Consider the following 115,343-nt stretch of genomic DNA (forward strand, 5'->3'; position numbering starts at 1 on the left):
GGTGTGACCCAGGTGTGGGTAGCGGCTGGTACGTATAAGCCCGGTGGCGATGCCAATTCGGACCAGTCTGTGAGCTTCTCGATGAAGAATGGAGTGGCTATTTACGGCGGATTTGCGAATACGGGCAGTCCCGCCCTGGCGGAACGCAACCCCACTACGTTTACTACGTTACTGAGCGGAGACATTGGTACGCCTGACGACAACAGTGACAATAGCTTTCACGTCATCAGCAATGACGGAAATGGACTCAATGCGACGGCTGTTCTGGATGGTTTTACCATTACGGGTGGTAATGGCGGTGATTATGGCGGAGGGATGTACAACTCGGGGAGTAGTCCGAGCATAACCAACTGCGTATTTCAGGGCAATACCGCCAGCGAAGGGGGTGGTATGTACAACACCAGCAGCAGTCCCGTGCTCAATAATTGCATTTTTCAGACCAATACGGCTTCGGTCGGCGGTGGAATGAATAACGATAACAGCAGCCCAACGCTGACCAGATGCTCGTTCCTGAATAATCAGAGCGATTCGTTTGGCGGAGGGATGAATAATTTCAATACCAGCAATCCGACTTTGATCAACTGCCTGTTTCAGGACAATTCGGGTGGCTTTTACGGTGGAGGAATCAACAATGACAATAGCAATCCATCGCTGACAAACTGCTCGTTTCAAACCAACTCAGGCGGGCTTATTGGTGGGGGAGCCATCTACAATAGCAGCAGCAATCCGGTTCTGACGAACTGCTCGTTTCAGGCTAACACGGGGAATGATGGTGGAGCCATGAACAACCAGAACAGCAGCCCGGTTTTGGTGAACTGCGTGCTGTTCGGAAATGGGGGAGCCAATACAATTTCGGGTTCTGTTTCGGCCAGTTATAGTTTGTTCGAGGCTTCCGAGACGGATTATACCGGTTCAAATAACCTGACTACTACGATTTCTCCGTTCATTTCCGCTACGTCTACCCAACTCAACGGCTGTGCCCCAGCTATCAATACGGGTAGCCCCACAGCTTACAACGGCCCCGGCAACGATCTGGCCGGCAATACACGCGTGTTTGGCGGTACGATCGACATGGGGGCTTATGAGTACCAGGCGGCTCCAAACCCTGGACTGACCGTCACCAATCCGACTACTACTACCGCCACGCAGGGCAGCTTGTTCAGCGGCATGTTTGGCGCATCGGGTGGTACGGCTCCCTACAGTTTCAGTTTGGCCAGCGGTACGTTGCCAACGGGTCTGACGCTGGCTGCGACGGGTGCGTTGAGCGGAACACCGACCCAGACCGGTATTTTCTCCCTCACCGTCAGCGCCCTTGATGCACAGGGCTGTTCAGGGACCAGTGCTCCCTATACCCTCACGGTCAATGCGGCAACGCCAACTATTGCCGGGTTGGCGGCTACGGTTACTCCCGTCTGTGTGGGTAGCCCTATCACCTTTACGGCAACGGTGGGCAACGTAACGGGCTCCTACAACTACACGCTCACCAACGGCAGTAGTACGTCGATAGCCAGTACTACGTCCAGTATGGCTTTCAGTCAGAGTCTGACGGCGGCTGGTTCGGGCAGCCAGAGCTTTACGCTGATTGTGAGCGTGAACGGACAAAGGGCTCAGGCGACAACAACTGTGACGGTCACCAACAGCCCTGACTATCAGCCGTTGGTGGATTTGTATAATGCTACAAACGGAGCTAACTGGACTAACAAGACCGGCTGGCTCAGCGGTTGTGACCCCTGCACAGGTAACGGGGGGCAACCCTGGTTTGGCCTGGCCTGCCGAAACGGGCGGGTAAGCCAGATTGTGTTATACAACAACAACCTGGTGGGCAACCTGCCCGCAAGTCTGAGTGCGCTCACGGGCCTACAGGTGCTTCAGATCAACGGTAACCCTGGGTTGAGCGGGATCATTCCGGCGGGACTAAGTAACCTGACCGCTTTGGTGAGGCTTGAGCTAGATGCTAACGCCTTGACGGGCGGCATCCCAGTTGAACTGGGGAGTCTGACCAATTTGCAGCGACTTGTTCTAAGTAGCAATCAACTGACGGGCAACATCCCGGTTGAACTAGGTAGTCTGACCAATTTGCAGCGACTTTTTCTGAGTAACAATCAGTTGACGGGGGGCATCCCGGCTAGTCTGGGGAGTCTGACCAATTTGCAGGTACTTTATTTAAATGACAATCAGCTGGGGGGCAGCATCCCAGTTGAACTAGGTAGTCTAGCTAATTTGCAAGTACTTTATTTAAATGGCAATCAGCTGACGGGAAACATCCCGGTTGAACTGGGCGGTCTGACCAATTTGCAGACACTGATTCTAAGCAACAATCAGCTGGGAGGCAACATCCCGACTAGTCTGGGTAATCTGACCAATTTGCAGAAACTTTATTTAAATAGCAATCGGCTGGGGGGCAGCATCCCGGCTAGTCTGGGTAGCCTGACCAATTTGCAGGAACTTAACTTAAGCAGCAATCGGCTAGAGGGAAACATCCCGGTTGAACTGGGTAATCTGACCAATTTGCAGAAACTCGATCTACGTAGTAATCAACTCGGGGGCAGCATCCCGGCTAGTCTGGGTAATCTGATCAATTTGCAGGTACTTTATTTACGTAACAACCAGTTGACGGGCTGCTTTCCAGCCTCGCTGACGTCGCTCTGTGGGGGCGGACGTACAATTGATTTTTCAATTAATTCAGGGTTACCAAGAGGAGGAGACTTTGGGACCTTCTGCAGCACGGGCTTTGGTAGTGACGACTTCGTAGCTCAGGTGTCGGCCAGCCAGCCTGCGGTCTGTATCGGTGGTGTGGTGAGTCTGAGCGCCAATGGAGGCAGTGGCTACACCTACAACTGGCTCGTTCCGCCAGGCGCTACGCTGAGCAGCACTACTACGCAGAACGTATCGACCACGTTGACTACTTCAGGGGTGCAGACCTTCACGGTGGTCATCAGTAGTGGCAGCAGTTGCAGCAGCACGGCTACCGTCAGCGTCACGGGTACGGCCGCTCCTACGGTGGCGCTGACCAACAACGGCCCCCTGAGCTGCACGCTGAGTGCGGTCACTCTAACGGCGACGGGCGCTGACTCTTACACCTTCACGAGTGCTGGTGGGACGCTGCTGACAGGCTCGGGCAACACCCGAACGGTCACCACACCGGGTACGTATTCGGTGAGAGGGGCCAGTGCCAGCGGCTGCGTGAGCACCACCAGTACGACCGTTACCACCACGACCGCTACGGTCACGGTGAGCAATCCGACGACCACGACCGCCACCCAGGGCAGCTTGTTCACCGGCATGTTTGGCGCATCGGGTGGTGCGGCTCCCTACAGCTTCAGCTTGGCTAATGGGGCTACGTTGCCCGCAGGTCTGACGCTGGCCGCCACAGGTGTGTTGAGCGGGACGCCAACCCAGACGGGTATTTTCTCCCTCACCGTCAGCGCCCTCGATGCACAGGGTTGTTTGGGAACCAGTGCTACGTATACCCTCACTATCAATGCGGCAACGCCGACAATTACTGGGTTTGCCGCAACGTCTACTTCTGTCTGCGTAGGCAGTCCAGTTACTTTTACCGCGACGGTGGGCAACGTAACCGGCAATTATACGTATACCTTGACGAATGGAACCAGCTCCACAACGGGCTTGAGTGCCAATACCACCTTTAGTCAGAGTCTGACCGCATCGGGTTCAGGGCTTCAAACCGTTACGTTGCGGGTAACCAACAGCAGTCAGACGACCACAGCCACCACCAACGTAACAATAAACAGCCTACCACTAGCTGGCATTCTTACCCCGGCGACCGGTGCTACGTTGACCTGTAGCAATCCGACCCTATCGCTGACGGCCACGGGTGGCGCTATGTATCGCTGGGATGACAATTCGGCCAGTGCGGTGCGTCCGGTGAGCAGCAGCGGTACGTATTCGGTCACGGTCACCTCGGCGGTTGGCTGTACGGCTATCGCCAGCACGACTATCACTCAGGATAACAGTGTGCCTTCGGTGAGCATCACACCATCCATCGGAACACCGACCGGCGCTACGTTGACCTGCGCCACGCCGACCATAAGTCTGAGTGCAATAGGTACAGGAACGTACTTGTGGAGTACCAGCGCGGTTACGTCCTCGATTAGTGTGACGGCTGGTGGCACGTATTCGGTTACCTTAACAGGGGCAAACGGTTGTTCCAGCACGGCATCCATCGGCATAAGCGCCGACCAGACTCCGCCTTCAATCAGTATCAGTCCGGTGAGCGCTACGTTAACCTGTGCTACGCCAACGGTGAGTTTGAGTGTGGTAGGCAGCGGTTCGCTACGTTGGAATACGGGGGCCACCACGCCAGGTATTTCGGTTTCTGCTATTGGTACGTATTCGGTTACGTTGACCGCGGCTAATGGTTGCACGGCAACGGCTCAGGCTCAGGTGGTTCAGGATAACAGCGTGCCTTTGGCCAGAATCCTTTCGCCAGCCAGCACTACATTGAGTTGTACGACAACGAGCATCAGTCTAACGGCTACCGGTGGGGGAACGTATCGCTGGGATGATAACTCGACCAGCGCGGTACGTAGCGTAACAGCTTCGGGTACGTATTCGGTCACGGTTACGTCGGCCAACGGATGTACGGTTACTACGTCGGTTCAGATCTTCCAGGACAACAGTGTGCCTTCGGTGAGCATCAATCCGAGCATCGGAACGCCGACTGGCGCTACGTTGACCTGTGCCACACCGACCTTGAGTCTGAGTGCTGTGGGTAATGGTTCGCTACGTTGGAGTACGGGGACCACTACGTCGGTCATCAGCGTTACGTCGGCGGGCACGTATTCGGTTACCTTAACGGCTACCAACGGCTGTACAGCCAGTACGGGTATTGCTGTAGTGGCGGATCAATTGGCACCTGCTGTTGGTATTAATCCAACTTCAGCGACGTTAACCTGTGCTACGCCAACAGCCAGTTTGACCGCAGTTGGAACGGGAACGTATCGCTGGAATACCGGAGCAACAACATCCGTCATCAGTGCTACGTCGGCGGCTGCTTACTCCGTCACGGTGACGGCGGCCAATGGTTGTTCAGCTACGGCTTTAGCTCAGGTTGTTCTGGATAATTCGCTGCCTGTAGTGACTATTAATCCGATCAGCGCTACGTTGAGTTGCGCAACACCTACCGTTAGCCTATCCGCTCAAGGGGCAGGCACGTATCGCTGGAGCAATGGAGCCACTACGCCGGTCATTTCGGTAAGTACGGCCAACACCTACTCGGTAACGCTGACAGGTGCCAACGGGTGTACGGCCATCGCTTCGGCGCAGGTATTCCAGGACAATAGCCAGCCTACGGTTACGATTAGACCATCGATCGGAACGCCGACCAGTGCTACATTAACTTGTGCCAATCCAGTCGTGAGCCTAAGTGCGGTAAGCAGTGGTACGTATCGCTGGAATACGGGAGCTGTTACCCCTTCAATCAGCGCTACGTCCACCGGTATTTATTCGGTTACGTTGACGGGTAGCAATGGCTGTACGGCCAGCGCGTCAATAGAGGTCTTCCAGGATAGCAATCTGCCTACGGTGAGTATCAATCCATCCAGTGCTACGTTGACTTGCGCCAGTTCGTCGGTGAGTCTGAGTGCGGTTGGAGTTGGTACGTATCGGTGGAGCACCGGAGCTACTACGTCAGTGATTAGTGCTACGTCCGCCGGTACCTACTCGGTTACGTTGACGGGTAGCAATGGCTGCACGGCTACAGCTACGGCTCAGGTTACTCAGGATAGTAATCTGCCGATGGTGAGTATCAATCCATCCAGCGCTACGTTAACCTGTGCTAATCCAACCATGAGTTTGAGTGTCGTTGGGGCAGGGACGTATCGGTGGAGCACCGGAGCGACTACCGCTAGCATTAGTGTGAGTACGGCTGGTACGTATTCAGTGACCTTAACGGGGACCAACGGGTGTACAGTCATTGCTTCGGCGCAGGTATTTCAGGATAATACATCACCTGTAGTAGCGATCTCGGCTAATCCGTCGCTTACTATTGCAACTGGACAAAATACGACACTTACGGCGAGCGGTGCGACTACGTATCAATGGTCGACTGGGGCGAATGGTAACGCCATCGTTGTCAATAGCGCAGGGCCTTATTCGGTTACTGGTTTCGTTGGCAACTGCTCTGCTCAGGCTTCGGTCACGGTTTTCCAGATCAACCAGCCAACCGGTCCGTTTGCCATTACGGGCGTTACGACCAACAACTGTCAGCAGATTGCCGCCAACCGCTACGTGGTCAGCTTCACACCCCAGTACAGCGGACTCAACGGGCAGCCCGTCAGCTTCTCGGTGCTCAACGAAATGGTGCCCACCACGGCACCGGGCCCCTACACCCTCCAGTTCTACACTGATAATTCGCCCGTTATCCTGAAAGCGCAACAGACTGGTACGGCGGGAGAGGTATCCTACACCTATAACTGGCTGGCGAGTTGCAGTAACCCGCAACCCAACACCCCGCCACGCGTCAATCAGCCGCTAACCGATCAGGTGGCGCGCGTAGGCGAGGGCTTTGGGTATACGATTCCTCAATTTACATTCACTGACAACGAGTCACCCCAAAGTCTGGTGCTGAGCGTGAGTGGACTGCCGGCGGGGTTGAGTTTCAGTCCACCGACTCAGATTGGGGGCGTACCCAGCATGACAGGCGTGAATACAGTGACCGTGACGGCCACCGATCCACAGGGACTGAGCGTGAGCGCCAGTTTCCGACTGACGGTTGTGGATCAAAATGCCGCCAATACCCCGCCTGCGTTGGTTAATCCGGTAGCGAATCAGGTGGCTCTTGTTCAGCAATCCTACAGCCTCAATCTGGCGTCTACCTTCACCGATGCTCAGACGCCCAATGGTCTTACGCTGACAGCCAGCGGGTTGCCAATGGGCCTGATGCTGACGGGCACTACGTTGTCGGGTACGCCTTCTCAGACGGGTACATCAACCGTCACGTTGACGGCTACTGATCCGGGTGGACTTACCGCTTCGACGAGTTTTGGTTTCACGGTGCAACCCGCTTCGGCTACCGCCACGGGTAGCTTCGCCATCACCGGGGTGAGTCCGATCACCTGTACGCAGGTCGCCAACAACCGCTACACCATCAGCTTTACTCCGCAGTACGTGGGGCTTAATGGACAAACCATCACTTTCCAGGTGGTCAACGAACTGGCTCCTACCACAGCCCCCGGTCCGTATTCATTGCAGCTTTACAATGACAATCCGACGATTGTGCTCAAAGCCAGCCAGGCCGGTAGTGCGGGTGAGGCTTCGTTCCGCTACGACTGGCTGGCGAGTTGCAGTAACCCGCAGCCCAACACTCCTCCGCGAGTGAATCAGCCGCTTACCGATCAGGTGGCGCGCGTGGGCGAAGGCTTTGGTTACAGCATTCCGCAGTTGACCTTCACTGATAACGAGTCACCCCAAAGTCTAGTGCTGACGGTGAGCGGATTGCCGGCGGGGTTGAGTTTCTCGCCACCGACTCAGATTGGCGGAGTGCCGAGTATGTCGGGCGTGAGCACGGTGACGGTAACGGCCACCGATCCGCAGGGGCTGAGTGTGAGCACATCGTTTCTGATCACCGTGCAACCGGCCAGTACGACGGTGGTGGTGCCCCCAACACCGGCTGGCTTCGCCATCACGGGTGCCCAGGTGGTGAGTTGTGAGTCGATCGGTGCCAACCGCCGGGCGATTCGGTTGATGCCCCAATACAGTGGGGTAACGGGTGAGCCGATTAGTTTTTCGATCGTGAACGAGTTGCTACCCACTACGGCGAGCGGTCCTTACCGGCTGGAGTTGTACACCGACAATACAGTGCTTCGGCTGCGGGCACAGCAGGGCAGCGCCAGTGCCAGTTATGACTACAACTGGCTGGCGGCATGTATAACTGCCGCCCGTCAGGGGGTTGACGAATCGAAGAAAGTGATGCAGGTGCGCGTGCTGGGTAATCCAGTCGAAGGTGATTGGGTGCGGGTACAGGTGAGCGACGTGGCAGGGCAGAAAGTCGATCTGAGTCTGATAAATCAGCAAGGGCAACTAGTTGGAAAACAGCAAATTGTCGAAGCGGGTCAGTCAGATATCGTCAGTTTGCCGATCCGCGGTCAATCGGGCGTACTCATTCTGAAGGTGCAAGCGAATCAGCAAAGCCAGCAATTGAAAGTGATCATTCGTTAAGAAATCGTTAAAAAATAGATTCCTGTCTCCTCCGAAACAAAGTCATTTAGGCGAAAGCCTGGATTTTGAGCAGAAGGAGGCAGGAATTTCCAATTAATAACCGAACCTGCTGACGTATTGACGAGTGACCAGCGAGCTGGTTAGCATGTCCCAACACTGTATCCTATATGGATTGTAGAACGACTTAGCTGGTTGCTTTTCACCCATACCGATACAGATGGAGAAAGCCTAATCCTTTTTGTATCCAGATGCTTAAAAAGAGCAAAAGAATGCCTAAAACGGATTAATGCAGAAGCCTTCGTAATACTAGTTTTGTCATGTCTTAAGGCCTATGCCTGAGCGCATTACCATCTAACCCATAAAATGATAATAAAATCTACGTACCCTCCAAAGGTGTATGCCATTGGCTACAGCCTTTTGGTTGGCCTTCTCCTTTGGCTGGGAAGCTCAACTACCGTCCTTGGTTTGCCGAGTCCAACCGGCGCCAATCAACCGCCCGTTGCCGTTGCTACGTCTACGACGCTAGCAGGCTCCTCACCGCTCAGCGTTACGTTTACCGGAAGCAAATCCTACGACCCCGATGGCGATCCCATTACCTATCTATGGGATTTTGGAGATGGCACTACGTCCACCCAGGCCAATCCTGTTCATGTGTTTACGCAAACGCGTGGAAGACAGGGTATTATTGTGCAGAGCTATACCGCCAAACTCACGGTGTCCGACAATAAAGGTGGTATCAGTGTGAGCACCAACTTCTTTGTGAGTATTCCTAATACGGCCCCAACAGCCAGGATTAGTAACCCGGCTAATAATGATAAATATGTCCTCGACAAAGCGACCATCTACACCGCAGCCGCGACCGTTACCGATGAGCTTCCCAACGATCTGACCTACGCCTGGACCGCCAAACTGCGACGTAACAACCGGAATATGCTGGTGAAAACTGCGGGTGGGGCTAAGCCGAACTTCGACATCTTGCCGATTGGCTGTGACGGAGAAGATTCGTACTACGTTATCTCATTGAAAGTAACGGATTTGGGCGGACTTTCCTCAACAGTAGATTCCGTTAAAATCTACCCCGATTGTAGCAAGCCTACACTCAATGTCGCAGCTCTGACCGCTACTCCGATCAGTAGTACCAGTGTGCGGCTCAACTGGACCAACCCCAGCGTGACGTTCGACGATGTGCTGGTCGTAGGCAAAGCGGGGGCGGGGTTCACCGAGATTCCGAACAGTGCTACGTATGCCACCAGCAATAGTTTCACTGCTACGAACACGGCGCTTTTTGGTGGAAAGGCGTTATACCAGGGAACGTCTACCTCGTTGGTAGTAACCGATCTGACGCCGGGGCAAACCTATTATTTTCGGGTATATACACGCAAGGGAACGGCTCCATCGACTGGTGCCGTGTGGAATGCCGGTATAGAGGTAAACACGAAATCGTCAGCCGTCAACCGACCGCCAGTGGTCGTAGCTACGTCGACTTCGTTATCCGGTACATCTCCGCTGAGCGTTACGTTCACCGGCGACAAATCCAGTGATCCTGACGGTGATCAGCTTTTCTATGAATGGGCGTTTAGTGATGGCACATATTTGAACGTAGCGAATCCGGTGAAGGTATTCACCACCCAAACAGGACCGCACGGATCAGGAACCATTAACAATTTTACAGGTCAACTCACGGTGACGGATAGTAAAGGGCAACGTAGTACGAGTCAGGTATTTTATATCTCGCTCCAGAAGGCTAATCAAGCCCCGGTTGCTGTGGCTACGTCGACTTCATTGTCCGGTACGTCTCCGCTGAGCGTTACGTTCACCGGCGACAAATCGTCCGATCCCGACGGCGACCCTATTACGTATGAATGGGATTTCGGGGATGAAAGTATTTATGGGACCGAAGCCAATCCCGTCCATGTTTTCTCTGCCAAACCCGCCAAAAATGGTATCGGACAGATTCTTAACTACACAGTGCGGCTTACCGTCATCGATAACAAAGGGTTACGTAGCTCAGTGCAGTCCTTCTACGTATCCCTGACCCCCACAGGCTCTGTTTTGAGTGTTGAGCCCGACAAATGTTACCGGATCGTTTCCCGAGTGAGTGGTAAGGTGCTGGGCGTAGAAGGTAGTTCTCTGGAAGATGGTGCCCTGGTTCGCCAGCGTACCGATGCCAGTCAGCAATCGCAGCGCTGGCGGTTCGAAGCCACCAACAATGGCTATTACAAAATCGGCGCGGTGCATAGCAACAAAGTCATCGACGTATTGTGGGGATCGCAGCAAAATGGGGCCGCCTTGCAACAATGGACGTTCAACGGAAACTGGAGTTACAACCAGCATTTCGCCCTGCAACGTAACGCCAGCGGTTATTTTCAGATCGCTGCCCGGCATTCAGGTAAGGCGCTCGAAGTGCAGAATGGCAATTCTGACGAAGGAGGTTTAGTGGTTCAGAATGCACCGAACGGAGGTAATAACCAGCAGTGGCTCATTGAAGAGCGTGCTTGTTCGACCACTACGTCTCCGCCTTCTTCAACCACTACCGCTCCACCATCAACGCCGGTCGCAAGCATTGATCCGGCCAAGTGTTACAAAATCCAGTCACGTAGCAGCGGGCTGGTGCTGAACGTACCGAATGGCTCTTACGATGATGGGGTTAACCTGCGCCAAAACGCCAATACCGATCAGGCCTGGCAGAAATGGCGGCTAATCCCGACCGACGGAGGGTTTTACAAAATGGTCGTACTGCACAATCAGAAAGGAATTCAGGTGCCCGGTTCCTCGACGGCGGATGACGTTCTGCTGGAACAATGGACGTACTGGGGAGGTAATCATCAGCAATGGGCGGTGCAACGTAACGCCGATGGTTTCTATACGTTCAGCAATCGGAATTCTAACAAAGCAGTTACGGTTCGGAACGCCAGTACGATCGATGGTGCTGCGATCACTCAGCAGACCTTGGGAACCGGACAGAATCAGCAGTGGAGCGTTTCGGAGACCACGTGTCCGGCGGGGGCTAGATCAGGTATTGATGAAGTGAGTGCTACGTTCAGTCTGTGGCCAAATCCGGCTAGTGATCATGTATTGATTGATCTGCGTTCGGCTCTTGGTCAACCGGTTGGGCTGCAACTGAATGATATTTCGGGACGACCAGTCCAGCAGAAGCAGGTGGACGTAGCAACCGAAGAACCCTACCGCTTGAATCTTGGTCAGTTACCGAATGGCTTGTATCTGATGCAGATTAAGCCCGCCGGGCAATCTCCTGCTACGTTGCGGTTACTGATTCAGCGATAACGTAGCGTCTTTAACATAAATAGTCCAGTGGTCAGCTTGAGGTTTCACCTCAGCGTTTGATCACTGGACTATTTGTATAAGGGTGCGATTAACCTGCCGGCAACACGTAAAGCAAGATACTATTTACGCTACGCTGTCAAACGTTTCTTGCTGGCAGAAAACAACCTGTGGCTTAACGTAGCGTTTGCGCTTTTACGCCTTCAACCGTGATCTTGACAGGTTTGATGCCGCCTTTTTCATCGAAATACATCCGGTCGATGCAGGTTTCTCGGTGGTTGCCGTCGGTTTCGGTAAGAGGGCGTCGATGGTAAATAATGTACCAGTCGTCGGTATTGGGGATCTGAATCACCGAGTGATGCCCGGCACCTTTGGCCACCGTTGGGTCTTGCTGAAGAATTTTACCAACGCGCTCAAACGGGCCAAATGGCGATGAGGACGTAGCGTAGGCAACCGAATAATTTGGCCCCGTCCAGCCCCCTTCCGACCACATAAAGTAGTACGTACCGTTACGTATAAACATAATTGGTCCTTCTACATAGTTTTTAGGGGTTATTTCCCGATACATAGTGCCGTCGGGGAAGGGCAGAAAACCGGTAAAATCATCCTTCAGCCGAGCCATGTTACAGTGGCCCCAGCCGCCGTAAATGAGGTAGTACTGCCCATCTTTGTCTTTAAAAACAAACTGGTCGATGGGTTGCGCGCCGTTGTGAATCTGACCAACTAGGGGTTTTCCTAAATAATCCTTGAAAGGCCCTGCCGGATTGTCGGCCACCGCTACACCAATGCCCCCTACTTCTTTTTTGTCATCGTGAATGTCATTCGCTCCGAAAAATAAAAAGTATTTCCCCTCTTTTTCCACGATAGCGGGTGCCCACATGGCCCGCTTCGCCCATTTAACCGCCGTTGAATCCAGGATACGGCTGTGTTTGGTCCAGTTTACCAAATCCGACGACGAAAACGCATCAAAAAATATCTGCTCATTATAAGGTGCCGAATATGTTGGGTAGACCCAATATTCTTTTCCGAAAATAACCCCTTCCGGATCGGCGTACCAGCCCGGAAAAATAGGATTTCCGGATGACGTTTTCTGGGCAAAACCCACCAACGTAGTGAGCGAAATGAGCGTGAGCAGGAATGTAGTACGTAGACAATTCATAGTGGAAAAATAAAAGCGCCAATAAATGCGCACCCGTAGATGGTCATGTATTGGCGTAAAGATAAAGCGACAGGACTTCTGTTCCAGCCAGATCAGGGCGTTACGTCAGGAAAAACCTATGAATGGTCAAAAATCATCCGCCAGCCATCTTTCGTTTTTGCCCAGACCGTCGTAAACCAGCCAGTCCGATCAGGCTTTTCGCCCCCGCTAAGCACGTACTGACCCGTTACCAGTGCATTCTCTTTGCCTAGCAAGCGTACGTTAACATGCTGGTAACGTAGCATTTGCAGCGGACGGCCTGTTTTCCAGAACCCATTTTTCATGGTATTCTCAATTACTTCGACCCCACCTCGCGGACCATTGGGCCCCATTTCCTGCGCGTCGGGCGTGTAAGCGCCGAGGTATTGTTGCAAATTCCCCCGATTCCAGCCTGCCGACGTAGAATCGAGCGCCTGACGAATCTGGGCTTCATCGGTGGGCTTCGGTTTCGCGAAACCTGCTAAGCCTGCCAGTAAAAGGAAGACGGTGAGCATGAAGACTTTCTTCATGGTCAAAAAGCGTTGGTTATTCATAAGCAAGTGAGGTTAAGATGGGCATTTAAAGTACAGAAAATTCCATTTGAATACCAATTGCCCCGGTTCAGACAAAAGGGCCTGTTTAGGTCAGCCTTCGCCTGTTGTTTTGCTTCATAATTCAGTAAAACAACAAGATACATGAACCAGACTCTTTTAAACTCAGCAATTTATCCCCTTTATGGTAGAAGATTGTATCTGATATTGAGGCAATTGCTTGCTTCACTCATTCAGTTTTACAAATGGCTCTGTCTAAAAATTACTATTTCGATGCCAATCTACGGTATCACGATAGTAATTATTCTGATCACCAGTGCCTGTAAGAAAGGAAACGATCCCCTCCCGGCCAGCGCATCGGTTGTTGGCAAGACGTATCAAATTATTTCATTCACGCTCAATCCGGCGCTTGACCTCGATAATGATGGTATAGCTGATACCGATCTTACGCTGCTTTTTAGTGATTGCCGGAAAGATGATACCGTTACGTTCGAAACGGGCGGTAAAATCCTGACAGGCTTTGGTACGTCGAAATGTACGAGCGATGATAACGCCGACCGAAATGGCGGAACCTGGACATACGATCAAAGCAGAAACGTAGTGAAAACGACCGATAAAAACGATCCGACAGTAATTACGGAATGGGCGGTAGAGGCATCGGGCAACACGCTACGTTCTGTTGAGCAGTTTGACGCGAGTGGGGTTACGTACACAAGTACGCTGGTGATGAAAGCGATCTAAACCTATAAAATTACCGGAAGCGAGTGCTACGTAGTTTCGTATAATAGACAGCTAAGAGGGTGGATACTAACTTACTACGTAGTACTCGCTTCCGGTATGTACGTTCCATGAAAACGTTTTTACTATGGCTGGGCATACTTCTCGTTATTATGCTCAGCGGTTGCCGTGCGGAGCTTACACCCAACGAACCAGCGCCTTTATTTCAGACCGTAACGATTGCGGAAGAGCAACAAGTGAACGTGCTGGACGGCTTAACGATACGTATCGACGAAATCACCGACAGCCGGTGTCCTGCCGGGAAACAATGCATTTGGGCCGGTAGTGCCGACGTCGTGATTACGGCTGCTCTAGGTTATGATTCTCAGGCGTTGAGTTTGTGTCTGGGCGCTTGCCGGGAGGGTCGTAACACCCGTGATTCGGTTGATGTGTATTTGAAAAAAGCTCACTACCGCATCGTGCTGGCGGATTTAAAAATATACCCCGACGTAACGCCCAATCTACCGCGTGAAGCGGTCTTAGAAACCAGACGACTTTAGCAGCAGCGCTCCGGGAATGATAAATTTTCACGACATGAAACCGTATTTTTTCTTACTTATTTTCTGGGCTTTTTCAGTAGCAGGCTGTAAGAAGACGGGCGGAGCCGATACGATTCAACCCCAAAAAGGCTACGTCAGCGGAACCGTCACCGACACGAGGGGTGAGCCTATTGTGAACGCTATTGTCTTTATCAGCAGTACAGGGCCTTACTCAAACGGTGCATCGGCCCATACGGATGCCAAAGGAAGTTACCGGCTCAAAATGGACTACGGTTCGTATCGAATCTATGCTACGTTCGAAAAGGCATATGCAGGAACTATCTATAATATACAGCTAAATCCCAGTAATTCAGATAGTTTTTCGGAAAACGACAGTCCAGTTATTAATTTCCAGTGGGTGCTGTCTGGCAAGAAACCAATACCACTTCAGGGCTATTTTGGCGGATACATCGGGCTATATCAGGGCGATTCCAATATCCCGAAAAATGAAGTTGAGTTTACATTTACGCCGTTAGAACTTATTGATGGTACTACGTCGGCGAAACCTATTGTGAAAAAAGCAACGGATGTTAGCACACAGTATCTGGAAGATTTGCCATTGGGAAAATACAAAGTGAGTGCCGTGCACAAACCTACGCGGGGTACGGCGAAGGCAATTGCGTTGAAAAATAAAGATACCGGCGAGGTAAGTTCGGTGGGTGGTAGCATCAACGTAGTGTTCAGGCCAGAATCGAGCGGATTTTATCGGGCTAATATTGAGTATTTCGAACCCTGAAAAGTTATAAACCGAGCCGTGTTTCGCTTGTCGGGTTATAATCTCATTTGACCGAAGAACGTACCGTTTCATTACCCTTTTTATACGCTTCATCACGAATCCAGTGTTCAACTGGGTGGATTTTGCAGATGTTTACCGATTGTTTATGGCCTTCCCGTATGACGCGATTCGTTGAAAAACTCATTCTGCAAGCCGGATTTACGGTCACGGTTCGGCAATTCTGGCGATATGCCCTTGTCTTCTGGAGCGCGCTGGCCCTTGTTTCGTACGCGCAGCATACAATCCTCTGGTTGCTGGGCCTTAGCCGGCAAATGCATTTCTCAGAATCGTTGCACTGGCTGATCGTGTACGTGAGCTGGCTGGGATTTACACCCGTCATTCTGTATGCCGGACAGCGTTTTCCCGTTCGATTCAGTTGCAGCGATCGTTCGTGGCTAAAGGGTGTTGCTGCTCATGTGCTTTTATCGTCGGGCTTTGGCTTTTTCGTGTCGCTGATCGCTTTTGGCTTGTTGCGCCCCATTCACGCGTACGAAACCGGCGAGTGGCTTGGGACGAAAAGCATACTAATCTGGTTTTTTTACGAATACAGTTTGACAATTACTACGTATCTGCTGGTGGTAGTTGGTTACAGCATTGTAGTTTATTCACGGCAGAATCAGGCACTTCATCAACAAAATCTAACTTATGAACTCAACAATGAACAACTCAAGACCCAACTGGCCAATGCGCAGCTGCAATCGCTGAAAATGCAGTTGAATCCGCATTTTCTGTTCAACACACACCACGCCATTGTGAGTCTGATGATGCAGAATGAAACGCATAAGGCTATCGATATGGTCACGGCGCTGAGCGATTTACTACGTGGGGTACTGGTCCAGCAGGATACCAATTTCATTACCCTCCACGATGAATTAATGCTCACTCAAAAGTACCTGGCTATTCAGGAGATACGCTTTCAGGACCGGCTTCGGATTGACTATGCTATCGACCCTGCTACCGAACAGTGCCGGGTGCCGCAATTACTGCTTCAGCCGTTGGTGGAGAACGCCATTACACACGGCATTGCCGATTTAACCCACAACGCGCTGATCCGTATCAGTACGCAAAAGCAGCCGGGTAAATTACTCATTACCATTTACGACAATGGTGTGGGCAAACGGTCGAAGCGATCAGATGGTACCGGTTTAGGGCTGACTAACACGCGCTTACGGCTGCAGCAGGCCTATGGCGTAAATGCCCACCTCGAGATATCGCAGCCGCCCGTTGGGGGCACGGCCGTCACCCTTTCTTTTCCCTGTAAAGCCAAACTTGAAACTGTTGCTGCTTATGACAACGTATCGCTCGCTTATCATTGATGATGAGTTGCTGGCCCGAAAGGTCATCCGCACGTTTCTACAAAACGATACGTCAGTTGAGGCTGTCGATGAAGCGGCCAATGGCACCGACGCGGTCATAAAAATCATTCAGCAACGCCCCGATTTGATTTTTCTGGATATTCAGATGCCCGAACTGGACGGTTTCGACGTACTGAAGCAAATCTGGCCGCATCACCAGCCCGCCATTGTGTTTACGACGGCTTATGACCAGTACGCGCTACGTGCCTTCGAGGTGAATGCAATTGATTATCTGCTCAAACCATTCAATGAACTGCGATTTACGCAAGCATTGAGTCGCGCTAAAGAGCGACTTGGCCAATTACCGCAACAACGCATCGATACGTTATTAAATCAGTTGGCAACCGAACCGTCGAGAGTTAACGATGTTTACCAACGGCGGATATTGGTAAAAGAAACGGGACGTATGTATCTGGTGAAAACGGAAGATATCAGTTACCTGGATGCTGACGGGAATTACATTACGTTACATGCTAACAACCAACGGTATACTATATACGAAAGCCTGACCAGTCTGGAAGCCCGACTCGATCCGGCGGATTTTGTACGTATCAATCGGTCGTATATCATCAATTTAAATTACGTCGAAACGGTCGAAACGTATTTCAATGGCGAATACCTGGTGAAGCTTCAGACGGGTCAGCAGCTCAAATGGACCCGTAATTACCGGGAAAATTTAAAAGCGTTTTACGCGAAAGCGATATGAGGAGTTATAAAGTTGTAAGGTTATAGGGTTATAAAGTTTTTAAGGCGCCAGCCGACTTTACAACTCTATAACCTTATAACCCTACAACTTTTTTAGACTTAATTATTCCCCTCGCCCGCTTTTTTATCGTCGTTGCTGATGCGTTTCTTCTGACGCTGCGAGCCGCTCATTTTGCCGAATTCGTATTTCAGATTCAACCGCCAGCCGCGACGATACATCGCTACGTCCTGTATCTGCGAAAAGTTCGGTCCGACAAATTCATTGCGCCAGTTGATGGTTTCGCTGAATGGATTGTCGTATCCAAAGCCGATAGTGCCTTTCTTCTTCAGGATTTCCTTCTGTAATACTACGTTGTAGAAACCGAAACCGCCGTAGGTGCCCTGCAAATTGACCCGCGCCGAATTGTAAAAGCCGAAGAACTGCGCCTTGATACCTTTACCGAAATCGACGGTCGAATTGAGGTTGATTCGGTACATCCAGTCTGCGTTACGTGTTTTCAGTTCAGCGCTTTCCAGTACGTTGTAGAACATGTTCAGTGAGCCGTTTACCGACCATTGTTTCGTCAGTTTTGTATTGGCGCTCAGGTTGACGCCGTAGGCCGAATTCTGGGCTACGTTCTGAAAAATCTGTTTCAGTACGCCCTGATCATCAACCGTATTTATGCTTTCGATGGCGTTGTTGGTCTGCCGGAGAAAGAACGAGGCATTGAAGCTCGTTTGCTTGATCGAAATGCTGTAATTGGCTTCTAACGAGTGCGTTAGTTCGGGTTTCAGGTACGGGTTGCCGCCGTATAAATTCTTCGAATCGGACTGGTTGACATAGGGATTCAGATAATAAAACTGAGGTCGTTGAATGCGTTGTGAATAGCTCAATCGTATCTGCTGTTCTTTTTTCAAACTTCGTGACAGGCTCAGGTTGGGGATAAGGTTGCCGTATGTATTGGTAAACGGCGACGTTCCGTTCAGGAAATTGGCCTGAATAAACGTGTGTTCGTAGCGGGCGCCGACGTTGATGCCCCATCTCTTCTTTGGCGTCCGGCTGTATACTACGTAGGCGGAGGCAACCTGCTGCGCATAATCGAATACATTCGCCTGCGCCGGTACGTCCACAAAATTAGTGGTGCCATCAACGGCATTGGCAATACGGTAGTCGCTCAAAATTTGCCGAAAGATGGTTTTGGTGCCCATTTCCAACGTACTGATGCTGTCTAGTGGATTGGTGAAATCGAGTTGAATCGTGCCTTCTTTGTTGTTACTAATGTTGTAACTCTTCTCACGATAATAAATGGAATTACCCCGGTTCATCAGGTTAGACCAGTAATCGCTGTCTTCGCCCTCAAACGAGTAAAGCATCAGGAAATTGATTTCCTTTTTGGGTTTCTTGAACAGTCGGGTGTAATCCAGATTGACGGTGGCGCCAGCCCAATCGTACGTGCGGCTCATATCCCGGCGAAAGAACTGATTTACAGTGCCCTGGCTACGTTCTTCATAATTAATGTCGAAGCCATTTGTGTTGTCGCCGTTGTAGTAATTCAATCCGGCACCCAGTCGGTTGAGCGAGTCGATGTCCCAGTCGACATTCAACGTACCGTAGACGTTTTTGCCGCTCCCAATTACCCACTGCGTCTGATCCTGATCGGTTACTACGTTCTCTTTGGTGAACGAACGTAGTAACCGCATGTAGCGTTTGTTTTCCCAATTGTTAAAACCGCCATTGGCCGAAATGCCAAGGCTTTTCATCCGGTGGTTGATGCTGGCGTTTTGCCAGTTGTTCCACTGGCCAAAATTTGGACTAATGGAGCCGCTGGTGCCCTGTAGCGAGTTCTTCTTGGTGATGATGTTGATGATTCCGGCAGTTCCTTCGGCATCGTATTTCGCCGAGGGCGACGTAATAACTTCTACCTGTTTGATGATATCGGCCGGAATCTGTTTGAGGGCATCCGAAAGGCTGCGCGCTACAATGCTCGACGGTTTGTTATTGATCAATACCTTGATGTTGGAGCTGCCCCGGAGTTGTACATTACCCTCAATATCAACGGCTATCGACGGGATTTTTTTCAATACATCGGTAGCGTCACCGCCTTTTATACTGATGTCCTTTTCGGCATTGTACACCATCCGGTCCGATTTTTCCTCGAACAACGATTTCTGTTCTGTTACGGTTACTTCTGCCAGTTTTTGGGCGGTTTGAGCGAGTTTGATAACGCCAATTTCTTTCTCTTCTCCCTTCAAAACTGTGACATTTTCAATGGTTTTGGTGGAGTAGCCTACGAATGATGCCTGAACTGCGTAAGTGCCAGCGTCGGCTTTGGAAAAAACAAATTTTCCTTGGGCATCGGCCGTTACGCCTTCTACAATTTTGCCGTTTTTTAGTAGTGCAACCGTAGCAAATTCAACGGGTTTATTGGCTGTGGAGTCGAGTAGTAAACCCGAAATTTTGGTTTGTTGGGCCAATACGGAACCGATACTCGTCGCGAATGCGAGTAGAAAAAACAAGAAAGGTTTCATGAGTGATTGTTGGAGGGAAGTACTTGTTGTTGTATAGTCAGTAGCGAGTGGTAATTCAGGCTAATGACGCAAACAATCAGCAAACGTTGCAGCAGCGTCGTAAAATCCTGCGCTACGTTACTCGTAAAATCACGCAGGCGTTTGAAAAACGTATGTAATCGAATGCCATTTTGGTGCGTTTACGCAACTGATTAAACCGTTTACGTATCTGTCGAGTAATTTGTAGTTACATAACTGATTACTAACAAAATATTGTGTAAAATAAATTGCTTTGAACGGGCATCAACTAACGCCAGTCTACTTGTTGGGAAGGTATTTTGTACGTCAGGAGATAAATCTGTAAAAAGTGGCTGTCTATTGATCACTTAGTAAAGCCATGTTGTGACAGCCGGGAAAGGAGAGAGTTAGCGCCAGCCCGAAGCGCCTAATCAGAAAGCAAACGGAATCGACGATCCAATTGGGCGGCAAAAGAACCGGCGGGTTGAAATTAGAATCCGGAAAGTTGCGTAGCGGGTAACCAATTTTGTCCTGCTGCGGAACGCTTCGTTCCGCAGCAGGACAAAAAAATCAGACATAAGCAATACAATCCATCTCGACCAGCGAATCGCCGGGAACACCCCCATAAACGGCAACCGTAGTACGTACCGGCGGCTTACTGCCAAACCTGCCTTTATAGACCTCGTTCATGGCTTTATAATCGTTCAGATCATGCAGAAATACGCTCACTTTCAGCACTTTTTCCATCGAAGAACCGGCTTTGATTAACTGCTTTTCCAGTTCTTTAAGGACCTCGTCGGTGTGTACTTTAATGTCGCCTTCTTTATGATAGCCTATGCCCGCTATGAAGACCAGATTGCCCATTTTGGTTGAGAGCGAAAACAACGGTACGTCCTGATAATTCACTACGTCAAAGACTTCCTTTTCGGCAGAGGCAACGGACGTAGTAGCAGATTCAGACGTAGCAGTAGCTTTGGCAGTGACTCCCAGACCAATAACTCCAGCGGCAGAAGCAAAAAGACGTTTTAAAAGGGAACGGCGTTCGGTTTTCATATGGTACGTTAATGATTAAAAATTAGTACTTGGTTTGTTGTGTCAGCACTGTCACGCGTCTGAGCGGCAGGTTTTGTATTAATACTACGTTTCTTGTTTAGTTAAGTCCCAATGGGCTGACGATGCCATTGAGATCGTAGACGATTTTGCCGCCTTTTATGGTCATCTCACACTCAAACTTCTGTTTTCCAGGTAGTTTGTAGCCGGTTTTGTCATAAAAGCCAAAATTTCCCTGACGCATACTCAGAATGGCTACGTCGGCGATGGCACCAACGGATAAGTGGCCTAAGTTTTCTCGCTTGATTACCTGCGCGGGTGCCCACGTACTGGCCCGAATGACGCTGGGAATATCTTCACCCATCGCCACGAACTTCGACATGATGCTGAGCATGTCTTTCATGGAGCCATTCATGCTGCCCGTGTGCAAATCGGTGCTGATCGTATTTGGGTAAAATTTGCTTTTGAGGGCAGGAATCGCCTGCGAAAAATTGAAGCTGGCCCCACCGTATCCTACGTCAAAAATGATTCCCCGTTTGCGGGCTTCCAAAACGAATGGTTTTACCGTTTTCGTGTTTTCATCGACAATGGTTTCGCGGACGTCGTTTGGCAGCAACGTGTACGTGTGTGTGAAAATGTCGCCCGGACGGAGGTGTTTGAGAAATAAATCGGCCAGAGGCAGTGGGGGATGGCTACCACCAAAATCGACCATGATCGGCATATCAGCCAACTTGCCAGCGGCTACAGCATGATCGACGGGCGCCCAGCTAGAACCTTGGTAGTGAGCCACTTTGAATCCTACTACGTCGTTTTTGTTTTCCAGCGCGACTTTAGCGGCCATTTGCGAATCCATGTCGGTGGTGTCCTGCTCGTACTTGCCGCCCCGCATCCCTTCGCCAACGATGTTCATGAACGAAAGTACGCGTGTTTTGGCGGTCAGTATTACGTTCTTTTTAAACGTATCGAACGATTTCCAACCTGCTCCGCCCGCATCGACAATGGTTGTGATCCCGACGCGAAACGTAAATCCATCAGGAGGTAATGCGGTGAGGCCGTTGCTCAGATAGTGATTGACTTCGGTGCCGTGAAATACGTGGCCGTGAATGTCGATCAGACCCGGCGTTACGTACATTCCTTTAGCGTCGACTACTTGACGAGCTTCTTTAGGATCGATTGACTTGGCTACCTGCGCAATCTTTCCATCCGTAATCGCTACGTCCATTACGGCGTCAATGTTGTTCTTTGGGTCGATCAATCGGCCACCTTTGATGAGGAGTGTATACGTCTGAGCTTCAGACAAATAGCTCAGGCAGATAAATGGTAAAAGCGTAATGATTCTTTTCATAAGGTCGGGTTTTGTTGGATTGGGTTATATAGAGCCAAACTGGAACGGTCCGCCGTATCGGCTTGGCTCTACATAGATAGTACGCTAAACCGCTGCCTTCATCAGCTCTTCTTTCAGGCGAGTCGCTACGATTTTTTCTTCGCCCGGTTTCAACATCCAGGTGGTCATGTTGATCCCGTTGGACTCATTTAGCACGATTTCGATGGATGGATTGCCGTTACGTAGCCCTTCCTGTAAAGCTTTGGCAGTCAGGTTAACTTTGGTGGTATCCCAGGTGAATTTCAGGGTTGGCGTATGGTTGCCCAACTCTGGTGCGAAGGTTTCAACATTTACCCCTTTCACACTTTTTGCGGCTTCGGTAATGTGCGCGGCACGCGCTTCGAGCATTTTCCAGTCTTTGTCCTGATCGCGGGCGATGAATTTTTCCAGTGCTACGTACATGCCCAGAATTTCTTCTTTGTTCACCTTCATACCACGTCCGATGGTCGAACCGCGTGGGGGCATACTTAGTCGAGCGGCATCGATATACATTTTCTTACCCATCAGCAAACCAGCGCTTTGTGGGCCACGCATGGCTTTCCCGCCCGATACGCAGACCAGATCGAAGCCCATCTCATTGAATTTCCAGAGGTTTTCAACGGGTGGTACGTCGGCGGCAATATCGATCATCGTTGGAATGTTGTGCTTCTTTCCTAGCTCGACCCACTCCTTATGCATGATTTTACCCTTGTCAGACTGGATATTCAGGAACCACAGCATCGCCGTTTTTGGGCTGATGGCTTTTTCCAGTTCTTCGACGGTTTCGATGAACACGATTTTACAGCCCGTATTGGTCAGCGCGTGCGAGTAGCCTACGTTGTGGCCTTTCTGCATAATCACTTCCGATTTAATGTCGGTGCCTTCCAGTAGCGGCAGTTGCTCCACTTTTTTCTGGTCCATGCCGGTCAATACACCCGCCAGTCCCAGCGTCATCGCCGAGAAGCATCCTGCGGTTACTACGGCTGATTCGGCGTGGGTCAGGGTGGCAATTTTTTCGCCCACTTTCGTCTGAACATCATCGAGCAGCATGAATTCTTTTGACGCTGCCAGAATCGTATTCACTACGTCGTCTTCCATCAGCGAGCCCGTCATGGCTGTATACGTACCGGCGGCATTGATAAACGTACGGATGCCAAGTTCTTTAACCAGATTGCGTGGAGCCAGCGCCGGGGCCGCTAATGCAGTAGTAACCGGTACAGCTCCACCGAATAAACCACCAACTAGCGGCATGGCCGATAAATGCTTGAGTAAACTTCTTCGATTAAGCATAAAGAGTATTAAGTAACGTATTGATTGTTAGCGGTTGATACGTTCAGTTATGATGTAAGCCGGTATGGATTTTACTGCGTTAGAGGTAGCTTAAAGGTATGCAATACAATCCATTTCGACCAGCGAATCGCCGGGGATACCCGCGCGTGGAGATACGGTGGTGCGTACGGGTGGTTTTGGGCCAAAACGCCCTTTAAACACCTCATTCATTCCTTTGTAATCGTCCAGATCGTGCAGGAACACGCTTACTTTCAAAACCTTCTGCATCGACGAACCGGCTTTAGCGAGTTCTTTCTCCATCTCTTTCAGCACGTGATCGGTATGCGCTTTTATGTCGCCCTCAAAATGAGCACCGATTCCGAAAATGAATAACAGGTTGCCCAGTTTCGTCGCGCTGGCGTAAAGCGGTACGTCCTGATGCATCACTACGTCGGTACCTTCTGCCTGTGAAGATTCGGTTGTTGGGGCAGAGGCTACTGACGTAGTAATTCCTAATCCGGCGAGGTTGACGATAGAAGCGAAAAGCTGTTTCAGAATAGGTCGACGTTGGGTTTTCATTTGGTAGAAAGAGCAGTATGTCTTTATCGTCGCGTAGCGACCTAATATTTATAGCCAAAATGTCCCGAACTAAACTCCGTCGCGTAGCGACCTAACAAATTGACGTGGTTTTGTTTGGTCGCTACGCGACGAAAACCGAGTAGCGTTTTTTCTGTTTCTACAAATATTAGGTCGCTATGCGACGACAGGAAGTTGTCAAATAATATTAGACTTATAAATCGAGTAATATCAACGGTTTACTTATCCCACCACACAACGCTCGATAGCGTGTTGGTGCCTCCCTGACGCGTGCGTGCTTCGAGGAAGTTGGTTTTATTATAGATTTCTTCCGTATCCGGAATGACAAAACGGGTCGGAATTTTGCCGCCGGTCAGATTGCCCGGATAATTGGTAGGAGTCAGCACCGGATAACCGGTACGACGCCAGTTGGAGAAGATCTCGTACTCATCTTCCAGGAACAGCGACACCCATTTCTGCGTCTGAATCTGCTCCATTTGCTGCGCAATGGTCCCCGTTGCTTTGTATGGATTGGCCGTCAGATAGGCGTTAATTCTCGCATCCGAAATCGTTCCGCCCGTACCGAATAGCGACCATTGACGCATGCCCGCTTTAACAGCATTTGGGTAGGCCGTTGCCGCCGTTGTACCGCTGGCCCAGCCACGTACCGACGCTTCGGCCAGTAACAGATTCGTTTCGGCGTTTCCAAAGACAATCAGGGGAGCGCTGTATTTCAGCAACGTATTAGGATTGGGTTCCGAGAACGTATTGAAATTGGCAGGCAGATTGTTGAAAGCCGCGTTCGGCATTCCGCTTTGTAGGGCAGTCGTCGTGTCGGCGGTGAACGTTTTGTTGTCGGTCGTTGCCCAGACGATGGAGAACACATTCAGACGCGGATCTTTGGTTGTTTTCAGGTAATCGATAAACGTTTTGGCGAATTTACCGCCTTCTACGTTGTCGCCACCGGGTGTGATGTAATCGGTGCTCAGCAAAGCAGCGGCAATGAAGTTCCGGCTGGCAACCTGCGAACCATCGACGTAGCCAATCACAGCGCGGTCGGCATCGTCCAGAATAACACCACCCGCAATCGCTTTTTCGACCCAGGTTTTAGCTGACGCAGGATCAACTTCGGTCAGGCGCATACCCAGACGTAGCATCAGCGAATAGGCGAATTTCTTCCATTTCGTTACGTCGCCACCGTAGATCAGATCGGCAGTGCCGAAGGTGGTTTTGGTCGCGTCAAACGCTTTGATCGATTCGTCAAGCTCTTTCAACAAATCAGCGTAGATGGCCTGCTGCGTATCGTATTTCGGGCTGTAATTCTTGTCCGACAGCGCTTTCCCGGCGTCGAAATAAGGAATATCGCCGTACACGTCCGTCAACCGGTGGAACATATATGCTTTCCAGATACGGGCCGCGGAGAGTTTATTTACGTTAGCCGGATTGCTGGATACCGCGTCGATAACCTGACGAATAGAAATAACCGCTCCCTGACCAGCCAACGTACCGGCGTAGGCATTCCAGTTGCCGGTCGAGTAGCTGAAATTGAAGTACTTATCACCGGCGGCTGGCACTTCTTTATACGTAGCAAAGTGCTGCATCGATTGCCCGATGGTGAGGTAAGCCGCGCCCGCAAAGTTGGTGCTGACGCCATCCAGCAACGCCCTCGTGAAGAGGTATTCGGGCACTACTTCCGAATATTTGTTTGGGTCTACGTTCATTTCCTCGAACCCTTTGTCGCAGGACGACAACAGCATGATCGCCGGAAGAACATAAGCTATCTTTTTAACTAAACGATTCATTGTCAGAAAGTTTTTGGATTAGAATTTCACCATTAAGCTTACACCAAGACTACGGGTTCTGGGTACGCCAAAGGCTTCCAGACCCTGTGCATTCGTGCTGGTATAGCCCGATTCCGGATCGAAATACTGATTCTTTTTATCCTTATACAGAATAGCCAGATTACGCGCTACGAACGAAATAGAAGCCGACTGTAACTTCAGAAACTTCATTTTGTTGACTGGCAAATTGTAGCTTAACACGACCTGACGCAGCTTCACGAAATCGTTGTTGAACATGAACATCGCGGTGTAGTTCTTGTCGTTGTCGTAATACGTATCAACGTCTTCTTTCGACCACGTTTTGGTGAATGGATTGCCTTCTGGCGTTACACCCGTAACGGTTATACCCGTTTCGCGACCGGGAAGTGTTTCCTGCGGAAGACCAAAACGATACGCGTACTGGTACAGGTTCGAGTAAACGATAGCCCCGAACTTGCCATCGACCAGAATATTCAGCGAGAAGTTTTTATACCGGAAGTTGTTGGTGATACCCATTGTCCAAGGTGGCGTTCCCTGACCAATTTCTTCCAGATCACCACGAACCGCATAACCACTGGCGGTGTTGAATACTACGTTGCCATTCGCGTCGGTTTTCTTACGATAGCCCCAAACGGTTCCGTAAGGCCGATCCAGTACATTACGTACCAGACCACCGCCAACGCCCGTACCGATGTCAATACCCGTCAGACCATCGGCTAACCGTTCAATTTTGCTTCTGTTGTAAGCCATATTATAGCTCACGTCCCAGCCAAAATCAGCTTTCTTGATGGGCGTTCCCGTCACCAGCAACTCAACGCCTTTGTTGCTCAGCTCACCGACGTTCAGCAGCGCCGACGTATAACCCGACGAAAGCGCGATGTTCGACGTAACAATGTCGTTCGTGGTTTTCCGGTTGTAAAGCGTTACGTCGAAACCTAAACGATTATTCAGGAATTTGGCTTCGATACCCGCTTCCGACGTAGTGGAAGTCAATGGTTTGAGGTCGGGGTTAGGCACCTGCGACGACGAAAGCACCTGCACCGGACGACCATTGTGGCCACCTTGCTGCATCGAGTAATACTGGTAAATCTGGTAGGCGTTCACCGTAGCGCCACCCACCTGCGCCCACGAAGCCCGCAGTTTGGCAAAGCTGATGGCCGACGGAAGCCGGAACGCATCGGACAGAATCAACGATCCACCCACCGACGGATAGAAAATGCTGTTTCGCTTCGGGTTCAGTACCGAAAACCAATCCTGACGACCTGATACGGTCAAATACGCTACGTTCTTATAGCCGAAATCTGCCGAACCGAACACCGAATTGATCGCGCTTTTCATATAAGTCGGCGTCGTAGTCGAAGTGGCCAGATTGGTGTAGCTGTAGAAGTACGGTACCGTAAATTCGCTACCGGCAATCTGCGTCTGGTCGTAAATGGCGCGTTGTGCGTTGGCTCCCAACAACGCTGAGAACGTCAAATCTTTGAAAAAGCTGGTATTGTAATTCAGGGTCAACATGCCGTTGGTTTCCTGCGACGTAACCTTGCGGGCGTCATACGTACCGAGTGGCTGGTATGCGTTGTTGGTTGGCTGGACGTACTCCGACGAGAAGCTGTAATAATCCTGGCTCACGCTGCCTTTCAGGAACAGATTGTCCAGAATGTCGTAGCGGATGCTTCCCTGCGCAATGAAGCGGTTTTTAATGTCGTCGTTCTTGAATTTATTTACTACAAAATATGGGTTAGGTGCGGCCGGAACCGGATTCCATTCGATCTCTTTGCCGGTAACAGGATCATATCCCGGAGCCAGACTGCGGATGTCTACCACGTTGGCAATCAGATACGTTGCCCAGTGCGGGTTCATGTCGGCATAGCCAACTTTTGGTCGGTTGGTACCAGCTTCGTAATTATATTGGAAAACCGTCTCTACACTCAGTTTCTTGCCCAGAAAAGCGTTCATGTTGAGGTTGGCGATACGTCGGGTAAACGATGAATTCGGAACAATGCTGTTTGACTGTGTATTGTTCAGACCTAATCGGAAGTTAACAGACTCGTTACCGCCCGTAAAGGCAATCGAATTGATGTAATTGCTACCTGTCCGGTAGAAATTCTTCAGGTTATCTTTCTGGGGAGAGTAGGGGTGCAGTTGCCCATCGACCTGGATGGTAGGCGTACCATCCATTTTAGCGCCATACGACAAACGCCCTGTGCTTTTCGCTTCAGTAACCGTGGTTGGTTTCTTACCATCAAGGCCCTGACCGTATTCATACTGCCAGTTTGGGATAACGGCGATATCTTCGAACGTAGTGTTGCTGTTGACCTCGACACCCACACCTTTTTGGCTACGTCCTTTTTTGGTTGTAATAAGGATTACACCGTTCGAAGCACGAGCGCCATACAAAGCCGCAGCTGGGCCACCTTTCAGAACACTAATCGACTCAATATCATCGGGGTTCAAGCCGCCGATACCATCGCCACGGTCAACGTTCATTCCGTTACCATCGGCGGTTGTGCCGCCACCCGGAATGCTGTTGTCCATCGGCATCCCGTTGATTACGTAAAGCGGCTGATTATTGCCATTCAGCGAGCCATTACCCCGGATAATGATACGGCTGGAACCGCCCGGTCCCGTTGCCATACCCGTAGCGTTCACCCCGGCAATTTTACCCGTCAGCGCGTTAGCCAGATTGGTTTCGCGAGCTTGCGTGAATTCACTTCCTTTCACTTCCGAAACCGCGTAGGCCAGTGCCTTTTTCTCTTTCGAAATACCCAGGGCCGTAACAACCACCTCGCCGAGATTCGTAGCGCCTTCTTTCATGCCTACGTCAATGATTGATCGACCTGCTACGGCAACCTCTTCTGCGGCAAAACCGATGTACGAGAAAATAATGGTAGCCTTGTCATTCGTCAGCTTGAGGGTGTATTTCCCATCGCTGTCCGTTACCGTACCCTTCGTGGTGCCTTTTTCCAGGACGGTTACGCCCGGCAAAATCTGTCCATCGCTGGCGTTTGTTACTTTACCGGTTATGGTCTGCGCAAAAGCTGACAGACTTAATAACCAGAGCGTTGTGAGCAGCGCACCCGATCGGGTAGGCCAGTGAAGTAGCATACATTTCATACGCATTCTGATTGTTAATGTTAGCTAGGTTAATTGAAAAGAGACAATGTATTTGCAAATATTGCAAGTAAAGATGCGTTATTTGCACAATATAGATCAATTTAAGCGAAAATTCCAATTAATATACTGTATATTTGCAAATAATTAGTAGATATTATGCAAATAATGCATTTTTGGTGCAAATTGATCGGTTAACAGAATATTAATTTCAAAAAACGCAGCCTAGAAAACTTTATCGGCAACGCTTTCATTTATGGGAGTAAGTAAGTCAGAGTCCCAAAATCTCTTTTAGGTTGATTAACGCTATTCTAATTTCCCCTTATGTCGATAGCTTTTTTAAAAGACGAACGTAAAGACCTTATTATAAAGCAAATAAATCTTCATACGCGAGTAAGTCTGACGGATTTGGCAACGACGCTGAACGTATCGGAGGACACAATCCGGCGAGATATCAACGATTTATCGGAAGAGGGAAAGCTGATTAAAATTCGGGGCGGGGCTATGTCAAAGGCGTATCACCACTCCTCACTAATTCAGGAAACCTACGCGCACCTCAACAAGAAAACCATTGCTGAGAAAGCCCTGACACTACTTCAGGATGGTATGCTGATTCTGATTGGTGGTGGTACGACCATTCGCGAGTTTATCAAAATGATTCCCGCCGATTTGAAAGCTACGTTCATGACAGTCAATCCCTTGACTGCCGTGGAACTGCTCGATAAACCCAACCTGGAAATCATTATGATTGGTGGCCAGATTTCGCGTTACAGCCAGATGAGTGTGGGCGGAGAAGTGTATCAGCGCCTATCTGAACTACGCGTGGATATGTGCATCATGGGTACCAACGCCATCGACGCTCGCGAAGGGCTTACGGATTCGGATTGGGAAACGGTTCAAGCAAAAAAAGCCATGATACGTGCCGCCGATAAAGTAGCCGTACTGGCAATCTCTGAAAAAATGGACAGCGTCATGCGCATGAAAATCGCTGATCTAAATCAGGTGGATTATCTTATCACCGAACTCCCCACCGATTCACCACAGCTTGGTCCATACAAAATGGGTAAGACGATTGTGCTGTAATGGCAACATAGTAACTGTGTGTGGTATCTAAGGTATTAAGATGAGTTCTTCGTCGCGTAGCGACCTAATGTTTATAGCTATCTATCTATCTCTATCATTTCCCGTCGCATAGCGACCAAACCGATTGGCGTAGTTTTGTTTGGTCGCTACGCGACGGAGCACGCGGTGAGTGAACATTTTGACTACAAACATTGTGTCGCTATGCGACGGAATATAAGCGCATCGTCAGATAAATAACACCATTCTGATTGAGAATATAACGTAACAAAAAAGGGTCGCTAATTTTAGCGCCCCTTTTTTGTTACGTTATATTCTAGATTTTACATCGTAAATGACTCAACACCCGTGTCTTTCCAGCTTCTAGACGTAGCAGATTCGAGCACAGCTTCGCAAACTTTCTGGGTTTCGAGCGAATCCTGGAAATTGGGCGAGCAAGGTTGACCGGTTTCCAGGCTTTTCAGAAAATCGGCTACCTGATGCACAAAGCTGTGTTCGTAACCAATGCCAAGCCCCGGCACCCACCATTTATCCATGTAAGGCTGATCGCCATCCGTTACGTGAACAGAACGCCAGCCACGTACGATACCCTCATCGCGGTGATCGAAATATTCAAGTCTATTTAAATCGTGTAGGTCCCAGCGGATGGAAGCGTGCTCACCATTGATTTCGAACGTGTATAATGCTTTGTGTCCACGTGCGTAACGAGTCGACTCAAACAAACCCAACGAACCGTTGGCGAAATGGCAGTGGAAAATACAGGCATCGTCGATCCCCACGGGCTGCACTTTTCCGGTTACAGCGTGCATCCGTTCTTTCACGAACGTTTCGGTAACGGCTGATACGTCGGTGATGGCACCGTTGATCCACATGGCTGTGTCGATGCAGTGGGCCAAAAGGTCACCCGTAACGCCTGAACCGGCAGCGTCTACGTCCATACGCCAGGTGCCAGTGCCGCCCTGTGGTACGTCGGCGCTGATGGTCCAGTCTTGCAGAAAGTTGGCGCGGTAATGGAAAATTTTGCCCAGTTTACCTGAATCAACAATCTGCTTCGCCAGCGATACGGCCGGAATACGCCGATAGTTGTACCAAACCGTAGTATTTACGCCGGCTGCGTTTGCTGCATCGACCATTTCCTGCGCTTCGGCTACGGTTCTTGCCAGCGGCTTTTCGCATAAAATCATTTTGCCTGCTTTGGCAGCTGCAATGGCGATTTCGGCGTGTGAATCGTTGGGCGTGCAAATGTCAACCGCATCAATGTCATCGCGGGCAACAAGTGCTTTCCAATCGGTTTCGACAGATTCGTAACCCCACTGATCAGCAAACGCTTTTACTTTCTCGGCGTTACGTGAACAGACTGCTTTCAGAACGGGGGTATATTCCAGATCAGGGAAAAAATTCGGTACGCGGTTGTAGCCATTGGAATGTGTGCGGCCCATAAACCCGGTACCAACCAGACCAATTCGTAATTCTTTTTTAGCCATTTTAAAAAGGGTTTTATATGTAGGAACCGGTTCGCCGTTGCTGAGGCATGCCTTCTATGCGTCAGCAATTTTTAGGTCAGCAATAAACCATCCGGATATGAGCCAAGGCATGCCTTGGCTCTACCTAACGTTACGTTATTTTTCTGCTTCGTACCAGCCGTGCGCCTGACGAACTTTAATCATCGTAGCCAGGATGTCGTTCCAGGTCTGCTGCTTCATCATGACCTCGTTGGGGAACATGCAACCATCCCAGCAAATGTGCTTGAATGCTTTCGTCAGCTCGCCGTTTTCGTTACGTAGCCAGTAACCCGCATCGTGAACGATATCGAGTTTCCCGTTTGGATCAAGCGCCTGGCAGTGGCGGCCGGTTTTGTCGTGCGAACCTGAACCAAATACGGTGCCGTCGTTCTGTGCTACGTGGAAATCGATGGTCCAGGGACGTAGCGCGTTGGTAACTTTTTTCAACGCTTCCGATAACGTAGCACGGTCGCTCCAGTCGAAATCTACTGGCAGGATGCGATCCTGTTCGCGGTTGTAGCCCATCGTGTAAAGTAACGTGTGGGCCATATCGGCCTGGAAGCCCATATTTGGTCGGTCGACGGCTTCGAGGGTTTCGAGCATCACTTTCCAGCTATGCATGGCTCCCCAACAGATTTCGCCTTCAGCTGCCAGTTTTTCACCGTAATCGGCTGCTACGTCGCAAGCTTCCTGGAACGTCTGAACGATCAATTTTGAATTACCCGTTGGGTCGGCATCCCAATCGTGTGGCGAACTGGCCGAGTCGATACGTACCACGCCACTTGGACGGATACCCAGCTCGGTTAATTTCTGACCAATGTGGCAGGATTTCCGTACCATTTCAACGAATTGGGTACGTTGCTCTTTGGTCCCCATTGCCGGACCGCCCCAGATTGGCGCCACCAGCGAACCCACTTTCAGGTTATACCCTCCAATTTTATCGGCCAGTCTTTTGATGTCATCATCCGACAGGTTGACGTCGATATGCTCAAACAGCGCAAGGTCAACACCGTCGAATTTTACGCCATCGACTTCAGCGGCTGCTGTCTTTTCCAGCATGGTGTCGAATCCTATTACTGGCTCAGAGTCAGGGCCTTTCCCGACCACGCCCGGCCACATCGCGTTGTGGAGCTTGGGATAATTATTTTCGTTCATTACGTTTTATGGTTTTAAGGTCTATAGGGAAGTTACAAAGTTGTAAGGTTATAAAGTTGTAGAGTTGCGATTCCACGCCAGGTCTGACGCGCAAGCCAACTTTACAACCCTATAACTCTAAAACTTTATAACTTTAAATCAGGATTGGCTGGGCCGAAGTGCTTGAGCATTACGATTGGGTCGGTGGTGGAGTGGTTGGCGATTATAACGCCTTCTTTGGCCGCTTTTTCACTGACGAAGAATTCGTCGTTGGTCAGTTGGCCGTACCGAATCATAGTTGGGGTTTCGATGTCCCAAACGCCCATTTTGCCGTGACCCTGCATCATGATCAGACCGTAAGCGGCATTGTCTACGATGGTCACCGTCTGACCGGGTTGCACGGTTAATTCTTTGGCGCTGAACGCATCCGATTTGTAGCAAACCCACACTTCGCGATAACCACTAGCTTTCATTTCTTCTTCATCACTGACGGGGAGCGGTGCCATAAAGCGATTGGCCATCATTTCAGGATCGGTATTCAAGTCCCAATCGATGGCTTCCATCAGCTGTTCGTAGTCGCCAATCCGGTCTTTGGGCGTACCGTTCCAGAGCAATTCTTCGGGGATAATCGCTTCGTTCACCAACGATTGGTACATAGCGAATACATCAGAAGCCTTTTGCGGCTCATACGTACACAAACTACCCGGCGCGTGAAGCAGTCCCGGTGGTACGTCCCAACCCGTGCCCGGTTCAAGCCGGTAAGCCGACGAATAATTCGTGATTTTGTTATCGCCTTTGGTGAAGTTTTTCAGGCACTCTTTAATTGTTTCTTTCGACGTACCGGGCGCAATACCAATAAACGTATAAGGAAAATCACCGCCGTGGTTGTTCACCTGAGGTGGGAAATAATACGCTTCGGGTTTGCCTAACTGACCGATCAGCGCAGCCTGTTCGTCGTTATGGTGCAGGTGGTGCGGCAATGGACCCATATTATCGAAAAACTTGGAATACATTGGCCAGCTTTGGTACTCATCCCATAGACGGTCGCCAATGATTTCGCCTTTCAGTTCATCGATGGCGTCTTTCAGCAGAAACAGGGATTCTGTTCCGTCTTCATCTTTATAGATAATATGGCTTAGGCCTTCATTTTCGCCCGTCAGAGGGCCGTTTTTGGCGGGTGTGGTCGAAGAGAACCAGCGTTCGTCGATGCCACCACGTTCACCACCTAATACGTAGTAATCGTCAGGGTGCAGTTTGATACGTCGGCCCGGTACGCAGAACGACCGTGGAACCCAGGTCGGTGTTAGCCGTACAATTCCTTTTCCCTGTTCTAATGCCTTTGCGGCCAAGCTCACTGATGCGGTTGTTTCCATAAACTCGATTGTATTACTTCAGCTCAAACATTATTTTTCAAAAATTCCTGGATTGCCGCTTCCGTATTCAGGATTTCGATTTCCAGATCATACGACCGAGATTCACCCGGTTTCAGAAACAGCAATTCGTTTTGCTCACGAGCTTTAGCCTGTCCGATGAGCGGATTGGTGGCGGGTTCGAGACCCGTTACGTATTCACCGTTGCCCCAATGCTGCCAGTTTACAAACCAGGGCAATTGCGCTTTCTGGAAACGTAGCGCCAGTGCTACGCCCAATTTTGCGTTATGCAATCCAACTGTACATAGTCCTGAACTGTCGGGCGTTACGTCGATGTTAGCGGCAGCTTCGCCCGTTCCATTATGATCTTCCAGTGGAGCCGGACATTTTTTGAACGTACCGCCGTCACGAAAAATACGTTCGCTGATACCACCCGGACGCGCTTCCCACTTGCCCTGCCAAACGATATCGGTTCCTTCATCGACCAGCGGCCAGCCGTAGTTGAAATGATACAGCAGCATGTGCGGAGCCGACGTATTACCCCGATTCGTCACTTCGTCGTGAATGCGGATAACGGGTTGCCCAAGGGTGCCCGAAATGGTACGTTTCAATTCCAGCCGAGGGCCGAAAATAGTCGTCTCTTTAATACGTCCCGTAATGCTCATGTCCAGCTTTCCCATGACCGGGTCAGGCTGAATAATGGATTCGATTTCGGCTGGTATATTGCTGATTTTCCCGTGCAAACCTCGCTGTCCGTATTCGTCCTGTTCAGGACCGCCCACGTGCGAGAGGCCGCAGGTTGTCAGTAAGCCACCGCCAAACGTGCGAAGCCAGTCAGCACCTTTGTCAGAGAACGGCTCTGGGGTTATGATACCAGTATGACTCAACCAGGCCAGACTATGCTCATTATAAAAAGCGTCGAAAATGTCCATCGCCCGGTCCAGCACCAGTTTGTAGCGGAGTCCGGTACCAGTATTTATCCAGGCAATACGCGTGCCTCGTCCGCTTCCGTTATCCAGTATTGAGGTTTCAATGCCCCCAAGCTGGGCTGTATTCGAGATTTTGTTATGCCAGGGTTGTGATGCCAAAAGAATGAATAATGAAGGCCCCGACAGGCTCCGGCTGTTGGTTGTAGCTACTAGTTTAGTCGCTGTCGCGACTCCGACAGTCGGAGCCTGTCGGGGCCTTCATTATTGCTTGATTCTCAGATTGCGATACTGAACTTTCATGGGCGGACCTACGTGTACCTGCACACCGAGTAAGCCTGTTGATTTTCCATTAACTGTATCATTGTCAGTAACATCGCTCATCAGTACGTCGTTGATGAAGTGCTGTAAGTGATTGCCTTTAATGACCAGGTGAAACGTATTCCAGTCTTCGCTTTTAATAAAAGTCTTTAGTGAGTCGGAGCTACCCAGCGAACCCGTTACGTTCAGACCGGTCCAGGCGTTACTTTTTACTCCGGAACGTATCGCTTCTGGAGTGTTTGGACCACTGTACGGAGTGATGGTTGTTTTCTGTCCACGATACGCCAACGTAGTACGTTTACGTTCTTCGTAGTTCTGGCCTGTATAGCGATTCTTACCGTCGATATCGGCCTGGTAGCCACGTAGCGCGAATGGTACGTCGGTGAGCCGGTCGCTGCGGTAGTTGATACCGGAGTTACCCGCTTCGGCAATCTTAAACTCACCTTTTAGTTCAAAATCGCCCGGTTCGCCACCTTTCCAGATGATGAACGAATTGGTTTTCAGTAGTTTGTCTGGTGTGATTTCGCCTACCAGATTGCCATCCTCAACCCGCCAGTAATTTGGGTCACCGTCCCAACCGTCCAGCGTTTTTCCGTCGAAAATAGAAACGTAGCCTTCTTTGTCTGGCTTTTTTGACTGGCCAAAGCAGGTTGTTCCGGCGATACCCGTCAAAATGGCTGCTACGACAAGGGCTTTAGGCAAAAATTGACTCTTCATGTGTGTCAGCATGGTTGGTTTGTTTTCTCACTACGTTGCCAACTGTTACAAATGACAACGTAGTGATAATGACTAAAACTTATTTACCCCCGCTCGATTTATAAACGTCGTTATTCTGATTGCCACCCGACTTGAGGTAAGCCATTAAGTCTCTGAGTTCCTGAGGATTCAGGCTATTGATCAGGCCAGGGAACATAATCGATTCGTAAGAATACCGTTTCGACGTTACGTCTTTCTTCGGAATTTTACGTACCTCATTAGCTGCGAAGGGATTCTGCGAAATCGAGTAGTTAACTTTATCTTCATTCACCAACCGACCGACAACTGATTGTCCATTTTTCAGGTAGAAAATGGTCGAAGCGTACTGATCTGATACGGTTTTGCTTGGCTCAATAATGGCTTCCAGAATGTCTTTATTCGAGAAGCGAGTACCAAGCTGCGTCAAATCAGGGCCGATGTCACCGCCCGAACCCTGCATGCTATGGCAACTGCTGCACAAAACGGCCGCGTATATTTTCTTACCTGTATCAAAATTCGGCGCTGTTTTGCCCGTATCAACGGCTGCCACTGCATTCTCCAGCATCCAGCGACGACCTGGGCCTTTGGGCGTATAATCCGTCTTGACAAGGTCATTACCTGAGCTGGTCAGGATGTCAGCACCAGACATTTTGTTGAATTTGTCGAACTGATCTTTCGGTACGTGTGCCAGAGCCAGTTTGCGCGCCCGGTCGATGAAACCAACGTAGCTGCGACCACCTTCGTACTTAAACGCATTACCGAACCAGGTAAAGTACTTAGTGCGGGTTTCGGGTGTCCAGCCTGCATCGGCGCGGCTCAGCATCACGGCATAATACGTTTGCTGGAGGGGTGGTACTTTCGCCAGCATTTTGGCAATGTCCATACCATACTGTGGGTTACGCAGAATCAGGTCGTTCGAAGCCGTAGTTGGATCTAAGTCGAGCGCCTTCATGCCTGGTTCCTCTTTCAGATCCATCTGGGCCAGCGTTTTATTAACTACGCCTGGCGCTTCCAGATAGATGAGTACTTTGCTCAGTCCACGGTTGAGAAGAGCCGCTTTGGCTGGGAATTTCGGATTCAGTGCCGCGATAATTTTCTCCTTATCACCAGCATCGGGTGCGCCCATTCGCAGGAAAATCAACTCATAAGCACGTAGCACATCGAACTGCTGCGACTCCGACAAGCCCGCGAAGTTGATTTTCAGCAACGTATTGATGGCTTTGCTTTTCATGTCGGCGCTTCCCTGACGAGCTAATGCCACAATGGCCTGTGTTGCGCGAACAGGATCAGTTTCCGCAACGGCTTTGTCCTGCCACTGAGCAACTGGCTGATGCTCAACGGCAATGCGGGCAGCGTACCGAACAAAACGATCAGGGTGATTCAGGTTCGGCCAGGCAGCCGCCAAAGCAGCCGAATTTGGTTCGCCGTGGAATTTCTCCAGGCTCATACGTAGTTTGTGTTCAGCGGTTTCCGCAGGAACTGGCGCTGGTGCTGTGTCATTACCCGTGTAATAAACCCGGTATAGATCAGACTCCAGTCGGCGGCCACCCGTCAGGAAGTAAATTGCTCCGTCGGGACCAATCGCTCCATCCGTAAGCGGTAGGGGAGAGCCGGAAATAAATTCCTCCCGGATGCCCTCATACGAAGCGCCCTTGGGCTTGAGGTGAATGGAGTACATAATCCCGAAGCTCCAGTCAAACGCATAAATCGACTGACGATATTTTTGCGGAAACTTGGCATTTGCTCCATAAAATACGTTCGTAGGCGAGCCCTGACCAATGTTCACAATGGCGGGTAGGTTGTCTGGATTGCCGGGCAGCCATTTGCTATCACCCGTACGCCAGCCAAATTCAGCGCCACTCGGTACGTGGCAAATACGGGTTGGACGATACCAGGGCAGACCAAAATCCCACTCCATGTCCGAATCGTACGTGAACATATCACCCGCTTCGTTGAACGCGATGTCGAACGCATTGCGGAAACCGGCACCGACGAGTTCCCATTTTTTGCCTTCCGGGTCGATATTCGCAATCCAGCCACCGGGAGCCATCCGGTCGTTGGCGTGGCCGCGTGGGTCTTTAATGAGCGGGAACAGGTTGTCTTCTTTCCAGTTCGAAGGAAGGCGGTAAGCGTCCATCTGCGGTACGTCGGTGTGGTTCCCGCAGATGAGGTAAATCGATTTCTTGTCGGGCGACAACACAATGCTGTGCGGACCATGCTCCCCTTCGCCCTTGAACTCTTTCATCATGGTCACCTTGTCGAACTGGTCGTCGCCATCGGTATCCTGCAAGCGGTACAGACCACTTCCTTTGTTGAACTGCTTGTTTGCCCGGTTATTCACCATGACATACAGGCTGTTAAAGGCATACAACAGACCCTGTGCATAGCCCATACCAACGCTCGTGTCCTTGGCAATAACGAGTTTCTCGATGGTTGGTGCGGTTGAACCAGAACCAATAGCGGGTATTTTCAGGCGGAAGAGGCCTCCATACTGGTCAGAACAAATCATACGACCTTTGTCATCGAAGGTCATCGATACCCACGAACCTTCTTTGTTTTCCGATGGACTGTAGAGATGTTCCGCTTTGAATCCGGGCTGTAATTTTAGCTTGTCGACTTTGGGATTTTCTGCGCCCTGTCGGTCGTTTTCCGAGTAACGCAGGCTAACCCAGGAAGCTCCGACCAGAACGAGTGCCGAAGCCGCGAGCCCGAGCTTAGCCTTGTTGAGTCTGAATTTCATAGCATTTCGTAGAAAAAGGGTTGAAAATATGTTGGCTGTCACTTTTTAGTAACTGGCCTATGTCAATTGTTAGGTTGCTATTCTTTACTAAGAGGCAGCACTAGGGTGTACTCTACTGCTTTTTTGCCTGAATACTGGGGTACTCTACCAGCATATTCATTCTAAAATCAATAACGAATTTGACTGGATTTAAATGTCTTGGTGATTACTACGTAGCGTTTGTCTGTTATTGAACTGTGTATAAACAGCTTAAATCGCGAGCAATCATTACGTTTATTGAGAAGCGAAATTTGAACGATCAGCTTAAGGTTTTGGCGGTTGGATAACGTAGTGTAAGCGTGTTGAAAAGCGTTACGTATTCAGTTTAAAGTAAAAAAAGAGGTACCGAAGTGCAGGACTCCGGTACCTCCGGACGTATTGTTTAGAAGCTTGGTGTCAGAGCGGCTTCAACAGCAGGCAGACCGTAGTAATCATCAAGTACTGTGAACGCGTTTGGTGGCGGAACGGCTCCTTTCGGGAAGTAATAATCCTGTGGATTCGCCTTCACTTTAGCGCCATACGCGCCAATGATCTCTTTCACACGACCGGTACGTGTCAAATCGAACCAGCGCTTGTTTTCGAAGGCCAGTTCAACACGGCGCTCTTTGAAGATAGCTTCCCGCATCGTAGCCTGCGACGCAGCAGTAGTAGCGGCCAGGCCAGCACGGGTACGTACCTGATTCAAATACGTAGCGGCATCGGCTGTTTTGCCCTGCTCGTTCAACGCTTCCGCCATAAATAGCAGCACTTCAGCGTAACGATAAACAGGCCAGTTCTGACCGGTATTCTGGTTCAGTGAGTGCGTGCGAGCGTACTTCTTGATGTACGGATAGGTTTTGTTTTCGCGCAGGCTCTGGCTCAACGTAACGTAGCCAATCGAGATGTCTTTCCGTTTATCGCCTGGTTCGTAAGCTGCAATAAGATCCGGTGTCGGAATATTATTGCTTTCCTGCGACGTAGGCTGTGGATTCGACACACCAACAATCGGCGCTATCTCAGTAGCGGTAATTGGAGAAGGCAGGAAGCGGTAAATCTGGTTGCCGTTGTAGCCTGCCGAACCTTCCATGTACTGAATCTCAAATACCGACTCCTGATTGTTCTTGTTCGTGCTGGTAAACGAGAACGCGTTGTTGTAGTCAGGCATCAGCATATAACCATCGTTGGTTATTACGTCTTTCACCAGCGTTTCGACCTGTGCCCATTTTTTTTGAGTCAGATACAGGTTGGCCAACAACGTTTTAGCCGCTCCCGACGTAGCACGCCCAGCTTCCTGTTTGGCCTTGTTCGGTAACAGTTTGCTCGCTTCCGTAGCATCTTTTTCGATTTGCGCGTAAATCTCCTCGGTCGACGATAGCGGAGCGGCTGCGTCATTACGTCCCGTGATTGGCGTTAAGTGCAAGGGCACCTTACCAAATAACCGAACGAGATCAAAGTAAGCGAATGCTCTCAGGAACAGCGCCTGACCTTTCTGGTTGTTCTTGTTGTCGGGACTTGCGAACGTAACACCGTCGATCAGCGACAGAATCTGATTGGCCCGGGCAATGATTACGTAGTTTAACCGGTATTGAACCAGTACGTTATCGTTGGCAGTAACGCCACCCGCCGTTGGAACAGCAAAGTCTGCTACGTTCTCGGTTGGGTCAACCGCGCCGTACAACGTATTACGGGCGTAATATGTATTATCGGAGTGCATCTCCTCCAGAACCCATGCCCGTTCGTTGTACATCTGCCGGAACGGTACGTATGCGCCATTGACAGCCTGCTGGAAATCTGATTCAGTTTTGAAGAACGTAGCCGAACTCAACGCTGTTTCGGGCACTACGGTTAGAAAACTTTTGCCGCAACCGCTCAGGAGAACTCCCAGAAAGCAGGCTGCTATATATTTTATTTTCATTCTTTTAGCGAAGTAAGAATGTGAAAAAATAAGTTTGACGAACCTGTTTGCTTAGAAGTTAAAGTTAACACCTAGCGTGTAGGTACGTGGAACAGGATAGCTCGAGAAATCGACACCCTGGCTCAGGTTACCACCATCACCGTTACCATCGCCCTGTGCGCTGGTTTCCGGGTTAGGACCACCCCAATATTTCGTGAAAACGTACACCTGTTGCGCCGAAGCATACACACGAGCCGATTTGAAGAACTTGTTCAGCGCGCCGAACGTGTAACCCAGCGTTATGTTTTTAATGGTGAAGAACGACGCATCCGCCAGAAATTGGGTACTGTTCCAGTCGCGCTCGATACCGGTGAAGTTACCACCGTTGTTAGTGGCGCCAAACTGACCAGCGCCCGGCGTGATAACCGTTGTGGCAACACCGTTTGCATCGTTTTTAACCCGGAAACGGTCTTTTACACCTTCAACCATGTTGAACACGGCATCCAGGTTAGCGGTGCTATACAGGTGACGTACCCACAGTTGGTTGCCATACGAACCAGAGCCTGAAATCGAAAAATCGAAGTTGCCGTATTTCAAGTCGTTCGTGATACCATAGGTGAATTTCGGGAATGGGCTACCAATGATCGTCCGGTCATCAGCATCACCACCGTTCGTAATGACACCGTCGCCGTTGACATCCTTAAATTTGATCGTACCGATAGCCGAACGACCCGGAATGATGGGCGAGCTTTTGAGTTCTTCAGCACTCATGTAATAGCCTTGCTTCACCAAACCATAGAACTGACCGAACGGCTGACCAACCTGCGTGATGTGGAACGAACCATACACGCGGTCGATACCCGGAGCCAGCGCAACAACCTGGTTGCGGTTGAACGAGATGTTGGCATTCGTCGTCCACTTTAGTTTGCCTACCGTGTTTTTGGTCGTCAGCGAGAATTCATGACCCCAGAATTTGATTTCACCGATATTATCGTTGAAGTTCGTAAAGCCTGATTCCTGCGGAATCTGTACGGCGTAGAGCAGGTTCGTGGTACGTTTCGAGTAGAAATCGTAGATGAACTGAATCCGGTCGTTAAACAAGCCTAAATCCAAGCCCATGTCAAATTGCTTCGTTGTTTCCCAGCCCAGATTTGGGTTAGCCAGCGAGGTTACGACAGCACCCGTTGCTACGTTACCACCAAAAACAGCGTTGGTTGTGTTGTTTACCAACGCGTAAGAGGTATAGTTACCGATGTTGTTGTTACCAATTACACCATAGCTGGCACGTAGTTTGGCAAACGAAACCGGCAAAACGGTTTTCATGAAATCTTCGTCCGAAATTACCCAGCCAACCGAAGCCGATGGGAACGTACCGAACTGGTTGTTAGCACCGAAACGAGATGAACCATCAGCCCGGATAGCCGCCGTAAACAGGTATTTACCTTTGTAATTATACGTCAGACGAGACAGGTACGAAGACAACGTCCATTGGTTAATACCATTTTGGGTACCGCCCCGGTTGATGTTGAGCGCACCCTGAATGGTTGGTAGCCGGTCATCAGCATACGTATCAGCCTGAATACGGAAAAACTCCTGGCGGTACCACTGATTGGTAAAGCCAGCCAACAGTTCGAAGTTGTGATCGCCAAAACTACGCGTATACGTAGCCAGGTTTTCGTTCAGCCACGAGGTATTTTCCAGGCCTTGACGAATCGAAACGGCCGTGGTTGGAATCGGTACGTTAATAGCGCTGGTCGCCGTCGACGGGTTAAAGAAGAAGAATTTCGAGTTTTGATATTCGATGTTCATCGTCGAACGTAGCGACAATCCCGAAATCGGCCGGTACTGTACATAAGCGTTGGCCAGTAAGTTCGTATTCTTGGTTTCGTTGGTCAGCTCGTTGGCGGCCCGTACCCAGTTTGGATACTGGAAAATGTTACCGGTGCTGCCTGGGAACGTATTGACTTTAGTCAATTCACCATTGGCATCACGAATCGGCATCACCGGCCAGGTATGCAGCGCGTTAAACAGGATACCCGTTCCCCGGTCGCCGTCGGTACGTGGCGTATTGTCATAGACGTACGAAGGCGCTACGTTGAAACCGACCGTTATCCGATCTGACAAATTGTAGTTCGAATTCAGACGTAGCGAATAGCGTTTGTATTTGTTGTTAATGACAACACCTTCCTGGTGGAAAATGCCAGCTACCAGCGACGTATTGGCCTTGCCCGTATTGTTCGATACGCTCAGGTTATAGCTCTCAATGGGCGCGTCGCGGAGTACGGCATTGTACCAGTCGTTGTTTTTGCCTTCGTACTGCGCAGGATTCTGGAACTCAACCGGAACAGGCTGATTCTGATCTTCGTAATACTCTTTCTTGAATTGGGCAAACTGCACCGCGTCCAGCATTTTTACCCGGCCTTTCATCGGCACCGTCTGGGTACCCCGATAAGCGCTGAAGCTGATGTTGGTCTGGCCCGGCTTTCCTTTTTTAGTGGTAATCAGTACAACGCCATTGGCCGCCCGCGAACCGTACAACGACGTAGAAGCGGCATCTTTCAGGATAGAAAGGTCTTCGATCTCGTCGGGGTTAAGCTGAGCGATATCACCTGTAATCGGGAAACCGTCGATAACGTAGAGCGGGTTAGAACCAGCCGAAACCGACACCTGACCGCGAATACGAATGCTGATCCCCTGACCTGGCTTACCAGTCGTCTGGTTGATCTGCACACCCGCCAGGCGGCCCTGTAGTTTCTGACCAATCTGCGAAACCGGTAAATCTTTAATTTCTGCGGCACTTACGGTCTGTACGGCCCCCGTAATTTCCTTCTTCAGCTGGCTACCGTAACCTACAACTACTACCTCGTTCAACGTCTGATCATCGGGCGATATCGTAACGGATAGATTTGTCTGATTGCCCACAACCACTTCCTTGCTTGAGTACCCTACAAAGCTGAATACCAAGGTTGAACTGGCACCGGGTACCGTGATTCGGAAACTGCCTGAAGGATCGGTTGTTGTTCCTTGAGTGGTTCCTTTGATAACGACGCTCACACCGGGCAGTCCGCTTCCTTTTTCATCAACAACTTTCCCTGAGATGGGAATATCTGCCAGAGCATTAAGTCCCAACGCCAGCCCCGGTTTAACTACATGTTTGGCCAGTAATTGACCACTCTCCCCCTTACTCTCTTTCTGCAGAATTGATTTAAGTTCCTGAGCATAGGCAGGTGATAAGCCTGTCAGTAAACTCAGCGCTGCTAACTGATAGAGTCTTTTCATGATTTAGGATTTATAGATAGGATGGCACTAATGAATAGGCTTACAAAAAGCCAAAAGAGTAGCCAAATATTACCAGCTTTGCTCCCTCAACTTTCCTATACCTACCCAATTTTGGTATTATTTGACTAATTTTCTTGGAATTTTTAATATTAATTTCGCCGTATAAATCCCTTTGTCGCTTATAAATAGAAATTAGTTTATAAATATCTCATCGACTAACAGAAGCGCCCGATTTCCTTTATTTGAATGCCATTCTGGTAGCTTCTCAAGTGGTTTAGCAATAATTTTTAGATAAGATACTGTATGAGGTTTGAAGGTGCAGCCTATCGCTTTTAGAATCGGATTTTTATTATTTGTTGGCATAGTAGGTTGAGCAGTCCCAAGTAGCTGCATTCTGTCACGACTGTTACCTCCCCACACCTCAATCAGCGATGGCGGAAAGATGCTCGTTTCCGGTTCAATCATTGTCCGTAATTCAACCGACGTAACACTAATGGGCTTTTTAAACTCCGATACCAGCACCATATCATTCTTGCGTACGCCCAGCCAGTTGTTTGCCCAGGCCGGGCTATTGGCATTAAACGTACCCAGCTTGTGATCAAAGAATGACTTCACCCCTTCGGCCTGGTGCACCGGACTGAGTGGCAGTAATAATGTGGAACTATCAGGCTTGTAGGAGTTTTTATAATAATCGAACGTAGCAACAGGGCTACTTATCCACCCTTCTTTGTATGCCTTTGCTTTAATGGATTTGCTACCTGTAATGGCCATCTTGTTGTCCATCAGGGGCGACTTGATACTGTCGGGGTCAGTCCCATCAGTGGTATAACGTATCGTTACGCCTTTGACCGGGTGCCTCAACTGTATAATCGTTGATTGCGAGAAGATGGGCGAATTTTGTAATTGAGGTGGATTCAACCGTATCGGTTCGCTCTTGTCGCCGTTGAATCCGGCAATAAACTGGATACGCGGATACCTTTTCTGCAACTGACTGATTTCGGCATCGGTGAGACCAGTTTCCCAAAGGGCAACCGTTTTCAGATTTTTGAACGTAGCAATCTGATTTTTTAAATCCGCAAATTTTACTTGAGTGCCAGACAGCGCCAAACTTTCCAGATGCTGCAACGTAGCAAGCTTGTCCAATTCTTTACCCGTGATGTCCGTAAAGTTTATGTCGAGTTTTTGCAGATTTTCAAACTGGCTGATATGTTTCAGGTCAGCGTCATGAACAGGCATTTTATTCAGGTTCAGAGAAACGACCTGACTTTTGATAGGGCTAAGCTCCTGCAGTTTTTCGGGCGAATACGTCCCTTTGTTATACAGATTGACCGATAACGCGGGTGAATTTTTGGAGAGGGGCGCAATGGTCCGGTAATCGTTACTTAATTCCTGAATTGTTTCTTCGTCGGCGGCATCGAAAGCGAATACAGCCTCCGTTGCCTCTTTGGGCTCGAACAACGTAGTGGCCAGCATACGTAGCGAATCGGTAGCTGGTAGATCGACTACTTTTTTATTGAACTCAGCTCGGCCTTTTACCCAAAGCGCCAGCAATTTTATTTCGGTTGAAGTAAGCTGGGCCTTACCCGACGGCGGCATGTGTTTATTCTCGTCTACTGGCAAATGTATACGTCGGAGTAGTAAGCTGATTTCAGGCTTACCGGCTACGAATAAAGCCCCGCTTTTACCACCTTTGCGAATGGCTTCAGGGTCGTTCAGGGCCAGTTCGCCTTTTAGTTTATCAGGATTATGGCAACTGGTGCACTTTTGCTCAAAAATGGGTTTGATGACATCGTTAAAAACCACCGCTTGTTGAATATCAACCGGTTCCGAAGGCTGATTTTTGGTTAACGGAGCCAGTACGAAATCAGCGCCGTGCGTAATGGTGGCCCCATAATGTCCCGCCCCAAGTAAAATAACTCCCAAAACCACCGAACCCAGTTGGGCGACCGTCCGTGAATACCAGCGTTTGGGCTGTGCCCAATAAAGCAGCGCTCCCAGAAAGAACGTAGCGGCTCCCATCCATTTATGCCATTGAACGACCGAGCCCGTATAGCCATCCTCTTTCGCCAAAAACAGGCCCATTATGACCGTAATGGCCGCCAGTAACGTCCCGACGAGCAATAGATTTCTTGAAAAAACTCGGTAGGAGTCGTTGCCTGCGTAAGCCTTATAAAACCGAAAGGCTTCCATTAGCACGGCTAATAGCAACAACGTAATAGGAAAATGCAGCAGCAGCGGATGCATTCGTCCAATGGGTTGCAGCCAGACAGGTATTGCTATTCTATTCTCAAATACCAGCAAAAACAGAATAAACACTGCCGACGCAAACAGGCACTGTTCCGCTACATTGACTAACTTCTTCTGCATCTGACAACTGACTGAAATTTACAATTTTTGCTACGTAGCATTTTTTGTCATGCTGAGGAACAAATCATGACAAAAAATGCTACGTGGTATGCCTTGATTATTTAAGCAATAATATCGTGCACCACTTTGCCTGATACGTCGGTCAAGCGGTATCGACGTCCCAGATGTTTGAAAATCAGCTTCTCATGATTAAGCCCAAGCTGATTCAGTACTGTTGCCTGAAAGTCATGAACGTGTACGGGGTTACTCGCTACGTTGTAGCCAAATTCGTCGGTTTCTCCATACACGATGCCGGGTTTGATACCCCCGCCCGCCATCCAGATGGTGAAGCAACGCGGATGGTGGTCGCGACCATAATTTTCTTTGGTCAGTTTGCCCTGTGTATAGCTGGTACGTCCAAATTCTCCTCCCCAAATCACCAGCGTTTCATCCAGTAAACCGCGTTGTTTGAGGTCAGTAACCAAAGCTGCCGACGCCTGATCTACGTCTTTGGCCTGCTTGGCAATTTCGAAAGGCAGGTTGCCGTGCTGATCCCAGCCTTGGTGATATAATTGCACAAACCGGACTCCGTTTTCTGACAGCTTGCGGGCCAGCAGGCAGTTGGCGGCAAACGTACCAGGAACCAGACAGTCAGGTCCGTAGAGCTTGATAATGTCATCGGGCTCTTTCGACAAATCCATCACTTCGGGTACGGCGGTCTGCATGCGGTAGGCCATTTCGTACTGCTTCACTTTAGCCATAATTTCCGGATCACCGAACTCCTGGTAACCCAATTCGTTCAGTTGTGCCAGATTATCAAGCATATCCCGACGAGCTTTCCGATCCATACCTTCAGGGTCGCGGAGGTAAAGAACGGGGTCTTCGCCTTTGCTGAACTGAACACCCTGGTGAATCGAATCCAGAAACCCATTCGACCACAGTTTAGAATACACGCCCTGCCCATTACCGATTCCGCGAGATAGCAGCACCGTAAAATTGGGTAGGTTCTTGTTTTCGTTACCCAATCCGTAACTCAACCAGGAACCCATACTCGGTCGGTTGCCCTGCTGCGAACCTGTTTGCAGAAATGTAAGTGCCGGGTCGTGGTTGATGGCTTCGGTGTACATTGATTTAACAATGCATAAATCGTCCACCACTTTCGCCGTATACGGCATCAGATCACTTACCCAAGCCCTTGATTGACCATACTGCTTGAAATCAACGAAGGAGCCAACCAGCGGAAACTCTTTTTGGTTAGCTGTCATACCGGTCAGGCGTTGGGTTCCCCGAACGGACGACGGAATTTCTTGCCCCCACATTTCCCGTAGTTTCGGCTTGTAGTCAAATAGTTCCTGCTGCGACGGTGCACCATTTTGAAACAGGTAGATTACCCGTTTCGCCTTTGGGGCAAAGTGCGGCATACCGGGAGTAAAGGTTTCGTCATCGGCACTACTACCACCGAACAAATCGGGGATCAGCAACGACCCCAAGGCGGCACTGCCCAAGCCCAAACTCAGGCGGGACAGAAAGCGACGCCGGTTAAAATTCAGCCCGTGTTCTAAGATTTCCTTCTCCATAGCGTTCAGGACTTGGTGATTGTTTCTTCGAGATTATAAATGGTTGAGACAATGCGCATCAGAGCAGCCAGTTGAACCTTATCGATTTGTTTCGGGATGGGGTATTCGCCAACGGCCAGTGCCTTGTCTGCGCTCATTTTATTCAATTCTTTCAGCTCTTTATCGTAGTAAGCGCTCAATACCGACACTTCCTTCTCCTTAGGCTTTCGGCTCACAATCAGTCTGAACGCTTTGCTAATCTTATCGTCAATGCCTGTTTTTTCTTCCAGGAGCTTGGCGGCCAGCACGCGTGATGCTTCCAATACGGTTGGGTCGTTGAGCATGATAAGCGCTTGTAGGGGCGTATTGGTTTTTAGTCGTCTAACCTCACACAGATCGCGGTTGCTGGCATCGAAAATGGCCATCGACGGGGGCGGAACGGTGCGTTTAATAAGCGTATACATTCCCCGACGGTACAATTTGTCTCCGTGGTCCTGCACGTACATCGACAGCAGCCCCCGCCCCGACGTAGCACCTTCCCACAAACCGGGCGGCTGATACGGTTTGACGCTTGGTCCACCGATTTGTCGGTTTAATAATCCGCTGCTGCTAAGGACTAAATCGCGCACGAATTCAGCATCAACCCGGTAACGTGGCCCACGAGCCAGGTATTTGTTATCAGGGTCAGCCTGAAGTTTTTCGGGCGTGATAACAGCCGATTGTCGATACGTAGCAGAGGTGACCATCTGCTTCACCAGCCGCTTAATATCCCAGCCATGCTCTCTAAAATCGACAGCTAGCCAATCAAGTAGTTCAGGATGTGTGGGTAGTTCGCCCTGCATCCCGAAATCGCCAGCGGTTTTTACAATTCCTTTTCCAAAAAACTGTTGCCACAACTGATTGACGTAAACGCGCGCCGTCAGTGGGTTTTTCGGGTCGAACATCCACTTCGTCAGGCCAAGTCGGTTTTTAGGATAGCTTTCGTTAAACGGCAGAATCGAGCTGGGCGTACCGGGTTGTACTTCATCGCCGGGCGCATCATAAGCCCCTCGTTTCAGCAGAAAAGTTTTCCGCGTAGTGTCCAGGTCGGCCATGACCGAGACGATTAATTTATTGGTATCCCGCTTATTGACAAACGACAGAATGTCCTTTATGTCTTCATCGCAGATTTGCATCAGCGGCTTCTTGGCATACGTATCAGGTCCGCCAATGACGGATTCGATGCCGATTTCCTTTACGTTGTTAAAAAAAGCAAACAACCGGTAATATTCTTTCTGGGAAAAAGGGTCGTATTTGTGATCATGGCAGTGTGCGCACTCCATCGTGACGCCGAGTAGTCCTTTCCCAAATAAATCCGTCCTATCTGTTACGTAGCCAATCCGGTACTCTTCGGGAATAACCCCGCCTTCTTCGGTAATTTTGTGATTTCGGTTAAAACCGGTTGCCAGCATTTGCTCTTTTGATGCCGTGCCGGGGCCGCTCCAGCCGTTCGGACTTTTCAGGAAGTCGCCCGCCAACTGCCACGTAACGAAATCGTTGTAATGCATATTGGTGTTGTAGGCATGAATCACCCAGTCGCGCCAGGGCCATTGTGTGCGGTAGCCATCATCCTGGTATCCATGCGAATCCGCGTAACGCGCTATATCAAGCCAGTGAACCGCCATTTTCTCGCCATACGCCGGATTTTTCATCAATTGGTCGACTGCTTTCTCATAAGCGTTATCGCTGTTATCAGCCATGAACTGCTCCATGAGTTCCAGGCTGGGGGGCAAACCCGTCAGGTCCAGGCTTACCCGACGTAGCAGACGTTCTTTATCCGCTTCTTCATTGGGCGATAACCCTTTCTGCTCCTGCTTTGCCAGAATGAAATGATCGATTTCATTCTTCGGCCAATCTTCATTGTCGATTTCGGGTAGTTCTGGCTTTTTCGGAGCGACGAACGCCCAGTGTTTCTCATACGTAGCGCCCTGCTTAATCCACTTCTCAATCAGATTGATTTCGCGAGCGTTAAGTTTCAGCCCCGAATTAATGGGTGGCATCAGCGCCGACGTATCCTGCGACGAAATCCGGAGAAATACTTCCGATAATTCAGGTTTTCCAGCCACCAAAGCGTGCGCTCCCGGATGCTCCTTCAGTACGTTGAATGCACTTTCAGGATCATCGAGCCGTAGACCAGCTTTACGTTTGTTGGCATCGGGCCCATGACAGGCCAGACACTTATCCGACAAAATAGGCCGAATGTCGAAGTTATAGCTGATTTGGTCGGGCAAGGCCTCTTCCTCCGCCTGATTCGACGAATGAGTCGTGCAGGATTGACCGTACCAGACGAGGGTAGCCAGTGATAGAGTTAGATAAAGAAGGTTTTTTTGCATATGAAATGTTGATCATGAGGGAGTTGTATAGTTATAAAGTTGCGATTCCACGCCGGGGCGAACACATTCACAACAACTTTACAACCCTATAACCTTAGAACTCCTCTGCCTTTATGCTAGCAAATCCATAACGGCTTTCCCTTTGCCGTCGGGTGTTGTATAAAAGGGCCGTTTTTCTACTTCATACTGAGTATCGGGAGCAATGCCCAGTGCATGGTAAATCGTCTGGTGGATACCGTCTATATGCACCGGATTCTCGATGGTTTTGCAGGGACGTTCATCAGCGGTTTTCCCGTACACAAACCCTTTTTTGATACCTCCGCCGAACATCAGCATCGAACAACCGTCCGTAAAGTGACGGTGCATGCCGTAGAATTTCATATCGGATAGAATCTCAGGCTGTTTTACCTGCTCTTTTACTTTCGCATCGGGCCGCCCTTCAACCATCATATCACGACTGAATTCACTGGCCAGCACAATCAGCGTCCGGTCTAGATGGCCGGATTTTTCCAGATCTAATATCAATTGGGCAATAGGACCATCAATCTGGCATTTCATATCGGCCAGTCGTGTATGGCCATTCTCGTGCGTATCCCATCCTTTAAAGGGTTCATATTCAGTTGTTACGCTGATAAAACGCGCGCCTTGTTGCGTCAGACGACGGGCCAATAGACACCCTAACCCAAAACGACCGGTGTTATAGCGCTCATAGATATGCTTCGGCTCCGTGCTTAGGTCAAACGCCTTCGCTTCCGGCGAATTTAAAAGCCGATACGCCTGCTCCATCGAACGACGTAGTGACTCCTTCTGGTAATCGCTGCCAAACTCACCGACGGGACTGTTGCTGATGAGTTCATTGTAGAGTTGATTTCTTCGCTCAAACCGGCGGGCATCCATGCCAATCGGTGGACGAACACTTTCCAGCCCCTGACTAGGGTCAGGAATGAAGAACGGACCGAATTCATTACCCAGAAAACCAGCCGTGTGGAATGCTTTTAATTCTTCTGCCTCACCAACCGTAAATCGCTGACCAATGTCAATAAACGCTGGTATTACCGGATTTTTCGGTCCTAGTTCTTTCGCAATCCACGAGCCCATATGCGGAGCGGCAACCGTCTGTGGTGGTTCGTAACACGTATGCCAATGGTACTGATGGCGCGAGTGTAGAATAAAACCCATGTCGGCCGCTACGTAGGAACGTATCAGTGTGCCCCGATCCAGTACGTTTCCAATTGACTGAAGCCCTTCCGAAAAGTGGATGCCATCGAGTTTTGTCGGCATGGATTTGAACGTACTAAGCACCCGATTGCCCTCCATATCTTTCTCGAAAGGCGTATATCGTTTGGGGTCAAAAGTTTCGGTGTGGGCCATACCACCCGCCATCCAGAGCAGAATGACCGTATCGGCGGTGCCACGTTGACCGGCTTTACTACTTGTACAACTTGAGAGTAAACTTGGAACAGGAGCGCCAGCCGCCAGAGCCGCTAACGTAGCAGCGCTGGTTTTTTGAAGAAATTCCCGCCGATTCCATTTATAATTCATAGCGTTACGATGTGTTTAACGTAGCGCGAGCTTCCATTGCAGGGGAAACCGCGCATTATCTAATAAATCAATTGAAATTCAGGGTGAATAGCCATTGCCCAAACCAAATCCTGAATGCCTTCCACACTTGGCGTTTTACCCAGAATTTTCTCGGCCACGGCTATTTCTTTTGGTTGCGGGTCGCGGCCCAGCGATTTTCGATAAAGCTCTTTCACCAGTACGTCCGACGTCGGGTATTTCGCTTTCCAGATTTCAGCACCGCGTTTTAGCGCTTCGTTGAACGTAGTACCGTTGGTTAGTTCGAGTGCTTGAAGCAAATTGGCTTGCGACGTACGGCTGGTACTTACCGTTTCCCGATTCGGACGGCCCAAAGCGGTTAAGAATCGGTCGTTTTTCACCAGCGATGCCCGCGAGAACGGAACCTCTTTTTGAATAGTAGGTGGTAACATTTTCACCAGCGACGTATCCTGATAAATCGGATTAAACGCCAGACTTACGGCATCAGCAAATTGCTCGGCAGTCAGGCGCCGACGTACCATACCCTGGAACACAAACGTAGGAGCCGTTACTAAATCAGCATCCTTGATACCTACGGAAGGCAGTTGATACGTTTTCGACGTAGTGATGGTATAAATCAGCTTCTTGATGTCGTAGCCGTTCTGCACGAAATCATACGCCAGCCAATCCAGCAAATCCTGGCTCCAGGGCTCGTTGTCCATTACGTCGACGGGTTCCACAATTCCCCGGCCCATCAACTGCGCCCAGACCCGGTTCACCAACGTACGATACAGCCGACCATCTTTTGGCTGTACCAGAAAATCAGCCAGTTCGCGAAGGCGTTTTTCGGTAGGCGCGTCGATATCAATTTGCCCTAATTCTTTGTACAAAATCCGCCGACCGGCCATTTTTCCTGTTGGTTTGTCGCAGCGGTGGATCTCTAACGTAGTGTCGGCGAAAACATTAGCAAAGGCGTAGGCATCGTCCAGTTTCCAGTCGCTGATGAAGCTGTCGTGGCAGGAAGCGCACTTGAGGTTCAGGCCAAGCATGACCTGTGCTACGTTCTGAGCGGCCTGCATTTCAGTACGTTGGCTTGAGTTGATGGTGCCCCGCCATTTGATGCCTTTGATAAATCCTTCCGATTCTTTGTTAGGGCTAATCAACTCGCGGACAAACCAGTTATACGGCTTATTCTTCTTCAGCGACGCATACAACCATTTCGTAATATCGTAGCGTCCACCGGTAATATAACCTGTTCCGGTATAGTCGTTACGTAGCGCGTCGTTCCAGAAAGTGAGCCAGTGCTGGGCGTAATCTTCATTTCGATTCAACAGATTTTTAACCAGCGTTTCGCGTTTGTCAGTACGTTTATCCGCTACAAAATCGTCAATTTGTTTCGGCGTCGGCAGCAGTCCGACAATGTCCAGATAAACCCGGCGCTGGTACGTCCGGTCGTCGACAACCGTCTTCCAATTAATTTTATTCTTCTGGAAATACGCGTTAACCAGTCGATCCACCGGATTAGTAATATCGGCTGTAGCGGGCGGCAAATCGGGCAAGCGTGGAGCCAGGTCGGCTACCCGGTATAGACTTTTCTCGGGGCCACTCGGCCAGGGTGCCCCCGCTTTTATCCAGAATGACAGCAATGCTACTTCTTTCTCGGTGAGCCGTTTACCTTTGGTTGGCATCGCTTCCTTATCATCGGCAGGAAGCATAATCCGACGCATCATTTCACTGTCGTCGGGATGGCCCGGCTTCAGAATTGCGCCGTGCTCACCGCCTTTAAAAATCAGCTCTTTTTTGTCGAGCCTGAGTTCGCCTTTGGTTTTAGTTGCGCTGTGACAGCTATAACAGTTGTGCGCCAGAATCGCCCGAACTTCCAGATTCAGGTCCTGAACCTGCTTGTCGGTGAGCGGCTGGCTTGTGTTGACGCTGGCAAAAGCAAAATTGGTTTCGCCACCTTCGGGGCTTTTCGGTTTATTACCCGGCAAAACGCTGGTCAGGTAATCTTCGCCGTGGGTAAGTAAAGCACCATAATGGCCTGCCAACGTAACACCCAACACCGTTGTAATGAGCAGGCTGCGGTAAACAGCGACACGTCCGGAATGTAACGCCAGTACGGTGAGAATAGCCAGTACCATTGTAGCCAATCCCGACCACTGGTGAATAGTAACCGTGCTACCTTCGTAATCCTCCCCGTTTTTGAGTATTAATCCGAGAATAACGGCAACAACGGCGCTGACGGTGCCAATCCACAGCATCGCCGTAACGCCTACTCTGAATTGATTCGATTTACGGTACCAGTCAGCGACTTCCAGCAGTAGAGCGATGCAAAGCAAGCTAACCGGAAAATGAACAAAGAGCGGGTGTAAGCGGCCTAAAAACTGCCAAAGCCAAAAAGATTCTGCAATTATTGTCACTACGAAAAGAATTTGTTATCAGTAGACGTATTACTTTCATATGATTTTTCAGCACGAATCTAAGTTAAGACAACATCGATCCGTGCTGAAAAGTGCCTGATTAAGAACTATTTAATCCATTTTATTGGTATCCGGGGTTTTGTGTGAGCTTATTATTGATCAAAATTTGGGGCGCTGGAACCGGTAAATAGTATTCATAATCGCTGTAAACGTAATCCTGCGCGTTAAACGCAATACCTCCCCGATCTACAGTCGGTTTTGCCTTTTCTTTCGCTCCCTTCGCATTCATATAAGCTGCCAGTTCGGCGGGTGTCATGGTCCGTCTGAGGTCGAACCAGCGATGGTTTTCGAAGGCTAATTCTACACGACGTTCCTGCAAAACGGCTGTTTTGAAGGCAGCTTTATCCGTTATCGCCAGGTCTTTCAGTCCAGCCCGTTTACGAACCTGATTCACGTAACCAAGTGCTTCCGTTGTTGGTCCTGATTGCTCGTTAATGGCTTCGGCCATCATTAGCAATACGTCGGCATACCGAAGCACCGGCCAGTTATTATCAGTACGTCCGGTGATGGTGTGCGGATACGTAAACTTGATGACGTACGGAATAGGAACCACTGTGCCATTGAGCGTATAACTGGTTTTCAGCGAGGCATCTTTGCGTAAATCGCCCGGTTCGTAGGCTGCAATCATGTCGTTGGTCGGAATGTTACGTCCGCCAGGTGTTGTGTTGGCAAATCCGGTTACGGCAGCACCCGACAACCGGGGAGCAAATGTGTAGGCAAACGTACTCCACTCGCCTAAATCGTTACCACCCTGATACTGAACTTCAAAAATTGATTCGGGGCCGTTCTTTTTGGCTGGATTGAAATTGTCGGAATAAACCGCGTTCAGCGAATAGCCCGTAACCTGTTTCAACGTAGTGACAGCCTCGGCGTACTTCTTTTGCGTCAGATACACTTTGCCCAGCAAGGCCAGAGCAGCTCCTTTGGTGGCCCTGCCCAACTGAGCCGCCGGATACGTAGCAGGCAAAGCCGCAATGGCTTCGGTCAGGTCTTTTTCAATCTGTTTCCAGACATCAGCCTGCGGAGAACGTACCAGATCAAATGCCTGGTTCGGGTTAGTTAGTGTTGACGTAGTAAGCACTACGTCGCCAAAGTACTGAACCAGATGAAAATAAAAATAGGCTCTCAGAAACTTTAACTGGCCTTCGATGGGCGCTTTTGTAGCTGCATCGAGTGTACTGCTACTCAGTTTTTCCAATGTATAATTGTCATTGTAGAGCGCCTGATAATAGAGGTTCCACATGTTGGCAATTTCGCCATTGCCTTGATTAACAGTAGAAAACTCGAATGCTTCCCAACCGGCGGCCCCCCCTCGGTCGAGCGGGTTGAAATCGAGTGTAGTGTTATCCGATGTGAACTCCTGGAAAATATAGGCCGAGTTCGTTATCGTTTGTAGTAACCCGTAAACACCGCTCAAGGCCTGCTGAAACTGTGTTTCATTTTTATAGAACAGGTCTGTACCAATTCGGGTAGGGTCGGTTGTTACCAGATAGTCATCTTTGCATGAAAACTGAGTCAGGCAAAGAAAAAAGGTGAAAGCAAGTGTTATCTTTTTCATTGTCTGTATCGATTAGAAGCTAAGTTTGATTCCGGCAGCCATCGTTCTTGGAACTGGGTATGACTCATCGTCATTGTTCGGCTCAGTGGTGCTACGTACGCCCGCATCGGGGTTGTTACCCGGATACTTTGTGAAAATAAACAGGTTGTTACCCGTTACGAAAATTCGGGCATTGCTCAGAATCGATTTGAATTTTGGGAAATTATAGCCAATTGTAATGGTTTTCAGCCAGGTGTAGCTACCATCGTATACGTAGCGATCGCTGCTTTCCCGCGACCATTTGAAGTAACTCGTGCCGCCCTGTGAGTGTACGTCGCTCGGGTTTGTACCCGGATTCGACGCCGAACGCCAGCGGTCTTTCGCTTTATCCAGTACGTTGAATACGCCGTCCATATTCATCGTTGAGGCTTCAATATTCCGGTAGATGTCGAAGTCCTGCGTACCGAGGAACATTACGTTGAAATCGAAATTTTTGTAGTCGCCGGCAAAGGTCCACGCCCACGTAAAGGCCGGGTTTGGGTTACCGATTTCAACCATGTCCTGCGTATCGTACGAAATTACGCCATCGCCCGTAGCATCCAGAAACTTCATACCACCCGGAATTACGCCGTCCTGCTTGGGAGCGGCATCAATTTCGGCCTGTGTATTGAAAATGCCGAGTTTCTTATATCCGTAAATCATCCCAACCGGGCGCCCCACTTTCTGTACGTTATAGCCCCCATAAAAACTACCGTAGTACAGTGCGTCGTTCGGGCCTTTAATGGCCAGAATTTTATTCCGGTTGAAGCTGATATTCGCATTAGTGCGGAAGTTGACCTGACCAAAATTTGTCCGGAATTCACCGCCAATTTCAAGACCTTCGTTCTTCACTTTACCAATGTTATCCAACGCCGTAGTAAAGCCCGAAACTGCCGGAATCGAAACAGGCAGTAACATGTCATTGGTTATTTTATTATAATACTCAATATTGAATACCAACTTATTGTTAAACAAGCCTACATCAAGGCCGACATCAAGTTGATTTGATTTTTCCCATTTCAGGTTTGGGTTCGCAAAGGCACTTACGACCTTACCAGCCGAGAAAGCGTTCCCCAGAATGTAGTTGTTCGCGCTCACGAAGGCGAGACTGGGGTAGTTCCCAATCGTCTGGAAATCGTTATTACCGGTTACGCCATAACTTGTCCGAAGTTTTAATTCAGATAGCCAGGAAGTTTTAGGCATAAAGGGTTCTTCCGTAATACGCCAGCCTACCGACGCTGCCGGGAAATCACCGTATTTATTATTGGCTCCAAATCGCGAACTGCCCTCCCGACGATAAGAGGCAGAGAATAAATACTTGTCTTTAAACGAGTAATTGACCCGACCAATGAAGGCCAGCAATGACCAACCGAGCTCATAGGACGTAGACGACCGGATGGATGCCGAACCCAGGAACGGAACCAGGTCATCGGGAAAGGTATTGCCAGTGCCGGTAAAGCCCCGTACCTTCTCCTGCTGAGAGGTGTAGCCCAATAATACGTCGAAACTATGATTCACGCCTAGATCGGGCTTATACGTCAGCAATTGGTCGAGCGAGTAGTTCGTTAGCTCTTCCGTATTGTCGGTTTCAGTGGCAATCCGGGGAGGAGCGCCGGCTGTACCTGAAGCTACTGGCAGACCGATAGTCGATGGTACATATTCTTTATACGTATTGTTATTGAGTTTTACGTTCGCCGACGTTTTGAACTTGAAATTCCGCAGGAACGAAACTTCCACGAAAGCGTTGGTCAACAGATCCGAGATGTTCCGACGCCGGTAAACGTTCTCCAGTACGTAGAGCGGGTTCGGAAAACCGAATACGCCATCAACGCCATTAATATAAGGTATCAGCGAACCATCCGGATTGTAAGGCGTAGCGCGAGGGTCCATCAGCAACGCGCCACCAACCAGCGCACTACGTCCGTCGGTGTTCGCTAAGTTCTGACGGGTATACGTACCGTTGATGTTTAAGCCGACATTAATGAATTTGTTGACCTGACCACCCAGATTAGAACGTACCGAAATACGGTCGTAATTGGTTGTCTTAATTGTACCGTCTTCTTTATAATACCCAACCGATAGTAGCGCTTTGAGCGGTCCCGTACCCGACGAAATATTCAGGTTCAAATCAGAATACGGTGCATTTTTACGCATAATCAGGTCGAACCAATCCGTCGAATATTTGGTCTGTGCCGGATTTCGATAATTTTCGGGCACTTCGCTTTCCAAGGGCTCGCGGTTCTGAAGAATCCGAATCTGGTCCATGAAAATGTCTTTTTTAAACTGAGCGAATTCGACCCCGTTCAGCATTTTCACCCGTCGCGACATCGGTACGTTCTGCACACCATAGTCGAACGATAGATTGACGGCTACTTTCCCTTCCTTAGCCTGCCGGGTTGTTATCAGCACAACCCCGTTGGAGCCGCGTGCTCCGTAAATAGCGGTGGCAGCCGCATCTTTCAGTACCGTTACGTTCTCAATATCGTTCGGGTTTAAGTTTTGCCCCACCGACGTACCAACAACAAAACCGTCGATAACGTAGAGCGGGTTACTACCAGCCCCCAGCGAGCCAATACCCCGGACACGTACTTCAAAAACACCGCCCGGCGCACCGCTTTTTTGCTTCACTACAACGCCCGGTGCCCGTCCCTGTAGAATCTGGTTCGGGTTGTTGGCGGGCTGTGCGCCAATGTCGCGCATATTAATAACCGACACGGCCGACGTAATATCCTGTTTGCGTTGCGAACCGTACCCCACAACAACAACTTCATTCAACGTCTGATCGTCCGGGCTTAAACTAACCGTTAGGTTGGTTTGGTTACCGACTGTTATTTCCTGTTTTACGTAGCCTACGAAGCTGAAAACCAGCACCGTGTTTCCATTAGGAACCGATATTCTGAACGCGCCATTGCCATCTGTATTGGTTCCCTGAGTAGAGCCTTTGATGACAACACTTACCCCAGGTAACGTAACACCTTTATCGTCAGTTACTTTTCCAGTTACGGTAATATCGGCTGGCGCATCAACCGTAATGAGTTTTTCCATTTTAGGAACATAGCGAGCCATTACTTGGTCACCAGATGCCTGTAAATTGGGCCTTGGTTGTTGTGCATAAACGTTTAAGCAACTTGCTAGTGCGCTTAACGTCGCGAATTGATAAAGTTTGTTCATAAAAATTTGGATAAGAGTTAGGAAGAGGGAAGTCTATGAAAAAGCCAACCCGATAATCAAATATTACCAGATTGGCGTGGATAACTTTCCCATACTTTCCTATGTTTAAGCTTATTTGACCAATTTTTTTCTATGAATCAATATAAATAGCTACTTCTACGCTTTCTAAATTGTGAGTTGCGTGTTAATGAAATCCATTATCAGGATTACCCGGGCGCTACGTTGTATGTTAAAGTTGAATATTAAACCGGCTGCTTGAGATGCTCTCTCACATTAAAATCAATGACTTTTCGAATACCCCCAAGTACCAGCAGATTTATAATTCGGTGGTGGAGGGTATTGAAAGTCGGGATATTTTACCGGGCAATAAGCTACCGTCGATTCATGAAATCGTTGCCGAATTTGATGTGTCGAAGGGAACCGTTGAGCGTGCCTACGAACTCCTGAAAGAGAAAGAAATTATTGGGGGCGTTAAGGGCAAAGGATTTTATATAAACTACACGCCCACCGGAAAAAATCTGAAGATTTTTTTGCTGTTTAATAAACTCAGCACCCACAAAAAAATCATTTATGATTCGTTTGTCGAGACGTTAGGACCCGACGTTGCAATTGATTTATTCATCTACAATAACGATTTTCGACTGTTTCGGGATTTGATTCTGAAGCAGGCGCATAATCACACGCACTACGTTATTATCGGCCATTTTTTCGATGGTGATGAGAAAGCCGACGAGCTCATCAATAGCCTGCCTAAACACAAACTAGTTATTCTGGATAAGCTGCTGGAAGGCGTAACGGGAAGCTATGCAGCTGTTTTTCAGAACTTTGAGAAAGACCTTTATCAGGCTCTTACCGAAGCGTTACCGCTGTTGAGAAAATACGCTACCCTTAGTATCCTGTTTCCATCATACTCATATCATCCGAAAGCTATTTTGAACGGATTCTATAAGTTTTGCTACGAACATGGTTTTCAGACAAGAGTAATCCAAAATATTCAGGATGAGTCGATTGAGCCGCAGCAGGCTTATATTAATCTAATGGAGGAGGATCTGGTTGAATTGATCAAGAAGATAAAGAAAACAACCTATACCGTCGGGCAGGAAGTTGGCATTTTATCGTACAATGATACCGCCATAAAGGAAATCCTGCTGGACGGTATTACGGTTATGTCGACGGATTTTGCGCAGATGGGCCGAACAGCGGCTCAGCTAATTTTAAACGGCAGTGTTGAGCATATCGAAAACCCATTTCAATTGATTGTCCGCAAATCGCTCTAATATTTTTTGTCATTCCTCGGCACCGGCCGCCCGGCTCCGTCGGAATGACAAAAAACACTCTTACCCAGAATTAGGCCGGTTTTACCGCGCCATACTGCCCCGTTGTAGAAGCCATACGATTCGAGTTGGCGGCCCGGTTTAGGGCTGATAAAAACAGAAAATGCCCCTGATTATACCACTGTCGGAATCGTTCGCTTACCTGTGAATCGTGGTTGGGAAGATAATCCAGCAATTGGTTCAAGTTGAACGAATCGGAAGCCACGCCAACGCCTGCCCGCTGACCGTCTAGCGCATTGCCCATCTGCTCATAATGGTTAGGCTGCGGAATCATCAAAACGGGCTTTCCCAAATACAAGGCTTCGCAAACTGACTCAAAACCAGCTGTTGTCACCACGGCCTGGCAATGCTGCATGGCATCGAGGTAGCGCTTGCCATCAATCCGGTAATACGTCAACGTAGCGTCAACGGGCTGTTCTGCTACGTTCACACCCGCGTGGAAGTAGCGTATCGCTACGTCCGGCCGCTCGTGATGCGCTTTCAGAACCTCCGTTTGCAGACCGGGTTGAGTCGTGTAAGCCAAGACGTAGGAATCATCGGAAGGTTGCAACGTAGTGACTTCCTGACGTAGCAGTGGCGGCACCACTCGTAGGCGTTGTTCCGGTACGTCGATTTGCCTGTCGAACGAGAGGCCCAGTAATTCCTGCGCTCCCCACGCGTTCATCTTCACTAACCATTTGAACGTCAAGCGCTCGAACCACTTGCCTTTTGGGAAAGGAAAGTCAGGATGCAGGCTCAGACACTGATGCGCAATGCAGACCATTGGAACCGAAGGGCGGTGGAAAGCGTACGTCAGTCCGCCGAGCAGTTCAAAGAAATTCACTACTACGTCCGGACGCTGGTCCTGAATGGCATCCCGAATCAATCGCAAACTCTTTCGGTAGCGACCTATATTTTTCAGCGCCTGCCGACAGGTTTCCACCGCATCCAGCGCGTTCGTTTTTTTGCAGTACGTCAATCCCGGGCCCTCAACAGGCGTAATAGGTGCTGTAAATTGATCCATAAAAAAAGGAGCAATGGGGCGCCCATCAGCAACACTGACCCAGGCTCCGATCACTTCGTGCCCAGCCGATTGCAGAATCTGAGCCAATGAGATAGCCTGCGTCAAATGACCACGACCCTCGCCCTGAACAATGAATAAAACGCGCATAATCAGATGGTTAAGAAATAGAAATCTCCTGAACGATGTCCGAGTTTATATCAGCTATGTCAGTTGTGTAATACAGTAAGCTCCAGTTGCCGTCGTGATCTTCGACTAGCGCACTGAGCGATTCAACCCAATCGCCGGAGTTCATGTAAGTAATTCCGTTAAAATCGCGGATGGCTGGCTGGTGAATGTGCCCGCAAATAATGCCGTTGCAATTGCGGGCGCGGGCGAGTTCAGTCAACTTCGCTTCGAAGTCCGATACGTAGTTGACAGCCAGTTTAATACGGTGTTTGATTTGTTGCGAGAGCGAATAGTAGGGGAGTCCTCGCCAACCCCGATACTGATTATAAAGCTTGTTGATCCAGAGCAGGAACGTATAACCAACATCGCCCATGTAGGCCAGCCACTTCATCTGCGACGTAACAGAATCGAATACGTCGCCGTGGGTAACGTAGTACTGCTTTTCACCGCTTTTCAATACGTAGTCTTTTCGGATTGAAAAGTTTTTGCCGACACGTAGCGGCATTACCTGGTCCAGAAAATCGTCGTGATTACCACGCAGATAAATGACTTTGGTGTCGTAATGCACAATCTGCTTGAGCACGGTTTTGAAAAAGGCCGTGTGTTTCTTTTTCCAGGTACCGTACTGTTTCAGTTGCCAGCCATCGATAATGTCGCCATTGAGAATCAGTTTCTGGCAGGAGTATGACTTCAGAAAATCGGCGGCTTCCTTTGCTTTCGACCCTGTAGTGCCCAGATGAACATCGGACAGAACGATGGTTCGGAAATGAGGTCTGACTTGCATAGGCAAATCTACCGAGCACGTATTAACCTAATTTTATCGAAAGGTTAACGTATTGATATATTTAGCCGTATTTGGTGACAATACGTTAATCGGTTTTGTAGAGACAAGGTACGTCTTATCTCATGACTGGATGGTTCTGTTGTCTGGATGGTTTTTGCTGACGCCAATGAGACAAAGCATACCTTGTCTCTACAAGTCAAACCCTAACGCAAGCATAACGTTCAGGTAATCTTGGGGTAATATTGGGCGGGTAGTTTTGCGACGCAAAAAGCGATACCAAAACATACACATGAATCGGATTTTATTTCTACTCATTTTTGCCCTTTGCGGTACGCTCGCTCAGGCCAAAGACAACACCACAGGGATCGTCAGGGGTACCATTCGCGACGAAAAGACAAAAGAAGCCCTCATTGGCTGCACAGTACGAATTGACGGAACACAATTAGGAGTCACCACCGACATTGAAGGAAATTTTACGATCCCGAACGTACCGACGGGTTCACAAAAAGTTGTCATCTCCTACGTATCTTATAAGACGAAAGAAATTGCGAATGTTCGGGTTGAGTCGGGAAATACGACCGTAATCGAGACCGAATTAGAAACCGAAGGAAAATCGTTGCAGGAAGTTGTTGTTCGGGCCAATAAATCGACAAATACCGAAATTGCTGTTATCACCGAAATCAAGCAATTGAAGCCGATTGCGGTCGGTATTTCGGCGCAGCAAATCGTTAAATCGCAGGATCGCGATGCCGCTGCCGCCATTCGTCGGGTGCCAGGCGTAAGTATTCTGGACAACCGGTTTGTACTGGTACGAGGTTTGGGCGCTCGTTATAACTCGGTATTAATCAACGACGTAATTGCGCCTTCTACAGAAGTAGAAACCCGTTCTTTCTCCTTCGACCTGATTCCGAGCAATATCCTTGATCGGATGATTGTCTATAAATCAGGTTCTGCCGATATGCCGGGCGACTTTGCTGGGGGGGTCGTAAAAATCTTCACCAAGCGCCGTCCTGATCGTAACTTTATTGACGTTGGTTTTACCGTTGGTTATCGCCCGGGTACTACTGGTGAGCAGGTACAAACGCACCAACGAAACGGCCTGACGGCTCTCGGTCTGTGGTCAGCCGATCAGACGATCCCAACCAGTTTCCCTAAAAGCTCGGCTGATTTCAATGCGTTGGGTGCACCACAACGGGCCGCTTATGCAAAACTGTTACCCAATTCCTGGGGCCTAGTGCCAACTACAGTCGCTCCTGATATTCGCTTTGCGCTAAACACCGGTCGTCGCTTCGATATTGGTGATATTCAGGTGAGTAACATTACCAGCATCAACTACAGCCTGACCAATCAGTACGCCGATATTGACTTCAGTGTGTACGACAATGGGGCCACGGCAAACGTTTACGCACAGAATTACAAGGATGCCAATTACGCTCGTCAGTCGCGGTTGGGTATTCTGCACAACTGGTCGTTACGTTTCTCGCCTACGTTTACGCTCGAGTGGAAAACCCTTTTCAACCAACTTGGCAACCAGGAAACGGTAGTACGTCAGGGCCAGAATTTCGATTCGAACGCCGACATACGTAGCTACTCGCAACGCTTCGAAAACCGGAGTATTGGTACGACGCAACTGGCTGGCGAACACAAGCTGAGCGATTTAACAAAAGTGAACTGGGTAGCTGGTTATGGTTATTCAGGTCGTTGGGAGCCCGACTGGAAACGGGCACGCTATCAAGCTCCGTTGAATAGTGGTTCGTCGGGAGTATATACGCTGGTGACTCCGTTAACGCCGAACCCAATCGACCTCGGCCGTTTCTACTCGAAACTGAACGAGCATACAGTTACGCTGGTTGGCAATTTTGAACATGCGTTCGGCAACCCAACCGATCGCGAACCCAATCGCATCCGCGCAGGTATCTACGGCGAACGCCGGAACCGGGATTATGCAGCTCGTTTCTATGGTTATCAGAACGTTATTGGCAGTGGCGACGTAACGTCGAACGTAACGCAGCAGCCCATCAATAGTATTTTTTCCATCAATAACGTAAACGGTCAACCCGGCGGTTTCTCGTTGCTCGACGGTACGTCGGATCTTGATTCATATCGTGGCGAAAACACGTACGGAGCCGCTTATGTGAGTGGCGACCTGAATATCGGGTCTCGCACGAACGTAACACTGGGTTTCCGGGGTGAATACAACGCACAGGGACTACGTATTCAGCGCCGTGGCGTTGATCAGCAACTGGTTGATCGCAAGATATTTAGCCCGCTGCCATCGGTTAACGTAACGTATAAACTGAACGACCGCCACAACCTGCGCCTGGCATATTCGGCTACGGTAAACCGGCCCGAACTTCGTGAATTAGCACCGTTTCAATACTTTGACTTCAATTTACTAGCGGTTGTTATCGGTAACACCCAACTGACAACGGCTAGTATTCAGAATATCGACGCCAAATGGGAGTTTTACCCAACGCAGAATGAACTGATTTCGGTAACGGGTTTTTACAAGCAATTTAAAAATCCAATTGAGACGTTCCTGCTGCCAACCGGTAACGGCTTTAACTATACCTTCATCAATGCGCCCTCGGCCCGGAATTACGGCGTTGAGGTCGAGATTCGGAAAGGCTTCCAGAATTCAGGAAGTGTCTTCCTTCAGAACTTACAGGTCGTAGCCAACGCGTCGATCATCAACAGCCGTGTTACGTTGGGTGAATCGGTGAAAGCGCCGGATGCTACGGGCAATACACAGGATGTAAACCTGACCAATCTGGCTGATAAAGAGCGGCCTCTCGCCAACCAGTCGCCATACCTGATTAACGGTGGTCTGTACTACGAAGCACCAAAATCAGGTGTTCAGTTCAACGTACTGTATAACGTCTACGGCGCACGGATTTTCGCGGTGGGAACACGTAATAACCCAACCATTTATGAATTGCCTCGCCACGCTATCGATCTGAATATCAGCAAAACATTTAATAAAAAGCTGGAGGTTCGGTTCGGTGTGCAGGATCTGTTGAATCAGGCGGTACGTTACGCGCAGGACTTCAACGGCGACGGCAAAATTGGCAGCGACCTTACGTCACAAACCGTCAGCGCCGATCAGGTTTTCCGGAGCTTCCGTCGTGGGCAATACGTAACGCTGAGCGGTATTTACACCTTCGGTCGCCGGCCCATTATTCCTTAAGAGTTTACCAATCAATAACTATATGCTAACCAAAGTAATGCTGTCTATGAGTCAAATGAAACGATGGGCTTTGCTGCTCATTTTAGGAGTCGGATTTGTTGGATTCATAGCAGCCTGTAAAAACGAAGAAGCGCCTGCGCCAATACTCAGCATTACGGGCATCAGCCCAACATCGGCACCGGTTGGATCAACCGTTGTAATTACGGGTACTAATTTCAATGCTACGCCAGCCAGCAATACAGTTGCCTTCGGTAACGTACCAGCTACGGTTGTTTCGGCCAACTCGACGCAGTTAGTTGTAACGGTTCCTGCCAATGCCGGTAGCCCGGTTTCGGTTTCGGCCAATGGCTCTTCGGCAACAGGGCCAGCCTTTACGGTCAGCGCCAAACCAGTGGTTTCAGTTGTTGGTTCGATTTCGGCAAATACAACCTGGACAAATACGAGTGTTTATCTGATTAAAGGTTTCGTACGCGTGAAAAGTGGTGTTACGTTAACCATCAATCCCGGTACGGTCATTAAAGGTGGAACCGTTGATGACGACCCGGAAGGCGCTAAGCGCGGTGGTACGTTAATCGTTGAGCAAGGCGGTAAACTGGAAGCCGTAGGAACAGCTTCGCAGCCAATCATTTTTACGTCAAGTAAAGCCGCTGGTCAGCGCAAATATGGTGACTGGGGTGGGGTAGTCCTGATCGGTAAAGCTCCTCACAACCGCCCAGCCAGCCAGGCTCCAGAAGGCGGTATTGGTGGCCAATTAGGTGCCTTTACGGATGCGGCAGATAACTCTGGTACGTTAAAATATGTACGTATTGAATTTGGCGGTATCTCATTAACGAGCGAAGCGAACAGCGAAATCAACGGCTTGACACTCTATGGCGTTGGTTCGGGAACTACGATCGATCACGTTCAGGTATCGTACAGCGGTGACGATTCGTACGAGTGGTTCGGTGGAACGGTAAATGCCAAATATCTGGTGGCTTACCGTGGCTTCGATGATGACTTTGATACGGACTGGGGTTTCACGGGTAAAGTACAGTTTGCGCTGTCGATTCGTGATCCGAAAGTTGCCGACCAATCGAGCTCGAACAGTTTTGAGTCGGATAATTTCAACTCGGGCGAAAATGCTGCCGGAACGCCATTGTCAGCTAACAATGGATTGCCACTGACGCAGCCGACGTTCGCTAACGTGAGTAGCTTCCTGACGGATGGCGCTCCCAGCAATGCTTCAACGGCTAGCTCGGGGGGTAGCGGACCCTATCAATCGGCCATGCACCTACGTCGTAATACCGCGATCAGCATCATCAACTCAGTATTTGTGGGTTGGCCTGAAGGGCTGCGTTTAGATGGCACAGCTACCGGTACGTACGTGAACGCTACTAACGGAAGTCTTGAAGTAGCTGGCGTAACTGTAGCCAATTCGCTGACGGCTGTGCGCGGAGCAGGTTCCATCACGAACGATCAGGCTACGGCGTATTTTAACGCGGCTGCTCGTAAAAACACGATTATTGCCTCGGCGGATCTGGCATCGCTGCTGCTGAATTCGGCTTCGTTTAATCTGACCACGCCGAACCCACGTCCGCAGGCTTCGTCTCCGCTGCTGGTGGCTGCAAACGCCATTACGGGAGGTAAAATCGCTGATTCGTTCTTTACGGCTGCTCCATACCGGGGCGCTTTCAACGGCACAGATAACTGGCTCGAAGGCTGGACCAACTTCGATCCACAAAATACTGACTACGATAAATAATCGGTCTAACGGTGTCGGATAGGGTACTGGTGTAGTCAGGAATTGGCCCTATCACCGACATAATTAATCTCAATATTGGTGTCGCAAGAAAAGGCCAGCGCTTTGCGCTGGCTTTTTTTATGTCTGCAAGCTTAATCATAAATTGAGTTTAATATTATCTCTATAGCACTAGTATATTTTATTCTTTCAATTACTTTTGTCGGCGAAGATGCAATTATCTATAGAATTAAAATCTATTAATTCTATAGATAATATTATTTTTTATTGAAAGTAATTTCGTCTTATTTTTTCTAAAAATACGCATAATAGACTACGTAGTTTTTATCAGAAATCTGTCTATTCACTAACCTTTAACCCAGAGTGGCTACTGCCCTAACCTATGCAAGCTACTTTTACTGTTCATAAGTCTGATTCTGATGCTACTCATCCATCGATTGGTCTTCATCCGGATCCATCAGTTCTAAGTACGTATCGGACGGAAGAGTATCTGCCTGATACGGAATTGTTCATCCGGCGCGCATTTACCGAAAACCCTCAAGAGGGATGCAAGCTGCTGTTTCAACTATACTACAAGCCCATGTGTACGCATGCGGTGCGATTTGTCTATTCCAAAGAAATCGCGGAAGATCTGGTTTCGGATGTTTTTTATACGTTCTGGAATACGCAGGCATTCAACGCTGTCAATCGGTCGTTTCGGGCGTATTTATTTCGGGCCGTACGCAACAGCGCTTACAATTATCTGGCGAACGAGTTCAGGAAAGCAACTTCACTGGAATCGGCTGATCAGCAGGCCGGGGCGCTGTCGGATGGCCCCGAATCGATTACGTGCTATAACGAATTATACGGCAAGATTGATGAGTTGGTAGCATCGCTGCCGCCCCAGTGCCGGAACGCCTTTATTCTCCACCGATTCGAAGGAAAACGCGCGAAAGAAATTGCCAGCCAGATGGACGTATCGGTACGTACCATTGAAGTGCATATCGCCAAAGCACTCGCTACGTTACGCGACGGACTCAAAAATCAATGGCTCATGGTTCCGCTTGCGTTGTGGGTGCAAAACTGGGCTGACCAGCTCCTGTGACGTATCGCTACGTATGCTCCGATCATTTTTTTGCTACCTAAGAACATCCCGACGTTTATGACACCTTCTGACCATAAATCGCTTCTATTTGCTCATTTCGCCAATAAAACGACTCCGCTGGAGCGCCGGATGATTGACGAATGGCTGAAAGATGAAGCGAATCAGGAGCGATTTTATGCCTGGCTGGTTGAATGGGAAAACCAACTGCCGATTTACCAGCCCGACCTAGACGTTCCGCTTGCCCGCTTCGAAAATCACATAAAAATGCATCCGATTGAGGGTGTACAGGAACCAGCCGCCGAAGTGCCTGAAATATCGATTGAAACCGCGTCTCGAGCGAATTTTAGATGGATGGCCGCTGCTGCCGTGTTTATATTGCTGGCACTCGGCGGCTGGATTAATCGCAGCAAACTTCTCTATAAGACGTATCAGACCGCCTACGGTGAAACCCGCACCGTTCGGCTGACAGACGGGAGTGCTGTAACGCTCAATGCACATTCAGTGCTACGTGTTCCGCGCTTCGGTTTCGGATTTCGTTCCCGCGAAGTAGATCTGACTGGTGAAGCATTTTTTGCCGTTCAGCACCGGGCCGACGACCAGAAATTCATCGTTCAAACCCCCAATGGATTCAATGTAATTGTCCACGGAACGGAGTTTAACGTATCGGCCCGCACCCATCGCGCTAACGTAATGCTTCACAAAGGGAGTATTCAGATGGAATACGCGCTGGGTAATAGCCGCCAGCAACTCATGCTGAAACCGGGCGACGTAGTGACCATGAATAGCCACAGTCGGCCGATGCTACGTCATCACGTCCAGCCGCAGCCCTATCTGGCCTGGAAAGACCATCGGTTCGTATTCGATCACATGACATTAACCGATTTCGGCCAGCTTGTGACGGATACGTATGGGTTGCGCGTGGAAATCGAATCACCCACTCTGGCCCGACGAACGCTGGTCGGTTCCTTACAGGCTACCCATGTTGATGAATTACTGCTTACGGTGTCGGAGCTTTTTGATCTTAGGGTTGTCCGTCAGGCAGATAAAGTGATTTTGAAAGAAAAAGAATAAAAACGCTTTCCTCAATTGCTCAATGAAAAAAAATCTATTTCCTCTTCGAACGGGTCTGCTGTTGCTAAGTCTGCTTATCTATGGGCGTGCTGGCTGGTCGCAGCTCGTGGCCTGGCAGCATCAGCTACCCGTGAAATCCGTTCGCGCTACGTCCGAAAGTCGACCGCTACAGGATGTACTTCAGTCAATTAAGGCGTATTACAAAGTTGATATTTTGTCGGAAGGTGGTTCGGTGGATAACATCGTAGTATCGACCGCCGAACTGGACTATCACCGGAAACTGGAATATAACCTGGACAAGATTCTGATTCCTAATCGGCTGAAATACAAAAAAGTAAGAGACGGGTTCTATTTGATCCTGACGGATAAGAAAGAGCGTAAAAAAGACCTGTCAGACGTAGCACCGCCGTCTATTGGCGAAAAATCAGCGGCCACTACGTCTGCAGGTAACGTATTGCTGGCTCGCCTTGGCCCGATCGCTACGTTAGAAAATGCTACGTCTACCGTTACGTCGGTTGCGGAGTCCATTACCGGAAAAGTAATCGATGAGCGGGGCGAAGGTCTCCCTGGTGTTAACGTATTGATCAAAGGCACAAATCAGGGTACAACAACTGATGCTTCGGGTGCCTTTAAGTTGACGGTTCCTGACCCGACCACTACGTTAGTGTTTTCGTTTGTCGGTTATTTGTCGAAGGAGGAGGTAGTCGGAAACCGCACTACGTTGCTGATTACGCTGGCGACCGATACGAAAGCGTTGAAAGAAGTTGTGGTGGTTGGATACGGTACGCAGCGCGCGCGTGACGTAACGGGCTCTGTAGCAACCATTAACCAAGCTGCCGTTAAGGACCTGCCCGTTTCGACTCTTGATCAGAAAATGATTGGTCAGGTGGCGGGTGTGCAGATTCAGCAGCCGTCGGGTGCGCCGGGCGCTGGTACGTCGGTTCGGATTCGGGGAAGCGGCTCGCTGGGAGCGGGGAATGAACCGCTTTATGTAGTGGATGGTATGCCGTATTCGTCGGGATTGAACCAAAATCTCAATCCGCTGGTCTTCATCAATCCAAATGATATTGAGTCGATTAACATCCTGAAAGACGCTTCATCAACGGCTATTTACGGCTCGCGGGGATCGAATGGTGTAGTAATCATTACGACTAAACAGGGCCAATACAATCGGACGCAGGTAACCGCCAGTGTGATGCGGGGTGTGCAGCAGGTGCCCATGAAAGGTCGCCCGAAACTGATGAATCAGCAGCAATTCATTGATTTTCAACGCAACCGGATTGACATCGCGGTACGTCGTACGGAAAACCGTGAACCAACGATTAACGATTATCCAGTTGAATACCGTACTCCGGACCAACTGGTTGGTAAAGGCACTGACTGGTATGATTTGCTGTTGCAAGCCGCTCCGATTCAGGATTATAACGTGAATATCAATAAAGGTTCGGAAGACTCTCGGCTGAATGCCAGTTTGGGTTATTTCAAACAGGATGGCGTTCTGAAATATACAGGTGTCGAACGGTACAGCGCTCGCCTTGGGTTAGAAACGAATCTGGGTAAAGTGGTTAAAATAGGCGCTTCGCTCCAGCCGACGTTTATTATTCAAAACCGCACGAATACAAATTCTAGTCGTGAAGATGTGATTGGCGTAGCCAACTGGGCCAATCCAGTTTTGTCGCCCTATGATGCCAATGGAAATCTGATTCCGTACCTCACGTCGCCACAGAGCAAATACCACTCGGCCTGGAGTTTTGCGAATCCACTGTACATACTTCGGGAAACGACTCAATCGCAGAAGCAATTTCAGAATTTAGGAAACGTGTTTCTTGAGTGGAACATCATCCCAAACCTGACCGCCCGAACATCGCTGAATACCATCTGGTCGACGTCCCGGTTTTCGCAGTACGTTCCAAGCACCGTTGGCGGACCCAATCGCCCACCTGCGGCCGGAACCGGTAGCTCATCTAATATCAACGGCGAAACGTTCAACTGGCTGGTCGAAAATACGCTGACTTACAAAAAGACAATTGGTGACCACCGGATTGAAGCGCTGGCCGGATATACAACGCAGATGAGCAAGACTAACAGCTTATCCCTGACGGCAGGCCCATATCCCAACGATCTGGTGCAGACCATCAACGCGGCTCCAACCATCAATACGTGGGGGCAGAATGTGAACGAGTGGAGCATTATTTCGTACCTGGGACGTATCAACTACGGTTTCAAAGACAAATACCTGCTGACAGCTACGGTACGTTCCGACGGTTCGTCGCGGTTTGGCGCACAGAGTCGTTATGCTACGTTCCCCTCGCTGGCGGGCGCGTGGCGGATCTCGGAAGAGGACTTTCTACGTAACAACCCTTACGTGAACAGCCTCAAGCTGCGCGTGAGTTACGGACGTAGCGGCAACAACAACATTGGGGATTATTCTCACCTGGCATCCATCAATCCTGGTTCGTATGTGTTTGGAAATACGCAGGTTACGGCTTCGTATGTTGGCCTGTCGAACCCATACCTAACCTGGGAAGAGTCGGAGCAGGTAGACGGTGGTCTGGACGTTGAATTGCTCAACAGCCGCGTTTCGCTGACGCTCGATTACTACAACCGAACCAGCAAAAACATGCTTCTGAACGACGTAATACCGGCCATTACGGGTTTCAATTCGCAGGTTGTCAATAAAGGGAATGTTCGTAACCGGGGTGTCGAAATCTCGTTGGGTGTGCGTCCGCTGGTGGGCGAATTAAAATGGGATGTAAACGCCAACATCGCCTTCAACCGGAATAAAGTCCTCGCCCTGAATGATAATGGCGACCGGATTTTGTCGGGTAACAACGACAGCAATCCGACACACGTAACGGTGGTTGGTCAGCCGATTGGTCAGTTCTTCGGCTTTGTGCTCGAAGGGGTTTATTCAGATGCCGACATCGCTGACCCGAACCTGATCAAAACGCAGCAGGTGTACGCCGGAAACCCGAAATATAAAGACGTAAATGGCGACGGAATGATTAACGATTTCCTCGATTACGCCATCATTGGCAACCCGCATCCCAAGTTCACGTACGGACTGACGAACAACCTGACGTACAAGCGATTTAACCTGGGCGTTATCGTCAACGGACAATACGGCGGGCAGGTAATGAACGGCTTACGTCAGACGGTAGATAACCTGCAAGGCTTTTTCAACGTCCGGGAGGAATGGGTGAACCGTTGGCGGAGTTCGTCGAGTCCGGGAACGGGTATGCTGTATGGCGTACCGAAACTGACGCCGAGCTGGGGTCACCGGGTCAATACGTTGTGGGTAGAAGATGCTTCGTTTCTGCGTATTGCCAACGTATCGCTCGGCTACTCGTTGCCCGATAATCTGGTCAAGAAAACGGGTTTTATCAGCGGTTGCCGCTTCTACCTGACGATTCAGAATCTGGCCATGTTCACCCGCTACGAAGGCGCGAATCCGGAAGGTCAGTCGCAGGCTATCAATAATACGTTGGCGCCCGGCTTCGATATGTCGTCGTACCCGCTGGCACGTACCACTTCACTTGGACTTAATCTGCAATTCTAAAGCAATCCTGGACTTGCCATGAAATACATCATTGCCACGTTTATTCTATTAACGCTAACGGGTTGTAACAAGAAGTTTCTTGAACTTTATCCGCAGGCAACCCTCAATGAGGGTAACTTTTATAAGACCGAAGTTGAGTACATTCTGCTGGCGAACGGCTGCTACGTTCCGATGCGGGATTACGAAAAAACGTATCACTGGGTGCTGGCCGAATTAATTTCCGATAACGCTAGCTTTCAGAATAATACGCGCATTGGTGAAGCCGCTCGTGGCGTCATCGATCAGTTTATTCTCGTATCCGACAATGCTACGTATTCCAACTTCTGGAATCTTTCCTACAACGGCATTACCCGCTGCAACAAGCTTCTGTCCGAGCTGGATCGGCCGAACGTGAGCTGGTCGAAAATGTCGTACAAAGATCGTTGTGCGGGTGAAGCGCTGTTTCTGCGGGCTTTGTATTATTTCAATCTGGTACGTCAGTTTGGTGGCGTTCCGCTGGTGATAACGCCGATTGCGTCGCTGGATGCGGTGAACGTAAAACGGTCGTCTGAGCAGCAGGTTTATGACGCTATTATCAGTGATCTTAAAGAGGCTGCCAGCCATTTTGCCAAAGCGGTCGACGTAGCAGAAGTGGGCCGCGCGAACGAAACAGCGGCTTTGGCCTTACTCGGTAAAGTGTATCTGACACGAAATGATTATTCCAACGCCGAACCCATTCTGAAATCAGTGATTACGGCGGGAAAATACAGTTTGCAGGCCAACTACGCCGATCTGTTCAACCCCGGTAGCAAGGATACTAAAGAGACGATTTTCGCCATTCAGTATTCCGAAAACAGCGCGGAACTGGCTCAGCGATTCATTTTTCTATTTGCCCCACACACGTCGGGAGGAGCCGTTACGAAACGGCCGAATATCAACATCATTTCGGCGGGATGGAATCAGCCAACGCAGGATTTGATCAACGCTTTTGACGCCGGCGACAAGCGAAAAGACGTATCGATTGCCTACTGGACGGGCGCCGATTGGGATGGAGTGGTACGTCCGATTCCGTATTGCAATAAGTACAAAGCTCCCTTAAACGCCCCCGACGACCGCGCTGGCGATAATTTGCCCGTGTTACGTTACTCAGACGTACTGCTCATGTATGCCGAAGTGCTGAACGAACAAGGACGTAGTGCAGAAGCAATTCCCTACGTCCAACAGGTACGTACCCGCGCTGGCCTGACGAATCCGCTGGCTGGTTTGGATAAAACCGCCTTACAAACGCTGATTGCGAAAGAACGTCAGGTTGAGTTTTGCTTTGAAAATCAGCGCTGGTACGATTTGAAACGTACCGGAAAAGCCCTGGAAGTTATGACCGCCCACGGCAAGCGTGAGAAAGCCAGCAAGAATTTCCTGTATCCGGAGTCGTATTCGCTAACTGCGAACAAACTGGTAGCTCCTATTCCGGTGCTTGAGGTATCTGTCAATAAATTAGATCAGAATCCAGGATATTGATGCCCGTATTTTGTCATTGTGAAGAACGAAGAATTTTGACGTGTCGCAACACTCAGGTGAGGGAAGTTTAAGATTCTTCGTTCTTCAGAAGGACAAAAAAGACCGTCAAAATTTCAAATAAATACATACTCAATTGTGGGCTTGCCCCAGACAAAACACTACGTTGTGAAGCAATTTGTTACGTTACTTCTGGTCGTTGTGGCAGCCACGGCGCTACGTCCCTTGTCGGTTGAGCCGACGGCCCCGGCGACACCACCGAATATTATCTTCCTTCTTGCTGATGACCAGCGCTGGGACGCGCTGGGCGTAGCCGGAAACTCGGTAATTAAGACGCCGAATATCGATAAACTGGCGCGTGAGGGTTTTTACTTTCAACGCTCTTACGTCACTACGCCTATCTGCGCCGTGAGCCGGGCCAGTATTTTGAGCGGTCAGTATGCACGTCGGCACGGGATTGTCGATTTCGCGAAACCGTTCTCCGATTCGGCACTAGCGCAGACGTACCCACTGGTGCTACGTAAGCAGGGGTACCGAACGGGTTTTATTGGGAAATATGGTGTAGGCGACACGATGCCGGAAGACCAGTACGATTACTGGAAGGGTTTCAAAGGGCAGGGCCAATACGCTGCTAAAGATGCGCAGGGGAAACCCATCCACCTGACAGATTTGATGGGCCAGCAGATGGATGAATTTCTGGCGAACAACCCAAAAGGAAAGCCGTTTTGTTTGTCGGTGAGTTTCAAAGCGCCCCACGCGCAGGATGCCGCCAAAATTGAATTTCCCTACGCCGACCGTTTCGATGGTTTGTACAAAGATCAGACAATAAAACGTCCGGCGGCTTCGGCTGACAAGTATTACCGGCAATTCCCCGATTGGTTTCGGCATAACGATCAGAACGAATCGCGCATTCGCTGGACCCGCCGTTTTTCGAATGATTCGTTGTTTCAGCAGATCACAAAATCGTATTTCCGACTTATTACGGGTATCGATGACGTAGTGGGCAATCTGCGCAAATCGCTTCAGGAACGCGGTCTGGCCGATAACACGATCATTGTTTACACCAGCGACAACGGGTTTTACGTTGGTGAATATGGTTTTGCTGACAAGTGGTACGGCCACGAGCTTTCCATCCGCGTGCCGCTCATCATCTACGACCCGCGTCGCCCGAACTGGCACGGACGTACCACCAATCAATACACGCTCAACATCGACCTCGCTCCGACAGTACTTACGCTGGCCGGTGCACCCATTCCGAAACGTATGCAGGGCCGCAGCCTGACCGCGTTGATGGATAATCCGAAGATTTCCTGGCGGACGGAGTTCTTTTTCGAGCATTTGGTGAACCTGCCAACGGTGTTTATCCCGCAAACGGAAGGTGTGTTAAGTCAGGACAGAAAGTACGTTCATTACTTCAACCTGCGCGAATCAGCCGATACGTATGAAGAGGTCTATAACCTGAAAACCGACCCCCAGGAGTTGACCAATCTGGCTACGTTGCCACAAGGTAAATCGCTGAAAAATACGCTACTGCCAACTTTCGAACGACTTAAAGCCGCGGCTCAATAACCTCCCTAAACCAATGCTACGTTTATGAATTACTTAGCCATAGCTACCGGTAGCGCCCTCCTGACCGGTTGGATGCTTTGGGTTTCTCCCTCGCCAGTCAAACCTGCTAGGTCGATTTCGGCAGAAACGAAAAAGCCCAATATTGTTATCGTCATGGCCGATCAGTGGCGAGCCGAAGCGTTTGGTTACGCCGGAAATCGCGATGTCATCACGCCAAATATTGACAAACTGGCGGGTGAGTCGACCAATGCGCGTTATTGTGTAGCATCGGTGCCGGTTTGTTCGCCGAGCCGGGCCAGTATGCTCACGGGACAGCACGCGCATACGCATGGTGTTTTTTACAACGACCGTCCGCTACGTAATGAAGCTGTTACGTTGGCCGAAGTTTGTAAGCAAAACGGCTATCAGACGGGATTCATCGGAAAATGGCACATCAACGGAAGCATGAACAAGGATTATGCGCCGGGGCGGGTAGCGCCGATTCCGGTCGAACGTCGGCAGGGATTCGATTACTGGCGGACGCTGGAATGCACGCACAATTACAACGATTCGCCGTATTACAATGAAGTCAACACGCGTTTTGTGTGGCAGCAGTACGACGCCATCAGTCAGACCGATTCGGCGATTGCGTTTATGACCCGGCAACGTAGTAATCCTTTCCTGCTGGTGCTGGCATGGGGGCCACCGCATGATCCATACCAAACGGCGCCGAAAGAGTATCGGCAAAAGTACGCCGGTCGGCCAATTGCGCTACGTTCCAACGTGTCGACTAAAGACACGACCGATGCCCGGCGAGCGCTACGTGGTTATTATGCCCACATCAATGCGCTCGATGATTGCATCGGACGATTGCAGACCGCCTTAAAAGGAGCTAATCTGGACGAAAACACCATTTTTATCTTTACCTCCGACCACGGCGATATGCTCTATTCGCAAGGGGAGTTGAACAAACAGAAACCTTGGGACGAATCGATACGTATTCCTTTCCTGCTCAAATATCCAGCCGGGCTCGGCCGAAAAGGGCGCACGATGGACGTACCGATGACGCTGACGGACGTAATGCCGACGCTGCTAACCATGACGCAACAGCCGATTCCAAAGAGTGTGCAGGGAAAAGATTATTCGGCTTTAATTAAACAACCCCGCGCTCCCCGTCCCGACGATGCAGCGCTGATTGCCTGTATTGTGCCTTTCCATCAATGGGGCTATGGCAAGGGTGGTCGCGAGTACCGGGGCGTTCGTACGTCGCGTTATACATACGTGCGTGACTTAAAAGGGCCCTGGCTTTTGTACGACAACGAGAAAGACCCAAACCAGTTGACCAACGTAGTGAATCAGCCAAACATGGCCCAGATGCAGAAACAGTTGGAAGCTTTGTTAACCAGAAAATTACGGGATGCCAACGACGATTTCTTGCCTGGAAACGTGTATATGGACAAATGGCATTACCCCTGGGCAGTCGTCGATTCAGTCGGAAATCCGTATTATAAGTGAGGGCTGATTCTTACTCCATTCAGAATTCCTTGCTCAGGAAGGGGTTATTCTCTCAATCGTCGCGTAGCGACCAAATGTTTATAGCCATTAGGGCCAGATATGTCTTCTTTTTCCGTCGCGTAGCGACCAAACCTTACTCATTTCGTTTGGTCGCTACGCAACGGAAAACTACAAAGGCCAGTTTTTCTACAAATATTGGGTCGCTATGCGACGTAGCAAAAGTCCTACTTCAAATTGACTGATGACGTAGCAATTCCGACACCGTTTTAAAGACAAACCCTCTATTTTTCAACTCCTTCACAATAGCCGGAATGGCCTTTATCGATTCTTTTCCGTCGTACATAATGTGAAGCAAGATGATAGAGCCTGGCTTTGTATTCGCCAATACGTGTTCGGTAATTGTTGCGGAATCGGTCGCGATTTCGGAGAAAGATTCTGGCTCTACATCCCACATGATGGTTTTTCGGCCGGTTTTTTCCAAATAATACGGCAGCGCGAATAATCGCTTTCCGTAAGGTGGCCGGAATACGATTTCGCCCTGAAACCCGGCTTTACGTATCAGCGAATCCGTTTTTTCGATTTCAGCTTTCACGAACGAGTACGGTTTCAAAACCATGCGCTCGTGCGAAAAGGTGTGATTGCCCAGTTCATGCCCGGCGGCTATAAGTTTAGGCGCTTCGGTTGGATTGGCTACTAAATCTCGACCAACTACAAAAAACGTTGCCTTGATGTCTACATCACGTAGCAGGTCCAGAATACTGTCAGTTCGCGGTGTTGGCCCATCATCAAACGACAGCGCGACTACTTTTTCAGTGGTATTGATACGTGGGTAGTATTCGCCGAAGACCTGATACGTTCTCGATTTGGAAAGTTTCCATAGAGCAACCGCTCCGATAAATACGGTAACTACTGAAATCAAGTACCATTTTCTCATGTAAGCTGCTCCGTTTCAGGTAATCCGGGCGAAAATAATATGAATTAGAACAGGTGTCGTAGTAAAAGTTGGTTTAAGCACCGTATTGGTTTTCACGGACCCGTGCTACGCCGTAAACAACTAAGTTATCTTTTCCTGACAGGAGTATTCACTAAAGATAAGGGTCCGGGCTTGGTTTCGGAACATTGTAAGTCTTTATAATAAGTATTATACCTTAAAAATAAGGAGACTTACTAACCAACTGTGCTTTATACAATTAGACTTTACCCGAAACGTCTGATCGCATGAAAGTAAACCGGAAGCTTTCTTCCTTTGAATCGAACGTAGCGAAACGGCTGCTGACCTTGGCCTTTTTTCTTTGTGCGTATATCTCTGTTTTTGCCCAATCCGGAAAAACGGTATCATTATTTGATGGTAAAACCCTGAATGGCTGGAAAACCGTTGACCCCGCTCATGCTAGCTTGTGGTTCGTAAAAGATAGCATGATACGTAGCGGTGACGGCGTCAAAAAAATACCGGAGAATACGTACCTGCACACCGTTAAAGAGTATGGTGATTTCGAATTTCGATGCTTGTTCCGTCTGTCCGGCGATCCAAAAACCGGGATGATCAACAGTGGTATTCAGTATCGGTCAATTCTGGAAGGAAAGAAAATTATTGGCTATCAGGCCGATATTGGTAATGGCTTCTGGGGGGATATTTACGACGAACACCGCCGGGAGAAGTTAATCGGTGGCGATTTGAGCATCCTGAGAAAGATTCTGAAAGAAGACGGCTGGAATAGTTATATCATTCGCTGCAAAGGCAACCGTCACGAATTATACATCAACGGCGTTAAAACCGCCGACTACATAGAGCAGGACAGCAAGATTCCGAACAAAGGTGTTATTGCTGTTCAGATTCACAGTGGGGGCGTAGCGCAGGTTGAATTTAGAGATTTGACTATATCCGAGTTATAAATCGGGTTTGTAAACGTAGCGTACCGAACGTAGCATTATTGATTCCGAAATAGCTTTATTCCTAAATTGTAATGAATCCCTTTCGACCTATTCTCATGAACCATTGCCGTCTGCTTGCCGCCTTTCTGCTGACTACCACGCTGGCGCCTGCTACGTCCATATTTGCGCAGAACACAAAGGCCAAAACTGCTGCTACGTCCGCCCAAGATACTGCCAAAGTGGACCGCGAATACGCACTGGAAACAACCATGCTGGGTTATTTTGCGAAAGATGGCGCGCGTAACCCAACCTTAAAAGCCAACAAAGGCGACCGGGTACGTATCACCATTACTAACGGCGAAGTCATGACACATGACATTGCCCTGGAAAAACTGGGTGTAAAAAGCAAAACGCTTCAGGATAAGGGCACTAAGACCAGCATTACGTTCGTCGCCGACAAAAATGATACGTATTTCTGTACCGTTCCGGGTCACCGGACGGCAGGTATGGTGGGGGCCTTCGAAGTAGTAGAAGGTAAGATCGGTGAGGCAGTTATGGCTGGACAGGTGCCGACGAAAGACGGCCAACCCCTGAATCTGAACTTCGAAACAGGCACGCTGAAAGACTGGACTGCTACGGGCGATGCGTTTACAAACCCCATTTTTTCGCAGGACGACCCATCGCCGGTACACGAGAAAGACATGCACGTCGGTTTCGCCGGAAAGCATTTTCTGAGCAGTGGAGGTACTACTAACTATAAGTTAACTGGTACGTTAACTTCGGTACCGTTTAAAGTGACGCAGCCGTTTGCCGCTTTCATGGTGTCGGGTGGCGCCTTGCAGGATACACGGGTGGAGCTAGTGCAGGCGAGTACAGACAAGGTTATTTATCACATCACAGGTCAGGGCCGCGCTACGTTGCAGCCCGCCGTTGTTGAATTGCAACCCTATCTTAATCAGGATATTTTCATTCGGATTGTGGATAACGAAACGGGTATTTCGCAAATTCCGTACATCCCGAACGACAAATGGGCGCACATCAATTTCGATGATTTTCAGTTTTACGCCACGCGTCCTACGTTCCCCAATGAACTGAAACAGAAAGACATCATCATTCTCCCTCCACTCGATCCGGTTTTGAATGCTGGCCTTTCTGGCGTTAAAGCGGCTCAGGCGATGACGCCCCCCAAGGGTTTTAAAATTACGCTGGCCGCTGCCGAACCTGATATCGTAAAACCGATTTGCTTCACCATCGACTGGAAAGGCAGGTTGTGGGTGGTGGAGTCGCATACGTACCCGGTTCCGGCACCGGAAGGGCAGGGGCGCGACAAGATTTTCATTTTTGAAGATACCAACGGCGACGGTACGTTAGACAGTAAGAAACTCTTTACCGAAGGCTTAAATCTGGTCAGCGGCATGGAGGTTGGCATGGGTGGCGTTTGGGTTGGCGCGGCTCCGTATCTGCTGTTTATTCCCGCCGATTTCAAAACCGACAAACCAACCGGACCACCACAGAAATTGCTCGATGGCTGGGGAACGCAGGATACGCACGAAACGCTGAACAGTCTGCGTTGGGGCCCGGATGGCTGGCTTTATGGCACGCACGGCGTATTCACCCATTCGAACGTGGGTAAGCCCGGCGCGCCGGATTCTGAACGTACCAAACTCAACGCGGGTGTCTGGCGGTATCATCCTACAAACCATCAATTTGAGGTATTTGCCGAAGGAACCAGCAATCCGTGGGGACTCGATTTCAACGACTATGGTCATGCATTTATCACGGCCTGCGTTATTCCGCACATGTACCACATGATTCAGGGTGGGCGATATCAGCGTCAGGGCGGGAAACATTTCAACCCGTATACCTACGACGATATCAAAACCCACGCCGATCACGTACACTGGTTGGGCGAACGCGGCCCACACGCGGGTAATTTCCGGTCAGCTTCGGCAGGTGGAGGCCACGCTCATTCGGGGGCTATGATTTACCTGGGCAATAGCTGGCCGCAGGAGTATCGGAACGACATTTTCATGAACAATATCAACGGCGCCAAACTCAACCGCGACCATCCGGCTCGTGCGGGTTCTGGCTACATGGTCAGCCACCGCCCCGATTTCATGGCGATGAACGATTCGTGGTCGCAGTGGCTGAATATGAAATACGACCCCAGTGGTTCGGTGTGGGCCATCGACTGGTACGATAAAAACCAGTGCCACAGTTCAAATCCCGATGTTCACGACAAAACGATGGGCCGTATTTTCAAGATCACGCACGAAAATGATAAGTGGGTGCAGGCCGATTTGTCAAAAGCGTCGGACATGGAACTGGTTAATTATCAGCTAAATGCTAATGAATGGTACGTTCGCCAGGCTCGACTCTTATTGCAGGAGCGAGGTGGTAGCAAAAAGGTACACAAAGCGTTGAAAGAAATTCTGGAGAAAAATCCAGATGCGACTCGCAAACTCCGCGCCTTGTGGGCATTGCACGTAACGAAAGGACTGACCGAGAAAGATTTGGTCGATTTGCTGAACAACGAAAACGAGTACGTCAGAAGTTGGGCGCTTCAGTTACTGGCCGAAAGTAAAACTGTTTCGCCCGAAACGCTGAAACGGCTTGCTACGTTGGCCCAGAACGATAATTCGTCGCTGGTACGTCTTTACCTGACGTCGGCCATGCTACGTCTCGAACCCGCTCAACGTTGGGACGTAGTCGACGCACTCGTTCAGAAAAACGGCGACAAAGACGATCACAATCTGCCTTTAATGTTGTGGTACGCGTCTGAACCTTTAGCCACTGTCGATATGAAACGGGCCTTGGAACTGAGTCAGAAATCGAAGATGCCGAAGCACCTCAATTATATGATTCAACGTATCGGCGCCATTGGTACCGACGATGCCAAAAAACTATTGAAGGATTTTAACGATCGCGTAGGCAAACTCGACCACTCGCACGAAAATCACGAGATTCAGGCATTGATTGCCAAAGTGTTAGGGGAGTAATGTAATTCAAAACTGCGGGTTTCCACCCGCGTTACTTAAATGAAAACACGGATAAACAGAAGCAGTCGATACATACTAAGTGCTACGTTGCTTTGCTGGCTTACAAGTGTTCACGGCCAGGATGACAAGGCATTGTTTAAAGTCCGCCAGCAACAGGCCGCGACACCTGAAACCAAAGCCCCGAACAAAAACGTCGTTCCATCCGGAGAGTTTAAAAAGACAAAGTTGACCGGCGATTTCATTTCGGAGGGGGTCGCCGTAGCCGATTTGAATAAAGATGGTAAGATGGACATCGTTGCCGGCTATTACTGGTTCGAAGCGCCCAACTGGACCCGCCACGAAATGGCTCCATCACGCACGTATGATCCTCGAAAAGAGTACAGCGATTCGTTCCTTAATATGGGTATGGACGTGAATCAGGACGGCTGGGACGACGTAGTGGTTGTCGATTTTCCCGGGAAGCCGGGTTTCTGGTTCGAAAACCCAAAGAACAATGCACCGGGTACGTGGAAAAAACACATCATTGCCGACTCGGTGGGTATCGCCAATGAATCGCCGGGATTTATCGATATCGACGGTGATGGCCGGCTTGATATCCTTTGCGGAGATAAAGCTAAGAAGCAGATTGTCTGGCTTAAATCGCCCTCAAAACCAGGCGAAACCGAATGGCAGCGCTTTCCGCTAAGTCAGGAGAACGTAGCGGGAACCGAGATTTTTTCGCACGGCATCGGTTATGGTGATATCGACAAAGATGGTATTGCCGACGTAGTGGTTAAGGAAGGATGGTACAAAGGAACGCCTGACAAAAAAGGCGGCAATTGGGTATTTCATCCGGCCAATCTGGGCGAACCTTGTTCGCATATGCAGGTACTGGATGTGAATGGCGATGGCAAAAACGACGTAGTGAGCGCTTCGGCCCACGCATTAGGCGTCTGGTGGCACGAACAGATTGTAGACGAGCAGGGGAAAATCAATTTCAAAACGCACCTGATGAGTAATACGACTGCCCAAACGCACTCGTCTATTATGGCTGATTTAAACAGCGACGGTCGTAAAGATTATATCACCGGCAAACGGTTTCTGGCGCACCACGGTCGTGACCCCGGCGACGCTGATCCGGGCATTCTGATGTGGTTTGAATTTACACCCGGAAAAGCGCCGTACTACAAAGAACATATCATCGACAACGACTCGGGCTCCGGCCTGAACGTAGTGGCGCAGGATATGAATAAAGACGGTAAAATCGATATCGTCATTGCCAACAAAAACGGCGTGTTTCTATTCGAAAATAAAATGAAGTAATTTTCAAACACAGCTATAAACACAAAGGTCTCAGAGTGCTTTACTCTGAGACCTTTGTGTTTAAATTCAAGTACAATCAAAACTTCGCTTTTCCCGCATCCAGAAACGCGACGAAATTTGCTACGCTGCGGTCGTAGTTTTTAGGTGGCACCAGCAGTTTTCCTTCGCTGTTGACGAGGCAGTAATGAGGCTGGGCGTTGTTATTATACTTTGTAATCTGCAAATCGGCATTTTGTGCGCCAATGGTTTTCTTCTCCTTTTGGTCGTACGATGACGTGTACCAGGACGTTTCTGGAAGTTCCGTTTTATCGTCTACGTAAAGCGCCACCACCACAAAATCATTCTGTAAACGCGACAGCACCGCCGGATCTGACCAGACGCGGGCTTCCATTTCTCGGCAGTTCACACAACCGTGCCCGGTAAAATCAATAAAAACGGGCTTATTTACTTTTTTGGAATAAGCCAGCGCCTGTTTGTAATCGAAGAATCCTTCCAGGCTATGCGGCAGATGAAACAGATTGCCGTATTTAATATTCTCAGAGATTTGCCGCTCCGCCCCAACGCTTTTACCTCCACCGCCTTGTACGTTGAAATCTTGCGATGTTTCCGGCGGCAGATAACCCGATAATGCTTTCAGTGGAGCACCCCAAAGTCCCGGAATCATGTACACCACAAATGAGAACGTAGCAATGGCCAGCAATAGCTTCTGAACACTGATGGTTTTCACTTCGCTATCGTGCGGCAAACGAAGTTTTCCCAGAAAATAGAAACCAATCAGGGCGAAAATGACAATCCAGATGGAAAGAAAAACCTCGCGGTCGAGTAGGCCCCAGTGGTAAACCTGGTCGGCTACACTCAAAAATTTTAGTGCCAGCGCTAACTCCAGAAAGCCAAGAACAACTTTCACCGAATTGAGCCATCCTCCCGAACGAGGCAAGTTCCGAAGCCATTGCGGAAATGCCGCAAACAACGTAAAGGGCACCGCGAAAGCCGACGAAAAAGCCGCCATACCCAAAATTGGTTTCACCACTTCTCCACCTGCCGAGGCTACCAGCAAACTACCGACAATCGGGCCTGTGCAGGAAAACGAAACCAATACGAGCGTAAACGCCATGAAGAAAATACCGGCAATACCACCCTGCTCCGATTTAGCGTCGGCTTTGTTCACCAATGAACTGGGTAATACAATTTCAAATAATCCCAGAAATGATAAACCAAAAACAAAGAAAACAGCGAAAAACAGTACGTTCGGTAACCAGTGCGTACTCACAAAATTCGCAAACGCCGGTCCGTTAACCCGCGAGACAACAGTACCGATCAGTACGTATATACCGATAATAAAGACACCATATAGTAACGCTTTCCACTGACCGCCCTGTTGATTGGTAAAGAAACTCACCGTAGCCGGAATAATCGGGAATACGCAGGGCGTAAGCAACGCCACTAAACCCGATAGAAAAGCGGCCAACAGAAATCCGCCAAGTGAGCCACTCGACGTAGCATCTGTTTCACTTGTACTCGCTTGAGCAACAACTGGAGCTTCGGTAGTAATTGGTTCAATTGCTTTTGCCGCTACGGTATCTGGTAAAGCCTGTGCCGACGTAGCAGCCACAGCCGTTTCGGAAGCAGGTTTCGTGACTGCTGATTCTGTTTTGGGAGCTGAAACAACGGCGGTAGACGTAGCTGTTGGGGCTGTTACGCCAGCCAGCGTTTTAATAGTTGCTGAAAGCTCAACTTCGGCGGGTGGAAGGCACGTACCGTCTTTGTCAGAACATGCCATGTATTCAGCTGTGGCCTTAAACGAAGGATCCGGCTTCAGAATTTTAACTTTCTGAATGAAAACGGCTTTGTTCGCAAATTGACGGACCTTGGCCCCCCATACCTGTACGAACACTTCTTCGACGCCAACCGGCTTGGCGCTACCTACTGTCTGCCAGGCATCTGAGGTACTGAATTTAAAACTAGTAGGAATTGGGCCAATGTTTGGATCAAGGTCACTGGAGTAAATGTGCCAACCATTGTCAATTGCGGCCTGAATACGTATCTCGATAACATCACCAACTTTGGCGGTGTTTTTTGGAGGAATAACCGACCAGTTGGTTGGATCTTTCTGGATCTGCGCTGTTGCCAATACGCTAAAAAATAGCCAGGCAACAAGCGTAAGAAGTGACTTCATGCCGCTTGAAGGAAGTGATGATTTGTTTCTACAACAGAAATACTGCAAAAATATTTCCATAAAAAGTCAATAGTCGTCAGTTGATAGGTATCAGCCTGAAAATAAGTTCGCTGATACCCGTAAACTGACGACTATTTTGGATGCCTATGCTGCTATTCAACTATCGACTATACAACACCGGATTCATTTCGTCCTGCGGTGTGCTACCTATTGGCAAACTATTGAGCCAGGTTTCGTGGTCGGCAATCTGATACTGATTACGAGGCTTAACAATAGTCTGATCTTTGTCCATATAAATCATGGTCATGACTTTACGCGGCTTGCCCGATACGTTCGGGCCGGCGCGATGGAACGTCCAACCTGCGTGATAACTCACTTCACCCAGTTCGAAAGGCGTATCATGAACGTTAAAATTTTCCTTCTGAAGTGCTTCGGCCAAGAGTTTTTCGCTCTCATCGCTGATTTCAATATCGCGACCAATCTCTACGTGCTGGCTACCTTCGGCAAAGGCCAGCGGACCCATTTCCATTGGTGTATCCTGCAACGGAATCCAGACTGTAACCGTTTTTGGCGATGAAAGTGGCCAATAAAACTGGTCGGCGTGCCAGGGTGTAATACCACCTGATGGTTCTTTATAAAGCGCCTGATCGTGGTAGATACGAACGCCATCGACGCCCATTAAATCAGCCGCGATTTTGGCTAGCCGCTTGGAGAACACGAACTCTCTGGCTGCTTCATCTTCCCGCCAAAGGTTCATGATTTGTAGAAAAGCCCGCTCATACGTAGTACGTTCTTCCATGGGCTTAACTAACGTATTGAGTCGAAAAACCAAGTCCGTAATGATGTCGCCGTAGTATTCCAGAACGGCGGGACTTAATACGTGCTTTAGCTTAACGTAGCCATTTTTCTGGTAGAACGTAACGGCTTCGGGGCTGACCTCATACGGAGCGTCCAACTCAGCCAGCAGGGATTTTTTGTCAAGCGTAGCGTTCATGTTTTTAGATGAGCTTGTTTAAACGTAGCAAAGTCGCAGAAAATTAATATTTAACTATCTGCTACGTCGCTGATTAATGAATAGGTTTTCATTTCTTTGAAATAAAATCGCAACAGATAGTTTTTGCCTCGAAAGAAATTTCACTGGTTCAACGTAATGAAACACGTTTTAACTACGCAATCACTTACCTACGTAACAATGCTACTGGCATTGCTTCAGTCCTGCCGACCTGCAAAACAGGAAGTCAGTCCTACAGACGATGTAAAACTTTTAGGTATTTCAATTCCCGGCTTCCCATCCGAAAATATCGCGATCGACCAGGGCAATAAGCAGGTCGTACTGACGGTTCCTACGAACGTAACGACGACGAGTTTTGAGGCAAAATCGTATCAAACATCAGCCAATAGTTCTATCTGGAATGAACAGGCGTATCCAATTAGTCTTTGCCGAATGCCGTCGCCCGATAAGCAGTTAGGCATTTACGTACTTAACGACGCCAATAAACTTTCTATTTACAAAATCGCCATAAAGCCAGCCGGGAATCTACAAATCGGCTTTATCGATAATCAGACAACCGCTACGATAGCGCAGCCACTTGGTTTTCAGATTGAAAATTTTCTGGATGGTACCAGCGAAGGGCAGATCATTTTGACCCGGACCGATGCTACTGAACGTGATACATTACGTGTTGGCTGTTGTTCAGGGTTAGGCAATTGCATCACTAACAATCAATTCGATGCAGGAATCGCAGAGCGCGTTCGGCCGGGTGAGTATACCGTCGAAATTAGAAAAGCAAACGGACGACAGGCAATAGCGAAGCAAAAACTGACCTTCCGAAAAGGAACGCCTTTGCTGGAGAAATTTCAATTTCAAACGCCAGTTATGGCGAAAACGCGCGCGCTGGTCATCAATGGCGAGAACCTGTTTGCTGATGATAGCCCCGAACTGCTGGTTCGACGAGTTACGGGTGAGAGTTTCCGGCTGCGACCAACGGTTGTTTCTACATTTGGTCGAACAGTAAGTTTGGATTTACCGGCTGAGATGACTCCTGGTTATTACTACGCTCAACTTGTGATACGTGGTCAGGCGGTTGGTGCGACGTATCGGATGACAGTACTACGTCAACCTGAACAACCAAGTGTGTTTTCGATTGATACGTTGCTGACGTCGCCATCCGCCAACCCGCTTGTACTTCAACGGACGCGCCATTATTCGGCCCACATTTTACCCGAATACGAACCTTATCCGGATAAACTTGATGTTAAACTAACGGATATCAATAGTCCTGATAGAGCCATCGTTTTTAGATACCGAACCGGGAGATATAACAGCGATTATCCTGGTGGATTAAAAATTCCAGATACTGTTGCTCCAGGAAACTACACGCTTCGGATTGTTGCTACGTACCCAAACGGAACTGTTGTAGAAAGTGAACCGCTGGAACGATACGTTGTTATACAATAAAAAAAAAGCCCTGAAAGTAGCATTCAGGGCTTTTTTATGGCTATTTCTTAACGCCAGTGTCCTTCGATCCAGACAGGACCGCGACGAGTTTGCTGCCAATGACCTGGTGCCCAGGCCGTGTGCCGGGCCGGAGCCACGCGGTAGTAGCCGTTCATCCAAACGTAATTTCGCCCCCGACGAACATAATGACCCGGCACCCATACGTGACGCGCAGAAGGTGCCCTTGGAATCACCTCCACACGATCGGGGGGTGGACCCTGGGTTGTGGTGGTAGTCGTACAGGCTGTAAACATGGCAGGGAGCAGTAACCCCGCGAGTGCAAAAACTTTCAGTTGCTTTTTCATAACATCCATTCACTGAGTGAGACTCAGACGGACTAATTACCTACTGAAGTCAGTCTGAAGTAATTGTTGTTTTCAGGTAGGATTGTATAAAGTCTGAAAAGTTTAATTCAATGCTAAAACAATCTGTATAGAAGGTATATAAAATGGCTGCCTGTTGCCGGCGAGCGCAAAAAAACGGCCTGAGTTTGTCTCAGGCCGTTTTTTTATAGTTGCTTAATAACTCCAATACCCTTGAACCCAAACTCGTCCAGTGGGTGTTCGGCGCCAGTAGCCAGGATTCCAGGTTTTATACCGTGCTGGTGGCGTATAGCGTGTGTAACGTACTGGGGCTGCAACATTGCGATAATAACCGTTTACCCAGATGTAATCTCGTCCCCGGCGCACGTAGTGACCCGGAACCCAATCCTGACGTACTACAACTCGCCTGGATGGTACTTGTGCTGTGGCGGTATCCGAACTAGCCGTGAAAAAAGCGGGGAGCAATAAGCCCGCTAATGCCAAAACTTTCATTTTCGTTTTCATAGCGCTCATGAATTAAGTTCGGCAGATAATCGGTATCTTTAATCGGGTTGATGACCAATTTCTACCCTAATTATCTTTACTATGAGATGGTTAGTAAACCGAAAGGTTTAAAACCCGACTTTATATCAACGAATCATGATGGAATATTGTTACGTAGTTTTGTCGGCTAATCTGCCTTAAGCTACCGTTTTCCGACGTACCTTTGTATTCGTAAATAGCTGGTTGTTCGTTAGTTTAGTACGTTCCTGTATACCAAACGAATAGCCAGATTATCATCAAAAAAACTGCTTGTTCTGATGACGACCGTCACTTCCACCGCCCGCGATACGCAGGTGTTTGACCTGATTGCCAAAGAAAAACATCGCCAGGAGTCGGGTATTGAGCTAATTGCTTCCGAAAACTTTGTGTCGCCCGCCGTTATGGAAGCGGCTGGCAGCGTACTGACCAATAAGTACGCGGAAGGACTGCCCGGTAAACGGTATTATGGTGGTTGCGAAGTTGTTGACCAGATTGAGCAGATTGCCATCGACCGCGCCAAAGAACTCTTCGGTGCAAGCTGGGTAAACGTGCAGCCACACTCTGGAGCCCAAGCCAATACGGCTGTTTTTCTGGCCTGCCTTCAACCCGGCGACACTATTCTGGGATTTAACTTGTCGCACGGCGGCCACCTTACGCACGGTTCGCCAGTGAATATTTCGGGTAAGTATTTCCGCCCGACGTTCTACGGCGTAGAGCAGGAAACCGGCGTTATTAATTACGACGTAGTAGAAGAAACCGCCAAGCGCGAACGTCCAAAAATGCTGATTTGCGGTGCATCGGCCTACAGCCGCGACTGGGATTATGCTCGTCTCCGCGCCATTGCTGATGAAGTTGGAGCGCTATTGCTGGCCGACGTATCACACCCGGCCGGTCTGATTGCCAAAGGGTTATTGAACGATCCACTCGCTCACGCGCACATCGTAACCACCACTACGCACAAAACGCTACGTGGGTCGCGTGGAGGTATCATCATGATGCGGAATGATTTCGAAAATCCGTTTGGCCTGAAAACTCCAAAAGGAGAAACCCGTTTAATGTCGTCGCTGCTTGATTCGGGCGTTTTCCCCGGTACGCAGGGCGGACCGCTGGAACACATCATTGCCGCTAAAGCCGTTGGATTCGGTGAGGCACTGAGCGACGATTTTTACGATTATGCCGTTCAGGTGAAAGCTAATGCGCAGGCTATGGCCAAAGCGTTCCTTGGCCTTGGTTATCAGATCATTTCGGGCGGTACCGACAATCACCTGATGTTAATTGATCTACGTTCGAAGGGGTTGACGGGTAAATTGGCCGAAAATACGCTTATCAAGGCAGATATTACCATCAACAAAAACATGGTTCCGTTCGATGATAAGTCGCCGATGGTTACGTCGGGTATGCGCATCGGTACGGCCGCTATGACGACGCGTGGATTAAAAGAATCGGACATGGAGCAAATTGTCGTATATATCGACAAGGTGCTGATGAACCACGACAACGAATCGGTACTGTCGACCGTTAAAGAAGAAATTAATGAGTGGATGAAAGCATTTCCGCTCTACAGAAGTTAATAATTAAAGAGCGAAAGAGTGAAAGAGTGAAAGAGCGTTTAACAGGCCACGACTAATTTTCTCACTCTTTCGCACTTTCACTCTTTCACTCTTTACATACAATGCCACTCGATCAACTCACTGACGAAGAAATCGATTCCGACGGTAAGGAAATGTCTTTTCTGGACCATCTGGAAGAACTCAGATGGCACATTATCCGGGCTGTCGGTTCTATTTTTGTGTTCGGAATCATTGCTTTTATTTTCATCCAGGACATCTTTCAAATAGTCATTATGGGGCCTAAAAACCCCGACTTCTGGACGTATCGGATGATGTGTAAGCTGTCTGACATGACGGGTTACGCCGATCTGTGCGTGAAAAAACTCAATTTCGAATTGCAGGCGCTTGGCGTATCTGACCAGTTCACGATGGCGATTACGTCGTCTTTAATCATTGGTGTGTGTTTTGCCTTTCCATATGCATTCTGGGAGTTGTGGCGTTTTATCAAGCCGGGCCTTCGGCCTGCTGAAAAACATGCTGCGCGTGGAGCTGTGTTCTACGTATCGATGCTATTTTTGATGGGCCTGTTCTTCGGTTATTTTATCGTATCGCCACTGGCTATCAACTTTTTAGCAAACTATCAGATTACGCCGGAGATTAAAAACCAGTTCGATATTACGTCTTATATCGGTATTCTGGTAACGTTGTCGCTGGGTTGTGCGCTCATGTTTCAGATGCCCATAGTCGCTTTCGTATTGTCGAAAGTTGGGGTGCTGACACCCACGTTTATGCGTTCCTATCGTAAACATGCCTGGATTGTTATTCTGATTGTTGCTGGTATTATTACGCCGTCACCTGACATCTATAGCCAGATTTTAGTAGCCTTACCACTGGCTGGGCTTTATGAAATCAGTATTCTGGTGTCGCGTTCAGTTCAACGGGCGCGGCTGAAAGAGGAACAGGGGCTGATGAATTCGTAAGCCAGTTCAAGCCTTTTCAAAGCCCTTTCATGCGTGAGAGGGCTTTTCGTTTTATAATAAAGTAGATGTTAACTACAGGTTGGCTCAACCTGCCCGAAGAATTAATAACCAATGCCACAATACGATTTTCGTAAATACCATTATCGCTCAATCAATGCGGCCAGCGATGCCGAACGGGCAACCATCAATCAGGAGTTGAAGGAACTTTACGCTTCCTTGTCTGAAGATGAAAAAGCAGAATTCAACCGGCAGTTACAAACGTTTCTGGCTAAAGAAATGGGTCGGTTAAAGTCTGATTATGAGTCAGTAAAAGGCAGTTTGGGGGATAATTAGAAGATAGCACTAGTTGTCAGAAAGAGTTGTATTCTTCCTGCCCATTTTTGTTAATCGACGACTTGTAATTATTGCCTTTACATCAAATTAACCCCCGCGCTTTCAATTCGAGGTATTTATTGACGGTGTTGGCAGTCAGATTTTGCGGAGCTGTTAGTATGGTCTGAATGCCGTATTGACCCAACTCCTTCACAATCTGTTTTTTCTCGAATGAAAACTTTTCGCCGATGGTTTTCAGGTAAATCTGCTCGGTGTCGGTGGCAGGCTGATTAAGCAATGAACGGAGTTCGGTGTTTTCGAAAAAAATGACCAGTAAAAGATGGTCTTTGGCCAACCGACGCAGATAAGGCAACTGACGCTGCATGCCGCTTACCGTTTCGAAGTTGGTGAACAGCAGTAATAAACTCCGCTGGCGAATGTGCGTTCGGACGCTGGCGTAAAGACTTTCGTAACTGGTTTCCAGGAAGCGGGTTTTCTGCCGATACAGTAATTCCAGAATTTTGAGCATCTGTCCGCTACGTCGATCAGCCAGTAGAAGTTGCCCCACGTGATTTGAAAACGTTAAGATACCAGCGCGGTCTTGCTTATATAAAGCGATATTACTTAGCACTAAACTTGCGTTGATGGCATAGTCGAGCAGCGTCAATCCCTCAAACGGCGAACGCATCACGCGGCCTTTGTCAATCAGGCAGTAAACCGGCTGCGACCGTTCGTCCTGATAGGCATTGATCATCAACGTAGTATTTTGCGAACCCTGCTCGGTCATAACGGTACGTCGGGACGTAGCTTTCCAGTTAATCGTGCGTACATCATCACCGATTGTGTAGGGACGTACCTGCTCAAATTCCATGCTGTGTCCGATACGTCGGATGCGCTTCACCCCAATTTCGTTCAGTCGATTGGTAGCCGCCAGAAGCTCATACTGACGCATTTGCAGGTAAGATGGATAAACCGCTACCATTTTTCCCTGCTCGAACTGATACCGACGTTTCAGCAAACCCAACGGTGTCAGCACAAATACGTTGACAGCACCAAAACTGTACTCGCCCCGGCGCGTAGGGCGAAGTTCGTAACGTATCACCTGCGTTTCGCGCGGTTTCAGACAAGCTTTGAACAATACATCGCGTCGTTGAAACTGAAATGGAATTTCGTCTATAATCTCTACATCGGCCCGGAAACCGTAGCGGTTCTCCAGATAAATCGTCAGTGGATTTTGGTCGCCGTTCGACAATCGGTCGGGCAATTCGCGCCGGGCAAAAAAAGCGTCCTTTTGCCGGTACAAAAGCCAGCCGTCCAGAGCAATCAGCATCAGGAATACTGCCAACGCAATTTTTATCAACGGAAACAGAATAGGAAATGCATAAGCTGCGACGAATAACAACACTAGTCCGGTGAGAGCAAACCACAGCCGCAAGGCTACAAAAAGCGAACGGAAGATTTTCAAGGGCGTTGGTTTTTTAGATTAGTAAGAGCCTCGTCAATTTCTAGTTCATAAACCGGATTGTAGTCATCTTCCTGATAATCACCATTGCGTTCGGCACGTAGCGCTTTCAGAAAAAACGACGCATCCTGAAACGCGCTTCGGGCTTCGTCAACTCTGCCTAATTGCAGCAGAGCGCGCCCACGCTGGAACTGTGCCAACGCCGAGCGATTGAAATTTTTGGTCGCCTTGTCTAAGTCAATCAGCGCTTTCTCAGCCTGCCCGGTTGCGATATAACTGACTGCCCGACTGACAAAGTGCTTGTAATTAACCCATTCGGCGCCGTGTTTTTTGGCTAATGAATCTATACCAACGGAAAATTGCTCAATAGCTTTCTGATGATTTCCCATAGCTCGATGGACTAGCCCCCGCATGTAGCTAACTGGATTGTAGCCGACAATGTCGTTGAAATTCGGGGTCAGCGCGTCATAAGCGTCGAAGTGGGCAAGTGCTCTCTGGTAATCACGTAGATGGATGTATTGCTCGCCCACGAAACCGTGTTCTCTGGGGTAAAGCATTGCCGTTTTCTCCAACCAGATTTCGGCTTGTTCGTATTGTTGGTGCCACAGATAGTTCATAGCTCGAAATCGGTAATTCTCCGCCGAAGCTGATAGGGTATCTAATCGTTTCTGCTCACGGCTATCATCATAGAAAAAGCGTTTTTGGGCCGTGCGATTGTTTGCCAACAGAGAAGCGTACGAACGTAGCATCTGCTCTGCATCCTGGCAAAGCCCTGAAACAGGAAGTAACAGCCAGAAAACCCACAAATGCTTCATGGTAGTATATCGGCTATATGACCGTCTTTCAGCCGGAAAACGAGCGTAACGGCAACGTCCTGCAATCGGCCATCGGGGTGTTTCGATTGACGTAGCGTTACGTCGGAGGCAATGTAGTCGCGGCAGATAGTCTGTAACTGATTGGTAATGGACGTAGTAAATGTTTTCGGGCAATAATCTTCACCGAAACCTTTCAGTTCGAACGTACCGATTTTGCCTTCGCAATTCATGCCAAAGCGGATACGTAGCAAACCCGATTCGCCCGACTGACGTACTGGCTGGTAGTGTTTCGCAAAAACCTGAAGAACGTCGTAACGGCGGGGATTGTGTGCCGGTGATAGTTCATGCCATTCCCGGCGATAACAGTTACTACAGGTCTGAAAACCATTAGGTTGACACGTATCGGCGGAAGTAAGATTCCGAACAAACCGAAATGTCTGCGCCACAACGTTACGACTAATGCTCCCAACTGCCTGAAGCTGTTTCGAAGAAACACTACGTAGTTGCCACAACGGTTTATAGCCGCCATTTTGGGTATACTGATTTCCTCGGATGACCAGAAAAACGGATTTCCCAAACTGCGCCAATTGCCAGAAATGGGCGGTACGTTGTTTCGTGATCGGATTCTCTAGCGCCACCTGACCATTCGCGAAAAGGTAAATTGTCAGACTATCCGATTGCCACACCCGGCCCGCCAGTGCTTTGCGAACAAGCGACGAATCGAGAGAAAAATCAGCAAACCGGCGAAAAACCATCGGATAGTTCGTGCCGATACGTAGCAAATCTCCCTGCAAACTAATAAGACCGGGAGCGTATCGTACTGTGTCTAAACGAATAGAATCGTGCTGCACCCCCCAGGTGGCAACTAATTCCTGCGCTGATCCATCGACCAGACCAAAATGATACGTACCATCTTCATCTAATTTAAGATAAGTAGGCAGCGCACAGGAAAAATCCGTATCCCATTCCGTGTGGACGCCAACCCAGGTGCCGGATAGTTGCTCTTGAGTTAGAGATTGCGCAGAGGTCAATGAGTACTGAAAAATGAATAGTGAAAAATGGAGTAGGAGGGAAGCAACGTGCCAGCCACTACGTCCCAGATTATTCATTATGCATTTTCCATTGTTCATGGCTACCGTGGTACTTCGATTTTTTTGACTAATTGGGCCACTACGTCATCGGCAGTACCGCCTTCCATTTCGCGTTCGGGTGTGAGCAGAATGCGGTGACGTAGCACCGGAGCGGCTAGCTCTTGGACGTCTTCAGGGGTAATAAAGTCACGACCACGTAACGTAGCGAGGGCTTTCGCACTATTAAGCAAAGCCACCGAAGCCCGTGGCGAAGCACCCAGATAAAGCGATTTGTTGGCCCTTGTAGCCTGCACAACCTGGGCGATATAATCAAAAAGTTTGTCTTCTACGTGTACCTGTTGTACCTGCCCCCGCAACGTAGCCAGCTGCTCAGCGGTCAGTACGGCACCGATAGCCGCAAGCGCGTCGTTCAGGCTTCGGCGCTGGTGATGACCCCGCAAAATATCGACTTCTTCGGTAGCATTCGGATACCCCACCACAATTTTAAACAGAAACCGGTCGAGTTGCGCTTCTGGCAATCGGTACGTTCCTTCCTGCTCAATCGGATTCTGGGTGGCTAGTACCATAAATGGTTCGGCCAGTTGATACGTAGTGCCATCGTTAGTCACCTGCCGTTCTTCCATTACCTCAAACAGAGCCGCCTGTGTTTTCGCCGGTGCCCGGTTAATTTCGTCAATCAGCACCAGATTCGAGAAAATAGGCCCCTGCCGAAATACGAAATCACCCGTTTTTGGTTGAAAAACAGATGTTCCCAGTACGTCAGACGGCATTAGGTCGGGGGTAAATTGTATGCGGCTAAAACCCACTGACATTGTCTTAGCTAAAAGCTTGGCCGTGAGCGTTTTTGCTACGCCCGGTACGCCTTCTATTAATACGTGACCGTCGGCCAGCAGGGCTGTCAGCAGTAAATCAACAATCTGGTGCTGACCGACAATCACCTTACCCACTTCGGCCCGAACAGCGTCGATAGTCGTTTTAAGCGGAGTAAGATCTAAACGAGAATCAAAAGAATTCATCAAAATATATATTAAATAGTAGCTGCCTGCCTGAGTTTATCAATCCAGGACGAGAAACGAGGACAGGTTTTCAGCATAGTTTCAATTCCTATTTCTAGGGCTAAAATATTTCCAAAATTCACTTTATCATACCTAAAACCTTCATATTGCTCAACAACTTTCAATAGTCTGTATGATGGCGGTTCAGTATTATTAATGTCTTCAGGATTAGGGTGGTCTCGTATTATTTCGGCTAGTTTCGCACAGGTAGAACCTTTAAAATAGTTTTTAAAACCGTTTTCTGATGCAAATAATAAAGCATCAAACTCATGCCGTTGAATATACGGAATAAACGTCGTTGTATTTATGGCTTGGTATAGTCCTTCTTCAAGACAGGCTATCCGATCCTCTGATCGATTAAACCGTTGACAATCATCATATTTCGGAAAGTCATTGCCCAGCTTAAAGAGATCGATAAAGGTAGAAACCACTACGTCTGGTTCGTGCAGTAGGATAGTAAGGTCCACCTTCAGACGATTAAATCTAACGTCGCCACCTTTATGTCCAGGTTTACCAATCAGGCGCGCCGTTACGGATGTAATACCATGTTTAGCCAACAAATAGGGAGCTACACACTGTTTAACAAACTCCTGCTCTGTCTGACCTTCAACTACAATTATGATACGCTTCATGGATTACCACCCAGTACATTTTTATTCCACAATTCACTAAGAGTGTATTCTGCCAACCAGTCGGTTAATGTTGCTTTTTCTAATCGCTTGAAGATCGATTCATTCTCCTGATTTTCGACTATAATTACATCTTCCGGATCGAACTCATTTACTAAATTTACTGACTGCGTAGATAAAATTACTTGAGTAGGTTGCCGAACACTCTTCACTAAACTAGCCAGTACCGAGATTGCATATGGATGTAATCCCAATTCGGGTTCGTCGATGATGATAGTTTTGGGCGGATCAGGCTGGGCTAATAATGTGCAGAGCGCAATAAACCGAATAGTGCCGTCAGACAAATCTGAAGCATCAAGGTAGATGTCTGTATTCTTTTGCCGCCAATTTAATCTGATATATTCTCCATTAGGTTGTAAGTCAAAGCGGTCAAAATAAGGTGCTATTAACTTTATAACAGCTTCTACACGGTTGTATGCTAGTATATTTTGTTGCTGAAGCTTGTATAAAAAAGCGGGAAGATTTGACCCATCAGCGCGTAGAAAACGATTATCATCAAGGCGAGCTGTTTGTTTCAGTGGAGCACTGGAAGATGTATCGTGAAAATGGTAAACTCGAAATGATTCTAAATACTTTTTCACATACCCAGCTCGGGAGGAATCTAAATTTCTCAGTACAGATTCATTATGCCCACGGTCGTATATGGTAAAACTCCAACCTCTCCCTGGTTGATAAGCCTTCGACATATTAAAATTGTCGCCCTCTTTTTGAAAATAGAAACCACTCTGTTGATTAGGCATTAACTCAAAAAAATATTCATTTGTATTATCAAAGTTTATTCGACCTGAAACAGACGAACTTACTTTTCGTCCAAGATAAAGAATGCGATCTGCGCCACCTTTTTCGCTTGTGTAAGTAGATAGGCGTTGATCATAAATGGCATAAACGAAGCTAAAGAAATTTACAAAGTTACTTTTACCTGCACCGTTTGGGCCAATCAATACATTGATTGGTTTCAATTCAAATTTCAAATCTTTTATAGATTTGAAATTTTGTATGACTATTTCCTGAATCATGTCACAGCCTGTTTAAAAGTCTCCATTGCCCGATTCAGCGTCAATAAATCAAATTCTGACAGTGAAATACTCTTTTGGGCACTACGTAGCAGTCGGGTTAGTTCCGATGCATCGTCCAGCGAAACACCACTTTTTTGAGCCAGTATCTCTGTGAATTCTTTATCTAATGAATTCGTGTTCAAACCATAGCGTTCGCGAAGGTCGGCCAGAAAAAATTGAATTTTCTTGCGGGCCATATTGTCATGACCGCCCTGATGAAAATACATCCGACCTACCGTTTTCACAAAATCGAGCGACGTATTGGCTGGCGGATCAACAACGGGAATGATACGTTGCGTCCGTTTACCGGCAAAGATGGCGTATAAAATCAGCCCAAAGAGCACCAGATAATAAGCCCAGTTCAACGCTGGCTGCGAGCGAATATACCGGAAAATCGACTGCTGATCTTCATCGAAACGCCCCTTCTTCTGATACTCGTCCCAATACGTCGGTAGCGCCGGTAGGTAAGACAGAGCCTTGAACGCATAGTCAGACGATTTCTCGTCCAGTACGTAGTAATTGGTAAACGCCAGCGGTAAATTATGAATAAAGAAATGCCCTTTTCCATACCGAATCCGGATGAAAACGGGTTCTTTTCGGGCATTACGTCCCAAAACCGTTATTTGTTGAGGTTTGTTGATAATCAAGTAATTACGACCGTCGTCGTGAACGAAATTATACCCAGAAGCTTTTCGTAGACCAGGATTCACGAAATTATGACGTAACGTACTGTCGGCCTTGGTTGGGTCCTGTACGTCGGCCCTAAATCCCAGTTCTAACCCCAGTGAATCGGGCAAATCGTAGGCCGAAATAAACACGTTATTTCCCTGCTGAACGTAGGGGAAAAGCTTTTTCAGATCAGTTGTTTCGGCATTGAAATCACGGCAGATGAATACGTAATTACTGGGCGTCGATACTTGCGTTTCAGACAGGAAATTGTAAATGGGTAGCCGGATTGTTTCGATCTCTGGTTGCTTCATCACACCCGGCAGCAGCTCAAACAGCGCCTGCGTGCCGAAAGGAATTTTGTCATCGTTCTCATACGTAGGATTCCAGTTAATCGGCTTCGGTCGATAATATTCAACCAGTACGTAGGTCGTGACTGTGGCGATTAGAATGAGAAGATATTTATTAGGCCTGGGCAACGTAGCAAGTCAGTTTACAGCGTGTAGTTTACAGATTTTGATTTTGGCGACAGGTTAAACTGCCCAAATTGAGCCTGAATAGCATTGAATCGGGTCTCATCGACTGGGAAATCGCCGTACCAGACGAATTCAAATTGCCGCGTTAGCTGTTCAAAATCAGTCTGTAAAGGAGAATTAGCTAATTCCGTAACGTACTGACGATTGGTTTTGTCAGGTTTGTAGTCAATAAGGTTTGCGTCGGTCAGGCGTTTAAGGGATTGCAAGTAAAGAAGACGTATCGCCAACCGAAAATTCCTGCCGCTGATCGCTTCTTCGATGGCTGCGTTGAAATCGATTTCGTGAATATTTTCAGACAGATTTTCGTAGTCTAAATCAGTCGATTGCGCCTTTTTGGGAAACAAAAAACTAAAGGCTTCCGCCTTCATGAGCAGATAGATAGCCAGCCCGGCAATAGCCAGTAAAAACACGTATTGCCAGAAATTCTGATAGGATGCACTATTCAGGAACTCGCCGATTTTACGGAGAATCCACACAAAAAAGCGAGCCAGTGGATTTTCGGGGGGCGGGGCGTCATTACCATACTGATAGTCGCTGTCGTTTTGCAGATCGCGGAGTTGTTCGGCGTCAGGATAGCGAACGCGAATGGGAGCCCGATCGTCCTGAACAACGCTGACCGACGCAGGCGAAGTTTGCTGACCGTTTGCTTCCTGCACGGCTACAAACGCGAATAGCAGGCAGCATAGTCCAATAAAAAAACGTATCCGCCAACGCTGAAATAGTCGAAAAGGAACCAGGAATGTCAACACGTTCACGCCAAAATTAATAATCACCTTCATCCGTAGCGCGGGGTTGGGCGGGCGAAGTACCAATGCTATCAATGACCGAAATCAGACCACGTCCTTCCTGCCGCTCAACAAGATTGGTGTACTGAAAGCCAATCGCTGTGTAGTATAGGCCCAATATCAATAAAAATAAAAACAGAACGATCAGACCTGACACAATTCCTGCGACGAATATGGCACTTACACTTTTTAAAAAAGCGGCAATTAGAAGTCCAAAAAATGCGCCTGGAATATAAACGGCGAAGTACAATATTAATCCGATAATATACATCACAACAATCAACCCAAAAGTTGACCACCACTTATCGGTAATAAGTTGGAAACAACGGCTCCAGACTTGTCCGAACGACGCTTGTTCAAACACGATAATTGGAAGTCCCAGACTTGTTACAACCGCGATGTAAATACCCGGCAGAACAAACAATAGACTGGCAACATTGATGACGATGGTTGATAAAATCGCAAAAATTATAGCTGTACCAATACTTGGCCGAACCTCATCCCAAACTTGTGATACCTGTACGTCGCTAGTGGGGTTTTGACTGTACACTTTCATGTGCGCAAATGTGACCAGCGCCACCGCTAGTAAACCAAGTACAAATGCCAGCCCAATCACAAAAAGTAAAGGTAAACTATTTAAAATCCATGTAGGATTGCTATTCAGGCGGCTGGAACCAACTCCTGCAGCCTTGCTAAAAATGAATGAAATACCAAGAATCCCCAGCAAAATAAGCGGCCCAACTATGTATAAAATACATAAAATATAACTCCGGAAATTTTGGGAAATGTACTGAAACGTTGCGTTGATTTTAGTGCCAAAATCGCGTTCCTGAAATAACTGCATCATGAGGTTAACTTACGGTTTAGTTGAACTGGATAGAAAATAAAATACCAGCCGATAAAAGCGGCCGAAATAAGAATAATACTAGCGCTCACAAATGGCGGCAAAGTCAGTCGGGTAATAAAGCTTTCCAGAAAGCCAGCCGTAATAAAAATAGGTACCAGCCCAATTGAAATTTTAAGCCCCTGTTTCACCCCGCGTTTGAATGATTCCAGCCGCGAAAACGTCCCCGGAAACAATAAACTATTGCCCACTGTTAGCCCCGCACATCCGGCAATAACGATGGCCGAAATTTCGAGCGTACCATGAATCCAGATTTTTAGAATGGATTCGAGCAGCAAACCGCGTTCGTAAAAAAAGTATTGGAATGATCCCAGCATTACGCCATTGTAAAACAGCATGGCGATGGTACCAAAAGAGGCCAGTAACCCAAAAACAAAGGTTCGGAACGCCACGAAAATATTGTTGAGCGTAATGGCTACAAACATCGATGACTGGTCCTGACTGTTATAGACTCCCAGCGGGTCGCCCTTTTTGATGTTTTCGAGAGTCATGTTTACGTAGCCATCACCTAGTATCAGCCGAACAAACGTAGCGTCGTGAGCGGCCGATAGGGCCCCCAACAGGCAGGCCACTAAAAAAATAATAAACGATAGCGCCAGTAATGGGTGCGATTTTTTGAATAGAAGTGGTAGTTCGTATTTCCAGAACGTAATGAAACGGCTCCGTTCTTCCCGTTGATTCTGCATCAACCCCCGGTGCGCCTGGGCTGTCAATCCGTTCAGGTAGCGCGTTACGTTCGAATCCGGGTAAAAGGTTCGGGCGTAGGAAAGGTCGTCGGTTAAATCGACAAAACGGTCGGTCAGCTCATCAGGGCTGGGTTTGTAGCCCCGGTCGGCCAATATGTCTTCAATGGCTTTCCATTTATCGGTATTTCGTTTAACGAAAAGAGCTTCGCGCATGATTAATTGATAACGTAGCGAAGTGTCAAATTAGCGAAGTTCGACCATGCGACCAAGTTGCCGGACATTTTTACGAAAAGTTTTGCCAAAACGTGCTTCCTTGCGACTTTTGATATATGTTGTGACGCTCCCAGATGGTCACAATACCAACTATTAATTGATGAACTAATTGCATGGCTATTGCTATCCGCACCTCGCAGAACGTATTGCTGGAGTATGAACCGGCCAGTGTCGGCGAACGTATTCTGGCAATGATGATCGACTATCTGGTGTTTTTTGGCTGGTTTCTACTCACCGTTGCCGTACCATCATCGATGGGCATCAAAATGGGTACGTTCTACTTCATCATAATCTATTTGCCCATTCTGTTCTACCACCTGCTTAGTGAATGGTTGCTCAATGGGCGAAGTCTGGGTAAACTGGCGCTCAACATTCGCGTCGTCATGCTCGACGGTTCACAACCCACGCTGGGGGCCTACCTGATTCGATGGATGCTGCGGATTGTTGAATCCTTCAGTTTTATGGGTATAGGTGCCGTGATCGCCATCATTACGGTAGCTGCCAACGGCAAAGGGCAACGCCTGGGCGATATTGCCGCCGGAACTACGGTTGTTCGGCTTAAGCCTGCCGTTTCGCTGAATGATGTGCAGATGCCCACCATAGCCGAAGATTACGTAGTACAGTTTCCCGACGTCCGGCAACTGAGCGACCGCGACATCAGCATTCTACGTAGCGTGCTACGTCAGGGCGACGAGAACGTACTGATGCGGACGGCGGCTAAAATCAAAGAAGTAACCGGTATCCACAGTACCTTGTCGAATCGGGCATTTCTGGAAACGGTTATCAGCGATTATCAGTTTATTTCGTTACAATAAAGGTGAGACCAGGCTCTGAATGGTCCTTCATAATCAGTCTAATGGGCCAAACAGAGCTTGGTCCAGCCTTTTATGCTCGATTCCATTAAATCACTCGCCCGACAATACGCAGCCGATCTTGTTCAGACGCGCCGGCATTTGCACATGCATCCTGAACTCTCATTTCAGGAACGTAACACGGCTCGCTACGTAGCCGATCAGCTCAAAGCCATTGGTATTACGCCCCAGGAGGGAGTAGCTGATACCGGACTAGTCGCTATCATTGAGGGACGTACCGGCAATACGTCGTCGACTCCATCACGAGTAGTAGGTCTTCGGGCCGATATGGACGCGCTGCCCATCCACGAAGCTAACGACGTACCGTACAAATCGACCGTAGAAGGTGTTATGCACGCCTGTGGACACGATGTACACACCGCCAGCCTGCTGGGTGTAGCGCGTATTCTGCACGTATTACGCGACCAATTCGACGGAACAGTGAAACTGGTTTTTCAGCCAGGCGAAGAAAAAGCGCCGGGGGGAGCGTCGCTGATGATTAAAGAAGGTGTTCTGGAAAATCCGGCTCCAGTGAGTATGATTGGCCAGCACGTAGCACCAAATATTCCAGTCGGTAAAATTGGCTTTCGCGAAGGTATGTACATGGCCAGTACCGACGAGTTATACCTCACGGTACGTGGTAAAGGGGGGCATGCCGCCATGCCCGACAATCTGGTCGACCCAGTGCTAATTGCCTCGCATATTATTGTGGCTTTGCAGCAGGTAATCAGTCGAAACCGCCCACCGGCCAGCCCGTCGGTGCTATCGTTCGGGCGGTTTATTGCCGATGGCGTTACGAACGTAATACCCAACGAAGTGACCATTCAGGGTACGTTCCGATGCATGAATGAAGAATGGCGCGCCGAGGGGAAACGACGTATGGTAAAGCTGGCCGAAGGCATTGCTGAAGCGATGGGCGGCTCCTGCGAATTCGAAATTGTTCATGGCTATCCCTACCTCAAAAATCATCCTGAACTGACCCGTCGGGTACGTTCGCAAGCTGTCGAATATATGGGCGCTGAGAACGTAGTGGATCTCGACCTCTGGATGGCGGGCGAAGACTTTGCGTTTTATTCGCAGGTAGTTGATTCCTGCTTCTATCGGCTCGGCACACGTAACGAAGAACGTGGTATTATTTCCGGCGTTCATACCCCTACCTTCGATATCGACGAATCTGCCCTGGAAACTGGCGCTGGACTGATGAGCTGGCTGGCGGTGCAGGAATTAAAAATCTAAAGAGCGAAAGTGTGAATGAGCGAAAACCATCTGGCAGGAGTCCATCCGATAGGTTCGCTCTTTCGCTCATCCATTCTTTCACTCTTTAAATCCTTAAATAGCACAATCCATTCCTTGATTGTTATACATTTGTAATTACTTACTTCGTTCTATCTGAAAGTCTAATTTCTCAAAAACCTATGAACAGAAGAGATGCCCTCATGCGGGTGGCTGCACTGGCTGGCGCAACCATAACGCTGCCTGCACTGGCCGATACGCTCGAGGCCTCGGCCGCTCGACGTGCCCTCACTGGCAAGCCAGTCTTCTTTACGCCCGACCAGGATGCTACCGTTGCTGAACTGGCCGAAACCATTATCCCGACAACCAAAACGCCGGGAGCCAAAGCCGCTAAGGTGAATGAAATCATCGATGTGATTCTGAAAGACTGCTATAAGCCGGATGATCAGCAACGATTCGTCGAAGGGCTGGCGCAAACTAACAAGTTGAGTCAGGATGCTTACGGTAAAGCCTTTGTTCAGCTCGATCCGACGCAACGTATCGAAATTGTGAAGAAGCTTGAAGCTGATGACAAGGAGCAAAAAGCGAAGATGAAAGCGGCCAAAGACGTAGCAAAAGTGTCGAATTCGCAGGCTGACCTGCAAATGCCCGACGCCAAAAAGGTTTACACGCCGTTCTATTCAATCCTGAAAGATTTGACGCTGACGGGCTATTTTACGTCGGAAATCGGCGCTACGCAGGCACTCGAATATGTAGCCGTACCGGGTCGTTACGATGGCTGTGTGCCGCTCAAAGCTGGTCAAAAAGCCTGGGCAATCTAATTTGAAGTTATAAAGTTTTAAGGTGTTATAGGTGTAAAGTTCATGCTACGTTGAGCCAACTCTACAACTAGATAGCCCTATAACTTTACAACTCGAAAACCTCTCTACTAACAGAATGAATCTTAATATAGACGCACAAAAAGAAATGACCTACGACGCAATTGTCGTGGGGTCAGGCATTTCGGGTGGCTGGGCTGCTAAAGAATTGACCCGGCTGGGACTGAAAGTGATTATGCTGGAGCGCGGCCGGGATGTAAAACACATTGAAGGCTATCCGACTGCAACCAATAACCCCTGGGATTTCCCGCATCGGGGACGTATCACGACAATGGCCGCTGAAGAGTACTGGGCCAATATGCGTACCGGATACACCGCTAACGAAGAGTGGCGGCACTTTTTTGAGAACGACAAAGAAAATCCGTATCTCGAAAAACCCAATCGCAAAGTCGACTGGATTCGTGGTTATCACGTGGGTGGTCGTTCGCTGATGTGGGGCCGTCAGAGCTACCGCTGGAACAAGGAAGATTTCATGGCTAATGGAAAAGAAGGCATTGGCGTTGACTGGCCGATCCGTTACGAGGATCTGGCCCCCTGGTACACACACGTAGAAACGTTTGTGGGCGTATCGGGCAATAAAGATGGTATCGACGTATTGCCCGATGGCAACTTCCTGCCACCGATGCAGCTTAACTGCCTCGAACGTGAAGCCAAGAAACGTATCGAAAAGGCATTTCCGAAGCGTCTCGTTACCATCGGACGTACCGCCCACCTGACGCAGCCAAAACAACTGCATTACGACCTCGGCCGGGCTGCTTGCCAGTTCCGAAACCAGTGTATGCGTGGTTGCCCATACGGTGCTTATTTCAGTACGCAATCTGCTACGTTACCCGCGGCCATGAAAACGGGCCGTTTAACGCTACGTCCTGATTCAATTGTGTCGGAGGTGATTTACGACGAGAAAAAAGGTAAGGCAACGGGCGTCCGGGTTATTGACCAGAACACAAAAGAAGTTCGCGAATATTTTGCGCGGCTTATCTTCCTGAACGCGTCGGCTTTTGCCAGTACGTCGATTCTAATGAACTCGAAGTCGAGCCGTTTCCCGAACGGAATGGGGAATGATTCGGACCAATTGGGACGTAACATCATGGACCACCACCTGGCTGCGGGTGCTGCCGGTTCGTTCGAGGGTATGGAAGATCAGTACTACTACGGTCGTCGGGCCAATGGTGTTTACATTCCTCGTTACCGCAACTGGAATGGCGATAAGCGCGACTACGTACGCGGTTTTGGTTATCAGGGTGGCGCGGGTCGTGGGGGCTGGAACCGGGGCAACGGTATGGAAGGTTTTGGCGCTGATTTCAAAGAAAGCCTGACCAAACCCGGTCCCTGGACGATGAGTCTGGGCGGTTTCGGTGAGATGATTGCCGATCCGAACAACCGTATGACGCTATCGCCCGATCAGAAAGACAAATGGGGTTTACCCGTAATTGTATTCGACGCGGCTTATGGCGAAAACGAGAAAAAAATGCGTATCGATATGATGAACGATGCCGCCGAAATGCTCGAAGCTGCTGGTTTCAAGAACGTAACAGCTTATAACGACACGAGCAAAAATCCGGGTATCGGCATCCACGAAATGGGAACTGCCCGCATGGGTCGCGATCCTAAAACGTCGGTGCTGAATGCGCATAACCAAATTCACGCGGTGAAAAACGTATTTAATACAGATGGCGCCTGTATGGCATCGGCTTCCTGCGTGAATCCGTCGCTGACGTACATGGCCCTTACGGCGCGTGCTGCCGATTTTGCTGTGAAAGAAATGAAAAAAGGAAATCTGTAATTATTTCTAGTACAACTGCCAAAACGGCCTTAAACATGTGTTTAAGGCCGTTTTTGTTTAATGATTAACCGGTTTACGTTCAACAAGTATATTCTAAGCGAGATTAAAATTTTTAATTTCTTTCAAACAACTTTCGCTTAGTCGAGTTTTACTATAGAATATCAAGCAATTGATTAAAATAAACTTGCTCAACTAATAATGAAAAAAGTAATGATAGTAGGCAGCATGCTAGTAGCTGGCATCGCCTTAAACGCAAACGCTCAGAACACGAACTCGACAAATCGAGGCACAACTGGTACAACTACGCCAACGAGCACCAATTCGGGCACGTACCAATCGACGCCGACGACCACGCCTACAACGACGCCTGTGAATACAGGCATCAACCAGCCGCCGACGACAAACTCTACTACGTATCCAACAACCGGTACGACGCAGCCAACGACTTCGCCAACCAACATGGGTACTACGTCGCCAACGACTAGCCCAACCAATATGGGTACTTCAGGAACGACAACAACGCAGCCGCCAACAACCAGTGGTTCGACCTATAACACAGGTACAAACTCAATGTCGACAACCGGTAATAGAACGTCGACGACTGGCTCTGGCACGATGGGTACCAATACCCGCCCTGATCCAAATCCACCAACGGACCGATCGAACATGGGTACGACAACAAACGGTAGCACACGTACCAGAACGAACAGTAGCAGTACGAATACCAACAGCATGAATAGCAATAGCAACAGTACGACATCACCTACAACACCTCCATCGACGTCTAATCCGCCAAGAGAGTAGGTAATTGTTAATACTGGATAAACAGAATTGGGGTTATACCTTTGCGAAGGTATGGCCCCTTTTTTTATGCCCAACCTATTAATTGACGTAAACGGATTAACCGTTCGGCGAAGCGGCCGGATCGTTTTAGAGAACCTTATTTTTCAGCTCAACGCTGGCGAGTGCTGGGCGGTTATTGGCCCCACCGGAAGCGGGAAAACTACTCTCCTACAGGCAATTGCCGGTCAGTTCCATGCGCCTATGGGTACTCTGGTCCGCTTTGGGAATACGGAATTTGTTTCGTTTAAAGAAGAGTCGTCGCAGTTTTCGTATGGAGGTTATTTTTATCAGCAGCGGTACCAGGCTACCATGAGCGATAATCCGGAAAAGGGCGATGCAGGGTTTCATTCTATTCCGAAACTCCGCGATTTTTTAGGATTTATTGAAACCCCCGAAACAACCGCACTTGTTGATCGACTCGGTTTAACGCCCATTCTGGATCGCTCGTTTCTTAAGCTATCGAACGGGCAAACCCGCAAGGCACGTATTGGCAAGGCGCTTCTAAAGCATCCTTCCATTTTATTGCTCGACAATCCATTTGTAGGATTGGATGCTACTTTTCGGGCTGAACTGACTCAGTGGCTGGCCGAATTAGTTAGCCACGGTCTCGCACTTATTTTTGTTACGGAAGCCGATCATATACCTGATTTCGTGACGCACGTTGCTACGTTAAATGAGGGAAAAATTCAATGGGTAGGTCCGCGCCCTGAGTACGTACCGTCTGACGTACAGCCAGTTACTAGTACGTTGCCTATTCTTAAAACTAAACCCGGTATTTCCGATTTCGACGAAGCGTTTCGATTGAAGAACGTAACGGTACGTTATGGCGATGTTGTTATTCTCAACCAGATCGACTGGACAGTTCATGCTGGTGAACGCTGGGCGCTGATCGGGCCAAATGGCGCTGGTAAATCGGTATTGCTTAGCCTGCTCTACGGCGACCACCCGCAAACCTACGCCAATGATGTGAACGTATTTGGTTATCGGCGTGGCAAATCGGGCGAAAGTATCTGGGATGTAAAACGACGTATTGGCTTTGTTTCCCCCGAGTTACACCTTTATTTTCCGCAGGGATTATCGGCCCGGCAAGTTGCTTTGACTGGTCTGACTGATACGTTGACGCCACCCACCCGAATTTCGGAAGAAGCAGAAACCGACTTATTAAATTTGCTGACGTACTTCGGTGTTGCGCACCTGATTGGTCGTATGTTTGGTACGCTGTCGTCGGGTGAGCAACGACTGATTTTGCTGATTCGGGCTTTTCTGAAAAACGCACCTGTCCTGCTGCTGGACGAGCCTTTTCAGGTTATTGATGCGCAGCATATTGAATTAGCGCGTCGGTTGATTGATAGCTTTGGCGATAAAACGATTTTGTTCATTACTCACGATCGAAGCGAACTTCCCAGCAGCATTACACAGATTTTTTCTCTTTGAAATATGTGTCCTGAACGACTACTTACCCTGGCGAAGTGACACAAATTTTTCGGGATGGCGGTGTTCAGGATACTACTCATACGCTCGGATAATCGGCTCAGACTGAAATATTGGCATAATTTGTGAGGCTAGTAGGTTAATTTTTTTACCGTATAACCAACTGACCGTTTAGTTACTATATCCCCTTTTTTATAGAGTTGCCTCCTCCAAGTGAATCCCAATAAAACGCTTGGCACGAAATTCGTCTTATAGGTAGTGATCAACTTCCTGTATGGCGAAACAACTACTAAATAAATTTATTTGGGGGTTTGGAGCGGTATTGTTGTGGCTGCTGGCTAGTCCGGAAGCTATTGCCCGTACTTATCCGTTGGCCGATACGTGCCAGAACCCGGAACCGCCTGTCATCACAGGTTCGGCGAAGGCTATATGCCGGAACGAATCGGTGCAACTGGTGGCAACGGGCTGCGCTGGAACGGTTGTCTGGTCGAACGGGGAAGTTGGGGATCATATTACGGTTAAGCCACAGCAGACTACAAAATACACGGCAATCTGCCGGGCGCGGCCAGGATGTATCAGCTGCTTTGCAGAGGTCTGGAAAGTGTCGGTCAATACGCCCGATGCGCCAATCGTTAAGCCTTCCTCGGCGCTGATTTGCGCCAATGACGTCGTTACGTTAACCGCTTCAAATTGTTCGGGAACGGTCCACTGGCAAAATCAGGAGGGCGATTTATCCACTTCCGGTACGTCATGGACGGGAACTGTCGCTCAAACCACAGTTTTTCGTGCCACCTGCGAGCAGAATAATTGCGTCAGTAATCCTTCGCTACCCGTATCTGTTCAGGCTGGTTTGCCTGCTATTCCAATGATTACCGCCAGTCAGCGCGACATCTGCGCCGGGCAGAACGTAACGCTGACAGCTTCGGGCTGTTCGGGAACGGTACGTTGGTCTGATGGCGCTACAGGGCTGGTTCGTAACGTAACACCCTATCAGGCTACTACGTATCGGGTTGTCTGTCAGCTAGGTTCCTGCATAAGTGACAGCTCGATGGCAACTACCATAGCCGTGCGCTCTGCCGCGCAAAAGCTGGACGTAGCGCCAACGCTTTCTAATATATGCCCGTTTCAAACGGCCGATTTATCGAAAGCCATTCTGGCAACTAATTCAGCAAACGGCATTACTACGTATCGCTTCTTAACCGAACCCGATCTGCGTGCAGCGCAGGTTCAGTCGCCAGGGGCTGTGCTGGCTGGTACGTATTATCTGGTCGGACGTAACGCTCAGGGCTGTTTCACCGAACCAGTCGCCGTAAACGTAGCCATTGGAAATTGTCTGCAAGCTATCGCCCCGTGCTTAAGCAACCCGCCAACCGTTGCCATTCGGTTCGATTCGGTAAACTGGAACAAAGGCGTTATTCAGATGAAAGCTCAGTTAGGCGGCTCAGCTACAGCGGTTAACTGGCAAAGCGACGGCGGTGGCTTATTCACGAGTTCCGACGTAACGGCCCGCTATTTACTATCCGAAACCGACCGGCAGCGGGGTACTACGTTGTTTACCGTCGCTACGGCCGATCCAGATGGAGCTGGGCCCTGCATGGCGGCCGTAGCCAAACAGGCTGTAGCAGCTCCGCTACGTGATTTAATTGGGCTCAGCAAAAAAATAAGTGAGCCCGCTTGGGTTACGGAGGGCGGAACTCGTTTCGTCGAATTAACGTATCAATTTACCGCCCGGAATTTTGGGAAGAGTACACTAACGAACGTACAGATTTCGGATGATCTGGAAGCTACTTTTTTGAGTGTAGGTGCGCAAATTCACTCGGTGAACGTCCGGGCGGATGGCAATCTGACGGCTAGTGCTACGTATACCGGCCGGGGAAGTGATACGTTGCTGGTGCAGAACGGAAGTTTAGACGCTGGCGCCCAGAGCCATGCGTGGCTCACGGTACGTCTGGATGTAAGTCAGGCCAGTACGTTGACATTTGCTAACAAAGGCATGGTGAAGGCGTTAGACACCAACGGTGCTACGTGTCTGGATTATTCAACGAATGGAACTGAAGCCGACCCTGATCAGAACGGTAATCCGTCTGATAACGCTGAACCAACGTTAGTAACGCTTCATTCAATACGTTCGGAAGAAGCTGAGACTGTGTTTATTCCCGAAGGGTTTTCGCCGAATGAAGACGGCATCAACGATCGGTTTGTGATTCAACGGCTTCCGCAGGGGGCTACGGTACAACTGGAAGTGTATAATCGCTGGGGGCAGCTTGTTTTCAAAAGCGATGATTATAAGAATGACTGGGATGGGACGGCGAATCGGGGGTTAAACGCTTCCGACGCAAAACAAACCCTTCCCGACGGTACTTATTACTACCAGATACGTCTAAACGATGGACGCGAATATGTCCGGTTTCTGACACTGGTGCGATAAGTTTTTTAGCAATGAATTCAGGGCAAATTCGTTTGCCGAATGAGTGTCGATGAGTTGCGAAAGCATGGTAAGCCACATACCAATGAGTAAGATTTTGACAAGGTTGTTTCTGATAGGATTCCTCTGGCTAAGCTGTACGTCGGCTTGGGCACAGGCCGATTCGTTGTTGCAGCAGGCCGAACGTATGCTTAACTACAAAGCCTACGGCCGTGCTATTGAAGCCTATTCGCAGCTGCTTACCGAGCAGGCCGATCAACTTACGAAAGCTCAGAAAGCAGCGGCTCAGGTTAAGCTCTCGTATGCGTTCCAGCAGGTTGGCGACGGCACAAAAGCCGAACGCTATTACCGCGATGCGTTGACTAATAACCTGAGCGAAACGACTCAGCAGGTGCTTCAGTTTGCCCAGATTCTGGCCACTAATGGCAAGTTTCAGGAGGCTCAGAAACAGTATGATCGCTATAGTCAGCTAAAAGAGAAAGAACCCGGACCCCGGCTACCCTTGGCTCCCCTCAACAATGCCGGAGGCAGGAAGGAGCCCGTGCGGTATCGGCTGGAATATCTCGGCCTCAATACGTCTAATGAAGAATTTAGTCCGGCTTATTATCGGGATGGATTGGTCTACGTAGCGGGTAAAAAAGGGGGCTCGTCTATCGAAACAACGGGCGGGGGAGGGGGCTCTGGCTACCTCGATCTGTTTTACATTCCGAATCGTAATGATCTGAAAGTGAAAACGATAATTAATGCTGACGGTAGCGTAGTTCCAGGACCTGATAACAATTCCCGTAGCGGACGACGTCTGGGCAGCGACGCCTTTAGCCGCCCAACTGCCAACGATTCGCGCACCGTACCCAACTTTGCCGTGGGTGTCAACGTATCGGAGGGGTTAGGATATGAAGACCGGCCGATAAATCCAGTGACCCGGTTTAGCAAATCGCTCAATACGAAATACCACGAAGGTCCTGCTACGTTTACTGAAGACGGCTCTCAGATCATTTTTACCCGGAACAATTACAATGGTGGGAAGGCCGGTTCCAGCAGCGAAGGTATCAACAAACTGAAACTCTACACGGCTCGGCAACAGAACGGGGCCTGGACCGATATTGTAGAATTGCCTTTCAACAGCGACGAATACTCGGTGGGTCACCCAACGCTGAGCCGGGATGAGCAGCTTCTGTATTTTGCTTCTGATATGCCCGGTGGTTTCGGCGGAACGGACTTGTATGTGAGCCGTTTTCAGAACGGTAAATGGAGTCGGCCGGTGAATCTGGGCGATGCCGTCAATACAAAAGGTAACGAACTGTTTCCCTTTGTCGACGACAACGGTAATCTCTATTTCTCGTCGGACGGGAAAAAAGGACTTGGTGCTTTGGATGTATTTTTTGCTACGTTGCAGAATGGCGTAACAGTCGGTTCAGTCGATCATCTGGATGCACCAATTAACTCCCCACAAGATGATTTTGGCTTCATTACCGATGGTAATCGGAGCGGTGGTTATTTCAGCAGCAACCGAAAAGATGGCAACGATGATATTTACCGATTTGTGCGAGAAAGCTCGCTTTACGGCTGTCGTGATCTGACCATTCGGCTGTACGATACCAACACGGATTTGCCCCTCGATAGCGTAACAGTTGTAGTTAAAGCGAAGGAGGAAGGCCGTGCCGACCGGACGCTGACCAGCGATGCCAACGGTTATCTGCGGCTCTGCCTGCAGGGAGATAACTCGTTTACGTTCCAGGCTAGCCGTGATGGGTACATCAATAGTACGGTTGGTTTCACAACTCAAGCCGTAACAGACGACCAGCCCAGCCGACTTGAGATTGGTCTGATCAAACCAACCGTTGTGATGGATACGATTTCGTCTGATAACATGCCAAACTCGTCGACCGCTGCAGCAGATCTTACGCGGTCACGTATCAGTGGCGTTGTTGTGAGCGAGCGCGACCGTAAACCGATTGAAGGCGTAACGGTACGCCTACGGAACGAATGCGACCGTACCCAGCGGGAGTTTGTGACTGGAGCTGATGGTCGATACAGTTTCGATATTATAGAAGGCTGCGATTATACGCTTGTTGCCTCTAAACCGACTTTTGGAACAAATACGAACAAAATAAAACGAATTGCCAAAAAGGCGAAACCGAAAGAAGTAGCCGCCGATTTGCGGATGCTTAGTGTCGGCGACGTAGTGACGATCGATAATATTTATTATGATCTTGATCGTTCCAGCCTCCGGCCCGATGCCTCCCGAGAACTGGATAGAGTAGTAGCAACCATGCAGAAATATCCATCGCTGGTCGTTGAAGTCAGGTCACATACGGATAGCCGGGGTGATGCTGAGCACAATCGGATTTTATCGACCCAGCGTGCCAAAGCAGTAGCCAATTATCTGGTTTCGAAAGGAGTGAGTCGTCGGCGAGTAACAGCCAAGGGCATGGGCGAATCTCAATTGGTGAATAATTGTACGGACGGCGTCATCTGCACAGAAGCCGAACACCAGCGTAATCGACGTACCGAATTCAGAGTCGTAGAAATTAAATAGCGTGATGAGCGATAAGTGATGATTGGTGAATGATATTAGATTTCGTTACGTTATTCTTTGGACGTAACACGCATCGTTCATCACTTATCACTCATCATTCTTTGCTTACCTTCCCTACCTGTAAAATTAACCTCGGACTACGTATCACGGAAAAACGTACCGATGGTTTTCACAATCTGCAATCGTGCTTTTATCCCGTTGGCTGGGGCGATATATTGGACGTAGTGCCAGCTGACACGTTCGGCTTTGGCAGTAGCGGTTTACCAATTCCGGGTCAAACTTCTGACAATCTCTGCTCCAGAGCTTACGAGTTGCTTCGGCGTGATTTCGACCTGCCGTCCGCACAGATTCATCTTCACAAAATCGTTCCTATTGGTGCAGGACTGGGCGGTGGCTCAGCCGATGCTGCATTTACGCTCAAAGCGCTGAATGAGTGCTTTTCGTTGGGATTGAGTATGGCGCAACTGGAAGCTTACGCTCGTTTGTTAGGCAGTGATTGCGCCTTTTTTATTCAGAACCGACCGCTGTACTGCACCGAAAAAGGTGACGTTTTTACGGAAATCGCTCTTGATTTGACCGGGTATCACATCCTGCTGGTTTACCCAAATCTGGCTATTTCAACGGCTGAAGCCTACGCAGGCGTAAAGCCGCATCTTCCCAAGCAGGCTCTTTACGATCAGTTGCAGGAGCCCATTACCTCCTGGCGCGACAGCATACACAATGATTTTGAAGATAGTCTATTCCCGAAGTATCCGGTTTTGAAGCAGATAAAAGAACAGCTTTATGAAAGCGGAGCCGTCTATGCCAGCATGAGCGGTTCCGGCTCGACGGTCTACGGAATATTTAATGCGCCAATTGTTCCACCAAACCAATTTCAGGACTACAACGTTTGGCAGGGAAAGTTAATGTGAGTCGAAAGGCCCCGACAGGCTCCGGCTGTCGGTTGTAGTTACCTAATTAGTCGCTGTTGCGACTCCGACAACCGGAGCTTGTCGGGGCCTTTTGACTAACCATGAGTAACTTAATCACGAAACGACGGGAACCCTTTCGGTTTATGGTCTGGCTGGGCATTACCAGTAGCGTGATGCTGTTTACAATGTTGCTGGTGGCCTACGTGATCCGTCGAACCGGGTCGGGTTGGGCCGATATTAAACTGCCGAATGTTTTTCTGGTCAGTACGTTTGTTATTCTCCTGAGCAGTTTTACGTTACGCACGGCGCATCAGGCGTTTCGTCATGAGCGATTTGGCTCGTATC

75 protein-coding genes (2 of these 75 only partly in view) are annotated in these 115,343 nt (G+C 49.1%); 34 read left to right on the top strand and 41 right to left on the bottom strand.

All coding sequences use genetic code 11. The features are described from left to right. Positions 1-8,178, top strand: partial view of a putative Ig domain-containing protein gene (locus ACYVF1_RS21200; protein ID WP_461082586.1) — the 3' portion only. The gene continues 6,456 nt to the left of window position 1, outside the view; the window shows 8,178 of its 14,634 coding nt (coding positions 6,457-14,634); the start codon falls outside the window, past its left edge; the stop codon is at positions 8,176-8,178. A gap of 363 nt (positions 8,179-8,541) precedes the next feature. Next, a complete protein-coding gene (locus ACYVF1_RS21205; RefSeq protein WP_461082588.1) occupies positions 8,542-11,463 on the top strand; it encodes an RICIN domain-containing protein in 2,922 nt (973 codons plus the stop codon). 172 nt (positions 11,464-11,635) lie between these two features. Here the strand turns inward: ACYVF1_RS21205 and ACYVF1_RS21210 are convergent, their stop codons facing one another. Together ACYVF1_RS21210 and ACYVF1_RS21215 are read right to left on the bottom strand one after the other, a co-directional pair. Further along, the gene (locus ACYVF1_RS21210) at positions 11,636-12,619 is read right to left on the bottom strand and encodes a glycoside hydrolase family 43 protein (protein WP_461082590.1); all 984 of its coding nucleotides are present in this window, start codon (positions 12,617-12,619) and stop codon (positions 11,636-11,638) included. Between the two features lie 116 nt (positions 12,620-12,735). Beyond that, positions 12,736-13,191 (bottom strand): YybH family protein, encoded by a 456-nt coding sequence (locus ACYVF1_RS21215; protein ID WP_461082592.1) that lies wholly within the window; start codon positions 13,189-13,191, stop codon positions 12,736-12,738. Between the two features lie 270 nt (positions 13,192-13,461). Between ACYVF1_RS21215 and ACYVF1_RS21220 the strand changes: the two genes are divergently transcribed. The 5 genes from ACYVF1_RS21220 (at position 13,462) to ACYVF1_RS21240 (ending at position 17,340) form a co-directional block, all read left to right on the top strand. Continuing rightward, positions 13,462-13,929: a hypothetical protein gene (locus ACYVF1_RS21220; RefSeq protein WP_461082594.1), complete on the top strand. Its 468-nt coding sequence runs from the start codon at positions 13,462-13,464 to the stop codon at positions 13,927-13,929. Between the two features lie 107 nt (positions 13,930-14,036). Continuing rightward, positions 14,037-14,465, top strand: a complete 429-nt coding sequence (locus tag ACYVF1_RS21225) for a hypothetical protein (RefSeq protein WP_461082596.1) — start codon at positions 14,037-14,039, stop codon at positions 14,463-14,465. Positions 14,466-14,499: 34 nt separating this feature from the next. Then, entirely contained in the window at positions 14,500-15,240 is a 741-nt protein-coding gene (locus tag ACYVF1_RS21230; RefSeq protein WP_461082598.1) for a carboxypeptidase-like regulatory domain-containing protein, read from the top strand. Between the two features lie 158 nt (positions 15,241-15,398). After that, positions 15,399-16,595: a sensor histidine kinase gene (locus tag ACYVF1_RS21235; protein WP_461082600.1), complete on the top strand. Its 1,197-nt coding sequence runs from the start codon at positions 15,399-15,401 to the stop codon at positions 16,593-16,595. Beyond that, the gene (locus ACYVF1_RS21240) at positions 16,567-17,340 is read left to right on the top strand and encodes a LytR/AlgR family response regulator transcription factor (RefSeq protein WP_461082602.1); all 774 of its coding nucleotides are present in this window, start codon (positions 16,567-16,569) and stop codon (positions 17,338-17,340) included. The genes ACYVF1_RS21235 and ACYVF1_RS21240 overlap by 29 nt, the downstream gene beginning before the upstream one ends. 98 nt (positions 17,341-17,438) lie before the next feature. On the opposite strand, the gene ACYVF1_RS21245 is transcribed toward ACYVF1_RS21240, so the two are convergent. From ACYVF1_RS21245 to ACYVF1_RS21275, 7 genes are all read right to left on the bottom strand, one after another. Further along, positions 17,439-19,847, bottom strand: a complete 2,409-nt coding sequence (locus tag ACYVF1_RS21245; RefSeq protein WP_461082604.1) for a TonB-dependent receptor — start codon at positions 19,845-19,847, stop codon at positions 17,439-17,441. 567 nt (positions 19,848-20,414) lie between these two features. Beyond that, complete coding sequence (locus ACYVF1_RS21250; protein ID WP_461082606.1) at positions 20,415-20,897, bottom strand: RidA family protein; 483 nt, start codon at positions 20,895-20,897, stop codon at positions 20,415-20,417. A 97-nt stretch (positions 20,898-20,994) separates the two neighbouring features. Beyond that, positions 20,995-22,239, bottom strand: a complete 1,245-nt coding sequence (locus tag ACYVF1_RS21255) for an amidohydrolase/deacetylase family metallohydrolase (RefSeq protein WP_461082608.1) — start codon at positions 22,237-22,239, stop codon at positions 20,995-20,997. Positions 22,240-22,323: 84 nt separating this feature from the next. Next, positions 22,324-23,547: a selenocysteine synthase gene (locus tag ACYVF1_RS21260; protein ID WP_461082610.1), complete on the bottom strand. Its 1,224-nt coding sequence runs from the start codon at positions 23,545-23,547 to the stop codon at positions 22,324-22,326. Positions 23,548-23,637: 90 nt separating this feature from the next. Further along, the gene (locus ACYVF1_RS21265) at positions 23,638-24,105 is read right to left on the bottom strand and encodes a RidA family protein (RefSeq protein WP_461082612.1); all 468 of its coding nucleotides are present in this window, start codon (positions 24,103-24,105) and stop codon (positions 23,638-23,640) included. Positions 24,106-24,341: 236 nt separating this feature from the next. Beyond that, a complete protein-coding gene (locus tag ACYVF1_RS21270) occupies positions 24,342-25,904 on the bottom strand; it encodes a SusD/RagB family nutrient-binding outer membrane lipoprotein (protein WP_461082614.1) in 1,563 nt (520 codons plus the stop codon). A gap of 18 nt (positions 25,905-25,922) precedes the next feature. Further along, on the bottom strand, positions 25,923-29,027 hold the full coding sequence (locus ACYVF1_RS21275) for a SusC/RagA family TonB-linked outer membrane protein (RefSeq protein WP_461082616.1): 3,105 nt from the start codon (positions 29,025-29,027) through the stop codon (positions 25,923-25,925). 330 nt (positions 29,028-29,357) lie between these two features. On the opposite strand from ACYVF1_RS21275, the gene ACYVF1_RS21280 reads away from it, so the two are divergent. Continuing rightward, positions 29,358-30,116 (top strand): DeoR/GlpR family DNA-binding transcription regulator, encoded by a 759-nt coding sequence (locus ACYVF1_RS21280; protein WP_461082618.1) that lies wholly within the window; start codon positions 29,358-29,360, stop codon positions 30,114-30,116. A gap of 320 nt (positions 30,117-30,436) precedes the next feature. Here the strand turns inward: ACYVF1_RS21280 and ACYVF1_RS21285 are convergent, their stop codons facing one another. The 15 genes from ACYVF1_RS21285 to ACYVF1_RS21355 all read right to left on the bottom strand — a co-directional run bounded on the left by ACYVF1_RS21285 (position 30,437) and on the right by ACYVF1_RS21355 (position 58,946). Beyond that, entirely contained in the window at positions 30,437-31,597 is a 1,161-nt protein-coding gene (locus tag ACYVF1_RS21285; RefSeq protein WP_461082620.1) for a Gfo/Idh/MocA family protein, read from the bottom strand. 135 nt (positions 31,598-31,732) lie between these two features. Continuing rightward, the gene (locus ACYVF1_RS21290; RefSeq protein ID WP_461082622.1) at positions 31,733-32,770 is read right to left on the bottom strand and encodes a sugar phosphate isomerase/epimerase family protein; all 1,038 of its coding nucleotides are present in this window, start codon (positions 32,768-32,770) and stop codon (positions 31,733-31,735) included. A 125-nt stretch (positions 32,771-32,895) separates the two neighbouring features. Next, entirely contained in the window at positions 32,896-34,122 is a 1,227-nt protein-coding gene (locus ACYVF1_RS21295) for a hypothetical protein (RefSeq protein WP_461082624.1), read from the bottom strand. Between the two features lie 23 nt (positions 34,123-34,145). Beyond that, on the bottom strand, positions 34,146-35,207 hold the full coding sequence (locus ACYVF1_RS21300) for an aldose 1-epimerase family protein (RefSeq protein WP_461082627.1): 1,062 nt from the start codon (positions 35,205-35,207) through the stop codon (positions 34,146-34,148). 102 nt (positions 35,208-35,309) lie between these two features. Further along, a complete protein-coding gene (locus tag ACYVF1_RS21305) occupies positions 35,310-36,083 on the bottom strand; it encodes a 3-keto-disaccharide hydrolase (RefSeq protein WP_461082629.1) in 774 nt (257 codons plus the stop codon). A gap of 79 nt (positions 36,084-36,162) precedes the next feature. Further along, positions 36,163-38,841 carry a c-type cytochrome gene (locus ACYVF1_RS21310; protein WP_461082631.1) on the bottom strand — a complete coding sequence of 893 codons (2,679 nt, stop codon included), beginning with the start codon at positions 38,839-38,841 and terminating at the stop codon, positions 36,163-36,165. A 421-nt stretch (positions 38,842-39,262) separates the two neighbouring features. Further along, complete coding sequence (locus tag ACYVF1_RS21315) at positions 39,263-40,774, bottom strand: RagB/SusD family nutrient uptake outer membrane protein (RefSeq protein ID WP_461082633.1); 1,512 nt, start codon at positions 40,772-40,774, stop codon at positions 39,263-39,265. A gap of 51 nt (positions 40,775-40,825) precedes the next feature. Then, a complete protein-coding gene (locus ACYVF1_RS21320; protein ID WP_461082635.1) occupies positions 40,826-44,032 on the bottom strand; it encodes a SusC/RagA family TonB-linked outer membrane protein in 3,207 nt (1,068 codons plus the stop codon). Positions 44,033-44,224: 192 nt separating this feature from the next. Then, a complete protein-coding gene (locus ACYVF1_RS21325; RefSeq protein WP_461082637.1) occupies positions 44,225-46,399 on the bottom strand; it encodes a c-type cytochrome domain-containing protein in 2,175 nt (724 codons plus the stop codon). A 101-nt stretch (positions 46,400-46,500) separates the two neighbouring features. After that, positions 46,501-47,955, bottom strand: a complete 1,455-nt coding sequence (locus ACYVF1_RS21330) for a DUF1501 domain-containing protein (RefSeq protein WP_461082639.1) — start codon at positions 47,953-47,955, stop codon at positions 46,501-46,503. 5 nt (positions 47,956-47,960) lie between these two features. Continuing rightward, entirely contained in the window at positions 47,961-50,306 is a 2,346-nt protein-coding gene (locus ACYVF1_RS21335; RefSeq protein WP_461082641.1) for a PSD1 and planctomycete cytochrome C domain-containing protein, read from the bottom strand. 111 nt (positions 50,307-50,417) lie between these two features. Beyond that, a complete protein-coding gene (locus ACYVF1_RS21340; RefSeq protein WP_461082643.1) occupies positions 50,418-51,848 on the bottom strand; it encodes a DUF1501 domain-containing protein in 1,431 nt (476 codons plus the stop codon). Positions 51,849-51,907: 59 nt separating this feature from the next. Beyond that, positions 51,908-54,265, bottom strand: a complete 2,358-nt coding sequence (locus tag ACYVF1_RS21345; protein WP_461082645.1) for a DUF1549 domain-containing protein — start codon at positions 54,263-54,265, stop codon at positions 51,908-51,910. Positions 54,266-54,386: 121 nt separating this feature from the next. After that, on the bottom strand, positions 54,387-55,883 hold the full coding sequence (locus ACYVF1_RS21350) for a RagB/SusD family nutrient uptake outer membrane protein (RefSeq protein WP_461082647.1): 1,497 nt from the start codon (positions 55,881-55,883) through the stop codon (positions 54,387-54,389). 12 nt (positions 55,884-55,895) lie between these two features. Further along, a complete protein-coding gene (locus ACYVF1_RS21355; RefSeq protein WP_461082649.1) occupies positions 55,896-58,946 on the bottom strand; it encodes a SusC/RagA family TonB-linked outer membrane protein in 3,051 nt (1,016 codons plus the stop codon). A gap of 386 nt (positions 58,947-59,332) precedes the next feature. On the opposite strand from ACYVF1_RS21355, the gene ACYVF1_RS21360 reads away from it, so the two are divergent. Beyond that, a complete protein-coding gene (locus ACYVF1_RS21360) occupies positions 59,333-60,349 on the top strand; it encodes a GntR family transcriptional regulator (RefSeq protein ID WP_461082651.1) in 1,017 nt (338 codons plus the stop codon). A gap of 70 nt (positions 60,350-60,419) precedes the next feature. On the opposite strand, the gene ACYVF1_RS21365 is transcribed toward ACYVF1_RS21360, so the two are convergent. Next, positions 60,420-61,556, bottom strand: a complete 1,137-nt coding sequence (locus ACYVF1_RS21365; RefSeq protein WP_461082653.1) for a glycosyltransferase family protein — start codon at positions 61,554-61,556, stop codon at positions 60,420-60,422. 10 nt (positions 61,557-61,566) lie between these two features. After that, positions 61,567-62,358, bottom strand: a complete 792-nt coding sequence (locus tag ACYVF1_RS21370; RefSeq protein WP_461082655.1) for a UDP-2,3-diacylglucosamine diphosphatase — start codon at positions 62,356-62,358, stop codon at positions 61,567-61,569. A gap of 289 nt (positions 62,359-62,647) precedes the next feature. On the opposite strand from ACYVF1_RS21370, the gene ACYVF1_RS21375 reads away from it, so the two are divergent. From ACYVF1_RS21375 to ACYVF1_RS21410, 8 genes are all read left to right on the top strand, one after another. After that, on the top strand, positions 62,648-65,545 hold the full coding sequence (locus tag ACYVF1_RS21375; RefSeq protein ID WP_461082657.1) for a TonB-dependent receptor: 2,898 nt from the start codon (positions 62,648-62,650) through the stop codon (positions 65,543-65,545). Between the two features lie 22 nt (positions 65,546-65,567). Further along, positions 65,568-67,286, top strand: a complete 1,719-nt coding sequence (locus ACYVF1_RS21380; RefSeq protein ID WP_461082659.1) for an IPT/TIG domain-containing protein — start codon at positions 65,568-65,570, stop codon at positions 67,284-67,286. Positions 67,287-67,665: 379 nt separating this feature from the next. Further along, positions 67,666-68,367: an RNA polymerase sigma-70 factor gene (locus ACYVF1_RS21385; protein WP_461082661.1), complete on the top strand. Its 702-nt coding sequence runs from the start codon at positions 67,666-67,668 to the stop codon at positions 68,365-68,367. Between the two features lie 57 nt (positions 68,368-68,424). After that, complete coding sequence (locus ACYVF1_RS21390; RefSeq protein WP_461082663.1) at positions 68,425-69,438, top strand: FecR family protein; 1,014 nt, start codon at positions 68,425-68,427, stop codon at positions 69,436-69,438. Positions 69,439-69,460: 22 nt separating this feature from the next. Further along, a complete protein-coding gene (locus ACYVF1_RS21395) occupies positions 69,461-72,997 on the top strand; it encodes a SusC/RagA family TonB-linked outer membrane protein (RefSeq protein ID WP_461082665.1) in 3,537 nt (1,178 codons plus the stop codon). Positions 72,998-73,015: 18 nt separating this feature from the next. Further along, positions 73,016-74,494, top strand: a complete 1,479-nt coding sequence (locus ACYVF1_RS21400) for a RagB/SusD family nutrient uptake outer membrane protein (RefSeq protein ID WP_461082667.1) — start codon at positions 73,016-73,018, stop codon at positions 74,492-74,494. A gap of 165 nt (positions 74,495-74,659) precedes the next feature. Next, positions 74,660-76,060 carry a sulfatase family protein gene (locus ACYVF1_RS21405; protein WP_461082669.1) on the top strand — a complete coding sequence of 467 codons (1,401 nt, stop codon included), beginning with the start codon at positions 74,660-74,662 and terminating at the stop codon, positions 76,058-76,060. A 24-nt stretch (positions 76,061-76,084) separates the two neighbouring features. Beyond that, on the top strand, positions 76,085-77,554 hold the full coding sequence (locus ACYVF1_RS21410; RefSeq protein WP_461082671.1) for a sulfatase family protein: 1,470 nt from the start codon (positions 76,085-76,087) through the stop codon (positions 77,552-77,554). 229 nt (positions 77,555-77,783) lie between these two features. Here the strand turns inward: ACYVF1_RS21410 and ACYVF1_RS21415 are convergent, their stop codons facing one another. Continuing rightward, positions 77,784-78,488: a polysaccharide deacetylase family protein gene (locus ACYVF1_RS21415; protein ID WP_461082673.1), complete on the bottom strand. Its 705-nt coding sequence runs from the start codon at positions 78,486-78,488 to the stop codon at positions 77,784-77,786. Positions 78,489-78,772: 284 nt separating this feature from the next. Here ACYVF1_RS21415 and ACYVF1_RS21420 point away from each other — a divergent pair, with 284 nt between their 5' ends. From ACYVF1_RS21420 to ACYVF1_RS21430, 3 genes are all read left to right on the top strand, one after another. After that, positions 78,773-79,447, top strand: coding sequence for a 3-keto-disaccharide hydrolase (locus ACYVF1_RS21420; RefSeq protein WP_461082675.1), 675 nt, complete (start codon positions 78,773-78,775; stop codon positions 79,445-79,447). A gap of 95 nt (positions 79,448-79,542) precedes the next feature. After that, on the top strand, positions 79,543-82,425 hold the full coding sequence (locus ACYVF1_RS21425; protein ID WP_461082677.1) for a PVC-type heme-binding CxxCH protein: 2,883 nt from the start codon (positions 79,543-79,545) through the stop codon (positions 82,423-82,425). 39 nt (positions 82,426-82,464) lie between these two features. Next, positions 82,465-83,727 carry an FG-GAP repeat domain-containing protein gene (locus ACYVF1_RS21430; RefSeq protein WP_461082679.1) on the top strand — a complete coding sequence of 421 codons (1,263 nt, stop codon included), beginning with the start codon at positions 82,465-82,467 and terminating at the stop codon, positions 83,725-83,727. A gap of 76 nt (positions 83,728-83,803) precedes the next feature. Here ACYVF1_RS21430 and ACYVF1_RS21435 read toward each other — a convergent pair whose 3' ends face one another. Next, positions 83,804-85,903, bottom strand: coding sequence for a protein-disulfide reductase DsbD family protein (locus tag ACYVF1_RS21435; RefSeq protein WP_461082681.1), 2,100 nt, complete (start codon positions 85,901-85,903; stop codon positions 83,804-83,806). 160 nt (positions 85,904-86,063) lie between these two features. Next, the gene (locus ACYVF1_RS21440; RefSeq protein WP_461082683.1) at positions 86,064-86,897 is read right to left on the bottom strand and encodes a phytanoyl-CoA dioxygenase family protein; all 834 of its coding nucleotides are present in this window, start codon (positions 86,895-86,897) and stop codon (positions 86,064-86,066) included. A gap of 156 nt (positions 86,898-87,053) precedes the next feature. Between ACYVF1_RS21440 and ACYVF1_RS21445 the strand changes: the two genes are divergently transcribed. Next, complete coding sequence (locus ACYVF1_RS21445) at positions 87,054-88,361, top strand: hypothetical protein (RefSeq protein ID WP_461082685.1); 1,308 nt, start codon at positions 87,054-87,056, stop codon at positions 88,359-88,361. Positions 88,362-88,408: 47 nt separating this feature from the next. Here ACYVF1_RS21445 and ACYVF1_RS21450 read toward each other — a convergent pair whose 3' ends face one another. Together ACYVF1_RS21450 and ACYVF1_RS21455 are read right to left on the bottom strand one after the other, a co-directional pair. Further along, positions 88,409-88,705: a hypothetical protein gene (locus ACYVF1_RS21450; protein WP_461082687.1), complete on the bottom strand. Its 297-nt coding sequence runs from the start codon at positions 88,703-88,705 to the stop codon at positions 88,409-88,411. Between the two features lie 213 nt (positions 88,706-88,918). Next, on the bottom strand, positions 88,919-89,227 hold the full coding sequence (locus tag ACYVF1_RS21455) for a hypothetical protein (RefSeq protein ID WP_461082689.1): 309 nt from the start codon (positions 89,225-89,227) through the stop codon (positions 88,919-88,921). A 296-nt stretch (positions 89,228-89,523) separates the two neighbouring features. Here ACYVF1_RS21455 and ACYVF1_RS21460 point away from each other — a divergent pair, with 296 nt between their 5' ends. The 3 genes from ACYVF1_RS21460 to ACYVF1_RS21470 all read left to right on the top strand — a co-directional run bounded on the left by ACYVF1_RS21460 (position 89,524) and on the right by ACYVF1_RS21470 (position 92,108). Further along, entirely contained in the window at positions 89,524-90,816 is a 1,293-nt protein-coding gene (locus ACYVF1_RS21460) for a serine hydroxymethyltransferase (protein WP_461082691.1), read from the top strand. Between the two features lie 101 nt (positions 90,817-90,917). Then, complete coding sequence (tatC, locus tag ACYVF1_RS21465; RefSeq protein ID WP_461082693.1) at positions 90,918-91,775, top strand: twin-arginine translocase subunit TatC; 858 nt, start codon at positions 90,918-90,920, stop codon at positions 91,773-91,775. A gap of 111 nt (positions 91,776-91,886) precedes the next feature. After that, the gene (locus ACYVF1_RS21470; RefSeq protein WP_461082695.1) at positions 91,887-92,108 is read left to right on the top strand and encodes a hypothetical protein; all 222 of its coding nucleotides are present in this window, start codon (positions 91,887-91,889) and stop codon (positions 92,106-92,108) included. Between the two features lie 82 nt (positions 92,109-92,190). Here the strand turns inward: ACYVF1_RS21470 and ACYVF1_RS21475 are convergent, their stop codons facing one another. Genes ACYVF1_RS21475 through ACYVF1_RS21520 form a run of 10 tightly spaced genes read right to left on the bottom strand, consistent with a single transcriptional unit; the run spans position 92,191 to position 102,044 of the window. Beyond that, the gene (locus ACYVF1_RS21475; protein WP_461082697.1) at positions 92,191-93,552 is read right to left on the bottom strand and encodes a DUF58 domain-containing protein; all 1,362 of its coding nucleotides are present in this window, start codon (positions 93,550-93,552) and stop codon (positions 92,191-92,193) included. After that, entirely contained in the window at positions 93,549-94,364 is an 816-nt protein-coding gene (locus ACYVF1_RS21480) for a tetratricopeptide repeat protein (RefSeq protein ID WP_461082699.1), read from the bottom strand. The genes ACYVF1_RS21475 and ACYVF1_RS21480 overlap by 4 nt, the downstream gene beginning before the upstream one ends. After that, positions 94,361-95,494 carry a hypothetical protein gene (locus ACYVF1_RS21485; protein WP_461082701.1) on the bottom strand — a complete coding sequence of 378 codons (1,134 nt, stop codon included), beginning with the start codon at positions 95,492-95,494 and terminating at the stop codon, positions 94,361-94,363. Before ACYVF1_RS21485 ends, ACYVF1_RS21480 begins: the two co-directional genes overlap by 4 nt. Before the next feature lie 2 nt (positions 95,495-95,496). After that, positions 95,497-96,471: an AAA family ATPase gene (locus tag ACYVF1_RS21490; RefSeq protein WP_461082703.1), complete on the bottom strand. Its 975-nt coding sequence runs from the start codon at positions 96,469-96,471 to the stop codon at positions 95,497-95,499. 11 nt (positions 96,472-96,482) lie between these two features. Further along, positions 96,483-97,142, bottom strand: coding sequence for a DUF4276 family protein (locus ACYVF1_RS21495; RefSeq protein ID WP_461082705.1), 660 nt, complete (start codon positions 97,140-97,142; stop codon positions 96,483-96,485). Continuing rightward, positions 97,139-98,215: an AAA family ATPase gene (locus ACYVF1_RS21500; RefSeq protein WP_461082707.1), complete on the bottom strand. Its 1,077-nt coding sequence runs from the start codon at positions 98,213-98,215 to the stop codon at positions 97,139-97,141. The genes ACYVF1_RS21495 and ACYVF1_RS21500 overlap by 4 nt, the downstream gene beginning before the upstream one ends. Continuing rightward, positions 98,212-99,399: a DUF4350 domain-containing protein gene (locus ACYVF1_RS21505; RefSeq protein ID WP_461082709.1), complete on the bottom strand. Its 1,188-nt coding sequence runs from the start codon at positions 99,397-99,399 to the stop codon at positions 98,212-98,214. Before ACYVF1_RS21505 ends, ACYVF1_RS21500 begins: the two co-directional genes overlap by 4 nt. Positions 99,400-99,413: 14 nt before the next feature. Then, positions 99,414-100,235 carry a DUF4129 domain-containing protein gene (locus ACYVF1_RS21510; RefSeq protein ID WP_461082710.1) on the bottom strand — a complete coding sequence of 274 codons (822 nt, stop codon included), beginning with the start codon at positions 100,233-100,235 and terminating at the stop codon, positions 99,414-99,416. After that, positions 100,219-101,088 carry a hypothetical protein gene (locus ACYVF1_RS21515; RefSeq protein WP_461082712.1) on the bottom strand — a complete coding sequence of 290 codons (870 nt, stop codon included), beginning with the start codon at positions 101,086-101,088 and terminating at the stop codon, positions 100,219-100,221. Before ACYVF1_RS21515 ends, ACYVF1_RS21510 begins: the two co-directional genes overlap by 17 nt. Continuing rightward, positions 101,085-102,044 (bottom strand): stage II sporulation protein M, encoded by a 960-nt coding sequence (locus ACYVF1_RS21520; protein WP_461082714.1) that lies wholly within the window; start codon positions 102,042-102,044, stop codon positions 101,085-101,087. Before ACYVF1_RS21520 ends, ACYVF1_RS21515 begins: the two co-directional genes overlap by 4 nt. Positions 102,045-102,217: 173 nt before the next feature. Here ACYVF1_RS21520 and ACYVF1_RS21525 point away from each other — a divergent pair, with 173 nt between their 5' ends. The 10 genes from ACYVF1_RS21525 to ACYVF1_RS21570 form a co-directional block, all read left to right on the top strand. Further along, entirely contained in the window at positions 102,218-102,919 is a 702-nt protein-coding gene (locus tag ACYVF1_RS21525) for an RDD family protein (RefSeq protein WP_461082716.1), read from the top strand. A gap of 72 nt (positions 102,920-102,991) precedes the next feature. Next, on the top strand, positions 102,992-104,191 hold the full coding sequence (locus ACYVF1_RS21530; protein WP_461082718.1) for a M20 metallopeptidase family protein: 1,200 nt from the start codon (positions 102,992-102,994) through the stop codon (positions 104,189-104,191). Between the two features lie 179 nt (positions 104,192-104,370). Then, positions 104,371-105,009 (top strand): gluconate 2-dehydrogenase subunit 3 family protein, encoded by a 639-nt coding sequence (locus tag ACYVF1_RS21535; RefSeq protein ID WP_461082720.1) that lies wholly within the window; start codon positions 104,371-104,373, stop codon positions 105,007-105,009. A 115-nt stretch (positions 105,010-105,124) separates the two neighbouring features. Further along, a complete protein-coding gene (locus ACYVF1_RS21540; RefSeq protein WP_461082722.1) occupies positions 105,125-106,849 on the top strand; it encodes a GMC oxidoreductase in 1,725 nt (574 codons plus the stop codon). Positions 106,850-107,047: 198 nt separating this feature from the next. After that, a complete protein-coding gene (locus ACYVF1_RS21545; protein WP_461082724.1) occupies positions 107,048-107,653 on the top strand; it encodes a hypothetical protein in 606 nt (201 codons plus the stop codon). Between the two features lie 51 nt (positions 107,654-107,704). After that, the gene (locus tag ACYVF1_RS21550; protein ID WP_461082726.1) at positions 107,705-109,126 is read left to right on the top strand and encodes an ATP-binding cassette domain-containing protein; all 1,422 of its coding nucleotides are present in this window, start codon (positions 107,705-107,707) and stop codon (positions 109,124-109,126) included. A 271-nt stretch (positions 109,127-109,397) separates the two neighbouring features. Then, on the top strand, positions 109,398-111,551 hold the full coding sequence (locus ACYVF1_RS21555) for a gliding motility-associated C-terminal domain-containing protein (RefSeq protein WP_461082728.1): 2,154 nt from the start codon (positions 109,398-109,400) through the stop codon (positions 111,549-111,551). Between the two features lie 82 nt (positions 111,552-111,633). Next, on the top strand, positions 111,634-114,087 hold the full coding sequence (locus tag ACYVF1_RS21560; protein WP_461082730.1) for a carboxypeptidase regulatory-like domain-containing protein: 2,454 nt from the start codon (positions 111,634-111,636) through the stop codon (positions 114,085-114,087). 101 nt (positions 114,088-114,188) lie between these two features. Further along, the gene (gene ispE, locus ACYVF1_RS21565; RefSeq protein WP_461082732.1) at positions 114,189-114,998 is read left to right on the top strand and encodes a 4-(cytidine 5'-diphospho)-2-C-methyl-D-erythritol kinase; all 810 of its coding nucleotides are present in this window, start codon (positions 114,189-114,191) and stop codon (positions 114,996-114,998) included. A 101-nt stretch (positions 114,999-115,099) separates the two neighbouring features. Next, on the top strand, positions 115,100-115,343 hold the 5' end (the start) of the coding sequence (locus ACYVF1_RS21570) for a cytochrome c oxidase subunit 3 (RefSeq protein WP_461082734.1). It continues 365 nt past the right edge of the window; only the first 244 of its 609 coding nucleotides appear in the window; the start codon lies at positions 115,100-115,102; its stop codon lies off the right edge, out of view.

This window comes from Spirosoma flavus (genome assembly GCF_054778555.1).

Bases quoted from the DNA above. Each gene is read 5' to 3' on its own strand.
- ACYVF1_RS21525 (WP_461082716.1), top strand. From the start codon at position 102,218: ATGGCTATTGCTATCCGCACCTCGCAGAACGTATTGCTGGAGTATGAA.
- ACYVF1_RS21265 (WP_461082612.1), bottom strand. From the start codon at position 24,105: ATGAAAACCCAACGTCGACCTATTCTGAAACAGCTTTTCGCTTCTATC.
- ACYVF1_RS21500 (WP_461082707.1), bottom strand. From the start codon at position 98,215: ATGATTCAGGAAATAGTCATACAAAATTTCAAATCTATAAAAGATTTG.
- ACYVF1_RS21555 (WP_461082728.1), top strand. From the start codon at position 109,398: ATGGCGAAACAACTACTAAATAAATTTATTTGGGGGTTTGGAGCGGTA.
- ACYVF1_RS21235 (WP_461082600.1), top strand. From the start codon at position 15,399: ATGACGCGATTCGTTGAAAAACTCATTCTGCAAGCCGGATTTACGGTC.
- ACYVF1_RS21425 (WP_461082677.1), top strand. From the start codon at position 79,543: ATGAACCATTGCCGTCTGCTTGCCGCCTTTCTGCTGACTACCACGCTG.
- ACYVF1_RS21370 (WP_461082655.1), bottom strand. From the start codon at position 62,358: ATGCAAGTCAGACCTCATTTCCGAACCATCGTTCTGTCCGATGTTCAT.
- tatC (WP_461082693.1), top strand. From the start codon at position 90,918: ATGCCACTCGATCAACTCACTGACGAAGAAATCGATTCCGACGGTAAG.
- ACYVF1_RS21325 (WP_461082637.1), bottom strand. From the start codon at position 46,399: ATGCAGAAGAAGTTAGTCAATGTAGCGGAACAGTGCCTGTTTGCGTCG.
- ACYVF1_RS21240 (WP_461082602.1), top strand. From the start codon at position 16,567: ATGACAACGTATCGCTCGCTTATCATTGATGATGAGTTGCTGGCCCGA.
- ACYVF1_RS21445 (WP_461082685.1), top strand. From the start codon at position 87,054: ATGAAACACGTTTTAACTACGCAATCACTTACCTACGTAACAATGCTA.
- ACYVF1_RS21415 (WP_461082673.1), bottom strand. From the start codon at position 78,488: ATGAGAAAATGGTACTTGATTTCAGTAGTTACCGTATTTATCGGAGCG.
- ACYVF1_RS21350 (WP_461082647.1), bottom strand. From the start codon at position 55,883: ATGAAAAAGATAACACTTGCTTTCACCTTTTTTCTTTGCCTGACTCAG.
- ACYVF1_RS21210 (WP_461082590.1), bottom strand. From the start codon at position 12,619: ATGAATTGTCTACGTACTACATTCCTGCTCACGCTCATTTCGCTCACT.
- ACYVF1_RS21340 (WP_461082643.1), bottom strand. From the start codon at position 51,848: ATGAATTATAAATGGAATCGGCGGGAATTTCTTCAAAAAACCAGCGCT.
- ACYVF1_RS21220 (WP_461082594.1), top strand. From the start codon at position 13,462: ATGCCAATCTACGGTATCACGATAGTAATTATTCTGATCACCAGTGCC.
- ACYVF1_RS21535 (WP_461082720.1), top strand. From the start codon at position 104,371: ATGAACAGAAGAGATGCCCTCATGCGGGTGGCTGCACTGGCTGGCGCA.
- ACYVF1_RS21260 (WP_461082610.1), bottom strand. From the start codon at position 23,547: ATGCTTAATCGAAGAAGTTTACTCAAGCATTTATCGGCCATGCCGCTA.
- ACYVF1_RS21310 (WP_461082631.1), bottom strand. From the start codon at position 38,841: ATGAAATTCAGACTCAACAAGGCTAAGCTCGGGCTCGCGGCTTCGGCA.
- ACYVF1_RS21255 (WP_461082608.1), bottom strand. From the start codon at position 22,239: ATGAAAAGAATCATTACGCTTTTACCATTTATCTGCCTGAGCTATTTG.
- ACYVF1_RS21545 (WP_461082724.1), top strand. From the start codon at position 107,048: ATGAAAAAAGTAATGATAGTAGGCAGCATGCTAGTAGCTGGCATCGCC.
- ACYVF1_RS21245 (WP_461082604.1), bottom strand. From the start codon at position 19,847: ATGAAACCTTTCTTGTTTTTTCTACTCGCATTCGCGACGAGTATCGGT.
- ACYVF1_RS21275 (WP_461082616.1), bottom strand. From the start codon at position 29,027: ATGCTACTTCACTGGCCTACCCGATCGGGTGCGCTGCTCACAACGCTC.
- ACYVF1_RS21470 (WP_461082695.1), top strand. From the start codon at position 91,887: ATGCCACAATACGATTTTCGTAAATACCATTATCGCTCAATCAATGCG.
- ACYVF1_RS21290 (WP_461082622.1), bottom strand. From the start codon at position 32,770: ATGAACGAAAATAATTATCCCAAGCTCCACAACGCGATGTGGCCGGGC.
- ACYVF1_RS21335 (WP_461082641.1), bottom strand. From the start codon at position 50,306: ATGCAAAAAAACCTTCTTTATCTAACTCTATCACTGGCTACCCTCGTC.
- ACYVF1_RS21315 (WP_461082633.1), bottom strand. From the start codon at position 40,774: ATGAAAATAAAATATATAGCAGCCTGCTTTCTGGGAGTTCTCCTGAGC.
- ACYVF1_RS21385 (WP_461082661.1), top strand. From the start codon at position 67,666: ATGCAAGCTACTTTTACTGTTCATAAGTCTGATTCTGATGCTACTCAT.
- ACYVF1_RS21280 (WP_461082618.1), top strand. From the start codon at position 29,358: ATGTCGATAGCTTTTTTAAAAGACGAACGTAAAGACCTTATTATAAAG.
- ACYVF1_RS21495 (WP_461082705.1), bottom strand. From the start codon at position 97,142: ATGAAGCGTATCATAATTGTAGTTGAAGGTCAGACAGAGCAGGAGTTT.
- ACYVF1_RS21375 (WP_461082657.1), top strand. From the start codon at position 62,648: ATGAATCGGATTTTATTTCTACTCATTTTTGCCCTTTGCGGTACGCTC.
- ACYVF1_RS21400 (WP_461082667.1), top strand. From the start codon at position 73,016: ATGAAATACATCATTGCCACGTTTATTCTATTAACGCTAACGGGTTGT.
- ACYVF1_RS21540 (WP_461082722.1), top strand. From the start codon at position 105,125: ATGAATCTTAATATAGACGCACAAAAAGAAATGACCTACGACGCAATT.
- ACYVF1_RS21435 (WP_461082681.1), bottom strand. From the start codon at position 85,903: ATGAAGTCACTTCTTACGCTTGTTGCCTGGCTATTTTTTAGCGTATTG.
- ACYVF1_RS21285 (WP_461082620.1), bottom strand. From the start codon at position 31,597: ATGGCTAAAAAAGAATTACGAATTGGTCTGGTTGGTACCGGGTTTATG.
- ACYVF1_RS21440 (WP_461082683.1), bottom strand. From the start codon at position 86,897: ATGAACGCTACGCTTGACAAAAAATCCCTGCTGGCTGAGTTGGACGCT.
- ACYVF1_RS21295 (WP_461082624.1), bottom strand. From the start codon at position 34,122: ATGGAAACAACCGCATCAGTGAGCTTGGCCGCAAAGGCATTAGAACAG.
- ACYVF1_RS21215 (WP_461082592.1), bottom strand. From the start codon at position 13,191: ATGAATAACCAACGCTTTTTGACCATGAAGAAAGTCTTCATGCTCACC.
- ACYVF1_RS21395 (WP_461082665.1), top strand. From the start codon at position 69,461: ATGAAAAAAAATCTATTTCCTCTTCGAACGGGTCTGCTGTTGCTAAGT.
- ACYVF1_RS21450 (WP_461082687.1), bottom strand. From the start codon at position 88,705: ATGAAAAAGCAACTGAAAGTTTTTGCACTCGCGGGGTTACTGCTCCCT.
- ACYVF1_RS21480 (WP_461082699.1), bottom strand. From the start codon at position 94,364: ATGAAGCATTTGTGGGTTTTCTGGCTGTTACTTCCTGTTTCAGGGCTT.
- ACYVF1_RS21230 (WP_461082598.1), top strand. From the start codon at position 14,500: ATGAAACCGTATTTTTTCTTACTTATTTTCTGGGCTTTTTCAGTAGCA.
- ACYVF1_RS21305 (WP_461082629.1), bottom strand. From the start codon at position 36,083: ATGAAGAGTCAATTTTTGCCTAAAGCCCTTGTCGTAGCAGCCATTTTG.
- ACYVF1_RS21365 (WP_461082653.1), bottom strand. From the start codon at position 61,556: ATGCGCGTTTTATTCATTGTTCAGGGCGAGGGTCGTGGTCATTTGACG.
- ACYVF1_RS21355 (WP_461082649.1), bottom strand. From the start codon at position 58,946: ATGGAAAAACTCATTACGGTTGATGCGCCAGCCGATATTACCGTAACT.
- ACYVF1_RS21270 (WP_461082614.1), bottom strand. From the start codon at position 25,904: ATGAATCGTTTAGTTAAAAAGATAGCTTATGTTCTTCCGGCGATCATG.
- ACYVF1_RS21520 (WP_461082714.1), bottom strand. From the start codon at position 102,044: ATGCGCGAAGCTCTTTTCGTTAAACGAAATACCGATAAATGGAAAGCC.
- ACYVF1_RS21550 (WP_461082726.1), top strand. From the start codon at position 107,705: ATGGCCCCTTTTTTTATGCCCAACCTATTAATTGACGTAAACGGATTA.
- ACYVF1_RS21205 (WP_461082588.1), top strand. From the start codon at position 8,542: ATGATAATAAAATCTACGTACCCTCCAAAGGTGTATGCCATTGGCTAC.
- ACYVF1_RS21430 (WP_461082679.1), top strand. From the start codon at position 82,465: ATGAAAACACGGATAAACAGAAGCAGTCGATACATACTAAGTGCTACG.
- ACYVF1_RS21455 (WP_461082689.1), bottom strand. From the start codon at position 89,227: ATGAAAACGAAAATGAAAGTTTTGGCATTAGCGGGCTTATTGCTCCCC.
- ACYVF1_RS21320 (WP_461082635.1), bottom strand. From the start codon at position 44,032: ATGAAAAGACTCTATCAGTTAGCAGCGCTGAGTTTACTGACAGGCTTA.
- ACYVF1_RS21410 (WP_461082671.1), top strand. From the start codon at position 76,085: ATGAATTACTTAGCCATAGCTACCGGTAGCGCCCTCCTGACCGGTTGG.
- ACYVF1_RS21390 (WP_461082663.1), top strand. From the start codon at position 68,425: ATGACACCTTCTGACCATAAATCGCTTCTATTTGCTCATTTCGCCAAT.
- ACYVF1_RS21250 (WP_461082606.1), bottom strand. From the start codon at position 20,897: ATGAAAACCGAACGCCGTTCCCTTTTAAAACGTCTTTTTGCTTCTGCC.
- ACYVF1_RS21485 (WP_461082701.1), bottom strand. From the start codon at position 95,494: ATGAACAATGGAAAATGCATAATGAATAATCTGGGACGTAGTGGCTGG.
- ACYVF1_RS21560 (WP_461082730.1), top strand. From the start codon at position 111,634: ATGAGTAAGATTTTGACAAGGTTGTTTCTGATAGGATTCCTCTGGCTA.
- ACYVF1_RS21530 (WP_461082718.1), top strand. From the start codon at position 102,992: ATGCTCGATTCCATTAAATCACTCGCCCGACAATACGCAGCCGATCTT.
- ACYVF1_RS21330 (WP_461082639.1), bottom strand. From the start codon at position 47,955: ATGGAGAAGGAAATCTTAGAACACGGGCTGAATTTTAACCGGCGTCGC.
- ACYVF1_RS21225 (WP_461082596.1), top strand. From the start codon at position 14,037: ATGAAAACGTTTTTACTATGGCTGGGCATACTTCTCGTTATTATGCTC.
- ACYVF1_RS21380 (WP_461082659.1), top strand. From the start codon at position 65,568: ATGCTAACCAAAGTAATGCTGTCTATGAGTCAAATGAAACGATGGGCT.
- ACYVF1_RS21460 (WP_461082691.1), top strand. From the start codon at position 89,524: ATGACGACCGTCACTTCCACCGCCCGCGATACGCAGGTGTTTGACCTG.
- ACYVF1_RS21490 (WP_461082703.1), bottom strand. From the start codon at position 96,471: ATGAATTCTTTTGATTCTCGTTTAGATCTTACTCCGCTTAAAACGACT.
- ACYVF1_RS21515 (WP_461082712.1), bottom strand. From the start codon at position 101,088: ATGATGCAGTTATTTCAGGAACGCGATTTTGGCACTAAAATCAACGCA.
- ACYVF1_RS21510 (WP_461082710.1), bottom strand. From the start codon at position 100,235: ATGAAGGTGATTATTAATTTTGGCGTGAACGTGTTGACATTCCTGGTT.
- ACYVF1_RS21420 (WP_461082675.1), top strand. From the start codon at position 78,773: ATGAAAGTAAACCGGAAGCTTTCTTCCTTTGAATCGAACGTAGCGAAA.
- ACYVF1_RS21360 (WP_461082651.1), top strand. From the start codon at position 59,333: ATGCTCTCTCACATTAAAATCAATGACTTTTCGAATACCCCCAAGTAC.